Origin of the sequence: Micromonospora sp. WMMB482, assembly GCF_019038635.1 — a bacterium.
GTDB classification, from domain to species: Bacteria; Actinomycetota; Actinomycetes; order Mycobacteriales; family Micromonosporaceae; genus Micromonospora; species Micromonospora marina.
Genome location: NZ_JAHOPD010000020.1, coordinates 2,439,858 through 2,552,441, shown reverse-complemented (window position 1 = coordinate 2,552,441; position 112,584 = coordinate 2,439,858). Strand labels below are relative to the sequence as shown.

The following is a 112,584-nucleotide window of genomic DNA, read 5'->3' as shown; positions in this document are numbered from 1 at the left end:
GATCCGTTCGGCGCCCCGGCCGGTCAGCCGGACCCGTTCGGCGGCCCGGGCGGCCCCGGCGGCCAGCCGGACCCGTTCGGCGGTCCGGGTGGGCAGCAGGCACCGTTCGGCAACCCGGCCGGCCGGCCCGAGTCGTTCGGCGAGCCGGACCGGTTCGGCCCGCCCGCCGGGGGACGCGCCTCGGTCGCGGTGCCCGGCCAGGGCCCCGCGGGCGGCGCGAACGCCTTCCCGTCGCCGCCCCAGCAGGCACCGCCGGCCTGGTCGCAGGACGGTCCCGGCGCCGAGCCGGAGCAGGGCCGCTTCGACGCGTTCAAGCCGGACGCCGCCGATTCGCAGACCGAGGCGCCCCCGCCGAAGGTACGCAACGGCCGGGTGCTCGCCGCCGTGCTGATCGCGGCGGTGCTCATCCTCGCCGTTCCGCTCGGCCTGCTGACGCTGCTCGGCAAGGTCGGCGACGACGAGCCGGCCGGCTTCGACCCGGCGGTCGGCTCCTGCGTGAAGCAGTCCGGCGCGAGCGCGGTGGCCGCCGACTGCGGCGAGCCGGGCGCGTTCAGCGTGGTGTCGAAGGTGGACAACAAGGACAAGTGCGCCGACCTGACGCAGCCCTCGGTCTCGGTCGAGAGCGGCGGGACCACCCGGGTGCTCTGCCTGAAGCCCGCCGGCCAGTAACCGCACGTACGCGGAGCGCCCGTCCCTCGCGGGGTGGGCGCTCCGCGCCGTTCCGGTGTGCGTCTGTTCACCAGGGGATCGCCGGTAGCGCGCCGGACCGGTGCGGCACGATGGGGGCATGAGCGCACGCGTACGGGCACCGCAACTACGGGGCCGGGCCTGGCTGAACACCGGCGGCAAGGCCGTCACGCTGGCCGACCTGCGCGGCAAGATCGTCCTGCTCGATTTCTGGACGTTCTGCTGCATCAACTGCCTGCACGTGCTCGACGAGCTGCGCCCGCTCGAAGAAAAGTACGGTGACGTCCTGGTCGTGATCGGCGTGCACTCGCCGAAGTTCGAGCACGAGAAGGACCCGGCGGCGCTGGCCGCCGCGGTCGAGCGGTACGGCGTGCACCACCCGGTGCTCGACGACGCCGAGATGGACATGTGGCAGCAGTACGCGGCCAAGGCGTGGCCGACGCTCGCCGTGGTCGACCCCGAGGGGTACGTGGTCGCCACCATGGCCGGCGAGGGCCACGCCGAAGGGCTGTCCCGGCTGATCGACGAGCTGATCGCCACTCACGAGGCGAAGGGCACGCTGCACCGGGGCGAGGGCCCGTACGTGCCGCCGGCCGAGCCGGACACCGTCCTGCGGTTCCCCGGCAAGGCCGTCCCGCTCGACGGCGGGAACCTGCTGGTCAGCGACTCGGCCCGGCACTCCCTGGTCGAGCTGGCCGCCGACGGCGAGACGGTGGTCCGCCGCATCGGCGCCGGTTCCCGGGGCCGCACCGACGGCCCGGCCTCCGCCGCCACGTTCGCCGAGCCGCAGGGGCTCTGCCTGCTGCCGCCGCACGTGGCGGAGGTGGCCGGTTACGACGTGGTCGTCGCGGACACGGTCAACCACCTGCTGCGCGGCGTACGGCTGTCCTCCGGCGAGGTGGTCACGGTGGCCGGGACCGGGCGGCAGTGGCGCTCGACCGTCGACGACCACGCGCACGACGCCCGCGCGGTCGACCTCTCCTCCCCGTGGGACGTGGCCTGGTACGACGACCGGGTGGTCGTGGCGATGGCCGGTATCCACCAGCTCTGGTGGTTCGACCCGATCAAGCGGACCACCGGCATGTACGCCGGGACCACTGTCGAGGCGCTGCGCGACGGACCGCTGCCGGACGTGTGGATGGCCCAGCCGTCCGGGTTGTCGGTGTCGGCGGACGGCGCCCGCCTCTGGGTGGCCGACAGCGAGACCAGCGCGATCCGGTGGGTCTCCGGCGGCGAGATGCACACCGCAGTCGGTCAGGGCCTGTTCGACTTCGGGCACGTGGACGGCCCGGCCGACCAGGCGTTGCTCCAGCACCCGCTCGGTGTGTGCGCCCTGCCCGACGGCTCGGTGCTGATCGCGGACACGTACAACGGGGCGGTGCGCCGCTTCGACCCGGAGACCGGGCAGGTGGGCACCGTGGCGGACGGGCTGGCCGAGCCGAGCGACCTGGTGCTCACCGGCGAGGGAGACGTCCTCGTGGTGGAGTCGGCCGCGCACCGGCTGACCCGGCTGGCGCCGGGCGCGCTGACGTCGGCCGGGGCGAACACGGTGGACGGCCCTCGGCACCGGCTGGAACGCAAGCCGACCGATGTGGCGGCCGGGGAGCTGACGCTCGATGTGATCTTCACGCCGGCGCCGGGGCAGAAGCTCGACGAGACGTACGGGCCGTCGACCCGGCTCGTGGTCTCGGCGTCCCCGCCGGAACTGCTGGTCGAGGGCGCCGGTACGACCACCGACCTGTCCCGCAGGCTGGTGGTCAGCGGCGACGTGGCGCAGGGGGTGCTCCAGGTGACCGCCCAGGCGGCGACCTGCGACGCCGACGTGGAGCACGCGGCCTGCCACCTGACCCGGCAGGACTGGGGCGTGCCGGTCCGGGTGGTCACCGGCGGCGCGACCCGCGTACCGCTGGTCCTGCGCGGGATGGACGCCTGACCGGGGGTGTTAACAAGGGGCCCTTCCTCTATCGGAGGCGTTAAGAGGGGGCCCTTCCTTTCACGCGAACGGAGTGAGCGTGACCCCCGCGTCGAGGAGCGCGGCCCGCACCAGCTCCGCGCAGCGCACCGCGCCGGGGGTGTCGCCGTGCAGGCAGATCGACTCGACCGGGGCGGGGATGACCGTCCCGTCCACGGCGACCAGCGTCCGCTCGACGGCCATCCGTACCGCCCGGACGGCCACCTGCTCCGGGTCGGTCACCAGCGCGTCCGGCGAGCTGCGCGGCACCAGCGAGCCGTCGGGCAGGTAGTTGCGGTCGGCGAACCCCTCGGCCACCACCCGCAGGCCGGCGCCGGCCGCGAGCTGGGCCAGCACGGTGCCGGGCTGGCAGAGCACCGGCAGCTCGTGGTCGTACCCGCTGATCGCCGCCACCAGCGCGGCGGCCTGGCCCTGGTCGCGGGCCGCCGCGTGGTAGAGCGCGCCGTGCGGTTTGAGGTAGCGGACCCGGGTGCGGTACAGGCGGCAGAAGGCGTCGAGCGCCCCGAGCTGGTAGATCGTCTCGTCGCGCAGCTCGGCGAAGTCGTACGCGATGTGCCGCCGGCCGAAGCCGGCGAGGTCCCGGTAGCCGACCTGCGCGCCCACCGCGACGCCGCGTTCGGCGGCGCCGGCGCAGACCCGGTGCATGGTGGCCGCGTCGCCGGCGTGGAAGCCGCAGGCGACGTTCGCGGAACTGATCAGGTCGAGCAGTGCGTGGTCGTCGCCCAGCCGCCAGCTTCCGAATCCCTCGCCCAGGTCAGCGTTGAGGTCCATGGAACGTCACCGTAGTGCCTGGCCGGGCCTGGGCGAGCGCTGTCACGTCGTCCACCACCCCGATGACCGGGTACCCCCCGGTGGTGGGGTGGTCGGCCAGGAAGACGAGCGGCCGGCCGTCCGGCGGCACCTGCACCGAGCCGAGCACCAGGCCCTCGCTGGGCAGTTCGCCGGCGACCGCGCGGGTCAGGCCCGCGCCGGCCAGCCGCGCGCCGACCCGGTTGCTGTCCGGGCTCACCGTGTACGCGTCGCGGCACAGCAGGTCCATTGCCTCGGGGGTGAACCAGTCCTGCCGGGGGCCGGGGCGCACGGTGAGCCGCAGTTCGTCCGGGACCGCCGGGACGACGGCGAGGTCGACCGGGGCGGGTGGGCCGGCCGGGGCGCCGAGGGGCAGCCGGTCCCCGTCCCGTAGCGGCGGCGGTCCGAGGCCGGAGAGCGTGTCGGTGGCGCGGCTGCCGAGCACCGGCTCGACGGCGATTCCGCCGCTGACCGCGAGCCAGGTACGCACCCCGGCGCGGGCCGGTCCGACGCGCAGCACCGCCCCGGCGGGCAGCGCGAGTGGCCGTCCCACGTCCCCCGGGCGTCGCTGTGCGGCCCCGGTCCGCCATTCGACGGTCACGTCGGCCGGGGCGCCGGTGAGGGCCACGGCCACCGCCCGGGTGAAGCGCAGCGCGCAGCCGGTCATGGTGATCTCCAGTCCGGCGGCGCGCTCGTCGTTGCCGACGAGCCGGTTGGCCAGGCGCAGGGCGGCCGGGTCGAGGGCGCCGGAGCGGGGTACGCCGAGGTGCGCCCACCCGGGTCGGCCCTGGTCCTGGACGGTGGTGAGCGCCCCGGCGCGCAGCACCTCGATCACAGCGCGTCGACCAGCCGGACGCGGGTGCCGGGGGTGAGCCGGGCCGGCGGGTCGGCGTGCACGTCGAACAGTGGCAGGTCGGTGCGGCCGACGAGCAGCCAGCCACCGGGTGACGCGGTGGGGTAGATGCCCGCGTACGGGCCGGCGAGCGCGATCGAGCCGGCCGGCACCCGGGTACGCGGCGTGGCGAGCCGGGGCACCGCCAGCTCGGGCGGCAGCCCGGTCAGGTACGCGAAGCCGGGCGCGAACCCGCAGAACGCGACCCGGAACTCGGTGCGCCGCAGCCGGTCGACGACTGCCGGCACGTCGACGTTCCAGTGCCCGGCGACGCGCGGAAGGTCCTCGCCGTCGTACACGACGGGAACCCGGACCTCGGCGCCGGCCGTGCCGGACGCGGTGGTCCGTGGGCGCCAGCCGGCGATCCGCGCGGCGGCCGCGTGCGGGTCCGGTACGCCGTCGAGCAGCACGGTGACCGCGCCGGGGACGATCTCGGTGGCGGTCAGCTCGCCCGCCTCGCGCCGGAGCCACAGTTCGGCCCGCCACACCTGTGCCTGCTCCGGGTCGTCGCAGTCGAGCAGTAGGGCGTGTGCCCCGACCGGCCGGATCCGCATCCGGTCATCCTCCCGCCGGCTGACGTGACGGTCCACACTACTTGCAAGTAACCTACGGCGTCGTAACCTATTGAGGTGACGACCTCCGCACCGTTCCGGCTCCGGCCGGCAGACATCGGGAAGCCGCGCATGCGCGGCTGGCTGCACGCGTACGCGTTCTTCGCCGCTCTCGTCTGCGGCATCGTGCTGTGTTCGATCGCCGCCAGTCGTCCCGGCTGGGCGCCGCTGGTGAGCTGCCTGATCTACAGCTTCACCGTGTGCGGGCTGTTCGGCACCAGCGCGCTCTACCACCGGCGGGTCTGGTCCGAACGCGGCTACCAGATCATGCGCCGGATGGACCACTCGATGATCTTCGTGTTCATCGCCGGCACCTACACACCGTTCTGCGCCCTCCTGCTGGACGACCGGCAGGCCACGATCATGCTGAGCCTGGTCTGGGGCGGCGCGATCGCGGGCGTGGCGGTCAAGTTGATCTGGCCGCACGCGCCGCGCTGGGTCTCCGCCCCGCTCTACCTGGCGCTCGGCTGGGTCGCGGTGGCCATGCTGCCGCAGATCCTGCACGCCGGTGGCGTCACCGCGCTGGTGCTGCTGAGTGTGGGCGGCGCGATCTACAGCGTGGGCGCGGTGTTCTACGCGCTGCGCCGGCCGAACCCGTGGCCCACCGTCTTCGGGCACCACGAGTTCTTCCACGCCTGCACGCTCGTCGCGGCGATCTGCCACCACATCGCGATCTACTTCGCGTTGTTCGCCTGAGCCGAGCCTGAACCGCGCCGGACCCCGGACATGCGCGAGGGCCCCGCGCCGTTGCGGGGCCCTCGGGTTCTCGGGGGTCAGGCCGGGTAGCCCGAGCCCGGGCGGCGCACCTCGCGGTACTCCTCGCGCACGACGCGGTCGTCGCGCACCGGCACCACCTGCTCGGCGACCACCTGCTCGCGCACCGGGGCGGCCACGACCCGGCGACGGCTGTTCCAGAAGTAGAGCGTGGTGAGCAGGCCGGCGACGCCGGTGAGCATGAGCACCCAGCCCACCACGTTGAGGTTCAGCCATCCCAGGTTGGCGTCGACGGCGAACGCGAAGATCGCACCGAGCGCGATGAGGAAGATGCTGGCACCGATGCCCATGACGTCGCCTCCTTGGCGTTCTGCTGGCGTTTCCTGCCCGCCGCGGCCATGGATGAGGTAGCGGCACTCATCGACATACCCAGGCGCTTTGATCGTCAATCAGGCAAGCTGGGCGGTATGACGGACGGCAGGAACGGGCAGCGGACGCTGGTGCTGCTGCGGCACGCCAAGGCCGAGCAGTCCGCGGACGGCCGGGACGCGGAGCGGTCGCTCACCGCGCGGGGTCACGCCGACGCGGCGTCGGCCGGCGCCTGGCTGGCCCGGCAGGGGCTGCTTCCCGACGTGGTGCTCTGCTCGCCGGCCCGGCGCACCCGGCAGACCTGGCACGACGTGGCGATGGGCATGACCGGCTCGCCCCCGGAGGGCGGCCCGGCGGGTTCGGTCCCGGCCGTGCGCTACGAGGCGACCGCGTACGACGCACACCCGGACCAGTTGCTGGAGTTGGTGCGGACGGTCGAGCCGACCGCCGGCACTGTGCTGCTCGTGGCGCACAACCCGGGGGTCTCGCTGCTCTCGGCGCTGCTCGACCCGCAGCGGGCCGACCCGGACGGGCTGCGTACCACCGATCTCGTGGTGCACCGGCCGACGACCCGGTGGGCCGAGCTGGCCCCTGGCGGCGCGCCACTCACCGCCCGCCACACCGCCCGCGCCTGACCGGTACGACTCAGACCCGGCTGTCGTAGGCCGCCCGGTTGGCGAACACGTCGTCCATGTGCGTCTCGGCCCAGTCCTTCAGTCCCTGGATCGTCTTGAGCAGCGAGAGCCCGAGCGGGGTCAGCTCGTAGGTGACGGTCACGGGCACTGTCGGCTCGACGGTGCGGGTCACCAGACCGTCGCGTTCCAGGGCGCGCAGCGTCTGGGTGAGCATCTTCTGACTGACGCCCGCGAGCGTGCGGGACAGCTCCGAATACCGCATCGGGCGCGGGACACCTGCGCAGTCGGCACCGAACCGGTGCGAGCCGTCGCTGCGCAGCGCGGCCAGCACCAGCGTGACCCACTTGTCGGCGATCCGGTCGAGCAGTTGCCGGCTGGGGCATCGGGCCAGGAACGCGTCGTACTCGGCCTTGCTCATCTCTGCTCCTGCCGCCCTCTCCAGCCACGCCCGGTGAGCTACGCACTTTTAGGTGCCTACTTCCCAATAGAAAGCTACACCCCGATAGTGGAGGCGGCGCCGCGACCCGGCGGCGCCACGAACGCACCGAGAGGTACACGCATGGCCCCCACCACCCTTCCCGGCGGCACCTGGACGCTGGGCGACCTGACCGTCACCCGGTTCGGCTACGGCGCGATGCAACTCGCCGGCCCCCGGGTCATGGGACCGCCCGCCGACCACGACGGCGCCCTGGCGGTGCTGCGCGAGGCGGTCGCGCTCGGCATCACCCACATCGACACCAGCGCGGCGTACGGGCCGTACGCCACCAACCGGCTGATCCGGGAGGCGCTGCACCCGTACCCGGAGTCGCTGCACGTCGTCACGAAGGTCGGCGCGGACCGGGACGAGCAGGGCCGCTGGCCCACGGCCCGGGATCCGCAGAGCCTGCGCCGGCAGGTCCGGGAGAACCTGGAGACGCTCGGCGTGGACGCGCTCGGCCTGGTCAACCTGCGGCTCGGTGACGCCACGGGCCCGCGGCCCGGGTCGCTCGCCGTGGCGCTGGAAACGCTCGCCGCGCTCCAGCAGGAGGGTCTGATCCGCCACCTGGGCCTGAGCAACGTGACGCCGGAGCAGGTGGCCGAGGCGCGGGGGATCGCGCCGATCGTCTGCGTGCAGAACCAGTACAACCTGGCCCACCGCGGCGACGACGACCTGATCGACGAGCTGGCCGGGCACGGTGTCGCCTACGTGCCGTTCTTCCCGCTCGGCGGCTTCACGCCGTTGCAGTCCTCGGCGTTGTCGGCGGTGGCCGAACGCCTGGGGGCGACGCCGATGGGCGTCGCCCTGGCCTGGCTGCTGCGGCGCTCGCCGAACATCCTGCTGATCCCCGGCACCAAGTCCATCGCGCACCTGCACGAGAACGTCGCCGGTGCGGGGCTGACCCTCTCCGGCGACGACCTCGCCGAACTGGACCGGATCGGGCGCTGAGCCGCGGCGTCAGGACGGCGGAGCCGTCGGCGGTGGCGGGTCGGGCGGCGGCGGCATCATCGCGGTCGGATGCGAGAGCCGGTTCTCCTCCACGATGAGTGTGCGGGCCCGCTTGCGGCGGTCCTGCCAGAACCACAGTGTGGTCAGGAGGACACCCAGCCCGGCCAGGATGAACACCCACCCGACCGCGCGCAGGTCGATCCACCAGACGTTGGCCCGGATGGCGAAGGTCATGATCGCGCCGAGCGCGATGAGAAAGATGGCGCTACCAATGCCCATGTGCGCTGCACTCCCCCGTGCGATGGCCTTGGGCGTACTCCGGTCGTGGTCCGCGACGGTTACCCGCCACCGGGCCGCCTATCCACCCCGGGCGTACGCACGACGACGGCCGGCGGGCTGGTGCCCGCCGGCCGTCGTCATGAGGGGGAGAGTGACGTTTCAGGGGTGAAAGCCCCCGGAAGGGCTCAGAAAGCCTCCTCCGGGAGGTCCATGATCTCAAGGTCGGCACCCTCGATGATCCGCCGGTCGGCGCCGATGCGGGGCAGCACCTCGCGGGCGAAGAACCGGGCGGCGGCGACCTTGCCGGTGTAGAAGGACTTGTCGGCCGCGGAGACCTCGCCGGCCAGCGCCTTCAGCGCCACGTCCGCCTGCTTCTGCAGCAGCCAGCCGACCACCAGGTCGCCGATCGCCAGCAGGAAGCGGCGGCTGCCCAGGCCGACCTTGTAGAGCGCGCGGGTGTCGCCGCCCTGGGCCTCACCCAGCCAGCCGGTCATCACGCCGAGGATGTTCTGGATCTCGGCGAGCGCCTTGCCGAGCGCCTGACGCTCCTCCTTGAGCTGGCCGTTGCCGGCCTCCGAGGCGATGTGCTCCTGGATCTCGGCGGCGACCGCCATCAGGGCCTTGCCGTTGTCCCGGACGATCTTCCGGAAGATCAGGTCGAGGCTCTGGATCGCGGTGGTGCCCTCGTACAGGGTGTCGATCTTGGCGTCCCGGACGTACTGCTCCAGCGGGTAGTCCTGGAGGAAGCCGGAACCGCCGTAGGTCTGGAGCGACTCGTGGCCGAGCAGCTCGTACGCCCGCTCCGAACCGACGCCCTTGACCAGCGGCAGGAGCAGGTCGTTGACGCGCTTGGCCAGCTTGGTGGCCTTCTCGTCACCGGCCGCCTCGGCGACCGCGACCTTGTCCTGCCAGCTCGCGGTGTAGCAGACCAGCGCGCGCAGACCCTCGGCGTACGACTTCTGCAGCAGCAGCGAGCGGCGCACGTCCGGGTGGTGGGTGACGGTCACCCGCGGGGCGGTCTTGTCCGCCATCTGGGTCAGGTCGGCGCCCTGCACCCGGTTCTTGGCGTACTCCAGCGCGTTGAGGTAGCCGGTGGAGAGCGTGGCGATCGCCTTGGTGCCGACCATCATCCGGGCATACTCGATGATCATGAACATCTGGCGGATGCCGTCGTGCTTCTCGCCCAGCAGCCAGCCCTTGGCCGGTACGCCGTGCTCGCCGAAGGTCACCTCGCAGGTGTTCGAGACCTTCAGGCCCATCTTGTGCTCGACGTTCGTGGCGTAGACGCCGTTGCGCTCGCCCAGCTCGCCGGTCTCGGCGTCGAAGTGGTACTTCGGCACGACGAACAGCGACAGGCCCTTGGTGCCCGGGCCGCCCACGCCCTCGACGCCGACCGGGCGGGCCAGCACGTAGTGCACGATGTTGTCGCTCAGGTCGTGCTCACCGGAGGTGATGAAGCGCTTCACGCCCTCGATGTGCCACGAGCCGTCCGGCTGCTGGATCGCCCGGGTACGGCCGGCACCCACGTCGGAGCCGGCGTCCGGCTCGGTGAGGACCATGGTCGAGCCCCACTGCTTGTCGATGAACAGCCGGGCCCACTTCTTCTGCTCCTCGGTGCCCTCGACGTGCAGCACGTGCGCGAAGGACGGGCCGGAGGCGTACATCCAGACCGGGGCGTTGGCGCCGAGCACCAGCTCGGCGAGCGACCACCAGAGGGCGCGCGGGGCGTTGGTGCCGCCCAGGTCCTCCGGCAGGTCCAGGCGCCAGAACTCGGAGTCCATGAACGCGTTGTACGACTTCTTGAACGACTCCGGCAGCGGCGCGGTGTGCGTCGCCGGGTCGAAGACCGGCGGGTTGCGGTCGCTGTCCGAGTAGCTGGCAGCCAGGTCCTCGCGGGCGAGGCGGTCGACCTCGGAGAGGAAGCTGCGGGCGGTGTCGACGTCCAGGTCCGTGTACGGCGCCTGGCCGAACGTCCGGTCCGCCCCGAAGACCTCGAACAGGTTGAACTCGAGGTCCCGCACGTTGCTCTTGTAGTGGGTCATGCTCGCTGGCCCCGCTTCCCGGACAGGTGTTACCGATCAGTAACTCCAGACTGTATTACTCGCCGGTAGGCAACGACAAGCCGATCGTGGAAGTGACAGCGATTACACACTTCCCGTTCATCAGTCGGCGGCGCCGACCTCCCAGCTCGGAACCGGGGTGGCGGTGACACTGCGCGGGCCGACGTACTCCATCAGGACCAGCGCGATGTCGTCGTCGAGCCGGCCGTGCACCCATTCGACAAGGGCCGTCTCCAACGAGGCCAGCCCGTCCGCGACGGTGCCGTGGCCGAGCAGCCGCCAGGCCCGGTCCGCGGTGGGGAAGAACTCGCCGTCCCGGCGCGCCTCGCCCAGCCCGTCGGTGAACAGCAGCAGCCGGTCGCCGGGTTCCAGCCGCTCCACCCGGGGCCGGACCACGGGCATGAAGCCGAGCGGCGGCGCGGGCGCGGGCGGCTCCAGCGGGATCACCGCGCCCCGGCGCAGCAGCAACGGCGACGGGTGCCCGCAGTTGACGATGGTGAGCGTGCCGCCACGCTCCTCGACCAGCGCCGCGGTGACGAAGTCCTCGTCGCCGACGTTGCGGGCCACCGCACGGTCCAGGTCGGTCACCACCGCGCGCAGGTCCGCCCGCTCGTACGCGACGTGCCGGTAGGAGCCGAGCACGATGCTGGCCAGGCGTACCGCGTCCAGGCCCTTGCCCCGCACGTCACCGATGATCATCCGCACGCCGTACGGGGTGTCCATCACCTCGTACAGGTCGCCGCCGATCTCGGCCGTGGCGGTGGAGGAGATGTACCGCGCGGCCACCGCGAGCGTGCCGACCTGCGGGCCGAGCGGTCGCAGCACCGCCTGCTGGGCGACCGAGGCGAGCCGGGACAGCTCTGCGATCCGGTCCGCCTGACGCTGGCGTATCGCCGCCGTGGCAGCCGCGATCGCGGTCGCCGCCCCGACAGCTGTCACGTTGACCACCGTCACCAGCGGGCTGCCCCGTTCGGCGACGGCGAAGCCGATCCCGATGGCGGTGGCCAGGCCGCCGACCGCGAGCACCACCCGCCAGGACGCCAGTGCCGCCGCGAGGAACGGCGCGACCACCATCAGCGCGAGGTAGTGCGCCGGGCGGCCGTCCGCCAACTCCACCGCGACCACGATCGCGAGCAGCGCGAGGGCCGCGCCGAGACCGGCGCGGGATCCGGGACTCAGCGGGCCTCGGCCCGGCTGGAAGGGTTGCGTGCGTACATCGGACAGCATGCCTGATGGACGTGAACGGGAGAATGAACCTGGCCCGTCGGTCGTGGAAGTTCTGCCCGAGTGGCTGGTCAGCCGAGCACCTCGTACCGGACGTTCACGTGGCCGAGGCCGGTGGCGGCGATGGTCGCGAACGCGGCGCGGGACAGGTCCAGGCACCGGCCGTCGATGAACGGGCCGCGGTCGTTGATCCGCACCACCACCGACTTGCCGTTGTCCGGGTTGGTGACCCGGACCTTGGTGTTGAACGGCAGCGTCTTGTGCGCGGCGGTCAGCGCGTTCGGGTTGAACGTCTCACCGTTCGCCGTCATCTGACCCTCGGCGTAGAAGGAGGCGCCGCAGGAGCCGCTGTCCACGACCTTCGGGCTGCTCGTCTTCTTCGCCGTCGGCGACGGCGCGGCGGTCCGGGCCTTGCTCCGGGAGGCCGCCTGGGTGCGGCTCGCCTTCGGGCTCGGGGTGGCCTTCGGCGACGGGCTGAGGCTCGCGCTCGGCGAGGCCGACGCGGTCGGCGAGGGAGCGGCCGACGTGGGGGCGGGCGTGCTGGGCAGCGTCTCGACCACGGCCGGCTCGGCGGGCGGCTCGGCGGAGGTGAGCCGCACGGCGCCGACGGTGCCGCCGACCGCGAGCGCCACGCCGACCGCCGCGGTCGCGGCGATGGCGGCGGGCGAGGAGAACGTGCGGGTACGAAGGTGCCTAGCAGCCACCGGCCCGGTCCTTTCGTCAACTGAACAAACCGGCCCGGACCGTAACGAGAGAAGCACTTCCGAAGTCAACGTGATCATGGTGTTATGCCCGTATTTACCCTGGTACGTGTACCCGATCACGCCACACTCGATCGGCCGAACGGCCCACCGATCCGCCAGGATGGAAACCGTGCTGAGTCGTCGCCTGGTCGAGCTGTTCGGGTGGATCGACCCCGGCCCGGGCAGCACCCACCTGGTCAGCGACATCTCCGGCTGGTGGCGTGACCCCGAGGTGCTGGCCCAGGTCGGTCCGGCGGTGGCCGGGCTGTTCCCCGAGGATCACCCGAGCGTCGTGATCGCCCCCGAGGTGACCGGGCTGCTGCTCGGCCCGCTGGTCGCGGTCGCCGCCGGGGCCGGCTTCCTGCCCGCCTACAAGGACGGTGGCGAACGGCGCCGGGTCGGGCCGACGCGCTGGGCGCAGACACCCCCCGACCACCGGGGACGGCTGCTGCGGGTCGGCGTGGACGGCCGGCGGCTGCACCCCGGCGACCGGGTGCTGCTGGTCGACGACTGGGTCGACACCGGTGCACAGCTCGACGCGCTGTGCCGGGTCGTCCGGGACGCCGGGGCCGACCTGATCGGCGCCGCCGCGCTGGTCGCGACCTGCCCGCCCGAGGTCGCCGAGCGGCTGAGGCTGCGCGCCCTGGTCACCGGCGCCGACCTGCCGTGAGCCCGCCGGCGGTGGCGGGGCGTGCCGTAGCGTCGGCGGCATGTGGCCCCGCATCGGTGGATTGCGCGCACTCGCCCTCGGCACGCCCGGCGAGCTGCGTACCCGGCTCAACACCCTGGTCCTGTCCGGCGTGAAGACCGCCACCGCCGGGCTCGTGCAGGAGTACGACGACGAGAACGAGGAACTCGAGTACGCCGGCGAGCGACTGGTCCTGGTCGACGACCACGACGGGTTCGTCGCCGTGATCGAGGTGACAGGCGTCGAGGTCGTGCGCTTCGCCGACGTGCCGTGGGACTTCGCCCGCGCCGAGGGCGAGGGCGACCGGTCGATCGAGGAGTGGCGCGAGGGCCACGGCGCCTACTGGGCCCGGCAGGGCACACCGGTCACCGACGACACTCGGATCGTCTGCCTCCGGTTCCGGTTGGTCTCGACCGAGGGCAGCGTCGGCACCTAGCCCGCCCGGCGCAGCTCCGGCAGCAGCGCCGCCGCCTCCACCAGCACGGCCTCGTCGCCGGCGTACCAGCTGCTGGCCCGGGGCCAGTGCGTCACCACGTCGGTGAAGCCCAGCCGGGCCGCCCGGCCCACCTGCTCGGCCAGGAAGTCGGCGCTGGTCAGCGAGAACACCGGCGCCGAGTCGAGCGACAGGTAGCGGTCGAGCGTCGCCGGGTCACGGCCGGCCTGCTCCAGCGTGCGCGTCATCCGGTCCGCCAGCTCCGCCACCGTGCCCCACCACGCCTCGACGTCGTCGCCGCCGAGCCCGGTGGTGACCCAGCCCTGCCCGAACCGGGCGACCAGCCGCATCGAGCGCGGGCCGTTCGCGGCCAGCACGAACGGCACCCGGGGCTGCTGGACGCACCCCGGGTTGTTGCGCGCGTCCACGGCGGTGAACCACTCCCCGCGCCAGGTCGTGCCGTCCTCCCGCAGGATCGCGTCGAGCAGCTCGGTGAACTCGGCGAACCGGTCCACGCGCCGGCGGGGCGGCAGCGTCTCGCCGCCGAGCACCGCCGAGTCGAAGCCGATGCCGCCCGCGCCGAGGCCGAGCAGCACCCGGCCGTCCGACACGTCGTCGAGCGCGGTCACCTGCCGGGCGAACGCCGCCGGGTGCCGGAAGTTCGGCGAGGCGACGAGCGTCCCCAGCTTCACCCGGGACGTCACGCCGGCCGCCGCGGTGAGCGTCGTCCACGAGTCGAACCACGGCCCGTCGACCAGGTCACGCCAGCCCAGGTGGTCGTAGGTCCAGGCGTGGTCGAAGCCCCACTCGTCCACCTGGGCCCACCGCCGACGTGCTTCCGACCAACGCTGGTCGGGCAGGATCACGATGCCGATTCGCATGATCGCCAGGGTACGACCCGGGCCGGACATGCCGGCCCGGGTCGCGGGGATCACGCCGCCAGGTCGGCGACCACGCAGGCGATGTTGTCCGGCGCGCCGGCCGCGTACGCCAGCTCGACCAGGCGCCCCACGGCGGCCGCCGGATCGTCCGCCTCCGCCAGGGCGGCGTGCAGCGCGCCCGGCTCCACCACCGCGGAGAGACCGTCGGAGCAGAGCAGATAGCGGTCGCCGGGCAGCGCGGTCCGCAGCGCCAGGTCCGCCTCCACCTCCGCGCCCGCGCCGAGCGCCCGGGCCAGCAGCGCCCGCTGCGGATGGGCCCCCGCCTCGGCCGGCGTGAGCCGTCCCTGGTCGACGAGCGTCTGCACGTACGTGTGGTCCTGGGTGAGCCGGGACAGCTCGCCGCCGCGCAGCAGGTACGCCCGGCTGTCCCCGACGTGCACCAGGGCGAGCCGGGTGCCACGCCGCACGAGCGCGGTGAGCGTGGTGGCGGGCTGGTCGGCGTCGGTGGCGTGCGCGCGTACCGCCCGGTCGGCCCGGGTCACCGCGTCGGCCAGCGCGCCGAGCAGATCGACCTCCGGCGTGTCCGCCTGCTCCAACGGCCGCAGCGCCTCCACCGCCGCAGCGCTGGCAGTGGACCCGGCCGGACCGCGTACGCCGTCGGCCACCGCGAGCAGTGCCGCGCTCGCGTACGCGGTGTCCTCGTTGGAGTCGCGGACCGTGCCCGTCTCGCAGCGCGTCGCGTACCGGAAGGTGGTCTCGGACATGGTGGTGCCCCTCTCGCTGAGCCTGTCGACGAGGAGCGCGACGGCCCGGCCGCGCGCCGCGGTGTCCGCGCTGACCCGCCGCCACCAGGCGCCGAGCGCCTCAGCGGCGGCAGCGGGCGGCAGGCCGCAGACGGTACGGATCTCGGCCAGCGGCATCCCGGCCCGGCGCAGCCCGGCGATCAGCCGCGCCCGGTCCCGCTGCTCCGGCGCGTAGTAGCGGTAGCCCGAGTGCGGGTCCACCGCGGCCGGGGGCAGCAGCCCGCAGTCGTCGTAGATGCGCAACGCCTTGGCGCTCAGGCCGGTCGCGCGGGCGAACGCGCCGATCGTCAGCAGTCGCACCGTGTCCTCCCTCGCGCTCCTCGTGCCGGTCACCGCGACCGGCACCGATCACGCTGGGCCTTGCCGCAGGGGACGGGTCAAGGCGTCGTCGCCGCCAGCTTGGTCAGCATCCGCCCCAGATGCGGCTCGATCGTGCCGGCTGGCGCCTCGTTCACCTCGGCCGGCGTCCACCAGCGGATGCCGGCGAACTCCACCGGATCGGGCGTGAACCGCTGGTCACGGCGGGCGGACAGCACGTACCAGAGGCTGACGTCGGTGTGCCGCTGATCCGGCGGGCCGACCGTCTCGGTGACGGTGAGGAACGCCGGGCGCTCACCGGACGGTGGCGCGAAGACCGCCGCCACGCCCAGCTCCTCGCGCACCTCGCGGCGTACCGTGTCGGCCGGGTGCTCGCCCGGCTCGACGTGACCGCCGCTGGGCAGCCACATCCCGGCCAGGCGGTGGTCGACCAGCAGCACCGCGCCGTCGGCCGGGTCGCGGAGCAGGAAGTACGCGACCAGGTGCGGCGACGGCGTACGCGGCTTGGCCCGGCGGAAGATGTCCTCCGTGCCGGCCAGCCACGTCAGCGCCGCCTCCCGGTGCCGCGCCTCCTGCTCGTCCCCCGGTGTCAGTTCCTCGACCAGTGCCCGGATCTCGTCCCGCATCCCGCCGATGCTGCCAGCCGGGTACGACGGCGTCAGTCCGGCGGCAGCGGGTTGGCGTCGGCCGCCGCGCGGACGAACTCGCGTACCCGGGACGTGGTGTTCCCGGCCGGCCACACCGGACCGCGACAGATCGGCGGCGCGTCGTGGATCGGCACGTAGGCCACGTCCGGCCGGGCGTGGAACCGCCGGGTCTGCTCGCCCACCGGCAGCACCCCGCGCCCCAGCGCGACCAGTGCCAGCATCTCGGAGAAACTGCCGCCCACCGGGCCCTGCGGCACCGGTCGGCCGGACGGGGTGCGGTCCGGCGTGCGGTCCTGCTTGAACGCGGTCGAGGTCACCGCCGGGTACTGCACCACCGGATGGTCGCCGTGCACCTCCAGCGACACCGACTCCTCCGCCGCGAGCGGATGGCCCGCGGCCACCGCGAGCACCCGGCGCTCGCGCATCAGCACCGGGCCGTTCGCCATGCCGTCGAAGGGGTACGAGGCGATCAGCACGTCTATCGTGCCGTCCCGCAGGCTCGACCGGGTGCTGGCCAGAGGTGCCTCGTGCACGTGCACCTCGCAGTCCGGGTGGCGCTCGGTGAACAGAGAGACCGCCCGCAGCAGCACCGGAGCTGTCGACTCGCCGACGTACGCCACCCGCAGCTCGCCGATGAGCCCGCGCCCGGCGTCCACGGCCCGCTGGACCGCCTCCTCGATGCCGGCCACCAGCGGGCGCATCTCCTCGGCCAGGCGGGCGCCGATCGGGGTGAGCCGGACGACCCGGCTGGTGCGCTCGAACAGCGGCGCGCCGATGCGACGTTCCAGCTTGCGCACCACGTGACTGACCCGCCCGGTGCTCACCCGCAGCCGCTCGGCGGTCCGCCCGAAGTGCAGCTCCTCGGCCAGGGTCAGGAACGTCTCGATCTCGTACCGCTCCAGCACCGGGCACCTCCGTCGTTGCCTGCGGGTCAACGATCGTAGTCCGGTTCGGGCTTGGTCCGGGTGGCGCGCCGGACCAGGGTTGACGGCATGCAGAACCATCTCGTGACGGTGACCGGTTTCGACCACCTCGTGCTCTCGGTGAGCGACGTCGAACGCTCCCTCGACTTCTACTGCGCCACGCTCGGCCTGGCCCCGGTGCGGGTCGACAGGTGGCGGGCCGGCGAGGTGCCGTTCCCGTCCGTACGCGTCGACGCCGGCACCATCATCGACCTGGTGCGGGGCGAGCCGGGCGGATCCAACGTGGACCATTTCTGCCTGGTGGTGGAGCCGGTCGACTGGCAGCGGGTGGTCGGCTCCGGCGTGTTCACCGTGCTGACCGGCCCGGTTTCGCGCTTCGGCGCGCGCGGCACCGCCACCTCGATCTACGTGAGCGACCCGGACGGCAACACAATCGAACTGCGCTGCTATCCGGCCGACGCCTAACCTGTTCCGATGCCGGAGCTGGAACGACTCGCCGCCCACCACGCACCCGCCGTGCTGCGGTTCGAGCGGGAGAACCGGGCGTACTTCGCCCGGCACGTCCCCGACCGGGGCGACGACTTCTTCACCGGGTACGCCGCCCGGCACGCGGCCCTGCTGGACGAGCAGGAACGCGGCACCTGCCACTTCCACGTGCTGGTCGGCGACCACGGCGCCGTGCTCGGGCGGTTCAACCTGGTCGACGTGGCGAAGGGCAGCGCCGAGCTGGGCTACCGGGTGGCCGAACGCGCCGCCGGGCGCGGGCTCGCGAGTGAGGGCGTACGGCGCGTCTGCGAACTGGCCCGCACCGAGTACGGGCTGCACCGGCTGGTGGCCTCGGCGGCGCTGGCGAACCCGGCCTCACTGGCGGTGCTCCGGCGTACCGGTTTCGTGCCGGATCACCAGGTGGAGCTGGGCGGGGAGCCCGGCCTTCGACACACGCTCGACCTCCGCGCGCCCTACGCGGCCGCGTCCCCGTAGGCGGGCGTGCCGGCCGGCTCGTACGTCAGTTGCAGCGTGCCGTGGGCGTGGGTGACCGACTCGGTGAGCCGCAGCGCGCTCGGCATTGTGCCCTCGCCGAACAGCCGCTTGCCGGTGCCGAGCACCACCGGATACACCCACAGGTGGAGCCGGTCCACCAGGCCGAGGCGCAGCAGCGACTGCACCAGGTCCAGGCTGCCGATCACGTGGACCTCGGCGTGGCGGCCCTTCATCTCGGTGACGCGCTCGGCGAGGTCACCCTTCACCAGCGACGAGTTCTGCCAGGCGAGCGGCTCGGCGAGGGTACGGCTGGCCACGTACTTCGGCACGCCGTTCAGCAGGCCGGTGAAGGGGACGTCCGCGGGCGCCTTCGGCCAGTAACCGGCGAAGATGTCGTACGTCTTGCGGCCCAGCAGCAGCGCGTCCATGCTGCTCGCCTGCTGGAACATCACCGCGCCGGACTTGTCGTCGAGCAACGGCATCTGCCAGCCGCCGTGACTGAAGCCGCCCTCACGGTCCTCGTCCGGCTCACCGGGCGCCTGCGCCACGCCGTCGAGGGTCAGGAACTCGGTCACGATCAACTTGCCCATGGGTCCGCTCCTCCGGTCTCAGCTCCGTCGACCGGCAGACCCGGCCAGGCCCCGCAACTCATCGCCGCCACCGGTCCGGGCCCCATCCCCGCCTCCGGTAAGGTCACCGACCTCAGCTTCCACCCTCGGGGCGCGACGTGACGGATTTCGTGGAACTGGTCATCGACGGGCAGATCGACATCGATCGCGACGACCTCGAAGATGCGCTCAACGAGGCTCTCATCGGGCGCGGCGAGGTGACCGGCGCCGGAACGGGCGAGCACATCTCCCACCTCGACATCGACGTCCTTGCGGCAGCGGACGGGCGAGCCGTCCTGGACGCCGTGTTCGGGGTGCTCGCCGCCTTGGACCTGGGCGACTCCGTGCGGGTCCGGCCCGGCGACGGGCAGACCTGGATCCGCCCGAGCCAGTGGACCCGCTCTACTCGTCCCGGACGAACCTGAAGGGCATCCCCTCGATCTCCGTCACGTAACCGATCACCGGTACCGGGTTCCTCAGTTCCGCGATCTCGACCAGCAACGCGGTGGCAGTGCCGGCGTAGCGCTCGACCGGGTCGATCAGGGCGGTATCACAGACCACAGTCGGCCACCGCTCGGGCGGGCCGTCGTCGAGATGCCAGCAGAGCAGATAGTCGAGGTTCACGGTTCCCCAGACCCGGAGGTCTCCCGGCGAGGTGCCGAAGTGGTAGGGGAACTACACCTGCGCGCTCTGCCTTCTCGTGCATCACGTCGTGCCAGTTCCGCGCGTACTCAAGGAAGTCCGGTAGGTTCCGGCGGGAAGGATGAAGCACCTTCAGCCAGCCGATGGTGCCGTGCGGGAAGCGCTCGACGAAGCGTCGGTAGTCCTCGGGAAAGGGATGGCCGGCCGCCTCGGTGAGGGCCGGCCATTCGACCTGCATCCCCGCCGACCCGTCCCAGTCGAGCAGGACGGCGAGCCGGTCCATCGTCGGCGAAGCGCTCGGTTCCATTCGGCGGCCTCCTGGACGAAGCGCTGACGGGTGTGGCCACCGCGTTTCAGGGTATGACGGCCCACGAGCAGGAGGCCAACTGCGAGTGCCACTGGGCAGCGCGGAGGGACCGGCAATGCTGAAGACGCCGGACGTGCCGCTCGACGGAGACCTGCTCCGTCGTAGGTACTGGATCGCGGACTGGCACTATCCCGAGCCGTACGACCGAAGGGTCTCGCGACGGCGCGCCGGGCGCGCACGGCCTGAATGACGTCGAAGGCCCTGGTCTCTGACCAGGGCCTTCGTGCATGCCCTACCGTCTCAGCTTCGCGGCGCCGGGTGAAGGTGGCTGCGGAGGAAGGCGACTATCTCGCGGCGCGCCGGCCGGGCGGCAGGCACCAGACCAGGAGTGCTCAGGAAGGTGTGAGTGGCCCTCGGGTAGCAGGTCAGGCGAACGTCGGTGCCGTCCTCGCGAAGCCGTTCGACATAGCGGCTTCCCTGATCGGCCAGCGGATCCAGTGCGGCGGTGACGACCAGTGCCGGTGGCAGTCCGGCGAGGCTGTCGAACTTGACGGGTGACACACTGCGCGAGTCGAGGGCGGGTGGCACGGCCAACTTGCGGGTCGCGCGTAGCCGGGACACCGGCAGAGTGGGGTTGTCGGCGTTGTCCGTGATCGAGGGGTACTCGGTCATGCTCTCGGTCCAGTCCGTGCCCGGATAGATCAGAGCCTGGGCACGCAGCGGCGGGCCGTCCTTGCGGGCACGCAAGGCGATGAGTCCAGCGATCGTGCCACCGGCGCTCTCGCCCATGACTGCGACGGCTGCCGGATCGATGTTCCACTGCGCGGCGTCGTCGACGAGCCGGACGACCGTGTCGTAGCCGTCGTCGATCGGCCGGGGCAGCGGGTGCTCCGGGGCGAGGCGGTACTCCACCGAGACGACCACCGCCGGGCACCGGGCCGCGAGGTGGCTGTTGAGCCAGTCGTTCTGCGCAGCGGTACCCGCGAAGAAACCTCCGCCGTGGAACGAGACGACCAGCGGCAGCCTCCGGCCGGTGTCCTTCGGGCGGTGCACCCGCAGCGTCAGACGGCGACCTGGAAGATCGATGGAGGTTTCCTCGATGCGTGCTCGGCGGTCCGGGAAACCGGTGATGATCCGTGCGGCACGAGACGACGCAACGCGGTTGGCCTTCTCGCGCGCGGCGATCACCTGATCGTCGGTCAGAGCCTCCCAGTCCAGCGAATCCTTCAGGATCCGGGTGCCCAGTGGAGCTTTGCCTCTCATGGTGTCCTCCGGCATGCAGACGCTGTGGGCTCACTGTCACAGCCGGTGCATGCCGTTGGATTGAACGAATGTCAGGATCGGCTTCGACGGTCCGGTGTCAGGGCCGGGCGGGCCAGGCGACGTTGTCGACGGCGAGGAACGGTGCGCTTGCCACTGTCGCGGGCGTCGCTCCGGTAAAGGCCATGACGTCTCGGTGAAGGTGCGACTGGTCGGCGTAACCGCTGTCGGCCGCCGCTGCTGCGGCGCTGTGACCCGCGGCGAGGCGATGGGCCGCACGATCGAACCGGATGAGCTGGGCGGCGCGCTTGGGAGTGAGACCGATCTGGGACCGGAACCGGGCCCACAGCCGTTTGCGGCTCCATCCGACCTCGGCCGCCAACCGCTCGACCCGCACCTGTCCCCCGCCGGCCACCATCCGCGTCCAGCAGAAGGCGACCTCCGCGTCGACCGCGCGGCCCGCGTCGTGACGCCGGGCCAGCGCCACCTCGGCTATCGCAAAGCGGTCGTCCCAGGAGCGGGCGGCGCGCAGCCGCTCCTGGATTCGCGCGGCGTCCCGCCCCCAGAGGTCGTCGAGGGTTGTCACGGCTCCGCTCAGCTCCCACGTGGCGCCCAGGACCGCGTGCGCGATCACGGGCGACAGCCGCACCTGAAGGCAGGCGAAGCTTCCGGCCTGACCTCGTCCGCGCGCACCGTGGGGTGGCGCGAGGCCCGCGGTGACACAGCCTCGCTGTTGCCGTCCAGCGCCGTCGTCGACGACGAGCGGCTGATCGCCGAGGTCGAAGAGCATCATGATTGCGGGGTGCGGCACGACCTCGACCTCGACCGGGGCGTCAGCCCGATCGCTGAAACCCGCCATGGTGACTCCCGCCAGCCGCCCCGGTCGTGCGGGGACGGCGATATCCCAGGCGGGCGAACCGACACGCACCGGGTCGGTAGGTCGCACGTCACGATGGTACGCGTCACCCTCAAACGGGTCGGTCGGTCATCGTCCCGAGGCGTCCGGGGTTGGCCGCCTCGGTCGGTCACCCTCGACTCCTCGGAGGGCCGCCGGCCGCAGGGGTTGGGTCGGATGCGCGGCGGAGGCTACGTCCAGGGCGTGGACCGCATCTGGATCGGCTGGTAGGCCAAGGCTCGGTCGACCACCTCAGCAGCCGTCAACGCAGCGTCGCTCCAGTAGATCAGGTCGGAGACATAGCCGCCTGGGCAGACCAAGTCTCGCTCAAGCTGGTCCAGCCAGCAGCCCAACTCGTCGTCGTCCGCGTAGTCCATGCCCATGATCCGTTCGACTAGGCGTGTCCTGCCGATCTTGTAGTGGTTGGTCGTTGACGATGTGCCGGTGGTGCGTCGTGGTGAACTGACTGACGAGGCGTGGGCGGTGATCGCGCCGCTGCTTCCGGAGCCGGGTGGTGCGCGTGGGCGGTGGCGGGATCATCGCCAGGTCATCAACGGGATCCTGTGGAAGCTGCGTACGGGTGCGCCGTGGCGTGACCTGCCGGAACGTTTCGGGCCGTGGAAGACCTGTCACGAGCGGCTGCGCCGCTGGACTGCCGACGGGACGTGGGATCGGATCCTCGCTGCGGCGCAGGTCCATGACGACGGCACACCGGTGCAGTGGACGATCAGCATCGACTCGTCGATCGTGCGGGCACACCAGCATGCAGCTGGCGCCCGTAAAAAAGGGGCTCCCCAACAAGTCCGGCGACGCCTGGTGCGCAAGATGGCGAGGCCATCGGCCGATCCCGCGGCGGACTGAGCACGAAAATCCACCTGGCTGTCGATGGGCGTGGCCGGCCGCTGTCGATCCTGCTCACCCCGGGCCAGGCCGGCGACAACCCGCAACTCCTCGCGCTGCTGGACGCGATCCGGGTCAACGAGCCCGGACCGGGCCGGCCCCGCAAGCGGCCCGACGTGCTGATCGCTGACAAGGCCTACGCGCACGATTCCACCCGCCGAGCGCTGCGCCAACGCGGAATCCGACACGTCATCCCGGAACGCTCCGACCAGGTCGCCCGCCGCGCCGCCAGGGGCAGCGCCGGCGGGCGACCACCGGCCTTCGACAAGCAGGTCTACCGCAAGCGCAACGTCGTGGAACGCTGCTTCAACCGGCTCAAGCAGTGGCGTGACCTGGCCACCCGCTATGCGAAACGGGCATCTCTCTACCAGGCCAGCCTCGTCCTCATCGCCGCCATCATCTGGCTTCCATGATCGACAGGACAGGGCCTAGGGCGATCGCCTCGTCTCGGGTCAGCTTTGCTGCCAACTCGCTCACCTCGGAGCGGAGGCTACGGAACGTCGAAGGCCCTGGCTAGAACTTGCGTCCTGACCAGGGCCTCTCGCGTGCAGCAGTGCGGGAATCGAACCCGCACTGCAAGCTTGGGATGCGGCTGGGTCCTGCTCATCTGGGCCGGCGGGGCCGCGCTCGTCGGCTACGGCCGTGCGGCCCTCGGCCAACTGGGCTTCGAGTCCGACCGGCATTCCGAGATCGGCCACTGGCTGCCGGGCGTGGGAGCGGCTGTCGTGGTGGGCATTCTCAGCCGGTCAGGACTCGTTCGAGGCGGCTCGGCCGCACTGATCGCGCTGTTCGTCGTGGTCACCGCAGCACTGTGCGCGGTCAGCTGACTACTCGGGGTGCCTAGCTGGGTGGTCGTGTCATTCCCGCGTCCAGGGGAGCAGTCCTGCCGTCGGGTGAATCGACCACCACAGGAAGCACGCGAGCGGCCAGTAGGTCACGGCGGCGACGGCGAGGTACCAGGGACGCCATCCGTCGAGCAGGCCGTGGTAGCCGCGGGCACCGGCCCAGCCGTGCACAGCCCAGCTCCAGAGCGCAAACCCGGCGAGGAATGCGAGGGACAAGTCAACTCGTGCAGCCTTTCCGGGGCCGCGCATTCGCCATCGGTCCAGTGCGTCCCGCGCATTCCACGTCACGCGTCCATCATGACCCTGCCCTGCAGCTGTACAGCATCCGTCTTGACCACCGCCGGAAGCGAAAGGGCAAGGCCGGCATGAAGACCAAGAAGGACAGCCACCGATGACGCCAGGCGCCAGGCGACTGCCGCGGCTCCACCGGTCGGTAGCTCGTCGCTGCGTCGACCACCTCAGCTGCAGTCAGCTCCGGGCCGATCGCGAAGATCAACTCAGAGATGTCCGGGTAGCCGAGGTCACCTTCGAGCTGGTCCAGCCAGTCGTTCAGCTCGGCGTGGTCGGCGTAGTCGAGTCGCATGATTCGCTGCACGAGATGGATGGCCCCGTCGCGGGTCAATTTCGAAGGCACGGTGCCCTCCTCCGACCGGGGCCAATGGCACGCCGCGCGAGCGCCGGCCCTGCAACATCGAAGGCCCTGGCCAGGACTTGCATCCTGGCCAGGGCCTTCACGTTGGAGCGGGTGACGGGAATCGAACCCGCACTGTCAGCTTGGGAAGCTGATGTTCTGCCATTGAACTACACCCGCAGGCGGCACCACTCTACCTGAAGGTCACCACCCCCGCGCACTCAGGTGCCCGCGCGCCACCTCGGCGAGGTGGGCGGCATCGGCGGGCGGTTGACCCCGCCACCTCCCCGAACTGGAGTGGATCAAGCACCCACCGGAGCCGGCGGGCACGATGTTGCACGCCGGCAACACATGGCCATTCTCAAATATGTCGATGGGATGTAACGTCTGCCTCACGTTTCCGAACCGGCGTGACACACCCCCTGCCACGCCGTCAGAAAGAGGTGGGCCCATGGGACTCCGTCCCAACCTGCTGACCCGGCGTACCGCCGGTGTCGCGACGTCGACCCTCGCGCTGCTGCTCAGCACCGCCGCCGTCGGCGTCGTCCCCGCTGCTTCGGCCTTCTCGGCCGCCCCGGCCGGCGTCTGCGCCGAGCCGGCCGACGCCCACGCCGACGAGCACGAGCACTCGAACGCTCGCGTCGCGAAGGGCGGCAACGCCAAGCTGGACCCGAGCCACCTGACCGCCAAGCAGGTCCGTGAGCGGGAGGCCGACCTCGCCGCGGCGCAGCGCGAGCGGGCCGGCTTCCGGACCGGTGCCGTCGCCCCGCTGGCCACCGTGACGATCCCGGTCGTCGTGCACGTCATCCAGGAGAACAGCACCCGGGCCGGCGGCAACATCACCGACTCGATGATCAACCAGCAGATCACCGTGCTGAACCAGTCGTACGCGGGCTCGACCGGTGGTGCCGCCACCGCCTTCGGGTTCCAGCTCACGAAGATCAACCGGGTGACCAACCCGTCGTGGTACCCGATCGTGCAGGGCTCCTCGGCGGAGCGCTCGATGAAGACCTCGCTGCGCGTGGGCGGCAAGAACACGCTCAACATCTACCTCGGCGAGCTGAGCAACGGCCTGCTCGGCTGGGCGACGTTCCCGAAGCGCTCGCTGGACAAGATGGACGGCGTGGTGGTGCTCAACGAGTCGCTGCCTGGCGGCACGGCGACCAACTACAACCAGGGTGACACCGGCACCCACGAGGTCGGCCACTGGTTGAACCTGTACCACACCTTCCAGGGCGGCTGCTCCGGCTCGGGCGACAGCGTCTCCGACACCCCGGCCGAGGCGTCCCCGGCGTACCAGTGCCCGACCGGGCGGGACACCTGCTCGGCCGCGGGCAAGGACCCGATCACCAACTTCATGGACTACACGTACGACTCCTGCATGTACCAGTTCACCGCCGGCCAGGCGAGCCGCATGCTCACCGCGTGGAACGCCTACCGCGCAGCCTGACCGTCGTACCGCGTACCGGTGCCGGCCCTGCCTTCGGACGGGGCCGGCACCGCTCGTTTCCGGGTCGGGTCAAGCGGCCGGGCGGCGCGTGTCGAAGCCGTGCCGGCCGCGGCGGCCCTCGGCGGCGAGCGGGTCACGCCGGGCCGGCGCGCCCCCGTGCGGGTCGAGCCACACCCGCACCTGCGGCGGGGCGGCGCCGGGCTGGGCGACCGGATCGCGCCGGGTCAACATCGCCACCTCGACGGTGAACTCGAACAGCCGCCAGTCGCCCTGCGGCGACGCGCGGCCGATCCGGGCCAGCCGGGCCACCGTGGCGGGGTCGGTCACCGGACGGGCGCGGCCCGCGACGTACGCCTCGTCGTCGCTCTCCTCCGGCGGGAACGAGTGCAGGGCGTAGCGGCCGTCGCGTTCGAGGTCGCGGCGCTTCGGCGAGTCGATGACGAAGCACCAGAGGCCGTCGGCGGTGAAAACCGGGGAGACCGGGTGGACCCGGGGGCCGCCGTCGGCGCGGACCGTGGCGAGGTAGCCGAAGCCCGGCCCGTACTGCTGCATCAGGAGGCGGATCTCGTCGGCGAGGCGGGGCTCGTCGGCGGCGAATTCGGACCAGGAAGCCATGTGGACACTCTATCGAACACGTGTACGAAGATGCACTGCGACACGCTGGTCACCCGTACCGGTCGCTATGGTGTTCCGATGCTGCTCTCCGACCGCGACCTGGTCTCCGAGATCAAGGCCGGCACGCTCGCGCTGGAGCCCTTCGAGCCCACGCTGGTGCAGCCGTCGAGCATCGACGTACGCCTGGACCGGCTGTTCCGGGTCTTCAACAACCACCTCTACACGCACATCGACCCGTCGATCCAGCAGGACGACCTGACCTCGATGGTGGAGGTGCCGGAGGGGCAGCCGTTCGTGCTGCACCCGGGCGAGTTCGTGCTCGCCTCCACGCTTGAGGTGATCTCGCTGGGTGACCAGCTCGCCGGCCGGCTGGAGGGCAAGTCGAGCCTGGGGCGGCTGGGGCTGCTGACCCACTCGACCGCCGGCTTCATCGACCCGGGCTTCTCCGGTCACGTCACGCTGGAGCTGTCGAACGTGGCGAACCTGCCGATCACGCTCTGGCCGGGGATGAAGATCGGGCAGCTCTGCATCTTCCGGCTCTCCTCGCCGGCCGAGCACCCGTACGGCTCGGCCGTCTACGGCTCGCGGTACCAGGGGCAGCGCGGACCGACGCCGAGCCGGTCCTGGCAGAGCTGGCGCACCTGGCCGGCGCGCTGACGGCGCCCACAGTTGTTAATAGGGGCCCCCTCCTCTACCGGAGGCGTTAAGAGGGGGCCCTTCCTTACGATCGGCCGTAGCTGTTGATGTCGCCGTCGTCGACCCGCTTCATCGTGATGGGCTTGCCGGACTGGGAGGCGTGCACCACCCAGCCGTCGCCCACGTACATCGCCACGTGGTGCAGGTCGCCGTAGTAGAAGACGAGGTCACCGGCGCGCAATTCGGCCCGGCTGACCCGCTTCGTCACGCCGTGCTGCTGGCGCGCGCTGTGCGGCAGTGAGACGCCGCCCTTCGCCCAGGCCGCCATGGTGAGGCCCGAGCAGTCGAAGTGGTCCGGCCCGGCCGCGCCCCAGACGTAGATCTTGCCGATCTGGGCGCAAGCGAACTTGACCGCCGCCCCGGCCGGGCCGCCGGGGTAGCCGGCCGGGCACGGCGCCGGGCGCAGCGGGCCCCCGCCACCCTTGCCGTACACCTTGAGCCGTAGTTTCTCCAGCTTGGCGATCTCGGCGTCGATCTGCTTCTTCTTCGCCGCGAGCTGGGCCTCGGTACGCGCCAGACCGGCGATCATCTCGTCCAGCGGCTTCTTCTTCGCCGCCAGCTCGTCGCGCAGCGCGGCGACGGAGCGCACCTGCTCGTGCTGGCGGTGCGCGAAGCGGTCGAGCAGTTCCAGGCCGTTGACCAGGTCGCCGGGCGAGCGGCTGCCCAGCAGCGCGTTGACGGTGGAGAGGTTGTCGCCCTTGTAGGCGTCGGCGGCGAGCCCGCCGACCTGGCCGAGCGCGGCGTCCACCCGGGCCTGGAGGGGTGCGATCTGCCGGCCGAGCGCGTCGGCCTGCTTGCGCCGTGCGGCGAGCTGCCCGCGTACGGCGTTGACCTGTTCGATGACCGGTTCGAGCTTGTTCCAGTCGCGGTCGATCTGGGCCTCGATCTCGGCGACCGAGGGTTCGGCGTGTGCCGCCGTGGCGCCACCGGTCAGGACGACGGCGGTGCCGACGAGGGCGGCGAGAGCGATGGTGAAGCGGGACCAGCGGGTACGCGGCACAGCCGTGGACCGGTCGACCGACCGGCTCGACGACGGCCGCGGGGCATGGAGTGCCACCGGGCGTCCGTACTCCTTCTTCCGTACCGCCTACCGGGTTAGCTGACGGATTCGGGCGGGAAGGGAGCCGCCCTACCGCATCGCTGCGGATTCACCCCAGGTACCTGGTTCCCCGGCTCGCCCGTAGGCGACTCGGCGGTGTCGGACCGTCACCGACCGGGTTGGACGGTGAGACGTGCGGCCGACGATTCCCCAGAGTAGGGACCACCGTTATCGATCCGCAACTTCCAGCGGCGTGACACTCCGTACGCGATCCGGGGCCACACCCCCGGCAGCGGTGAAGTTTTCTTTCAAGCTTGATTATCCACTGGAAAGGTATTGACCCTCGCGGGGCTGCGGAGTGAGGGTGGAAACGCAGTGACCCCCATCCCTGTCCAGGAGGTTCGATGCACCTCTCCGCCCCGCCGTCGGGCAGACGGATACTGCTCGCCGCCGCCGTGGCGGCCGCCACCGCGCTGGCAACGACCGGACCGGTGACCGCCGCGCCGGACACGTCCGCGCCCGCGAGCGACCGGCAGCGACAGTACGCCGCCGCCGCGGCCGAGTACGGCGTGCCGCAGAACGTGCTGCTCGGCGTCTCCTATCTGGAGTCCCGCTGGGACACCCACGTCGGGCAGCCCAGCACCAGCGGCGGCTACGGCCCGATGCACCTGACCGACGCCGCGCACATCCTCGCCACGCCGGGCAGCGCCCACGTCGACGAGGACGAGGATCCGCGCGGCGACGACGCCCGCCCGCTCACGCTCGATCCCGCCACCGCCGCCGCGCCGAAGCGGGAGACCCCGCTGCCGCCCGCCTCGCTCCAGACGCTCGACGCCGCCGCCGCGCTCACCGGGCTCGACGCGCGGACGCTGCGGACCGACCCGGCCGCGAACATCCGCGGTGGCGCGGCGCTGCTGGCGTCGTACCAGAAGGCTCTGGGTGGGCCGGTCGGCGCCGGCACCGACCCGGCGGCCTGGTACGGCGCGGTGGCCCGGTACTCCGGCGCGGACACCTCCGACGCCGCGGCGGCCTTCGCCGACGAGGTCTACGACCAGCTCAGCCAGGGCGCCAGCCGGACCACCGACGACGGCCAGCGGGTCACGCTCGCCGCGACCGCCGCGAAGCCGGACCGGTCCCGGCTGGCCCGCCTGGGCCTGCGCCACGCGCAGCGGCCGGACGGGCTGGAGTGCCCGGTCCGGCTGGCCTGCGAGTGGATCCCCGCGCCCTACGAGCAGCTCAGCGACGACCCGGGCGACTACGGTAACCACGACCTGGCCGACCGGCCGAAGCAGCAGAGGATCGAGTACATCGTCATCCACGACACCGAGGGCTACTTCGGCCCGAGCGTCGACCTGGTGAAGCGGGCCGACTACCTGGGCTGGCACTACACGCTGCGCTCGGCGGACGGCTACATCGCCCAGCACGTCAAGACCAAGGACGTGGGCTGGCACGCCGGCAACTGGTACGTCAACGCGAAGTCCATCGGCCTGGAGCACGAGGGCTTCGCCGGTCAGGGCACCTGGTACACCGAGGCGATGTACCGGACCTCCGCCAAGCTGGTGCGCCACCTGGCGCTGAAGTTCGGCATCCCGATGGACCGGCACCACATCATCGGCCACGACAACGTGCCCGGCACCACCGCCGCCACGGTGCGCGGCATGCACTGGGATCCGGGCCCGTACTGGGACTGGTCGCACTACTTCGACCTGATGAAGGCGCCGTTCCGCAGCACCGGCACGCCCCGCACCGGCCTGGTCACGATCGACCCGGACTTCGCCACCAACCGGCCGGCGTTCCTCGGCTGCAACCAGCAGCCGCCGGGCGTCCCGACGCCCACCCCGCCGGCGCAGCCGTGCCCGTCGCGCGGCTCCTCGTCGGTCATCCTGCGGACCGCGCCGAGCCCGGACGCCCCGCTCGTCAACGACCTCGGGCTGCGCCCGGACGGCACGCCGGACACCATGTACGTCTCCGACCACGGCGCCCGCGCCTCCGCCGGTCAGACGTACGCGCTCGCCGGCCGGCAGGGTGACTGGACGGCGATCTGGTACCTCGGCCAGAAGGCGTGGTTCCTCAACCCGGCCTCCGCGCCGACGGCGAAGTGGGCCACCGGCTTCGTGGTGACGCCGCGGCCCGGCAGGGCCACCATCCCGGTGTACGGCCGGGCCTACCCGGAGCAGGCCGCCTACCCGGACACCATCCCGTACCAGACCATCTCGCCGCTTCAGTACACGTTGGCCGCCGGCCAGCGGTACGCGGTCGGCGGGGTGCTGCCCGGCGAGTACTACCGGGCGGTCTCGTTCGACGGTTCGGCCCCGGGTGACCGGACCGTGGTCCGCGGCAAGAACCGCTACGTGCAGGTCCAGTTCGGTCACCGGATCATGTTCGTGAACCTGGACGACGTGCTGGTCCTGCCGTCCCCGGTCGGCGCGCCGCGCTGACCCGCCACCGCACACGCCGAAGGCCCCCGGTCCGTGACGGACCGGGGGCCTTCGGCGACGGCAGCGGCTGTGTCAGCTGACCCGGACGAAGCCGGCGAGCGGCTGGGTGTTGATGCTCGACACCTGGACCGGCTTACCGGTACGTGGCGCGTGCACCATCACCCCGTCGCCGAGATAGAGCCCGACGTGATGCAGGTCGGAGCCGAAGAACACCAGGTCACCTGGGCGTGCCTCGGAGCGGGAGACCCGGCGGCCCTCGTTCCACTGGGCGCCGGTGAAGTGGGTGAGCGAGATGCCCGCCGCCTTGTACGCGTACTGGGTGAGGCCGGAGCAGTCGAACGAGTTCGGGCCGGTGGCGCCCCACACGTACGGGTCACCGACCTGGGCGCACGCCGTCTTGATGGCGGTCCGCGCGGCGCTGCTCACCACACCGTCGATCTTGGGGCAGCCCGCCGGGCGGATCGAGGTCACCGGGAGCATGGCGGTCAGCCGCTTGATCTCCGAGTCGATCTGCTTCTTCTTCGCCGCGAGATCGTTCTGCTGCTTGATCTCCAGCGCGATCAGCGCGTCGAGCTTCTCCTTCTGCCTGTTGTACTCGTCGCGCACCTTGAGCACACCGGCGATCTGGCGGCGCTGGTCGTCGGCGATCCGGTCCAGCATGACCAGCTGCTCGGCCAGCGTGCCCGGCTTGGTGTTCACCAGCAGCGCGCCCAGCTCCTGCGACGGGCCCTGGATGTAGTACCGGGCAGCGATGTCGCCGACCTTGTTCATGGCGAGCGTGGAGGCCAGCTCCAGCGGCACCATCTTGTCCTTCAGCGCCTTGGACTTCTTCTGGTTGGCGCGAAGCTGCGAGCGGACCTTGTTGAACTGCTCGATGGTGGGTTCGAGCTGCTCCCACTGCTTGTCGATCTGCGCGTCGATCTCGTCCACCGACGGCGCCGCGTGCGCCGGGGCCGTCAGCATCCCGGCGCCGACCGCGGCGGCCGCGACCAGGGTGACCAGACGGCGTACCACCCGTCGGAACCCGGCGGGCCGGCCGGGTGGAGCGCTCGGGGCGTGACGTTGAGGGGGCGTGGTTGCCACCGGCACGGACTCCTTTGCAACCGACCGCCGGGCGCCTCGCGAGAGGGAAGGTCGAGGCAGACGACCCACAGCGGTCGGTGCCTCACATTAGGGAAGGCGTCCGGTGGAATCAAGGCGACCGTTTGTTCAATCACGTATCCGCAATCGGTTGCACACCAAGGGTATTCAATTCACCTCCCGACGATGGCTGTCAATACGTCGTCGAGCGTGACCACACCCATCGGCCGGCGTCCGTCGCTGACCAGCACCATGTGGCGACGTTCGCGGCGCATCGCGAGCAGCAGATCGGCGAGCGTACGGTCCGGCGGCACCACGGCCAGCGGCCGGTAGATCCCGGCCGGCACCGGCGCCCGGCGGCTCGCCCCGGCGTACCCGAGCACGTCCTTGACGTGCACGAACCCGAGCACCCGGCGGGTGGCCCGCTGCACCACCGGGAAGCGCGACCGGCCGGTACGGGTCGCCAGCACCTCCAGCGACGCCGGTGAGACGTCCTCGGCCACTGTGGTGACAGTGGACCAGGGCTGCAGCGCGTCCGCCGCGGTACGGCTGTGCAGGGCCAGCGCGCCGGTGATCCGGGCGTGCTCCTCGGCGTCCAGCAGCCCTTCGGTACGCGCCTGGGAGACCAGCCCGGCCAGTTCCTCGGCGGTGAACACGGTCTTCACCGCGTCGGTCGCCTCCACCCGCCACCACCGCAGCACCTGCCGGGACGCCCACTTCATCGCCAGCAGCAACGGCTTGGTGGCCAGGCAGAACGCCAGCATCGCCGGGCCGAGCCAGAGCGCCGACGGCTCCGGACCGGCGAGCGTGATGTTCTTCGGCACCATCTCGCCGACCACCGTGTGCAGGAACACCACAACTGCCAGCGCGACGACGAACGACACCGGGTGCACCGCCGAGGCGGGCAGCCCCAGCGCGGCGAACGGCACCTCCAGCAGGTGAGCCAGCGCCGGTTCGGCGATCGCGCCGAGGCCGAGCGAGCAGACGGTGATGCCGAGCTGCGCCCCGGCGATCATCAGCGGGATCTGGTTCATCGCCGCGAGCGCCCAGCGGGCCCGCTTCGACGTCACCGCCAGCGGTTCGATCACCGTACGGCGGGAGGCGATGAGCGCGAACTCGCTGCCCACGAAGAACGCGTTGCCGAGCAGCAGCACCAGGGCGACGAGTAGGTCAGGCACCGTCGCCGGGCTCCTCGGGGCGTACCACCCGCACCTGCTCGATCCGGTGCCGGTCGACCTCCACCACTGTGAACTCGTACCCGGCCTCGTCGACCGTCTCGCCCGGCACCGGGATGTGGCCGAGCCGCGCCATGAGGAACCCGCCGAGCGTCTCGTACGGCCCGTCGGGCAGCCGGAACCCGGTCTGCTCGACCAGCTCGTCGGCGCGCAGCACACCGTCGGTCAGGACGGTCCGCTCGCCGCCGGGCACCGTGAGCTCCACCGGACCGAAGCCGTCCACCGCGTCCGGGTCGAACTCGTCCGCGATCTCCCCGACCAGCTCCTCGACCAGATCCTCCACGGTCACCACGCCGTCGGTGCCGCCGTACTCGTCCACCACGATCGCCAGGTCCGCCCCGGCGGCCTTGAGCGCGGCCAGCACCCCGTTGAGGTTCAGGCTCTCCGGGACGTACACCGGTTCCCGGGCCACGGCGGCGACTGTGGTGGCGGCCCGGCGGGCCAGCGGCACACCCAGCGCGTCGGGCACCCCGGCGACGCCGGTGACCAGGTCGAGCGTCTCCTCGTAGACCGGGAACCGGGTGCGGCCGGTCCGCCGGGACGTCTCCAGCAACTCGGCCACGGTCGTGGTGGCACGCAACGCGGTCACGTCCACCCGGGGCGTCATCGCCTCGGCGGCCCGCTTCTCGCCGAAGCGGATGGTGCGGCGCAGCAGCATCGCGGTGTCCGGCGGCAGCGCGCCGGCCCGGGCCGAGATGGCCGCGAGCAGCCCCAGTTCCTCCGGGGAGCGGGCACTCGCCAATTCCTCCTGCGGTTCCACGCCGAGGCGGCGCACCAGCCGGTTCGCTGACTCGTTCAGCAGCCGGATCAGCCAGCCGAAGGCGCGGGAGAAGGCCCGCATCGGCGCGGCGGTGGCGAGCGCCGCAGGCATCGGGCGGGCCAGCGCGAGGTTCTTCGGCACCAGCTCGCCGAAGAGCATCGAGATGAGCGTGGCCAGGGCCAGCGCGAGCAGGCCGGAGAAGCGTTCCGCGCCGCCGAGCGGATGCAGCAGCGGCGCGAAGATCCGAGCCAGGGCGGGCTCGGCCAGGTAGCCGGTGAGCAACGCGGTGAGCGTGATGCCGAGCTGCGCGCCGGAGAGCTGGAACGACAGTTCGCGCAGCGCGCGACGCACCGTGGCGGCCCGGCCGTCCCCGTCGTCGGCCCGCCTGCCGATCTCCGCCCGATCGACGGTGACCAGGGCGAACTCGGCCGCGACGAAGAAGGCGTTGCCGGCGGTCAGCAGCACGAAACCGACCAGGGGCAACAGCGTCAGAAGCAGAAGGCCGTCGATGCGCGTGATTGTGGCACGCGGGCGCCGACGGCGGACCCCCCGTAGCGTGGTGCGCATGGACGGTCTGTTGCTCACCGATGAACTGGTCCTGCTGGCCTACGACGACGACGGCACCGACCGGCTCGGCCGCCCGCACCTGGACTACGGCCTCGCCGGGGCGGTGCTGCTGGAACTCGCACTGGCCGGCCGGGTGGAGGTGGCGGACAAGCGGCTCGTGGTCACCGACCCCACCCCTACCGGCGTACCGCTGCTGGACGAGGCGCTGGCGACTGTGGGATCCGGCCGCCCGCGCAAGCCGAAGAACTGGATCGGCAAGCTCGCCAAGAACCTGCCGGACCGGGTGCTCGGCGGGCTCGTCGACGCCGGGGTGCTGCGCCGGGAGTCCGACCGGGTGCTGCTGGTCTTCCCGCGTACCCGCTATCCCTCACCGACCGGCGCGGAGCCGGCGGTGGAGACCGCCGCCCGGGAGCGGATGGCGGCCGCGCTCACCGGCGACGGCCCGGTCGACGCCCGGACCGCGGCGCTGCTCACGCTGACCCGCGCGGTCGGCCTGGACCGCAAGATCTTCCGCCACCTGCCCAAGGAGCGGGTCAAGGCGCGCATCGACGAGATCGCCGCCGGTGACTGGGCGTCGGCCGCCGTCAAGAAGGCGATCGAGGAGATGCAGGCCGCGCTGATGGTCGCGATGACGGCCGGGACGAGCGCCGCCGTCATGACCACCACGACCAGCTGAACGCGACGGCGGCGGCACCGCATGGGTGCCGCCGCTGTCGTGGTCCTGCTCCTTGCCGGGTGTACGCCTCAGCTCGCGGCCGGAGCGACCTCCGGCTCACCGGCCGGCGCCTCGGGCTTGACCGAGCGCAGCAGCACGCTCGCCACGTCGACCACCTCGACGTCCTCGCCCGCGCCCTTGCCGTTCACGCCGTCGTTGAGCATCGTCGAGCAGAACGGGCAGCCGACCGCGATGGTCTTCGCCCCGGTGGACATGGCCTCCTCGACCCGGTCCACGTTGATCCGCTTGCCGATCTTCTCCTCCATCCACATCCGGGCACCGCCGGCGCCGCAGCAGAAGGAGCGCTCGCTGTTACGCGGCATCTCGGTCAGCTCGCCCTGGATCGAATCGCCGAGCACCTCGCGCGGGGCCGCGAAGATCCGGTTGTGCCGGCCCAGGTAGCACGGGTCGTGGTAGGTCACGCCGCCGTCGACCGGCTGCACCGGGGTGAGCTTGCCGGCGCTGACCAGGTGGGCCAGCAACTGGGTGTGGTGCACGACCTCGAACTCGCCGCCGAGCTGGCCGTACTCGTTGCCCAGGGTGTTGAAGCAGTGCGGGCAGGTGGCGACGATCTTGCGCTTGCTCTTCTCCCGGCCCTCGAACGCCTCGTTGAGCGTCTCGACGTTCTGCTGGGCCAGCATCTGGAAGACGAACTCGTTGCCGATCCGGCGCGCCGGGTCGCCGGAGCAGGTCTCGCCCTCACCGAGGATGGCGAACTTGACGCCCGCCTCGTTGAGCAGCGTGGCGACCGCCCGGGTGGTCTTCTTGGCCCGGTCCTCGAACGCGCCGGCGCAGCCGACCCAGAACAGGTACTCGAAGTCCTCGACCTCGCCGACGCGCGGCACCTCGAACCCGAGGCCCTTGGTCCAGTCCTCGCGGGTGTTCTGCGGGGCGCCCCACGGGTTGCCCTTGTTCTCCAGGTTGCGGAGCATGACGCCGGCCTCGGACGGGAAGCTCGACTCGATCAGCACCTGGTAGCGGCGCATGTCGACGATGTGGTCCACGTGCTCGATGTCGACCGGGCACTGCTCGACGCAGGCGCCGCAGGTGGTGCAGGACCAGAGCACGTCCGGGTCGATGACGCCGCCCTCCTCGGCGGTGCCGATCAGCGGCCGGTCCGCCTCGGCCAGGGCCAGCACGTCCATGTGGGCGAGCTGCGCCTCGGTGGCCTTCTCCTCGCCGGTCAGGTCCTTGCCGCCACCGGCCAGCAGGTACGGCGCCTTGGCGTACGCGTGGTCGCGCAGGCTCAGCACCAGCAGCTTCGGCGACAGCGGCTTGCCGGTGTTCCAGGCCGGGCACTGCGACTGGCAGCGACCGCACTCGGTGCAGGTGCTGAAGTCGAGCAGGCCCTTCCAGCTGAACTGCTCGACCTGGGCGACGCCGAACTGGTCCTTCTCCGGGTCGGCCTCCTCGAAGTCCAGCGGCTTGCCCTCGCTGGTCATCGGGCGCAGCGGGCCCATGCCGGAGCCGGCCGGCTTCTGCGGGTCGCGCTTGAAGAAGATGTTCGGGAAGGCCAGGAAGCGGTGCCAGGCCACACCCATGGTGACGTTCAGCGAGATCACGATGAGCCAGGTCATCGAGATGGCGATCTTGATGAGCGCGGCGACGCTGACGCCCGCCTCCCAGCTCGGGAGGACCGAGCCGACCGCGTGGCTGAGCGGGGCGGCCCAGACCGGGTACTCGAAGTGGTCGGTGGCGACCTTGAAGCCGCGGATCACGAACCCGAAGATCAGGACCAGAAGGACGACCCACTCGACGAAGTAGCCCTGCCACATGGTCGAGCCGGTGAACCGGGAGCGGTTCTCCGCGCGGCCGGGCCGGTTGCGCAGGCGGATCGCCATCAGAACCAGGATGCCGACCAGGCCGAGGATGCCGATCCACTCGGTGACCAGACCGAAGATCGTCCAGTGCCCGATGATCGGCAGCCCGCCGCCGGTCGAGACCACCTCGAAGTAAGCCTCCAGCACCAGCAGCGACAGCACGACGAAGCCGACCATCACGAACCAGTGGGCGGCGCCGACCACGCTCCACTTCAACATGCGGGTGTGACCGGCGGTCTCCACCAGCATCGTCTTCGTACGCGCGCCCTTGTCGCCGAAGCGCTCCGGCGCGGGCTGGCCGAGCCGGATGACGGCTGTCATCTTCATGACCGCGCGCACCGCAAGCCACACCGCCACGGCGGTGATGGCGGCCGCGAGGATCGTGGTGACGATCTGGACGCTGCCCATCGAGTTGGCCTCCCGGTCTGCTGCTTGTCCGTGCAGCCTACGCGCAAGGTTACCCAGCAGTAACGTGAGTCTTCTCGCACCAGGCCACGCCGCCCTGCGCACACCTTAGGTGCAGCGGCGTCGAAGCGCCGGGCAGGGGCGGCGTGGCGTGACCTACGCCGGGGCGGGGCAGCGCCGGATCAGCGCCAGCGGGAGAGCAGGATCAGCGACGAGACCATCGCGCCGAAGCCCACGGCGAGGTTCCAGTAACCCCAGCTGGCGACCGGGTACGCCTGCTCGGACAGGTAGTAGAGCACCAGCCAGCCGATGCCCACCACGATCAGCGTGACCGCGGTGACGGGCAGCCAGATCGGGCTAGGCTTGCGCGTCGACGCCGTCGCCGTCGGACGCACGTCCGTCGGCGGGGTGTACACCTTCTTCTTGCGGACCTGAGACTTGGGCACGACGCTCTCCAGAGGGGGGTACGACCTCGTCCGGCCTGACAACCGGGCGCGAGGGCGACGGTCCATGGCCAATAATGTTCGACAGCTAGCGTAGTCCCGACGGACCGTCCAGGCCATGAATGGGGCCAGGCCGGTGCACTCAGTAACCGGAAAGAGCGGACTTTCCGGGTCGAGCAGGTCGGATCGCACCGGCGCGGGCCGGAACGAGACGACGGGAAAGGGAACGCCCGGTGGAGTACACGTCCGGCGCCGCCTCCTGGCAGAAGGCCCTCCGCCGCGCGGCAGCCGCCCTGCTGCCCCGGCGCGCCCGCCAGCGCCGCCCCGGCTGGTCCGTCGGCGTACCTCTGATCGCCGCTGCGGCCGGCCTGCTGTTCACCACCACCGCCACCACCGCGGGCGGCACCTCCCTGCGCGAGGACCGGCGACCCCAGCTCACCCAGCTGATCGAGGACCGCCGCGAGGAGGTCGCCGCCAGCGAGGCGAAGGCCGCCCGGCTCCGCGCCGAGGTGGAGGAGCAGACCGAAGCGCTCGCCGGCGCCGACGGGCCGATCAAGACCCAGCGGGACCGGGCCGCCGCCAGCCGGCAGGGCGCCGGGTTCACCGCGCTCACCGGCAGCGGCGTGACGGTCGAGCTGAACGACGCCGACCGCCGGCCCGACCAGCCGCTGCCGAAGGGCGCCAGCAACGACGACCTGGTGGTGCACCAGGGCGACGTCCAGGCGGTCGTCAACGCGCTCTGGGCCGGCGGCGCGGAGGCCATGTCAATCATGAACGTCCGCGTGCTGAGCACCAGCGCGGTACGCTGCGTCGGTAACACCCTGCTGCTGCACGGCCGGGTGTACTCCCCTCCTTTCAAGATCGTGGCAATCGGCGATCCCGCGGAGCTCCAGCGGGCGCTCGCCGCCTCTGAGGGAGTGCGGGTGTTCAAGGAAGTGGCCGACCACTACCAACTCGGATACGTCGAGCGCGTCTCCACAGTCACCGTGCCGGCGTTCGAGGACTCCACCGCGTTGCAGTCGGCGACGGTGCCCAGGTGACCGGCGGCGACCCCCGGGAACGCACCGGCCACGACCGCCGGGAAGAGCCGACAGCGTTCCTCCCCCGGGTCGAGCGTCCGGCCCCGGCGTCGCCACCCCCGCTCGACCTGCCGTGGCCCGACGCCGGTCCGGCCCACACCTCCCCGGCCCGACGCGGCCCGGACAACGGGCCGCCCGTCCCGCCGCCTTCCGCCCCGCCACGGACCGCCCAGCCACGGACCGCCCAGCCGCCCGTCGCTCCGCCGCCGGCGTGGCCGGGCAGTCAGGCGCACCAGCCGACCGGCACCTCCCGCGCCGAGGCCGGCCCCCGGTTCCGCCCGCCGGCGAGCGAGCTTCCCCCCAGGGGTACGCCCCACCCGGCCGGCCCGGCGCACCACGGCCCCGCACACCACGGCCCGGCGGACCACGGCCCCGCGCACCACGGACCGGCGCACCGGGGTGGTTCCGCCCCCGGGATGCGCCCCGCCGCGCCCGGCGACGTCCCACCCCCGCCGGGTGAGCGTCCCCCGCGACCGGGACCGTACGGGCCGGCGGCGCAGCAGAACCCCGTCCGCCATTCCACCGGAGGGGCGATCCCGCCCGAGCGTGGAGGCCGCGGCGGACAGCCACCGCAGACCGGCGCCCGCCCGTGGGAGACCGGCGGACGCCCGCCGGAGGACGGTCGCCGCCCAGCGGGGGGTGAGGGACGGCCGCCCGGCGTACCCTCTCGCGGCGGGCCGACCGGCGCGGACCGGACGCCTCCGGTCGACCCGGGAGCGACAGCGGTGCTGCCCCCCGTGAACCGTCCACCCGCGGACCCCCGGATGGACGCCACCGGGCTGATGGGCGCGGTCCCCCCGGCGCCGGACACCGGCGACGGCGGCGCGGAGCCGCCCGCCGAGCCGCCTCGTCCCCGGCGCGGCGAGCGGGTGGTGCAGTTGCGGCCCGAGCAGACCGGCGAGGGATACCGCAGCGTCTACTCCGAGCTGACCCGTCCGACCGCCGGCTCCCGGCTGCGCACCGTCGTGCGAGGCACCGGCGAACTGCTGATCACCTTCGGGCTGGTGGTGCTCCTCTTCGCCGGGTACGAGATCTGGGGCAAGGCGGTCATCGTCGAGGCCCACCAGGACGACCTGAACAGCCAGCTCGCCCAGGAGTGGAGCGCGGCCGCGGACCCGACCGTCGGCCCGACCACCGCTCCCACGGTGAAGCCGAAGCCACCGGCCGAGGGGAGGCCGGTCGCCGGCCTCTACATCCCCAAGTTCGACAAGCACTGGGTCGTGGTCGAGGGGGTCAGCCCGGAGGACATCCGGTACGCCCCGGGCCGCTATCCGGACAGCGCCATGCCCGGCGAGGTGGGCAACTTCTCCGTCGCCGGCCACCGGATCCGCTCCACGTTCTGGCGGCTGGACGAGATGAAGTCCGGCGACGCCATCGTGGTCGAGACCAGGACCGAGTGGCTCGTCTACCGGGTCTACCAGCAGCGGATCGTCAAGCCGTCCCAGGTCGAGGTGGTCGCGCCGGTGCCGGGCAAGCCGGGCCGGAAACCCACCGAGAAGCTGCTCACGCTCACCACCTGCAACCCGAAGTTCGACAACTACGAGCGGCTGATCATCCATGCCCGGCTGGACAACGTCCAGGCCAAGTCGGCGGGCCGCCCGGCCGAACTGGAGACGTGAACCGTGTACTCGTGGATCTGGCGGAAACTGCCGTTCGGGCTGCCCGGCAAGCTGATCGGCTCGCTGATGCTGGCCACCGCCACCGTCGCGCTGCTCTGGTTCGTGGTCTTCCCGTGGGCCGAACCGCTGCTGCCCTTCGACGACGTGCAGGTCACCCAGCCCTCCGGCGTACCGGGTGACGGTGGGATCAACGAACCGACCGGGCTGCCCGGCGAGGAGGAACTGCCGTACAGCACCGAGACGAACAACGCCCCACCCTCCACCCCGAACAGGTGACACCGATGCGCGTACTGGTGATCGACAACTACGACTCGTTCGTCTTCAACCTCGTGCAGTACCTGGGCCAGCTCGGCGCCGACTGCGAGGTGCGGCGCAACGACGAGATCGACGTCGCCGAGGTGGGCCGCGCCGGCGCCGCCGGTGTCCTGCTGTCGCCCGGTCCCGGCAGCCCGGACCGGGCCGGCATCTGCCTGGACGTGATCCGCGAGTACGCCGGCAAGCTCCCGATCTTCGGCGTCTGCCTCGGTCACCAGGCGATCGGCGAGGCGTTCGGCGCGACTGTGGCCCGCGCGCCGGAACTGCTGCACGGCAAGACCTCGGAGGTACGCCACGACGGCGTGGGTGTGCTCGCCGGGCTGCCCGACCCGTTCACCGCCACCCGCTACCACTCGCTCGCCGTACTGCCCGAGACGCTTCCGGACGAGCTGGAGGTCACCGGCCGGACCGCCTCCGGCGTGGTGATGGCGATGCGGCACCGCACGCTGCCGATCGAGGGCGTGCAGTTCCACCCCGAGTCGGTGCTGACCGAGGGTGGTCACCTGATGCTGGCGAACTGGCTGGCCGCATGCGGCTTCCCGGCGGCGCTGGAGCGCGCCCCGGAACTGGCCGCCGAGGTCGACGCCCGCCGCCAGGCTGCCTTCTCCCCAGCCTGACCCCCGCTTCCCGCCCCACCCCCGCGCGGTCCCGCCCGCCCCTTCTCCGTCGATCATGAAGTTGGCGGGGACAAATCGGGCGCCCGGTGCCGCCAACTTCATGGTCAACGGGAGAAGCGGGGGCGGAGATGCGGGCGCGGCGGCGGCCCCGGGGTCGGGGACGCCGCCGCGTCGTGCGTCAGGTGGTGGTCAGCGGTCGGTACGGGTCGGCGCGATGGTCGGGAACGGGAAGCCGCTGCCGCCACCGTTGCCGCCGCCACCGTTGCCCGGTGTGCTCGGGGACGTGCTGGGGGTGGCGCTCGGTGTCGGGCTGGTCGGCTCCTCCTCCTCACGCGGCACGTCGACCCGGATGGTCACCCGCTCGCCCTTGGCCAGACTGGTCCCGGCGGACGGCGACTGGCTGCTCACCTTGCCCGCCTCGGCCGGGTCGACCTCGTCGCCCTCCTGGACCCGGACCACGTAGCCGGCCTCCTTGAGCCGCTGCGTCGCCTGGTCCTCGGTGTAGCCGCGGACGTTCGGCACCTCGCTGACGTTGCCCTTGGAGACCTTGAGCGTCACCTTGCTGCCCTCGGCGACCGGGCTGCCTTCCTTCGGCGAGACGTCGACGACCTGGTCCTTCGGCGCGCTGTCGTTCACTTCCTCCACCACGGGAACGAGATTCTGCTCGCGCAGGCGCGTCTGCGCGGCACTCACGGTGCTGCCCTTCAGGCCGGTGGGGATGTTCACCTGACCCGGGCCGGTGCAGACGTTGACGGTGACCTCGGTGTTCTTCTCCACCCGCTGGCCGAAGGACGGGCTCTGGTCGACCACCGAGCCCTTCTGGCACGTGGTGTTCTGCACCGGGTCGCCGGAGGTGAACCGCAGCCCGGCCTGGGTGAGTGCCGCCTGCGCCTCGGCCTGCGTACGGCCCACCAACTGCGGCACCGACACCTTCTCGTTGCCGGCCTGGTTGAGCCAGAGCGCGGTGCCGAGCGCGATCACCGCGAGCACGCCGAGCGTGGCGAACGCGGCGATGACAAATGACGAGCTCTTGCGCTTGCCCGCATCACCGACCCGCGCCACCGGCTGCTGGCGGGTCTGCGGGCCCATCATCTGGGTCTGCTGCGCCTGGTGGTAGCCGCCCGCGGCGGCGCCCATCGGCATGGTCTCCTCAGCCGGCATCACCGGGGTGGCGAGCACCGGCCGCCCGGCGGCGGCGCGGAGCAGGTCCGCCCGCATCTCACCGGCGCTCTGGTAGCGGTTGAGCGGGTTCTTCGACAGCGCCTTGAGCACGATGGCGTCGACAGCCGGGTTGACGTCCGGGTTGATCGTGCTCGGCGTCGGCGGCTGCTCCCGGACGTGCTGGTACGCGACGCTGACCGGGCTGTCCCCGACGAACGGCGGGTGGCCGCAGAGCAGCTCGAACAGCACGCAGCCGGCCGCGTAGACGTCGGAGCGGGCGTCGACCGCCTCGCCGCGCGCCTGCTCGGGAGAGAGGTATTGTGCGGTGCCGATGACCGCGCTGGTCTGCGTCATCGTGGTGGCGCCGCTGGCCAGCGCCCGAGCGATGCCGAAGTCCATCACCTTGACCTGGCCGGTCTGGGTGAGCATCACGTTTCCGGGCTTGATGTCCCGGTGGATGATCCCGTGCCGGTGACTGAACTCCAGCGCCGCGCACATGTCGGCGCAGATCTCCAGCGCCCGCCGCGGCTGGAGCCGCCCCTCGACGCCGAGGACCTCCTTGAGGGTCCGGCCGTTGACGAACTCCATGACGATGAACGGCAGGGTCTCGCCCGTGGGGCCGGTCTCCTCACCGGTGTCGTAGACGGCGACGATGGCCGGGTGGTTGAGGGAGGCGGCGTTCTGCGCCTCACGGCGGAACCGCATCTGGAAGGTGGCATCCCGGGCCAGATCGGCACGGAGCATCTTGATCGCGACATCCCGCCCGAGCCGGAGGTCACGGCCGCGGTGCACCTCGGCCATGCCGCCGTAGCCCAGCAGCTCGCCGACCTGATACCTGCCACCGAGCAGGCGGGCCTGCGCTGTCATCGCGTCTCTCGTCCTTCGCTCGTCGTCGTACCGCCGCCGGCCGGCAGGAGGCGTACCTCACGACGGTACGACGTGCGGACCGGATAGTCGCCTCCGTACGCCCGCACCGCGCCGGAGGTCACGCTCACACTCGCCGGAGCGGCTGCGGTATCACCGTATTTCCGGTACAGGAACGAAATCACGCCCGAGCAGAGGATGACCAGTACGGCCACCACGATCGCCGTCGTCCACAGCCCGGACCGGGAGCGCCGGGGCGGAGCGGCGGCGGGCGGTCGCGCGTACCCCAGGGGGTTGTGCTGGGGCACGGGGCGTGGCTGCGGGACGGGGGCCGCGCCGCGCGGCGCCACCGGTGGGCGGGGCTGCGGGGCGGGGTGCGCGATCACGGCCGGGCGCGGTGCGGCGACCGGCGGGCGGGCCGGCGACACGGGCGGCCGGGGCTGCGGACGCGGAGCGGCGGCCGGTGACTGCGGACGCGGAGCGGCGGTCGGCACCTGCGCCCGCGCGACGGGCGCGGCCGGCGAGGCGGGTACGCCGGAGATCGGGCGCCCGGAGCGGGCCGCCTGGGAGAGCGCGAGCTTGGCCTGCCGGGCGATGCTCGCCAGCGCGGCGGCGCTCGGCCAGCGGGCGGCCGGATCCTTCGCCATGGCCCGATCGACGATCGCCCGGACCTGCGGCGGGATGTCGGCCGGAAGCGGCCGGGGGGTGTCCCGTACGTGCTTCATGGCGATTTCAAGGGGGTTGTCCCCTTCGAACGGACGGCGGCCGGCCAGGCACTGGTACGCGACCACGCCCAGCGCGTAGACGTCCGAGGCGGGGGTGGCGACAGCGCCGGTGGCCTGCTCCGGCGAGATGTACGAGGCGGTACCGAGCACCGAGCCGGCGGCGGTGAGCTGGCCGACCAGGTCCGAGCGGGCGATGCCGAAGTCGGTGAGCACGAGCGTGCCGTTCGGCCGGACCAGCAGGTTGCCGGGCTTCACGTCGCGGTGCACGATGCCCTTCTCGTGCGCCGCGTGCAACGCGTCGGCGGCCTGCGCCAGCAGCGCCATCGTGCGCGCCGGGGTCAGCCGGCCGACGCGGCTGAGCGTGGCGGAGAGCGCGTCGCCCTCGACGTACTCCATCACCAGGAACGCGATGTGCTGGTCGCTGCCGAAGTCGTAGACGTCGACCACGCCAGGGTGGTTGATGGTGGCCATCGTCCGGGCCTCGCCGCGGAACCGCTCGGCGAAGCCCGGTTCGTCCAGCAGCGCCGGGAGCAGGCTCTTGACCGCGACGGTACGGCCCAGCACCTGGTCGGTGCCGCGCCACACGTCGCCCATGCCACCGCTGGCGATCCGCTCGTCGAGGCGGTAGCGGTTGCCGAGCTTGACTCCCGGACCGAGCACGTCAGCGCCTCCCGGAGTCGGCGATCGCCGCCGCCATGATCCGGCCGGCGATGCGGGCCGCCTCGGCGCTGCCGCCGCTGCCCGCCTGCTCCAGCTCGACGCAGACCGCGGAGAGCGGCGTGCCGTCCTTGTCCAGGGCGAAACCGATGAACCAGCCGTGGTCCGGGGTGTTCGGGCCGGACTGGGCGGTGCCGGTCTTGCCGCCGACCACGAAGCCGTCGACGGCGGCCCGGCGGCCGGTGCCCTCCTTGACCACGTTCTGCATCATGTCGCGCAGGTCGGCGGCGACCTGGCCGCTGATCGGGCGGCGCAGCTCGCGCGGCTGGGCGGCGTCGTAGACGGTGGTGCGGTCCGGCCCGAGCAGCTGCTTGACGAGGTAGGGACGCATCTGCTTGCCGTCCTTGTTGGCCACAGCGGCGGCGATCATCGCGCCCTGCAACGGGGTCATCCGCACGTTGTTCTGGCCGATCGACGACTGCGCCAGCGCGGCCTGGTCGGTGCTGCCGTCCGGGTTCTGCATGTCGCCGGTGCGGCTGGCCGCCACCGGCAGGCCGCCCTCGCCGAGCTGGCCGACGGTGAGGTCCTCCTGCTCGAAGCCGAACTGCTTCGCCTTCTCCTTGACCTTGTCGGAGCCGAGGCGTACGCCGAGCTGAGCGAAGCCGGTGTTGCAGGACTCGGTCACCGCCTCGCGCAGCGTCACCTGCGACTCGGGGCAGATCGACGGCGCGGCGTTGCGGATCGGCTGACCGGCGCCGGGCGCGGTGTAGCTGGAACCGGCCGGGATGCGGGTCTGCTGCCCGACGCCGTTCTCCAGCGCCGCCGCGGCCATGATGATCTTGAAGGTGGAGCCCGGCGGCAGCGTCTCGGACAGTGCCCGGTTCGCCAGCGGCCGGTCCTTGTCCTTCTCCAGCGCGTTGTACGCCCGGTCCGCCTCGGTGCTGTCGTGACTCGCCAGCGGGTTCGGGTCGAAGCTCGGCATGGAGACCAGCGCCTGCACCGCGCCGGTACGCGGGTCGATCGCGATGGCCGCGCCCTTGGTCGCGCCGACCTGGTTGTCGTTGAGCTGCTTGTACGCCGTCTGCTGGGCACCCTTGGACAGCGTCAGCAGCACGTTGCCGCCGCCGGTCTCGTCACCGGTGAACATGTCCTTGATCCGGCTGGCGATGAGCGCGTCGCTGGTGCCGGCCAGGAAGTCGTTCTCCACCCGCTCGATGCCGCTCGCGCTGCCGTTGACCGGCTTCCAGCCGAGCACGTGCGCGTACATCGCCCCACCCGGGTAGGTGCGCTGGTACTTCAGCTCACCGCCGGTCTCCTTGCTGAGCGCGTACGCGGTGCCGCCGACCTCGATGTTGCCGCGCTTGCGGTCGTACTCGGCGACCTGGACGCGGCCGTTGTAGTCGCTGTTGCGGTACTCGTCGGCCTTGTAGGCCTGGATCCAGTTCAGGTTCGCGAACAGGAGACCGAACAGGACGATCACGACCACGCCGACGCGGCGCAGGGGGGCGTTCACGGTCGGATCACCTCCGTCGGGGCGCCGTGCAACTGCTCGGGCGGGCCGCCGGCGGGCCGGGCCGCCGGGCCACCACCGCCGGTCACCGGACGGCGGGCGCCGTCGGAGACCCGCAGCAGCACCGCGATCAGCAGCCAGTTCGCCATCAGCGAGGAGCCACCGGCGGACAGGAACGGGGTGGTCTGACCGGTCAGCGGGATGAGCTTGCTGATGCCGCCGACGATGACGAAGACCTGGAGGCCCAGCGTGAACGCCAGACCGCCGGCGAGCAGCTTGCCGAACGAGTCCCGCACCGCCAGCGCGGCGCGCAGGCCCCGCTCCACGATCAGCAGGTAGATCACCAGCAGCGCGGAGAGACCGAACAGTCCGATCTCCTCACCGATGCCGGCGAAGATGAAGTCGGTCTGCACCTCGGGCAGCAGCGTCGGCTGACCGCCGCCCGGCCCGGCCCCGAACAGGCCGCCGGTGCCGAGCGTGAGCAGGCCCTGCACCAGCTGGTAGCCCCTGTCGTACGGCTCGGCGAACGGGTCCAGCCAGATCTGCGCCCGGTCGTAGAAGTTGGCGAACGGGCCACCCACGGTGCTGCCCAGAACGTAGGCCAGGTAGGCACCGCCGAAGAACAGGATCAAGCCGATCAGCAGCCAGCTGACCCGTTCGGTGGCGATGTAGAGCGTCACCACGAACATGCCGAAGTACAGCAGCGAGGTGCCCAGATCCTTCTCGAAGATCAGGACCAGGAGGCTGACGATCCACACCACGAGCACCGGGCCGAGGTCGCGCCCGCGCGGGAAGTCGATGCCGAGCACCCGCCGGCTGGCGAGCGACAGCACCTCGCGCTTGCGCACCAGGTAGTAGGCGAAGAACGTGAGCAGTGCCAGCTTCGCGAACTCACCCGGCTGGATCTGCCCCAGCCCGGGCACGATGATCCAGAGCTTGGCGCCGTTGATCTCGGAGAACCGCGACGGCAGCATCGCCGGGATCATCACCAGAACGATGCCGGCCAGGCCCAGGGTGTACGCGTACCGGGACAGCGAACGGTGGTCTCGCATGACCGCCAGCAGCCCGGCGGCGAGCACCACGGCGGCCAGCGTCCAGGCGAGTTGCCGTCCGCCGGTACCGGCGAAGATGGCCAGGTCCTCCCGTTCGGCGGGCGTGGCCTTGGCCAGGTCGTACCGCCGCAGGAAGCCGACGCCGATGCCGTTGAGCAGCGCCACCGCCGGCAGCAGCGCCGGATCGGCGTACGGCGCCAGCCAGCGGATCACCAGGTGCAGGCCGAGGAAGACCAGCCCCAGCGCGGCGGCCGGGATCCAGAAGTCGGGCGTGATCGTGTCCAGCGCCTTCGCCTCGACCATCGCCGCGTACGCCGCCACGAGCACCATGGCGAGCAGGAGCAGGGACAGCTCGGCGTTGCGCCGGGACCGGGCCAGGCGTACGCCGGACTGCTCGCCCGTCGAAGCGGGCGAGGCGGCCGGTACGGCGGCTGCGGTCACGGATACGTCCTCGGGATCGAGCCGGCACTCACTCCGGCGACCGGCAACCCGCCGGGTCGGCCGGCGGAACGGTGTCGGAGGGTACGGCGTCGGGCGTGATGGTCGACGTCGGCGACGGCGCGCCGGGGGTCGGTGAGCCGGCGGGCGGCGTGGACGGTACCGGGCTGCCGCTGATTTGCGGGTTCAGCGCGCCCGTCGTCGCCACCGGGGTCGGGCTGGTCACACCGGGCGACGGGTCGGGCGGGCAGAGCGGCTTGAGGTTCGGGTTCGCCGGATCCTCGCTGGTCAGCTCCGCCAGCCGGCGCTCCGCGTCCGGCTCGTTGCGGGCCTGGATGCCCTGCTTCACCCGCTCCTGGGCGGCGAGGGTGAGGTCGTCGAGCCGGGCGTCGCTGCGCGCGTGCACGTTCGACAGGTCCAGCCCGGCGACCTGGCCGGGCACCCCGCGGAAGACCGCGAGCTGGCCGTCGTCGGTGGCGCCGACGTAGTACTGCCGCTGGGTGTACGTCCAGCCGCCGAACACGCCACCGCCGACGATCACCGCGAGCGCCAGCACCATCGCGACGGTACGCAGCGGCCGGCGGCGACGCCGCTCGGGCTCGTCGTCGCGGGTGTCCACCGGCTCCTCCGGCGCGGGTGGCCGGGGGGCGGACAGCGCCGAGGCGCGGGCCGCCGGGGTGGAGTCGTCGGCCGAGGTCGCCATGCCCCGGTCGCGGGCGGCCGCGCCGCCGACGATCGGGGACGCCTCGACGATGTCCTGGTCGGTGGCGTCCGCGATGATCACGGTGATGTTGTCCGGGCCGCCGCCGCGCAGCGCGAGCTGCACCAGGCGTTCCACGCACCGCTGCGGGTCGGGGTACTCCCGCAGGGTGTCCGCGATCGTCTCCGCGCTGACCACGCCGGAGAGCCCGTCGGAACAGATCAGGTAGCGGTCGCCGGGCAGCACCTGGCGGACGCTGTACTCCGGGTCGATGTCGCGGCCGTCGAGTGCCCGGGTGAGCAGCGAGCGCTGGGGGTGGCTGCTCGCCTCCTCCGCGCTGATCCGGCCCTCGTCGACGAGCATCTGGACGTACGTGTCGTCCTTGGTGATCTGCGCGAACTCGCCGTTGCGCAGGAGATAGGCCCGGGAGTCACCGATGTGGACCATGCCGAGCTTGCTGCCGGAGAAGAGGGTCGCGGTGAGCGTCGTGCCCATCCCCTCCAGCTGCGGGTTGGCGTCCACGGTGTCGCGGAGCTGCTGGTTGGCGGTGCCCACGGCGGAGCGGAGCGCGTCGACCAGGGCGTCACCGGGGACGTCCTCGTCGAGGGGCGCCATGGCACCGATGACGATGTTGCTGGCGACGTCACCGGCGGCCATGCCGCCCATGCCGTCGGCCACGGCGAGCAGCCGCGGTCCGGCGTAGACGGAATCCTGGTTGCCGTCTCGGATCAGACCGCGGTCGCTGTGGGCCGCGTAGCGCAGGGTCAGAGTCATGGCCGTAATTCGAGGGAAGTGCGGCCGATCCGGATCGGCACGCCGAGGGGGACGGGGGTTGGTCCGGTGACCTTAGCGCGATCGAGATAGGTGCCGTTAGTCGATCCGAGGTCCTCGACGTACCACTGCCCTTCACGGGGCACCAGCCGGGCGTGTCGCGCCGACGCGTAGTCGTCGGTGATCACCAGGGTCGAGTCCTCCGCCCGGCCGATGGTGATCTGGGCCTCTCCGAGCGTGATCCGGGTGCCGGCGAGCTGACCGGCGGTGACCACCAGCTGGTGGGCGGCCCGGCCGCGCTTGGCCTTCGCCGGCTTCCCCGGCTGCCCGGTCGACGCGCCGATCCCCCGCGGCGCGGCCACGAGCCGGCCCGACCGGGCGCCGGCGAAGAGGTCCCGGCGGATCACGCCGACCACCGTGAACACGAAGATCCACAGCAGGATCAGGAACCCGAACCGGGCGACGGTGATGACGAGTTCCGGCAACGCGGATCAGCCGTCCACGCGGAAGGTCAGCGTCGTGGTGCCGAGCTGGATCATGTCGCCGGGGTTGAGGGCGACCGCCGAGACACGCTGGCCGTTGACCATCGTGCCGTTGGTGGAGCCCAGGTCGGTCAGCACCACCTGGCCGCCGTCGAAGTCCAGCCGGGCGTGGCGCCGGGAGATGCCGACGTCGGGCAGGCGCAGGTTGGCCTGGTCGCCGCGGCCGATCACGGTCGAGCCCATCTGGAGCGGGTAGGTGCGGCCGTCGCCGGAGACCAGGCGGACGTTGCGGCCGCCGCCGTGTCCGGGCGGGGGGCCGTAGCCGCCACCCTGGTCGTACGCCGGGTACGCCGGGCCGGCGTCGTAACCGCCGGGCGCGGAGACCGGGGCGACGTCCCCGCCGGTGTAGACCTCGGCGGTGACCCGGAACATGCCGGTGTCCAGGCCCTCACCGCGTTCGACCTCGACGATCACGTCGCCGTAGACCGTCCACGCCTGCTCGCCGATGAACTCCGCCTGCGACTGGGCCAGCTCCTGGGCCAGCGCGGCGGCGTACGGCGCCAGCCGACTGTGGTCGTAGGGCGAGAGATCGATCACGTAGCGGTTGGGCACCAGGGTGCGCCCACCGGCCAGGATCGCCTTGTGCGCCTCGGCCTCCCGCTGCATGGCGTTGAGGATCTCCACGGGGTGGACCACCCCTTTGAAGACCTTGGCGAAGGCCCCCTCGACCAGGCCTTCCAGACGCTTCTCGAAGCGTTGCAGCACGCTCACCGGCTCCTCCTCGGGTCCCGAGGCAATGATGGTATCCGGACACCGCCTCCGCAGCTCACACGCCGCTCGGCCGGCTGCCGTCGGCCCGTTCGTGACCAGGCCCGCGGACGTGCTAAAGTTTCGCCCGCCACGAACGGTGATCGTTCGTGGCGTGACCAGTGGACAGCGTAATATGTCCCGGCACCCGCCGCAGATGGCGGGCGCGGGATGCGATATGGTGTTCCGGGTCGTGCCACGGGGATGTGGCGGAATGGCAGACGCGCACGGTTCAGGTCCGTGTGTCCGAAAGGACGTGGGGGTTCAACTCCCCCCATCCCCACCAGGACGAGGGCTCCGCACACAGCGGGGCCCTTGCTTCGTATCGGGGCGTTCCGGACGTCACGCTATGCTCCGATGGTTTCCCTGCCTCCCACGGACCAGGAGTGGCGTGTGACTGTCGCGTTGGTGACCGGTTCCGGCGGTCTGATCGGCTCCGAGGCGGCCCGGCACTTCGCCGGACTCGGTCTCGACGTGGTCGGCATCGACAACGACATGCGGCGGTACTTCTTCGGCGAGGACGGCTCCACCGCCTGGAGCCTGGACCGGCTCGCCGCCGACCTCGGCTCCGCGTACACCCACCACGCCGTCGACATCCGCGACCGCGACGGGCTGGAGCAGGTCTTCAAGCGGTACGGCAAGGACATCGCCGTGGTGATCCACAGCGCCGCCCAGCCGAGCCACGACTGGGCCGCCAAGGAGCCGTTCACCGACTTCGACGTGAACGCCGGCGGCACGCTCAACGTGCTCGAGAACACCCGGCGGCACGCGATCGACGCGCCGTTCATCCACTGTTCCACGAACAAGGTGTACGGCGACCGGCCGAACTCGCTCCCGCTGATCGAGCTGGAGACCCGGTACGAGCTGCCCGAGGACCACCGCTGGTACGACGGCATCACCGAGGACATGTCGATCGACGAGTCGTTGCACTCGATCTTCGGCGCCTCGAAGGTCGCCTCCGACGTGATGGTCCAGGAGTACGGCCGCTACTTCGACATGCGGACCGCCTGCTTCCGGGGTGGCACGCTGACCGGCCCGGCGCACTCCGCCGCCGAGCTGCACGGCTTCCTGGCGTACCTGATGCGCTGCGTGATGGAGGGCCGGACGTACAACCTCTTCGGCTACAAGGGGAAGATGGTCCGGGACGCGATCCACTCGCACGACGTGCTGACCGCGTTCGAGGCGTTCTTCCGCGAGCCGCGCTCGGCGCAGGTCTACAACCTCGGCGGCGGCCGGCACTCCAACACCTCGCACATCGAGGCGTTCCGGATCGCCCAGGAGATCACCGGCCGGGAGGCCCGGATCAACTACGTCGAGCAGGCCCGCACCGGCGACCACCAGTGGTACGTCAGCAGCATGGCCCGGTTCGAGGAGCACTACCCGTCCTGGAAGATCACGTACGACGTGCCGATGATCCTCCGCGAGATCTACGAGGCCAACGTCGACAAGTGGGTGCCGAAGGCATGACCACCGGGACCAAGCGCAACGTGCTCGGCGTCGGCGTCGACGCCACCGACTACGCACGGGCCACCGAGGCCGTGGTGGCGGCCGCGCACGAGCGCCGCCCGCTGGCGCTCACCGCGCTCGCCGTGCACGGCGTCATGACCGGCGTGCTCGACCCGGCGCACAACGCCCGGCTCAACTCGTTCGACGTGGTCACCCCCGACGGGCAGCCGGTGCGCTGGGCGCTCAACCTGCTGCACGGCGCCGGGCTCACCGACCGTGTCTACGGGCCGGAGCTGACCCTGCGCGTGCTCGCCCGGTTCGCCGAGGAAGGGCTGCCGGTCTACCTGTACGGCTCCACCGAGGAGACGCTGTCCCGGCTGGTCCCGGCGCTGGAGCGCAAGTTCCCCGCGCTGAAGATCGCCGGCGTCGAGCCGTCCAAGTTCCGCGCCGTCGCGCCGGGCGAGGACGCCGAGATCGCCGACCGGATCCGGACCAGCGGCGCCCGCCTCGTCCTGGTCGGGCTGGGCTGCCCGCGCCAGGAGGTCTTCGCGTACGCGATGCGCCCGCTGCTGGACATGCCGCTGATGGCTGTCGGCGCGGCCTTCGACTACCACGCCGGCCTGCTGCGCAACCCGCCACCGTGGATGCAGCGCGCCGGACTGGAGTGGTTCTGGCGGCTCGGCCTGGAGCCCAAGCGCCTGTGGCGCCGGTACGTCATCCTCAACCCGGCCTACCTGGCCCGGCTCGCGGCCCAGAAGACCGGCCTGTGGAAGGCCACCCCGCCGGCGGCGGCCACCGGGCGTCCCGCCACGTTCGACGTCTGAGCAGCACCCACCCCTACGGGCACGGGTACGGGACGAACCGGGGTGCCGTCCCGGATTCGGCGGACGTCGAAACGGGCAAGGCTAGGGGCCATGGATGACCGTCTCGCCCTGCTGCTTCCCGTCGCCGCCGTCTGGCTCGCCGCCGGAATGGTCGCCGAGAGCCTGCCCGGGCTGGACCGCGCCCGGGCGCTGCGCCGGCGTACCGGATGGTTGTCCGTCCTGGTGCTGACCGGCCTCGCGCTCACCGCGGCGGTCCTCGCCGCGGGCCTGCAGAGCGCCGGGGACACCACTGTGGACCGGGCCGCCGCCGCGCTCGGCCTCGCCGCGGTGCCGGCGGCCGTCGTGGCGGCCTGCACGGTACGGCGGGTCCGGCGGCTCCGGTCCGGCGCGGGCGCGTTCGCGGCGGCGCCGGGCACGCCCGCCCCGCACGGACTGCGCGCGGCGGCGGCGCACCCGCTGATCGCGCTGCCGCTCCAGGCGACGGCGATCGCGGTGCTGGTGGCGGTGCTGCCGGCGGTCGGCGTCGACCTGTTCGCCGCGCCGGGTGTCGCCGGCCCGGTGATCACCGTCGGGGTGCTCGGCGTTTGCGCGATCGGAGTACGCCACGCGCTGCGGCACAACCGGCTCGCCGAGCGGGCGATGCCGGCCGCCGAGGCGGTGTCAGCGCGACCGGCTCGCGCCCTGCACGTATAGCAGCTCCAGGATCGCGCGGGTCGCCTCGAACCAGCGGTCCAGCCAGCCGGGCGGGGGCACGCTGCCCTTCGGGGGCAGCTCCATCAGCAGGCCGCGCAGCAGCGGATGGTCCACCAGGGACTCCTGCTGCTCGACCGGCCAGCCGCTCGGCGGGAAGGACGGTTCGGTCAGCGGGTTGGGGTCCAGCGACGGCAGGGACAGCGGCGCCGCGGCCTGCTCGGGAACGCCACCCTCGCGGGCGTCCTCGCCGTCACCGGAGACCACCTCGGTGAGGACGGTGTCCCGGCGGGCACCCCGGTACTTGCCACCGAACCGCTCGGGCTTGCCCGGGCCGCTGGTGAGGTTCTCTGAACCGATCGTCGTCATCCGTCTCGCCTGCCTTGTTCGGTTGCCGATCCGTGCGGTTCAACGAGGCGGACCGGAACTGGCGACGGGTGCACGCCGCGGCGCGGGCACGCGGACGCGAATGGTCCCGCCCGGCGGCGCTGCCGGGCGGGACCACATCTCGGTGCCGGTCAGCTCCGGCCGAACACGCCGTTCCGGGCGCGGGCGACGAAGGCGTGCCAGTCGCCCGGAGCGAAGACCAGAGCGGGGCCGGTCTTGTCCTTCGAGTCCCGCACTCCGACCGCCCCGGTCACGTACGCGACCTCGACGCAGTTGTCGCAGTTCGGCCCGCTCTTCGAGCTCTTGAACCACGTCGCCTGCGTCAGGTCCACGGGGAACTCCTTGGTCGCCATTTCCACAGTGGCTCCTCTGCCAGTTTCGCGATGTGTGCGATGGACTCCTCCGGACGCATGGCCGCTGCTCGAATGTGATCGAAGATGAAGCTGTACTTCTGCAGTTCGTCACTCTTCTCCAGGAAGAGCCCACCCGTGGCGTTCTCCGCGTACACGACATCGGGATCACTCGGCTCGGGGAAGCTGAGGATCGTGAAGGTCCCGTCCATGCCGGCGTGCGCTCCCACCTCGAAGGGCAGGACCTGCACTGTCACGTTCGGCAGTTCGGCCACCTCCACCAACCGCTTGAGCTGGCCACGCATCACCACGTCGCCGCCAACCGGCCGGCTCAGCACCGCCTCATCGAGCACCACCCACAGATCGACCGGATCGTCCTGCGTCAACAACGACTGACGGCCCAGACGGACACGCACCCGTGTGTCGACCTGTTCGTCGGTGAAGTCCGGCCGGGCCGCCCGGATCATCGCGCCGGCGTACTCCTCGGTCTCCAGCAGGCCCGGCACCACCTGCTGCTCGTACGCGCGGATGGAACTGGCCGCCGCCTCCAGGCCGACGTACGCGCCGACGAGCACCGTGCTGTACGGATGCCACCAGCCCTTCTGCCGGGCCTCCCGGGCGATCTGCACCAGCTCGTCGCTCTCCGCGCCGACCACCCCGTAGATGCGGAGCATGTCGCGTACGTCGCGCGGGGTCGCTGTGGTGTGGCCGGTCTCGATCCGGGAGATCTTGGACGCCGAGCACTCCAGCTGCTCGGCGACGACTTCGATGGTGATGCCCGCCGCCTCCCGCTGCCGGCGGAGTTCCGCCCCCAGCCGGCGCCGCCGGATGGTGGGGCTGCGCCGTTCGCTCACGGAGTCTCCTCAGTTCGCGACTGCGGGGCTCGCAGGACCGGCTCACTCCTCGCGCTCACGGGCGTCCCCTCGGTTCGCGACTGCGGGGCTCGCAGGACCGGCTCACTCCTCGCGCTCACGGTGCCACCCGTCGGCTTGCGGGACCACGCTTCACAGTCACCCGGCTACCTCCGGTCGGTCGCGCCCCGGGTCCGCTCCCACCGCGGGCGCGACCGGCGTGCGGCGGGTGTTCGTTCGCGGCAGGGGGTGGTGCCGGTCGTCGACCGGCCGCGACGGGCGAAACCGGCGTCCAGTGTGCCGCTCCGATCCCTGACGCTTCAAGTTTCGGTGTTTGCGTGTCCGACTCACCTATCAGCAAAACTCGACGTGCAACTTGCATGTCGCACGTCCCTGATGCAGTCTGTCCGTATGGCACGGGTTACTCACCGTCTTCGCTTGATCTCCGGGCGTGGTGACACCACGGTTCGTGGGACGGCCGGAGGGGAGCCGTCCCGCGCCCTGCGACCTGCCCCGGAATGAAGACCCCGTCGCTGCATGCCGGCTCGGCTGCGGCGGCGGGAGCGGTAACCGGGAGCAGCCGGGTGATGGTCGGGTGGCGGTCCGCCACCGCGGGTACGGCCCGACCAGCACCGACCCACCGACCACCGGTCCACGAGGCAGACCCCCCGTCACCGGACCGCACCCGACCCCCGTTCAGCCTCGCCGGTCCCGCCGGCCGACCTTCCCAGGAGCCCATGTGCTTCCCCGCTCCGGTGACGTACTGCACGTGACACGCGCGGCGAGTGTCCAGTTCCTCCGACCGATCATGTTCCGGGTGATCCGGGTGCTCGACTGGCCGACCTACGACGGTTGGCTCTGGCTCGACGGCTACGAGTTGAACGCGGCGGGGGACGCGGTCAACCGACGGTCGATCTTCGTACTCCAGGAGGGGTTGCGGCAGCTCCAGGCCGCACCGGCTCCGCGTCAGCACACCGTGCGGACGGCCCGCCGCCCGGTGGTCCGGACCCCGGTCCGGGTCGGCTGACCTCACGATTCCCGGTCGGGAGGGCGTGCCGTCGCCATAGAATCGGTACGCCCACCCCGGCACGTTCCACCCCGCGCGCCATGGACCCCGAACCTGGGATGGTCATGGTCAACTTGCCCGCCGCGCGGCGGCACCACCGGTCCCGTATCGGCTATGCCCTCGGGCTGTTCCTCTTCCTCGTCACCGCGACCGCGCTCGCGCTCGCGGTACGTCATCCCGCCTTCTCCGCCACCCAGCAGCTCGCCGAACCGGTACCGGCCCCGGAGATCACCGTGGCCGGCGAGGACGGCCGGACGGAGTCCGACGTCGCCGGGTCCGACACGGCCGACTCCGACTTCTCCGACTCCGACTCCGCCGACTCCGCCGACTTCGACGGGTCGGACGACGAGGACGGCTGGGCCGCCACCGGCCCGGCGGAGGACGAGGACGACGCGGCCGCGGGCACCGGGGGCGGCGAGGGCGTGCTCGCCGAACGGCCGGCCGGCACGACCGACGACCTCAGCCGGTCGCTGTTCTACTCCGGGCTGCTCGGGCTCGCCATCTCGCTGGCCGGGCTGGGCCTGGTCGGCACCCGCAGACGCCAGTGGTGAGTCCAGGGCATCGTAGGGATCGTCAGGGCGTGGTGGTCGTCGCCGGGGCGGATCCGGGGGTGGTCGGGCCGCTCGTCGGCGGCGCGGGTACGGCCACCACGATCGTGACCCGGTCGTCCTCGCCCACCGGGTAACCGGCCTCGGGATCGGTGGAGATCACCGTGCCGGCCGGGCGGTCCGACGCCCGCCGCTGCACCCGGTAGTTCAGGTCCAGCCGGTCGAGCGCCGCCCGGGCTGCCGCCTCCGGCAACCCCACCAGCGGCGGCATCGGCACCTCGACCGGCGCGGTCGTGGCCGGCGGCGTACTCGGCGGTGAACTACTCGGCGCGGCACTGGTCGGTGCGGCGGTCGTCGGGGCGGCGCTCGTCTGCGCCGAGATGCTCGGCACCGGTGGGCCCGGATCGGAGTTCCGGTCGGCGGCACGCAGTGCCAGCCACACCCCTACCCCGATCAACCCGAGCAGGAGCAGCGCCAGGATGCCGAGCAGGATCGGCATCCACCAGCGTCGCCCGGCCTGCTCGTCGCCGTACCACTCGCTGCCGGGCTCGGGATAGCCCGCCGGCCGTGGTGGCGGCACCCCGGCCCGGCCGGACCAGGCACCCACCGGTTCCTGTGGGGCGGTCGCGTCGAGCGGACGACGCGGCCCGCCCTGCCCGCTTTGCCCGCCCTGTCCCGGTGGTCCGCCGGGCAATGGGCGGGTGGCGTCGCCCGCGTTCCGTGGCATGGCGCGGGTCGCCTCCACGTCTTCCTCGCCTGCGTCCCGCGGCATCGCACGGGTGGCGTCCGCGTCCTCCCCGGCGGCGTCCCGCGGCATCGCACGGGTGGCGTCCGCGTCCGGGGGCAGCGCCCGGGTGTCGTCCGCGTCACCGGCGGGTGGTTCCTGACGGTCGTCGCTCATGGCACGTCCTTTCCCCACCGGGACGGGGCGCACGGCCCTCGATCGTCTACCGTAGCGGTCCCCGGCGACACCGGCTGGGATCAGCGCGCCGCGCTCGTCACACACCTTTCACCAGGTGCCACAACTCCAAGAGCGAGGGGCCTCTCGCAAGACCGCGCGGCCCGGTTGATGCTCCAGCGCTTCGGCCCAGCCCCGCCTGGGTCCGACCGGCCCGCCTAGACCCCGAAACCCCCGTCGATCATGAACTTGGCGGCGAGTGATTTCCGTTTTGTCGCCGCCAAGTTCATGATCGACGCCTTGGTGGGGCCTGAGAGTTTGTGTCCTCGGTGGCGCCGACAACCGCATCCGTTGCTGCGGAACGGTCACGGCCCGTCGTCACGACTCGCCGCGCCGACCACGGGACGTTACGCTCCCCGGCATGGTCAGACGAGGCTGGGGAGGATCGACAGCCGCCGCGCTCGGCGTCGCCGCCGGCGCGGGCGCCGCGCAGCTCGGTTTCGGGTACGGGCTGGGCATCATCAACTGGGCGCCGGCCGGCGCGGTACGGGCCGAGGCGGCCTGGGTGGCGAGCCTCGCCTGGGCGACCTGGATCGCGGCGACATCGGTCATCGTCGGTGCGGTCTGCGCCCAGCGCCTGCGTGGTGGCGACGACGAGCCGCGGGGCGCGCTGCCCCGCCTGGGCCTGGCGCTCGCCGCGGGTGTCGGCGCGATCGTCACCGTCCTGCTGGTGGCGGTTCCGGCGCGGGCGGCCCGGGTGCCGGACGTCTCCGCGCCGCAGGCCGTCGCCGCCGCGTACGCGGGCGCGGGGCTGCTGCTCGGCGTGCTGCTCGCCGTGTGGGCGCTGCACACCCGAGCCGCCGCCACCAACCTGATCGCCACCACCGGCTGGCTCTGGCTGCTCGCCGTGGTCTCGGTGGTCGACGGGGTGGTCGCCGGCCGCGGCCTGACCACCGCCCAGCTCGGCATCTGGCAGATCAGCGCGGACCGTGGCGCGTTCTGGATCCGCGACTACTTCTACTGGCCCGGCGCGCTGCTGTCGGTGCTCTCCGCTCTGGTGATCGGACTGGTTGCGGCCCGGCGAGCCGCACGCGCGCCGGAGATCCGGGTGGGCGCGGCGGCCTCCGGGGCGGCCGGACCGCTGCTCGTCGCACTGGCGTACCTGCTGGCCGTGCCGCGCCTCGCCGGGATCGCCGCGGAGCAGTTGTCGGCCCATTTGATCGCCCCGTACGCGGTGATCGCCGGCGTCAGCGGCTCGATGGTGATGGCCGCGCTGGCCCAGCGCGCCGAGCGCCGCAGCGCCGAACGGGCGACTGTGCCCCGCCAGCGCACCGGCGAGCCGGACGCGATCAGCGGGGAGCCCAAACCTACCCCCGCTGAGCCGGGCGGACCGTCGCCGTCTGACCCCTCGACGTCAGACACGTCACTGTCGGGCGCGGCAGCGTCGCGCCGGTCGGACTCGCTGCCGCCGGCCGCCTCGGGCGCGCCGGCGTCGGGCCCGGTTGGCGCGTCGGCATCGGGCCGGTCGGCATCGGCTCTCTCGGACACGTCGACCGGGACGGCGCCGGAATCGTCGGCACGGTCGTCCCGGGATGCGGCAGCGGAGGACGGATCGGGCGCGGCATCCGGCCGGACGGATTCGGGCCGGGGACGTGCCACCCGGTCCGCCGGCGGCCGCCGCGGCCAAGCCGTGCCACCCCAGCGGCAGCCCGAGGCATCCGCGCAGGCCGTACCGGCTGGCCCGCGGGACAGGGGGTCGAACACCGACGAGCCGGATCCACAGGGAGCGGTGGCAGAACCTCAGGGCTCCCCGGCCACGCCGCCCCCGGGCGGGGCGTCAGGCCGGACCGACCCGCCGGCCAACGAGAGCACCCGCCGTGGAGGCCGCTGAGCCACACCCCGAGCCATCTGCGCGATCTTGGAGTTGTGGCGCCTCGCAAAGCTCCCATTCGGAAGATTCGAGGCGCCACAACTCCAAGAGAGGAAGGGGCCGGAAGCAGGGTCAGTCGACGGGCCAGGTGTGGACCGGCTCGTTGCCGCGCTGCAGCTCGGCGTACCGCTGGACCATGTGGTGCAGCGCGGTCTCCCGGTCCAGGCCCCGGTTCCGCTCGGCCGTCCACACCGTCTCGGTCTGCCAGACCGCACCGTTGCGGCCGGTACGGCAGCGGCCCTCGATCACGCCGAGCAGGCGGTCCCGCTCGGCCGGAGTGACACCGAACCGGTCCAGCCCGTGCGCGGCCACCGGAAGCAGCGTGTCGAGCACGAGCGTGGTCACCGGGACGTCCCCGAGCCGGGGCCAGTGCAGGACCGCCTCGATGCCGCGCCGGGCGGCGGCGTGGAAGTTCTCCTCCGCCGAGCTGAACGTCAACTGGCTCCAGATCGGACGGTCCGACTCGGCGAGGCCGCGGGCCAGCCCGAAGTAGAACGCGGCGTTGGCGAGCATGTCCACCACTGTCGGGCCGGCGGGCAGCACCCGGTTCTCCACCCGCAGGTGCGGGCGGTCGTTCATGATGTCGTAGACCGGCCGGTTCCAGCGGTAGACGGTGCCGTTGTGCAGCCGCAGCTCACCGAGTTGGGGCACGCCTCCGGCGTGCAGCACCTCGACCGGGTCTTCCTCCTCGCAGATGGGCAGCAGCGGCGGGAAGTAGCGCACGTTCTCCTCGAACAGGTCGAAGATCGAGGTGATCCAGCGTTCACCGAACCACACCCGGGGGCGTACGCCCTGGGCCTTCAGCTCGTCCGGGCGGGTGTCGGTGGCCTGCTGGAACAGCGCGATCCGGGTCTCCGCCCAGAGCTGCCGGCCGTAGAGGAACGGCGAGTTGGCGCCGACGGCGACCTGCACGCCGGCGATCGCCTGGGACGCGTTCCAGTAGTCGGCGAAGCTGTCCGGCGCGACCTGGAGGTGGAACTGGAGGCTGGTGCAGGCGGCCTCCGGCGCGATCGAGTCGGTGTGCGTCCGCAGCCGTTCGACACCGTTGATGTCCAGTTCGATGTCCTCGCCGCGGGCGCCGACGATCTGGTCGTTGAGGACGCGGTACCGCTCGTTCGTGGAGAGGTTGTCGGCGACCAGGTGGCGTTCGGTGAGCGTGGGCAGGATGCCGACCATCATGATCGTCGCGTCGGACTTGGCGGCCCGCTCGTCGGCGCGACTGAGGCTGCTGCGCAGGTCCTGCTCGTAGTCGGCGAAGCCGCTGCCCTCGATCAGCCGGGGTGAGGCGTTCAGTTCGAGGTTGAACTGCCCCAGTTCGGTCTGGAACAGCGGGTCGGCGATGTCGGCCAGGATCTGGTCGTTGCGCATGGCCGGTTCGGCGGCGGCGTCGATCAGGTTCAGCTCGATCTCCAGCCCGGTCATCGGGCGGTCGGCGTCGAAGCCGAAGTCGTCGAGCATCAGCGCGAAGACGTCCAGACACCGCCGGACCTTCTGCCGGTAGCGGACCCGATCCTCGCGGGAGAAGGCGCCCTGCTCGACGTCTCTGCCCATGTGTCCTCCCGGCGCTGGTGCGACGGAACCGTACCGTTCCGCAACGCATTGTGAACCATTCAGGTGGTGGGCGTAAGTGCGCCCGCCCCGCCACCCCGGCTGGACGGGCGACAGGTCTGCACCTGTACCCCGTCACCGCCGTCACCAGCGCGTCCGGGCCGAGAACTTCGCGTGACGATTCGCACCGCCGGGGCGTACGCGAGAAGAGCCCGCACCGTCGGTGAGACGGTGCGGGCCCCGCGGCCGGTGCCGGGCTCAGCCCTGGCGGACGGCCTCACCCTCGATCTCGATCTTGACCTTGCGGCCGACCAGGACGCCACCGGTCTCCAGCGCGACGTTCCAGGTCAGACCGAAGTCCTCCCGGTCGATCTCGGTGGAGGCGGAGAAGCCGAAGATGTCCTGCCCGAACGGGCTGCGGCCGACGCCCTCGAACTCCACCTCGAGCTCGACCTGACGGGTCACACCCTTGATGGTCAGCTCGCCGACGAGCACGAACTCGTTGCCCTCGCGGGACTTCACAGCGGTGCTGCGGAACTCCAGCGTCGGGTACTGCTCCGCGTCGAGGAACTCCGGGCTGCGCAGGTGCGCGTCGCGGTCGGCCTGGGCGGTGTTGATGCTGGCCGCCTGGATGCTGGCGGTGACCGAGGACTGCATCGGGTCGTCGGTGACGGTGATGGTCGCGGTGGCGTCCGCGAACTCACCGCGTACCTTGCTGACCATCATGTGCCGCGCGACGAAGCCGACACGCTTGTGCGCGGCGTCCAGCACGTAGGTGCCGGGGGTGGGGATGGTGAGACCCTCCCAGTCGCGGGTAGTCGCCTCGGTGCTGCTGGTCATGATGCTCTCCTCCGGAGAAGAATGTTTAGGAGCCCAACGACTGACTGAGCAACTATAGTTGAGGCAATATTCCCCGTGTCAAGTGTTGCTAGGATGGTGGAGTGGACCAGAACGTGTTCGACGACCCCCGGATCACTGCCGTCGGCCTGCTCGTCGAGGCGCACGCCGGGCTCGCCGCCCGGTTCGCCGCCCAGTTCGAGGAGCACGGCCTCTCCCCGGTCGAGTTCGAGGTGCTGACCCGGCTCGCCCGCTCCCCCAACAACCAGCTGCGGATGACCGACCTGGCCGCGCAGACCTCGCTCTCCACCAGCGGCGTGACCCGCGTGGTGGACCGGATGGAGCGGGACGGGCTGATCTGCCGGCGCGCCTGCCCGTCCGACCGGCGCAGTTCCTTCGCGGTGGTCACCACCGCCGGGCTCAGCCGGCTGGACGACGTCCTTCCCGGTCACCTGCGGATCATCGAGCAGTGGTTCACCAGCCAGCTCGACCCGGCACAGCTCGACGGGCTGCTGGACGGGCTGCGCCGGGTACGCGACGCGGTCCATCCGGGCGCCACGGCCGGCAGCACCGAGCCGGCCGAGGATGCCGCCTGACGGTCCGCGCCCTGTCCGGCACTACCGGCCGGTCACCGGCAGAACGACCGGCAGAATCGCCCAGACGTCCGGACAAAGTGGTCCACATCCTCCCGAATCGGTCGTCTGACCTCGGTAGTCTTCCGGCAGCGGGGGGCACCGGGGGGTGCTGGCGCGAGCGTGGAGCGAGGGGCAGCACCAGGGGGCTACTTCGCTCGCGCCACCCCCGCGCCCTCCGCCTCCCCGCGCCCGGCCACCGCGCCCGTGGCCACCGCGACCCGCCGGCTACGGGCGCTCATCGCCCGCGTCGCGCCGACAGGGAGAACAGCAACTCCTCCTCCTGCGGCAGCAGGCTGACGCCGGTGACCTGTCGCGCCGCGTCCAGCCGGTCCAGCAGTGCCGGATCAGCGGTGCTGACCGCCAGCCCCACCAGCGCCTCGACCAGATCCCGCCGGTCGGCGACACCCTCGGCCGCGTCGGCAGCCGCGGCGAACCACTCCGCCGCCAGCTCCCGGTCTCCCCGGTGCAGCGCCACGTGCCCCTCGATCAACCCACGCAGCGCGTCCTCGGTCCGGGCGTTCCCACCCGGGCCGGGCGGGTCGAGCATCTCCACGGCCGGTGGCCGGCGCCGGCCCGGCACCACGTCCGACGGCCACAGCTCGGCGACCGTGGCCAGCGCCTCGTCGGAGCGCCCGGCGTGGGCGAGCGCCAACCCGACCGCGCCGACCGTCCGGCGTCGACGCCCGGGATCACCCAGCTCCGCGAGCGCGGCCGCCACCCGGCGTCCCTGCTCGACCGCCTCGGCGTACCGGCCCTCCAGGCGGGTCAGCTCGGCCTGATCGGCCCGCGCCAGCACACGCAGGCGCTGGTCACCGCACTGTGCCGCCAGGCGGTCGACGGTGGCAAGCCGCCGCCGGGCGCCGGCCAGCCGCCCTTCGCGTACGTCGTGCCAGGTCAGGTGCGCCTGGGCGACGGCCATTTCGCGTACCCGGTGGTGCCGGGTGGCCGAGGCCAGCGCGGCCTCGGCCTGCTCGCGGGCCTCGTCGTGCGCGCCGATCCCGGGCAGCAGCGCGCAGAGCACGGACCGGGCGGACAGTTCGCCGGTCACGTCGCCCGCCTCGGCGAAGACGGCCAGGGCGGCCCGGACCGCCGGCAGTTCCTCCGCGCCCGCGCCGTGCTCGGCGGCCAGCCGGGCCGCGCCCAGCATGGCCCAGGCCCGCAGCGTGGGCGGGGCACCCGCGGTACGCGGATCGGCGAGCAGCCGCCGCAGCCGGCGCCGGCCGGACACGTCCCGCCCGCGCAGCCGCCACCATCGGGGCAGCGAGGCGGCGAGCAGCAGCGCGGTCTCCGGCGCGTGCTCGGCGGCGTACGCCAGCGCAGCGGTGATGTCGCTCGTCGCCTCGTCGAGCACGTGCACCGCGCCGGACATCTGTGCGCCCACGAGCCCCGGCGCGGTGCGACGGACCAGACCGGCGATCACCGTGGCGTGCCGCATCCGGATCCGGTCGGCCTCGCCGTCGGCGTCGGCCTGCTCCGCGGCGAAGTCACGGACCGCGTCCAGCAGACGGAACCGGAACGGGCCGGTGCCCCGGACGCTGAGCAGGCCCAGTTCGCGCAGCCGGTCCAGCATCGGCGCGGCGTCCCACCGCCGGCCGCCGTCGGCGAGCAGTTCCTCGGCCAGCTCGACCGACCAGCGGTTACGGAACGCGGACAGCCGCCGCAGCGCCGCCCGGTCGGCGGTGGCGAGCAGGTGATAGCTGGTCGCCACCGCGTCGCGCAGCGTCACCGTTCCGGTGGACGGGTCGGCGGGCTCCCAGCCGGGGCGTACGCCGGTCAGGTCCAGGACGCGGTCGCCGTAGCGGTCGAGCAGCTCGGTGACGTCGAGGATGCGTCCCCGTGCGGCCATCAGCTCGATGGCGAGCGGCAGTCCGCCGAGCCGGCGCACGAGCGCGGCCAGCGCCGGCAGCTCGGCCGGGGCCGGTGGTTCCCGGCGGGCCTGGGCGAACCGGGCGGCGAACAGCGCCGCTGCCGGCCAGCGGTCCAGGTCGGCCCGGTCGGCGGGCTCGGCGCCCGCAGGCGGTACGTCCAGCGGTGCGACCGGCCGGACCATCTCGCCGGGCAGGCCGACCGGGCGGCGGCCGGTCACCAGCACCCGCAGGGTCGGCGCGGCGGCGGTCAGGACGCGGAGCGCCCCGGCCACCGCGTCCGGCGCCCGGTCGACGGCGTCGACGAGCAGCAGCGCCCGCCGGTCGCCGATCCGGCAGGACAGGTCGGCCAGCCGGTTCACGCCGAACATCGACGCCGACGCCGCCAGCACGTCGGCCGAGTCCGAGCCCTCACCCACGAGCACCCCCGCGACGCCCGCCGGGTGGCGGGCCGCCACCGCGTGCGCGACGGTCACGGCCAGCGCCGTCTTGCCCACCCCGGCGAGCCCCACCAGGCTCACCACCGGGTACGCGTCGAGCAGGCCGGACACCTCCGCCACGTCCCGTTCGCGGCCGAGCAGCGGTACGGGCTGGGGCAGCGCCACGGGCGGATCGGCACCGGCACCGGCGGCGGGAAGGCGGGATGCCGCGGGCCGGGCGGTGTCGACGAACTCCCGCCGCTCGTCACCGCTCAGCCCGAGCGCGTCGGCCAGCAGGTCGACTGTGGTGCGTTGGGGCCGGGTGGCCCGCCCCCGTTCCAGATCGCGGACCGTCCGTACGCCCACGCCGGCCCGGCCCGCCAGCTCGGCCTGGGTCAGGCCGACGGCGAGCCGGTGCCCGCGCAGCAGGTCGGACAGACCGGTACGACCGCTCGGGCCCCGCGCACGGTCATGATCCGGAGTCATGGGCACGAAGATTACGGATGGACTCCGACGCTCCACAGCCCATCGTCAACCACCCGACCGTCCACCGCCGATATCCGACAGGGCGCGGTTTCGGGCGTCCTCACATGCCGAGGTCGCGCGCGATGATCATGCGCTGCACCTCGCTGGTGCCCTCGCCGATCTCCAGGATCTTCGAGTCCCGCCAGAAGCGGGCCACCGGGTACTCGTTCATGAAGCCGTACCCGCCGTGGATCTGCGTCGCCTCGCGGGCGTTGTCCACGGCGACGGTGGAGGCGTGCAGCTTGGCGATGGCCGCCTGGCGCTTGAACGGCTCACCGGCGAGCATCCGGGCGGCCGCGTCGTAGTAGGCCAGCCGGGCCGTGTGCGCCTTCATCTCCATGTCCGCGATCTTGAACTGGATGGCCTGGTAGTTGCCGATCGGCTGACCGAACGCCTGGCGCTCCTTCGCGTACTTGATCGACTCGTCCACGCAGCCCTGGGCCAGGCCGACGGCGAGCGCCGCGATGGCGATCCGGCCCTCGTCCAGGATGCGCAGGAACTGGGCGAAGCCCCGGCCGCGCTCGCCGAGCAGGTTGGCCGCCGGCACCCGGCAGTCGTCGAACGTCAGCTCGTGCGTGTCCGACGCGGTCCAGCCGACCTTCGAGTAGCCGGGCGCGACCGTGAAGCCGGGCGTGCCCGACGGCACGATGATCGTGGACAGCTCCTTGCCGCCGTCCGGCCGCGTGCCGGTGACGGCGGTGACGGTGACCAGAGTGGTGATGTCGGTGCCGGAGTTGGTGATGAACGCCTTCGAGCCGTTGATCACCCACTCGTCGCCGTCCAGGACGGCCCGCGTCCGGGTGCCGCCGGCGTCCGACCCGGTGCCCGGCTCGGTGAGCCCGAAAGCGGCCAGCGCCTCACCGCTGAGGAGCTTCGGCAGCCACTGCGCCTTCTGCTCCTCGGTGCCGAAGCGGTAGATCGGCATCGCGCCGAGCGACACCGCCGCCTCCAGCGTGATCGCCACGCTGGAGTCGACCCGGGCCAGCTCCTCCAATGCCAGGCAGAGCGCGAAGTAGTCGCCGCCCATGCCGCCGTGCTCCTCCGCGAAGGGCAGCCCGAACAGGCCCATCTTGCCCATCTGGCGGACCATCTCGTACGGGAAGGTGTGCTGCTCGTAGTGCTCGGCGATGGTGGGCGCGACCACCTCGCGGGCGAATTCCCGCACGCTCTCCCGCAGCGCCTGCTGCTCCTCGTCGAGCCGGAAGTCCATGTCGATCCTCCTGGAAGGGCGGGCCGCCGGGCGCTCGTGACGCCGGGAGCGGCTGAAGCGTTAGGAGGGGCCCCTTTACATGCACCAGGCGTTAAGAGGGGGCCCTTCCTTACAGGTCAGACGGGGGTGACGCCGTGTCGGCGGTGGGAGAAGTCGCGGTTCTTGGTGCGCGCGGCGGCGAACCGGCGTACCAGCTCGGCCCGCAGTTCCTGCGGCTCGATGATCGCGTCCACCACCAGCTCGCTGGCGAGGCGGACCACGTCGATGTCGCGCTCGTACTCCTCGCGCTTCGCGGCCACGAACGCGGCCCGCTCGGCCTCGTCGGAGATGGCGGCGATCTTGTTGGCGTAGACCGCGTTCACGGCGGCCTCCGCGCCCATCACCGCGATCTTCGCGGTGGGCAGCGCGATCGTGGCGTCCGGTTCGAAACCGGGACCGGCCATCGCGTACAGACCCGCGCCGTACGCCTTGCGGACCACCACACAGATCTTGGGTACGGTCGCCTCGGAGATCGCCGTGATCATTTTCGCGCCGTGCCTGATGATGCCCTGCTTCTCCACCGCGCTGCCGACCATGAACCCGGGCACGTCGCTGAGGAACAGCAGCGGCACGTTGAACGCGTCGCAGAGCTGCACGAACCGGGTCGCCTTGTCGGCCGAGTCGACGAAGAGCACGCCGCCCTTGAACATCGAGTTGTTGCCGACCACGCCGACGACCTCGCCGTTCAGCCGGCCGAACCCGATGGTCAGCTCCTTCGCCCACAGCGCCTGGATCTCGAAGAAGCTGCCCTCGTCGAGCAGACCCTTGACGTACCGGCGCATGTCGAACGCCTGCCGCTCGCTGGCCGGCACCAGCGCGGCCAGGTCGGCCTTCGCCGGCGCGGCCACCGCCTCGGCGGCCGGCGGATCCTGCTTCCAGTTCGACGGCAGGTAGGACAGGTACGTCCGCACCACGTCGAGCGCGTCGTTCTCGGTCTTGCAGAGGAAGTGCCCCACACCCGACTCGGCGCAGTGCACCTTCGCGCCGCCCATCGCCTCCAGCGTGGTCTTCTCGCCGGTGACCATCTCGACCATCCGGTCGGAGCCGAGGTACATGCTGGCGTTGCCGTCCACCATGGCGACCACGTCGCAGAACGCCGGGATGTACGCCCCGCCCGCCGCGCTCGGCCCGAACAGCGCGCAGACCTGCGGGATCGAGCCGGAGGCGCGGACCTGGTTCCAGAAGATCTTGCCGGCACCGCGGCGGCCCGGGAACAGGTCGACCTGGTCGGTGATCCGGGCACCGGCCGAGTCGACCAGGTAGACCATCGGCACGCCGGTCGCGTACGCCCGCTCGATGATCCGGATGATCTTCTCGACGGTACGCGCGCCCCAGCTGCCGGCCTTGACCGTGGAGTCGTTCGCCATCAGGCAGACCTGGCGGCCGTCGATCGTCGCGGTGCCGGTGACCACGCCGTCGGCGGGCAGCCCGTCGGCCATGGCGTTGGCGTAGAGCCCGTCCTCGACGAAGGAGCCCTCGTCGACCAGGTACGCCACGCGCTCGCGGGCGAACAGCTTCCCCTTCGCGGCGTTCGCCGCGTGGTACTTGTCCGCTCCGCCGGCGCGGGCGCGCTTGCGTAGCTGCTCCAGAGCCTCACCGTCGAGCGTCACGCCGACTCCCTTGCACCCCACCGACCTGAACGATCGTTAGGCTACCCCACCCGCACCATCTCCGGCACCCCACCACGCCCCCGCACCCTGTCCACCCCCGTGATCAAGGAGTTCGTGTCCTGATCCGGGCCTCCGGGGGACACAAACTCCTTGATCAACGGGGCGAGAGACGGGAACAGTGCGGGGGTCAGGAGGGGAGAGGGGTCAGGCGGGTCCGGGGGCCGGCCCGGAGGACTCCGGACGGGAGTCGCTTGCCCACCAGGGACTCGGCCAGTTCGGCGGCCTCGATCAGGGCGTCCAGGTCGATGCCGGTGTCGATGCCCATGTCGTGCAGCATGTGCACCGCCTCCTCGGTGGCCAGGTTGCCGCTGGCACCCGGGGCGTACGGGCAGCCGCCGAGGCCACCCACGCTGGCGTCGAACTCGGTGACGCCCAGTTCCATCGCGGTGAGCATGTTCGCCAGCGCGGTGCCCCTGGTGTTGTGGAAGTGCAGCAGCACCGGCAGGTGGGCGTTACGGTCCCGGACCGCCGTGACCAGCTCGCGGACGCGCCGGGGCGTACCCATGCCGGTGGTGTCGCCGAAGGCGACGCGGTCCGCCCCGTCGCGGGCGACGCGGTCGACGATCGCGGCGACCCGGCCGGGGTCCACGTCGCCCTCGTAGGGGCAGCCGAAGCTGGTCGCCACGATCACCTCGGCGGTGGCACCCGCGCCGTGCAGCAGGTCGATCAGCTCGGCGATGTCGTCGAGCGACTCGTCGGTGGACCGGTTGACGTTGCGGCGGTTGTGCGTGTCGCTGGCCGAGACCACCACCTCGATCTCGGTGAAGCCGGCCGCCAGCGCCCGCTGCGCGCCCCGGGTGTTCGGCACCAGGGCGGAGTAGCGCACGCCATCGGCCTTCTCCGCCCGCTGCCACACCTCGTCGGCGTCGGCCATCTGCGGGATCGCCTTCGGATGGACGAAGGAGACGGCCTCGATGCGCCGCACCCCGGTGCGGGACAGCGCGTCGAGCAGCCGCACCTTGGCGTCGGTGGGGATGGGCTCCTCGTTCTGGAGGCCGTCGCGGGGACCGACCTCACGGATGCTCACGGAGTCTGGGAGTTCCGCCATCAGATTCACCTCACTGGGTCGAAGGTCAGCGCATCCGGGAGACGATGCCGGTGTCGTAGTCGCCGGAGAGGAACTCCTGGTTCTCCAGCAGCTCGGCGAAGAACGGCAGGTTGCACCTCGGGCCGGCGATCTCGAACTGGGCGACCGCCGCCCGCGCCCGCTGGACCGCCTCCTCGCGGGTGTCCCCGGTGAGGATCAGCTTGGCCATCAGGCTGTCGTAGAACGGTGTGACAGTGTTGCCGGCGACATAGCCGGAGTCGACGCGGACGCCGGTGCCGGACGGCTCGTTCCAGGTGGTGATCGCCCCTGGACCGGGCAGGAAGCGCTTCGGATCCTCGGCGTTGATCCGCAGCTCGATGGCGTGCCCGCGCGGGGTGAGCGCGTCCGGGTCGAACGTCGGCGCCAGACCGGCCGCCACCCGCAACTGCTCCTCGACCAGGTCGACGCCGTAGACGTACTCGGTGACCGGGTGCTCGACCTGGAGCCGCGTGTTCATCTCCAGGAAGAAAAATTCCTGCGTCCCCGGATCGAGCAGGCACTCCACAGTGCCCGCATTGCGGTAATTGACCGCCTCGCCGGCCCGCACCGCGGCGGCCAGGAAGCGCTCGCGCAGCTCGGGCGAGACCGCCGGGGACGGCGACTCCTCGACCAGCTTCTGGTTGCGCCGCTGCACCGAGCACTCCCGCTCGCCGAGCGCCACCACCCGGCCGTCGGCCAGGCCGAGGATCTGCACCTCGACGTGGCGCACCCGGGGGAAGTACCGCTCGATCAGCACCGAGCCGTCGCCGAACATCCGCTCGGCGAACGCGCGGACCTTGTCGTACTCGGCGCGCAGCGCCGCCTCGTCCGCGGCCACGCCCATGCCCATGCCGCCGCCGCCGGCGGCGGCCTTGACCATCACCGGGTAGCCGATCTCCGCGGCGGCCGCGACCGCCGCGTCCAGGTCACTCGCCGGTTCGGTGGTGCCGGGCGCGACCGGCACGCCGGCCGCCGCCATCAGATTCCGGGCGTTGATCTTGTCGCCCATCGCGGTGATCGCGTCGGCGCCGGGCCCGACCCAGATCAGGCCGGCCCCTTCGACGGTACGGGCGAAGTCCGCGTTCTCGGACAGGAAGCCGTAGCCGGGGTGGATCGCCCGCGCGCCGGTGCTACGGGCGGCGTCGAGGATCGCTTCGGCGTTCCGGTAGCTCTGCGCCGGGTTCGCCGGGCCGACGCAGATCGCCTCGTCGGCCTCGGTCACGAACGGCAGCGCGCCGTCGGCCTCCGAGTGCACCGCGATCGTCCGGATCCCGAGCCGTCTACCGGTACGGATGATCCGCCGCGCGATCTCCCCCCGATTCGCGACCAACAACGATTCGATCATCTTCTGCACGGACGTGACCCCTTCTCGACGCAAAGCCGGGGTCTCTTCTTAACACGCGTTAAGGTGCGCGCGGCGTGTCAGGTCGGGTCGGTGGGCGCGAGCAGGGCCGCGAGGGTCGCGCCGCGCAGCAGTTCGGCCCGGCGCCGGCGGTCCACCTCGCCGCCGAGGAACGGGGTCGAGTTCATCAGGCCGAACGCCGCGTGGGCGAGCACCCGGGCCGCGCCGTCGGGCAGGCCGGGGTGCAGCGCGGTCAGCACGGTCACCCACTCCTCGACGTACATCCGCTGGAGCCGGCGGATCCGGCGGCGCGGCTCGTCCGGGAGGCGGTCCAGCTCGTGCAGGTGCAACGCGATCACCGCCGGATTCGCCAGCGCGAAGTCGACGTGGAAGTCGATCAGCGACTCCAGCGCCCCACGCGGATCGCCCGGGTGACCCGCGGCCCGTTCCCGGCCGCCCGCGAGCAGCCCCTCACTCACCGGGATCAGGGCGGCGACGAGCATCGCCTCCTTGCCGGCGAAGTGGTGGTAGAGCGCCGGACCGGTGACACCGGCCGCCGCGCCGATGTCGTCCATCGACACACCGTGGTAGCCGCGCGCCGCGAAGAGGCCGACCGCGATCTCCAGGATCTCGTCCCGCCGGGACCGGCGCCGGGCCGTACCCGCCGCCCCCCGTGCCTGCTGTTCCACCGCCACCGGACCAGCCTAGACCTCGTGTTCGAGCTGGGGCAGCCGCGGTTACCCAACGGTTGCCCCAGCCCGTCGTGTCAGTTCTCCTCGATGCCGTGGTCGGCGCGGACCTTCGCCGCCTCGGCGTCCCGGCCCTGCTCGTCGAGCGCGCGGGCCAGCAGCCAGGCGGCCTGGGTGGCCGAGCGGGAACCGGAGGGCAGCCCGCCGAGGACCGGCCGCAGCAGCCCTTCGGCCTGCTCCGGCCGCCCGTCGCGCAGCAGCAGCTCGCCGGTCAGCACCTCGACCTGCGCCGCCTCGCCGAACGCCTCGATCGACCGCAGGCGCTCCGGCACGCCGCCCACCCGGTCCAGCGCGGCGGTCAGGCGGTCCTCCCCGATCAGCACCCGGGCCACCGCGTCGGCGGCCATCGCCCGCTCGTACGTCACCACCGGCGGCTCGTCGGCCTCGGCCGGGAGCGCGGCCGCCGCCTCGTCCACCCGCTCGATCGCGGCGACCGCGGCCGGCAGGTCACCGGACCAGTGCAGGGCGAGCAGTTCCCGCCGCCGGGCCCGCAGCTCGTCCACCTGGTAGCCGGCCAGCCGCCAGGCGGTCGCCGCCGCCGCGAACCGCTGCGCGGCCAGGGCGTCCCGGTCGGCGTCGTAGAGCAGGCCACCGGACTCCTCCAGCACCTGCGCCCGGTGGGGGAGATTGTCCGGCCCGTCCAGGTTGTCGGCCAACGTGTCGAGCACCGTCAACGCCAGATCCGTCTCGCCGAGACCCGCGTAGATGCCGGACAGCATGTGGCGGCACCGGTCCGCCTCGGCCTGCGCGCCCGCCCGGTCGAGCCCGAGCACCGCCTCCTCGGCCACCTCGGCGGCCTCGGCCAGCCGCCCGGCCGCCCGGTACGCCTCGGCCAGCTCCCAGCGCAGCAGCGCGTCGCCGTCGAGCCCCTGCTCCACGCAGAGGGTGACCGCCTCGGCCAGATCCTCCACCGCCTCGCCGGACCGGTCGGCGGCCATCAGCGCCCGGCCGCGGGTCACCCGCAGCGGCAGGTGCGCACCGGCCGGAGCGACCGACAGCGCCTCCTCGCACGCGGCCACCGCGTCGGCCGGATCGTCGGTGGCGCGGGCGTACGCGAGGCAGGCGCCGGTGAGCATCTCGGCGTCGCCCAGCTCGCCCGCCAGCCGACGGGACCGCGCCGCCGCGTCCCGGAACTCCTCGGCCCGCTCCAACTGCTCCAGCACGTGCGTGCGGTGCAGCGCGACCCGGCCCGCCAGCCACGGGTCGGCGTCCGCCTCCGCCTCGGCGCGGTCGAGCGCGTCGAGCGCCTCCGCCCACTGCTCGCGGTGCACGTGGGCCAGGGCGAGCCGGTCCCAGCCGGCGGCCCGGTCACGCGGCCCGCCGTGCTCGGTCAGGTAGCCGGCCGACTCCCGGGCCAGGGCCAGCCCCTCGTCCGCGCTCTCCTCGACCATGCTGAGCAGCACACCGAGCCGCCCGGCCACCACCTGGGCGCGCAGCGGGTCCGGCACCTCCCGCCACGCGGCCAGCGCCTCCCGGTTGACAGCGATCGCCACCGGCACGCCGTCGTCGTCCTGGGACAGTTCACCGGCCCGCAGCTCCAGCCGCCAGGCGCGGGTGGTCGCGGGCACGTCGGCGTCGCCGAACCGCTCGTCGTACGCGCGCAACGCGGCGAGCAGGCCGTCCCGGCGGTTGGTGCGCCAGCACTCCTCGGCCAGTGCGAGCAGCTCGTCGGCACCGGCGTCGGCCGGCACGGTGACCGGCTGCGCGGAAGCCGCCGTCGCATCCGGGCCGGTACGCGGCGCGGGCACCGCCGGGCGGCGCAGGCTCGCCGACAGCGGCAGGTGCTCGCCGACCGGCCCGGCCGCCAGCTTGCGGGCGATCAACCCGGACTGGTGCGTGGTGCCGTTGCGCGCGTCGAAGCGCTCGGCCAGCGCGGTCGCCGTACCGGCCAGCTCGTCGGCGAGCCCACCGGCCGGCACGTCGGCCGCCGGCCGCTCGCCGGAGGCGCGGCGGTGCACCGTCAGCTCGGCCGGCACCTGGCGCAGCGCAGCCGAGGCGGCGGCCGCGAAGTGCATCCCGGCGGCCGGGGTGGGCGCGCGGTCCAGCCAGTCCAGGTGCCGCTCGACCAGCTCCAGCGCGCGGGCCTCGTTGCCGGTCACGGTGCAGAACTCGATGTGCTCGCCGATGTCCCCGAGGTCGGCGAGGTTCCCGCGCACCCGCCGGTACGCCTCCCGGTGCGCGTCCCGCGCCGCGTCGGTGCGGCCGGTCTCGCGGTAGGGCGTGAGCAGCGCGGTGAGGATTCCCTGCGGCTGCTCGCTACAGGTCAGCCGGCCGGCGAGCACCGGCTCGGCCAGCGCCACCGCCTCCTCGTGCCGGCCGTGCCGCACCAGGTGCGCGACCTGGGTGGTCGGGTCGCAGCCGGCGCAGTCGGACAGCGCGTCGCGGGGTGTGGTCATCCACTTGCGGTACCACTGCTCCGCCGCCTCCTCGTCGCCCAGGTGCGCGGCCACCAGGTAGCGGTGCTTGTGGACGGCCTGGAGCGAGTGCCCGGAGTCCCGGTAGCGCCGTTCCATGTCGTCGAGCACCGCGTACGTCCGGTCCAGCGGCAGCTCCGGGAACTTCACCATGGCGTTGACCATGTACTTGAAGAACCAGAGCAGCTGGTGCGTGTAGCGCTGGTGGTAGGGCTGCGGATCCTTGTCGTACTCGGCCAGGCACCAGGAGAACGTGACGAACGACTTCGCCGGTTCGCCGCCGTAGACGTACGCGGTGGTGCCGGTGACCCGGGCGGCGAAGGCGAGGTGCCGGTCGTCGCCCGCGTCGGCGCGGCGCAGCAGCTGTTCCAGCGCGGCGATCTGCCCCGGGCCGTACGGCATGGATTCGATCTCGTGGTGCATCCGCCAGAGGTCGTCGTCAGTCACGGGTCTCTCCCGGTACGGCCCGGCCGAGCAGGCCGAGGAAGGAACTGTTCAGCAGTGCGGCGTCGGCCGCCCGGATCGGGTGGTGCCCGAGCAACAGGGCCTGCCCGTAGAGCGCCTCGACGGCCAGCCCGACCAGCTCCGGGTCGGCGAGCGTGGTGACCCGGCGGACCAGCGGGTTGCGATGGTTGAGCACGAGTTGCGGGCGGTCCGGCGGGGCGGAGGCGGCGAGCGCGTCGAGCACGCCGCCCCACAGCTCGTCGGCCTTGTCCCGGCTGGCGGCGAGCTGGTCGTGGAACGCGGCCGAGCGGGACACCAGGTAGAGCGCCGGCAGCGAGACCGGGTCGTACGCCCGGATCACGACCTCGCACCCGAGCCGTTCCAGGGCCCGCTGCGCGGCGGTGCGGAACGGCCGCAGGGCCAGCTCGGTCGCCGGGTCGAGGATCTCGAACCGGGTGGTGAGGTCGCTCGGCTCCAGCCGCTCGATCAGCACCGACCGGTCCACCGCGGGCAGCCGCTCGATCAGCTCGGTGTCGTACGTGTAGCCGCCGTTCACCACTGCCAGATCCTGCGCGGCGGCCACGGCGGCGAGCTGGCGGAACTCGTCCAGGCTGGCGGCGTACCGGAGCACGCCGTGCCGCTGCCGGAACTCGGCGAGCGTGAGCGTGCCGACGTTGGTGTCCATCGGCCACCACTGGTCGACCAGCCGCAGCATCTCGTCGTCGTGCATGGCGAGCGCCTTGACCCCGAGGTGGTGCACCTGGAGGAACTCGCCGAGCCGGCGCGGATCGTGCTTGGCGAGCCGGACCAGCCAGCCGCGGATCTGGTCGCCGAGCACCTCCCGGACGGAGGTGAGCAGCGCGTCCTCGTAGAGCGCCTCCCGGCTGGCGGTGGGGCGCAGCTCGCTCGCGTCGACCACGCAGTGGGCGAAGAAGGCCCACTCGGGCAGCAGCCCGTCGGCGTGCTCGCTGAGCAGCATCCGCTTGAGGTAGACGCGGTGCCCGGACCGGGCGGCCGGGTTCACCGCGGCGGGCAGGATGAAGGCCACGCCGGTCAGGCCGGCCTCGGGCACCGACAGCGGCACCACGTCGAACGGGACGAACCCGAGCAGTTCCTGGGCGTACCGCTGGAGGGCGGCCCGGTCCACGGGCGCACCGGGCGTGGTCGGCCACGGCGGCGGGCCGGAGGTGGTCGGCGTGTCACCGACCCGGACGTCGACCGGCAGCAGGCCGCCGTAGAGGCGGGCCAGCTCGGTGACAGTGGGCACGCCGAGCCACTGGTCGGCGTCGCGCCGGGGCACCAGCGTGACAGTGGTGCCGGGCTCGTCGCGGGCCTGTTCCGGCTCGGCGAGCCGCACCGCGTACCGCCCGTCGGACCAGCCCGTCCAGAGCACTGTGGGCTCGTCGGCGTGCCGGGTGACCACCCGGATCTCGTCCGCGACCAGGAAGCAGGAGAGCAGGCCGATGCCGAACTGCCCGAGGAACTCGTGCCGGGAGAAGCCCAGCTCGTCGCGCTTGGAGCTGCGGCCGATGGTGGCGAGCAGCTCGTGCACCTGCGCCTCGGTCAGGCCGATGCCGGTGTCGTGCACGCGCAGCGTCCCGTCGCCGGTAAGCTCCGGCGGCTCGATGCGGACCCGCGCCGGGGCTTCCGGCTCGGCGGACCGCCGTGCGGTGATCGCGTCGACGGCGTTCTGGAGCAGCTCGCGCACGTAGACCCGCGGACTGCCGTAGAGGTGATGACTGAGCAGGTCGACCACGCCACGGAGGTCTACCTGGAAGGTGCGGTCCAATCGCGCTCCCGGTTCGGATTTCGGCGCTCACCGTACCGGGCAGCGCCGACAGTGTCCGTCCCGTTCCCGCCGGCGGCTTGACCCTCGACCGGGTGCAGGGCACACCGTCTCCCGGCATGACGACCACCGCCGTCCCCGGCCGCGACTACCGGTTGCTCTGGTCCGCCGCCGTCTGCTCAAAGGTGGGGGACTCCCTGCGTACGCCGGCTCTGGCCCTGCTGGCCGCCACGCTCACCCGCGACCCTCGCGCGGTCGCCGCGGTGACGGTGGCCGGGCTCCTTCCGCCACTGCTGTTCGGCCTGCTCGGTGGCGTGTACGCGGACCGGTGGGAACGGCGGCGGACGATGGCGGTGGTGGACGGGGGCGCGGGCCGTGGTGGTGGCGGCACTGGCCTGGTTCACGGCGACCGGGCACGCCGGGATCGCCACGCTGATCGTGGCCGCGTCACTGCTCGCGCTGCTGGGCACGCTCTTCGACGCGTCCGCGTACGCGCTGCTGCCCACTGTGGTGCCACCCGAGGGGCTGGCCCGCGCCAACGCCCGCCTCCAGGCCGGAACAGCGGTGGCCGGCGGATTCGTCGGCGCCCCCCCCTGGCCGGCGTCCTCTTCGCCGTCTCCCCCGCACTGCCGTTCACCGCCGACGCCCTGACCTTCGGCCTCGCCGCCCTCCTCATCCTCGCCCTCAGTTCCCGCCGATCTTGCACTTCCCGCCCGGGCAAGGCCGTACGAACAGGACAGCCAGGGGGCCACAACCGCAAGATCGGCGAGGGCCGGGGCGGGGTTGGGGAAGGGGTTCGGTTTCTTCGCAGGGATCGGGTTCTGTGGGCACTCACCGTGGGGACCGCCGGGTCGAATGGCCATCGGCGGGCTGGCCTCGGTGCTCGCGCTCTACGCGCTGGCCGTGCTGCGGGTGCCCGAGGCGGCGTACGGGCTGTTCGCGGCCGGCGCGATCGCGGGCGGGCTCGGCGGCGCGCTGTTCGCCGGACGGCTGGCCGCCCGCTTCGGCACGCTGCCCACGCTGCGAGTCGTGCTGCTCGGGCAGACGCTGGCGCTGGCCGGGTTCGCGCTGGCCCGGCACCCGCTGACCGGCGGTCTCGCGCTGGCCGGGTTCACCGCCGGCTCCACTATCTGGAACAGCCTGCGGGCGGCGTACGGGCAGCGGCACGTACCCCCGGATCTGCTCGGCCGGGTGGGCGCGGCGCAGCGGATGGCCGGGCTGGCCGCCGCACCGGTCGGCGCGGCGCTGGCCGGTGCGGCCGCCCAGGCGTTCGGCCTGGCACCTGTGCCCTGGGCCGCCGCCGCGGTCTTCGCGCTGGTCACGGCCGCCGCCTGGGTGACCTTCGGTACGCGCACCGGCCCGCCCACCGCACCATCGCACTGATCACCCGCCCGGCCGAGCGGATCGGCTGCCCGGGTCAGCGGGCCGGACCGGGCAGGTCAGCCGCCGGACCGGGCAGGCTCGAAGCCGGCCAGGCGGACGGCGATACGGGCACGGGCCGGCGGGAGCGCGGAGACCGCCCGGAGCAGCAGGTCGCGCAGCGGGCGCACGACAGGCGGTGCGGCGGCGAGCCGGGTCAGCCCGGCCGCGAAACCGAGCACCTCCTCGGCGCGTGGGCGGCGGTCGGCGGCGTACCCGTCGAGGGCCTGCGGACCGGCAGCGAGTGCGTCGCCGAGCGCGACCGCGTCGCGTAGGCCGAGGTTCATCCCCTGCCCGCCGGCCGGGCTGTGCACGTGCGCGGCGTCCCCGGCGAGCAGTACCGGCCCGGAGCGGTAGGTGCTCGCGATCCGGTGGTGGATCCGGAACCGGGACGACCACGCCATGCCGGTGACCCGGTCCGGCCGGCGCGCCGGGCCGCGCTCGTCGAGCAGCGCCTGGAAGTGGCGCGCCTGCGGGTCGCGCGGCGCGTCGGCCACTGTGGCGACCAGCCGGACCGTGCCGTCGGGCAGCGGTGCCCAGACCAGTGGGCCCCGGCGGGACAGGAAGAGGCTCACCTGGTCGCGCGGGAGCGCGCTGTCCACGTGGACGTCGGCGAGCAGGAACGACTCCCCGGGGTCGGCCGGGCCGCCGAAGCCGATGCCGGCGAGTTCGCGGACCCGGCTGTGCATCCCGTCCGCGCCGACGACCCAGCGCGCCCGGACCGTGCGGCCGCCGTCGAAGCGCGCGACGGCGCCGTCGCCGTCGAGGTCCAGCCCGGTCATCTCGTACGGCCGCAACACGTGCTCGCCGAGCGCGGTGAGCCGGTCGCTGAGCACCGCTTCGGTCTCGGCCTGCGAGATCAGCAGCGCGTACGGGTAGCGCGACGGCAACCGGTCGAAGGGGACGGTGAGCAGCACCCGGTCCCGGTCGCGGACACTGAACCGGGCCGACCGCAGCCCTCGGGCGGCCAGCGGCGCGGCGACGCCGATCCGGTCCAGCACTTCGAGGGTGCCCGCGTGCACGACCGCGGCGCGTGAGGTGACCGGCGGTTCGGCGAGCCGGTCGACGACCGTCGCGGTCATGCCGTGCCCGGCCAGCGTCACCGCCACGGCCAGGCCGGTAGGCCCGGCTCCCACCACGAGGACGTCAGTGCGTTCGGGCAGCATCGTTCCACCTCCGGGTTCGGGTCAACACCTGTTTGCCAACGCTTGTTGACTTCACTGTAGAACCGATGTCAACAGGTGTTGGCCTACAGTCGTGGACGTGACCGAACCCGCCACCCGCACCCGCCGCTCGGACGCCACCCGGGCCGCCATCCTGCGCGCCGCCCGGGAACGCTTCGCCACCGACGGCTACGACCGGGCCACCATCCGGGCCATCGCCGCCGACGCCCGCATCGACCCGTCGATGGTGATGCGCTACTACGGCAGCAAGGAGGGGCTGTTCGCCGCGGCGGCCGAGTTCGACCTGCGCCTGCCCGACCTGGCCGAGGTGCCGCCGGACCGGCTCGGCGAGACACTGACCCGGCACTTCGTGCGCCGCTGGGAGGCGGACGGGACACTCGTCGCCCTGCTCCGGGCGGCCGCCACCAACCCCGGCGCGGCCGAACGGATGCGCGGCATCTTCGCCGACCAGCTCGCCACCGCGGTGGCCCGATCCGGTGCCGACCCGGCGACCGCCGCCCGCCGGGCCGGCCTGGTGGCCAGCCAGATCCTCGGTCTCGCGTTCACCCGGTACATCGTCCGGCTGCCACCCGTGGTCGACCTCGACCCGGAGGAACTGGCCGACTGGGTCGGCCCGACGATTCAGCGCTACCTGACCCAACCTTTGCCCCCGTCCCGCGCGTCTGGCGGGTGACGGAGGGAGGAGCCGGATGGGGCGGAACGCGGACGACGGGCGGGCGGACTACCTCGCCTTCGTCGAGGCGCACCAGCACCGGCTGCTGCGCGCCGCGTACCTGATCTGCGGCAACCGCCACCAGGCCGAGGATCTGCTCCAGGACGCGCTGCTCAAGCTGGCGCTGCGCTGGTCGTCGGTGCGCGACGGCGACCCGGCCGCGTACGTGCGCGCCATCCTCTACCGCGACGCCGTCTCCTGGTGGCGGCGCCGGCGGCGGGAGTGGCTCAGCGCGTACCCGCCGGACCGGCCGGGCGCCGACGCCGCGCTGCGGCTCACCGTGCGCGCGGCGCTGGACCGGCTGCCGCCACGCCAGCGGGCCGTCGTGGTGCTGCGCTACTTCGAGGACCTGACCGAGGTCGCCACCGCCGAGGCGCTCGGCGTCACAGTCGGCACTGTCAAGAATCGTTAGAAGCTAGGGTCGATGTTGCCGACACGGACGTCGATCTAGGGGGACGGTTCTGATGGTACGGCGGAAGACCCGGTCCGGAAATCGGGGCCGGTTCGAGAGCAAGGACGCGCTGCTGGCCGGTGGCGTAGAGGTGCGGGCGTTGCGGTATCAGCGCGCGAGTCAGGACAAGAAGGAGCAGGGCAAGAGCGTCCACGACCAGGGCGTGCTCAACCTGGCGGAGATCACGAAGCGGTCCTGGACGGACGCGGGGTCGTTCACCGACAACCACCGCTCGGCCAGCCGGCGTGCGACGAAGGAGCGAGAGCAGTTCGAGTTGCTGATCGAGCAGATCCGCGCGGGCAAAGGTGACGTGCTCGTGGTTTGGGAGATCTCCCGCAAGGAACGCGACCTCGCGGTCTTCGTGAAGATCCGCGACATGTGCCACGAGGTCGGTTTCAACTTCTGGCTCGTCGGCGGTGTGCTGTACGACCTGCGGGACAAGAACGACCGGATGATGCTCGGCTTCCAGGCCGTGCAGGCCGAGTGGATGGCCGACTCGATCCGCGACAACGTGCTGCGCGGCATCGTCGGCGCCGCCGAAGCCGGCCGCCCGCACGGGAAGGTCACCTACGGGTACCGGCGAATCTACGACCAGCGCACCCGTGCCCTGCTACGTCAGGAGCCGGACACCGAAATCCGCACGGCCGTGGCGGCCGACGGGACGGTGACGCAGTACTCGCGGGCACAGGTGGTGCGGGACAACTTCCGCAAGATCTCCGAGGGCACGCCGCTGACCGCGATCGAGGCCGAACTCAACCGGCTCGGCATCCCCGCCTCCGAGGGCGGACTCTGGCGGCGCGGCATCCTGCGCAAGCAGGTGATGAACCCGGCCTACATCGGCAAGCGGGTACTCCGAGGCGAGATCGTCGGCGACGGCATCTGGCCCGCCCTGGTGGAGGAGGAGACGTACTGGTCGGTGGTGCGGATGCTGGGCGACCCGTCGCGCACCACGACCCGGCCCGCTCGCGCGGTGCATCTGCTGTCGTACCTGGTGCGCTGCGGCGTGTGTGACGGGCCGCTGTCGTCGCAGAAGGTGAACCGGCACGGCTGGACCGGGCAGGTGTACTCGTGTCTGCACAAGCGGTGCGCCGCGGTGAAGGCCGAGTACTTGGACGAGTACGTGCAGCGCACGGTGGTGGCGTGGCTGTCCCGCCCGGATGTGTACGACATCCTCACCGCCGCCAGCGCCACCGACGAGGACGTCGCGCACGCCCGTGCCGAAGCGCAACGGCTGCGCGGGGAGTTGGAGGACTGGCGCAAGCTCGGGGAGGAGGGCGAGGTCACCGCGATCGCCTACGCCCGAGCCGAGAAGGGCCTCCTCGCCCAGATCGCCGAGCACGAGCAACGGGCCGCCGACGCCGGGATCCCGGCCGTGCTGCGCGGGCGCATCGGCGACGAGGCGGTGCAGGCGTGGCAGGAACTCGGCGACGACATTCCGGTCAAGCGGGAGATCATCCGCCTCGTCGCCGACATCAAACTCCTGCGCGCCGGGTTCAAAGGCGAACGCCGCACCTTCGGCCGCCACCGCCTCGACTGGCGGTGGAAGTTCGGCCCGCAAGACCAGCGCGCGGCCTGAGCCGCGGCGGTCGACAGATGCGACGGGTCGGCGGACGACTTGACCTTCCGCCCGGCGTGAGCGTCGATCGTGTCCACGCCCGGCCTCGAACCTGCGAGGGCCGGGCGGTGTGACCCATCGAAGGAAGGTGGACTGCCGTGATCCGCGAGCGACTCAGCGCCTTGGCCGTAGTGCCGGACGACGTGACCGACCCACTGCTGTGGCGGCTCGCTCTCGACGTCGCCGCCGCACACCAACCCAACGAGCACGGCGACTGCCGCAACCTGCAGTGCGCCGGCCAACGTGGCATGTGCGCCGCAGCGCGTCACGCCCGCCGCGCGATGACCTTAGCGCGTCGGCCTCGCCTGGTCGTCGCCCCGCCGAGGCCGACGCGGGACAACCATCGCGTTGTGCGTGAGATCGACTCGCCCACATTGTTTGGCGGTTGGTTCGCTTCGGCCAACTCCCCGGCCCCAACCGGTGGTGGAGCGCAGATGGCGCGCGCCTTCGCCGCTTGAGGCGTTGGGAGATCGCGGGCTGCGCAGCGAAGTCGTGCGCTCGCCCGGGGCGGCACGCCTGCAGTAACAAAAGCGCAGGAGTCAGCGGCTGGCGGGCCTGGGGACCGGGGGTGGGTACCAGGTGGGGCAAACAAACGGCGAGGGTGAGGCGCTGGGGCTGCCCGACACCTTGACCTCGACGTCGCGGGTCACGGTGAAGTTGGCCGGACGACTCGGCCCGGTGCATGCCTGCCGCTCCGCAGCGGCCGTCCCGGAGTGATGCCACCACAGCCAGCCCACACCGGCAGCGCCGAGGACGAGTCCCACTGCCAGGCCGGCGAGGACGTTCTTCGCCACCGGCAACCACTCGTCGCTAAACGAGCGGCGCGCATCCGAGGGCGCCGTGCCGATGGTGGAAGCTGGTGCGAAGGCGCGGGGTGTGGCGGGCTCGGGCATGTTGTAGACGACGCTCTCCAGCCGGGTGGCGAGCTGCTCGAGTTCTCGCAGGTTGAGCCGGTCGGGTAGCTGCTCGACGGTCTCGGCGAAGCGTCTCAGGTCATGGCTGTGCTCGGTGAAGACGGTGAGCTGAGCCGCGGACCGGTCCAGCCAGGGAATCGTGTCGGCGAAGTGCGCCAGGTGCAACGCTGACTCATCGAGCGCAGGTATGGTCTCCGCGAAGCGGGTCAGGAGTAGCGCGGACTCGTACAGGCTTGAGTCGACGTCCGGTAGGTGGGCAACCGACTCGCGGATCAGTTCGGCGGCCCCGTGCGCAATCTGTCCCGCCTCCTCCAACCGCGTGACAGTGGCCTTCAGCTCGACCGTCGTCTCCTTGAGCCATTTTCATCCTGCGTAGCGGTTCGCTTCGACGTGGTGCAGGGCGAGGATGGCCTGGACGATCGCGGTGGCTCGGCGTGGGCAGCAGCGCAGCTTGACCAGAATTTTCCAGGTCTTGAGCGTGGCGATCGCTCGTTCTCCGCGGGCGCGGATCTTGGCGTTGGCCCGGTTCACGGCCTTTTGCCGGCGTGACAGCTTCGGGCGGAAGCGGCGTCGCTTGAACGGGGTGCGCACGCTGCCACGGGCGCCCTGGTAGCCCTTATCGGCGAAGGTCATCACATCCGCGCGGGTCAGAGCATCGATGATGCCGTGATGGCGGGCGGCGGTCAGGTCGTGTACCGACCCGGGCAGTGCCGGTGATGCCCACACGAGCCGGCCGGCGGCGTCCGCGATGACCTGCACGTTCACGCCGTGGCGTTTGTGCTTGCCGCTGTAGTAGAGCCTCTGATCGGCGACTCGGTCGATCGGGATGAGCGTGCCGTCCAGGATCGCGTACGCCAGCAGCCGGATGCGTCGCATCGCGGTGTCCAGGTCATCGGCTGCCGAGCTGAGCAGGGCGATCGCTTCCTGGACGTAGCGCCAAGCAGTGGCGACGCCGATCTCGAATCCGGCCGCGAGTCGGGTGTAGGTGTCGCCGTTGCGCAGATGGGCGAGAGCGAGCAGCGCCTGCCGGCCGGGTTCGAGACGCCGCCACCGGGATCGGCGCTGCTTACGGTGGCCGCGGATGCGTTCGGCGAGGTGGTTCAGGGTGCGGCTGGACAACGGAATCGTGGCGGGGTAGGACAGCATGGCGAGGCTCCCGGTCGGGGCTTCGAGTCTTGGTCGACAGCTGTCCTACCTGGAGCCTCGCACCCATCGATCACCGGGCCTACCGCAACCGCCCTGAGCTGCAAGATCAGCTTGGAAAAGGCTCCTTGTAAGAGCGGACGATCAACGCCGGCAACTCGTCCTTGATGGCGCCTAATCTGTTCAGCTCGGCGAGCGTCTGCTCGTCGAACTCCCGCTCACGGTCGCGTTTCCACTGCCGCAAGGTCTGCGGCGGGTAGCGTTCCCTCGTGTGCCGGTTGTCCACGATCTTGTGGTGCCGACCGCACAGCACCAGGAGGTTCGAGAACGCCTCGGTGTCGGAGGACTGGCTACTGCCGCGTGGCCCGCCAACCGACGCGGCGACGATGTGCGCGATGTCGCCCACAAACACGACCTCATCGCCGTCGACCACCAAGACAGGCTCATCGCACTGCGGCGCGTAGCAGCGGCCCCGGCTGAGCACGAACAACGCGCGACGTATCCGCTCAGGAACACTTCCTCGCCCTTGACCCACCGCCGCACCGTAACGGCCAGGTACGACAAGCATCGATGAATGGGGCCCTGGCCGCCGTCCACGAACTGCTTGCCTGCAGCCGCCTCATCCTGTCGGCGAGCCTGAGGGAGCCGAGGGTCCAGCGCCGCCGTGATCTTGGCAGAGGACCCGAGCTGCGGCACCGTGGAACGGGAGGAGACGGTGCGGCTAAGTCACCAATTCCGACGGCCGCCAGTCAGGGCTTCGCCGTCCTCCCCGGCCAGAGCTGTGAGCCCACCTCGGCACGAATTTCGGCTGGCCGATGTGTAAGTAGGCGACCTGACCATAAAGGGTGACATCGATGCATGGTAGAGTGCGTTACGGACCGATAGTGCATAACGGAAGAGCTTAGCGGGCTATGACTGCGAAGATTGGCCGGCGCACCACCATCATCGGAGCGGTGATCGCGGCGCCGTTCGCGCTCTTGGCTACTGGCGCGACGTTTAGCGTGCTGAATCCGGGCGCGGTGAACCCTACTCCTTCGCCCGGACCGGAGCGAAGTGGCGTCCGAGTGGGGGCGACGAGTGCGGTTCCGATGGCTGCACCGCGACTGTCCCCGGATCAGTCCCGGGCTTGCCTGGCGTTTATCTCCCAGTTACCCGCGCAGTTGCGGGACCTCCCGGCTCGACGGGTGAGCGACGGTCCCGAGCAGAACGCGGCGTTCGGAGATCCTCCACTGACGATCCAGTGCGGCGCCAAGGATGCTCAACCGGAGCCGACCGCCAAGATCTGGATTATCTCTGGCGTGTGCTGGTATGCGCAGACGCGTGAGACGGCGACGGTGTGGGAGACGCTGGACCGTAAGGTTGCAGTTGCCGTCACCATCCCCCCTGCCTATGCGCCGGCGGGCGAGGCCTCGGGTCAGTGGGTGGCCGCCCTGTCCGCTCCCCTGGTCAGTGCGATGCCGTCGAAGAAGACCCGCTACGACTGTGGGCCAGAATAGGCTTCCTGCCGGACCGACCCTCGGGTCGACCCGGCAGGAAGTGTGCTCGTCGGTCGAACTTCCGGGCTAGAAGTTCTTGTTGCCGCCCGCCGGGCCGGCGCAGATCGACGTGCCGGAGTAGCAGACCTGGATGCTTGCGTTCTTGTCCCCGTCGGGGTCGGTGAAGGTGAAGGACGTCCCCGTGGAGTTGCACGACGTTGCCATCGTGATGCCCTGCAGCTTCGCCACGACGCAGTAGCCGTCGCTGGTGGCGATGTCGTCGTAGACCTTGGCGCGGTAGACGTTGTCGCCGTCGCAGGTGCCCGACACGGCTCTGATGGAGCCGATGGGCTGCGGGCTGGTGATGCCCATGCTCAAGACGCATCCGTTGGAGGTGTAGTTGACGTAGGCGTACGCCGGCGCCGCTCCGATGAACAGTCCGAGGACCGCCACCACGGCCAGCACCGCGCCACGCTTCAATGCGATCACTAGCACTTCCTTCCCGTGGACGAAATGCGAAACCCCGAGGCCCTTCTCACCCTGCCCACGCCAGGAATCGATGTCAATAACTTGCGGTCGGCAATGTGCAATAAAGGCATGCATGGCGATAATTCTGCACGCGGGAATCGCCTGACCGGAATTCCCATTCTGAAGACTTAGTGGCGCGCTATACCTTCCGACGGTCAATTCCCATAACTGCGCCATCGAGGACGGATAGAACTTCCAGGTTGTGTCGGTGTGTGCGACGCGCCGGAACATGTCGGTTACACGCCCGCTCAAGCGCCGGTGGTGCAAGTTGCAGAATCTGCTTCTATTTCTTCTTGCTGTCGATCTCCGCCAATGAGTACGGTGCGGTTTCTGTTTGTGACCGAGGAGCCTTAGGGGAGGTCTCATGAGGATCACCAGAGCACTACTCGCCACCGGGCTGGCCGTCGTGTCGATCGCGGCGGCCCTGCCCGGAGCGGCGTCTGCGGCGCCGTCGTGGCGGGGCTTGGCCGGCCCGGCTGGGGCGGGATTGCGGGCGTGCGTGGCGCAGGCCCAGGAGCAGCGTCCGGCAGTGTGGACGTGCATGGGTGGCGCGCTGACCACCACCGGCGAGGGTGGCACGCCGACCACGACGATCGTGGCCGATGACTTCCAGGACACCACCGTCGCGCCCGGAACGGCGACTGTGCTGGCGGATGACTACGACAGCTGGTGCGAGTCGGGATCGGTGTGCGGACGCAAGATCAGTGACTACGTCGCCGAGGTCAAGGGCAACGCCGCGTACGGCAACTCGGCTGGGGTGATCGGCGCGTTCGACTTCATCGTCCGTCAGGCGTTCAACGGACAGTACGCCCGTTGGCGCAACACCCTGATCTGGGACTACGGGCCGCAGATCGAACCGCAGGAGTTCACCAACAACTGCCGGACGAACGTCACCGGTCCGGACGGCTACTGCGGGCAGAACCCGTTCTACTTCGGCAACGTCAACTCCGCGAGCTGGCGCAGCGACAGGCCCAGCACCACCGGCTACTACCAGAACTCGCAGCGCACCTCCGGCAGTGGTCGCTACCACGACGACAACTACGGATCTTTCTTCGCCTACGGCTACTCGCCGCTGTTCTACGCCCCGACCATCCACACGGGTCGCTGGGACCGCTGCAACGCCAGCCCCTATTGCCGCTACTACCAGGTGCCCTGGGCCTGACCTCCGATCGGGCGCAGGCACGACGCGGTGGCCGTCCGGCACGGACGGCCACCGCCGTGCGCGCCGCATCCTCAGGCGGTCAGCTCTCGGAGCCTGTCGGCAGTGAAACGCACGTACTGCGGGCTGCACGCGCCGTCTATGCCGGCGGCATCCGCGCGCCGACCGAGGTCGGCGAGGAACTCGTTGACGGTGGCGAATCCGGGTGGCGGCTTGAGCAGCCACAGGCGCCACCGCGGTCGGCCGGTGACACCCGCCTCGGCGAGCAGAGCGTCGTTGTCGTTCTCCACCTCGTCGCGGGACTCCCAGCTAGACCGCACCGTCTGCTCCCGCAGCACGACGTTGGTCCTCGGATCCTGCTCGTACCACGTCTCGTAGCGGGAAGCCCGGTCCGGCACCCAGGTGCGCAACGCGCGGGGCCACACCGCCGGCAGGAAGACCAGCATGGGCGCGTCCGGGGCCAACTCCCAGCCCTGCGCGGTCAACTCGCGCACCTCAGGCAGCTGCTCGGGCTCCAACCCGTCGGCGTCCTCGTTCATCGTCCTGGCTGCTGCCGGGTCCGCCGGCTGGTTGAGGCCCCAGTCGTAGGCGACGTCCATGTTCGCAGCCTACGACCTGCCAGCGTCGGACGGAGCGTCATGAGCGCGCAGAAGCGACCTCGCCCGACAGTCGAAGCGCCATGACCGCCCCGCCCGCATCCAGTTGATGGGACCAGCGTTTCAAAATATGAGCAGGGTCGAAGATTTTTCCTGATCCGATCCTTGGACTTAGCCGGACTGGAGGAGAATAGAGCAGAACGTATAGCACTGCGCCGGACAGCTGGCAAGACTTGGTGGCCGATCCGTTGTAAATCGGGGGTTGACTCCATCAGGTTTCCGGGGCGTAATGGAGACACGTTCCCGCAGCGCCGACCGGCGCGGTCGGCCACACATGCAGCGGGCAGGCACCCCCACACCTGGGGTGCCTGCCGTTGTTCGTGCCGACCCTGCGAAGGGACGTGCAGAGATGGGAGGCCCCCGCATGAAGGACCGTTCGTCGGCGAGTTGAGCCGCCGCACCACCTGAGCGCGCTGCTGCGGCGCTTTCGGTGGTGAGTCTTGATCCTTTGTGGCTCGGCTAGGCCGTCTGCCCTTATGTCCGTGCGTATTGACCACAGCCTGCTGTGCGGGTTGTGGCGACGCCTGCTGCCCTGCTGCCCTGCCCCTGCGTGGGGTCTGGCGTGTTCGTTGACTCGACCATAGTGACGTTTGTCGTCCCCAGCGCGCGAGGGGTCCGCCCAGCCGGGCGTCACCCGGCAGGGTCGCGGCTGCCCGGACACCGGACCGGAGCCGGGCAGGCGTGGTCGGGGAGGACCCGAACCACCTGAAGTCGAACCCCTTCAATCACTCCTTAGGAGCAGAACGTGACCTCAACCAACGACCACACGGAGGCGGCTGCCATCGCGGCCCGCCTCCACACCACAACGCCGAACGCGGCCGTGCACACGCCGCCTACATGCAGGTGGCGGGCTGTTGGCTACACCTGACCGACGACGGCCCGGCTCGGCTGCCCGCCCGCGCCCGGGGCGGCAGCGGTGGGAGGACCGCGCCCAGGTGGCGATCATGCTATTAGTCGGCGGGGCGGCCGGCGCTGCTTCGTTCACGCACGTGCACGACGTCGCCGCGGGACACGGGCAGCCGGGCTGGCTGGCCTGGGCCGACGCCATCGTCCTGGAGCTGATGTCGATCGCTGCCGGCCTGGAGCTGCGACGCAAGCGGCGCCTGGGCACGAGCGTCGTCTTCCCCGCCGCGGTGCTCGTGGTAGCGGTGTCGCTGTCACTGGCGGCGCAGGTGGTGGAGGCGGAGGCATCTGTGATCGGCTGGACCGCCGCCGCCCTCCCGGCCCTCGGCTTCCTGGCGATGGTGAAGATCGCCCTCGGCCGCGCCGACCCCACCCTAACCCGCACGACCAGCCAACCAGCGCGCACCGAGGACGGACGGCCGCGGATCGTTCACGCGTCGGTCCCGGGCACCAGCCTGCCGGTGCCCGTCACGGCCACCGCGGTCCGGGACTCTGCGACGGCGGTCCCCGCCATCGCGGACCAACCACCGGCGGTCCCGGACCGCCCGGACCGCGAGGAGTCGACCGGCGGGGGCGGTCCGGAGGTCGCCGCGTTGGTCCCGGCCGCCCGGACCGCCGTCCGCACCCTCGTCGCCGAAGGGACACCGCTGTCCCGCAAGGCCCTCGCCCGGCAGCTGCGCGCAGATGGGCACCAGTTGTCCAACGCCACCGCCTCCGCGCTCGTGCGCGTCCTGCGCGCCGAGACCACCCCGCCCGAACCAGACCTGTCACTGAAGGAGGCCACGTGACAAAGCTCCGACCTCCGGCTCCTGTCAGACCGAACCGACGCTGTCAGACCAGCGTGAGCGCCTGTCAGCAGGCTCACGAGCTGACAGACCCTGACCGGACCTGTCCCATCGCTCCCGCCGCCGCGGCGGCGGGAGCACCCCCTCACACCCCACTCGCACCCGCGACCTTGGAGCACCGACGATGATCACCCCGCATCGCGAACCCCGCCAGAGGCCACGGCCCGACTCACCTCCACTCTCATGGCACCGTCACGCCGAACCCGGTGTGCCCGACCGGGTAGGAGTCAGCGCAGATCTCCGTTCTACCGTCCGCCTTGATGCTGACCCCCAACCTGACCCCTCACGGCCGCTAACAGCCCAGGTCAGACCCGCTGTCAGGAGTCTGGGACCGCTCCAGACAGACCCTCCAGTCTTGGGTCTCCCCCCAAGGGGGTGTGCCCATGGGTAAACACCTACCGGCAGCGGATCCGCTGCTGCGACTGCAGGCCAGCATCACCGCCCGCGACGACAGGCTCCTCGGTTGGCTCTACGACCACGGCGTGCTGACCACCGACCAGATCGCCGCCGCCCTGTTCCCCTCCCTGGACTTCACCCAACGCCGGCTACGCCGCCTCACCGCCCTGCGCGCGGTCGACCGGTTCCGACCCAACAAGGCCGACGGCGGCTCGCACCCCTACCACTACGTCCTGGACCAGCTCGGCTACGACCACGTCCACGCCCAACGCGGACTCGGCCGAGGCCGCCGGGACCAGGCCCGCCGCCGAAAACACTCCCTCACCCGCCGCCCGGACCTGCCACACCTGCTCGGCGGCAATCAGGTCTTCATCGACCTCGCCGCCCACGCCCGCATCCACCCCGACACCGAGCTGGTCCGCTGGCAGCCCGCGTCGGCCTACCACGAACCCGGCAGCCTCTACCGCGCAGGCAGCGACCCACAGATCATCATCGCCGGGGCTACCGGCTTCCCCCGCCCTGACGGCGCCGGGGTGTGGACCGAGCGCGGACGGTCCGTGCCGTTCTTCCTCGAGTACGACACCAGCGGTGAAAGCCTGCAGGTCCTCATCGACAAGGTCATCAAGTACGAGCGGCTGTACATGATGAGCACCTGGGCGTGGCCGGTGCTGTTTCATCTCCCCTCGGCCCGTCGTGAGGCGAACCTGCACCACCGCCTCGCTGCCGTCCCCGACCCGACAACGGTCATCGCGACCACCAGCGCTGAGCTACGCACCGCCCTCGCCGCCAGCCCCGCTCACCAGATCTGGCAGCTACCCGGCCGCGCGGGCCGGCACCGTCTCATCGACCTGCCCTACACCGACACCCGCCACGACGAGGAGTTCCCCACCCGCGACCCGAACGAGCAGGCCGCCCGATGAGGCCAGGCGGGACATACGGCGCGTGCGGACCAGGCGCGTCGGCCCGCAACTGTCAGGTCTGTCAGCAGCGCAGTACGGCGACAGACCCGCGCCCGTCCGAGTACTCACACCCGACGGCACGCCGCTGTGAGTCGCTGTGAGTGGCGAACCCCTTCACTTCCGCGGCCACCGGAGGTACCGTCCGCGGCCCACCGCCGCGCTGCTCGCCGCAGCCGACGTCACCGGACCGGCAATCACGCCGATCCGCCGCCCGACTCCGACGACCGATTCTCAGACTGCCAGCCCACCGAGAGAGGAGAAGCCATGGCCCCACACCTCACCCCCACGCCACGAGCCGTCCTGGGAGGGACATGGCCACACGCCGTGAGCAGCAATCACGTGCGAACACACCACACCCGTCGCCGCCGACCGCGCCCACGCGGACAACCGGCGGCGAGGCCCCGACCGCACACCCCGACACCGAGTGCTCCGCCCTGCCGGGGACGCTGTCGATGGCCCGCTACCTGACCGACCCCGCCACCGAGACCGAGATCCAAGCCCTGGCCGCCGAAGCCGGCCTCCCGACCGTCGACCAAGCCGCCACCCTCGCCCGTCTACTCCGCCTGCACCAACCCGCACCGCCACGCGCCGCGTAACCGCGCCTGCCCCTGCACGGGGCGGGCGCGGCCCGCTTCCGCGATCTCCTACGTCTGCCGAGTACATGCACGGGCTCGGCGCCTGGGCGGGCCCGTCGCTAGCCGCTGATCTGGCGCTCGTACACGGCGCGGTGCTTTCCCGGCCCCTTGTAGTCGTGAATCACTGCCACACCAGCCTCGGTGGAATCGCCGGCAACGTTGCTGAAGCCCAGAGCGAGCCACGTCCTGTGGGCGGCGTAGTTGTCGGGTTCGGAGGTGAGGAAGAGGCGGCGGCATCCCCAGACAGAGCCTTGCCGGTGGATTTCGTCTACGAGCGCCCGAGTGATCCCCTCACGGCGGTGGCCGGGGTGCGTCATCACGTCTTGCAGGTAGATCTCAGTGGGGTCGATTTGGCTTCGGAAGGCGATCACGCTGCCGGCGACCTGGCCGTCGATGATGGCGAGTGGGCAGGTGTCGGCGAACAGCGTGGCGTACAGCCAGTAGTCCGATGAGCCCCGCAGCCTGATGTACGGCTCTCCCAACGCCAGGAGCTTCTCGAGGTCGGGGATGCGGTCGACCGTGAGCGGGGTGATGATCACTGGTGGTGTCCTTCGGTGAGTTCGATCGATGCGGCGAGGTCCCGCGCGGCGACGGCGGGATCCAGGGAGTCGGTGACTCCGCGACCGACGACGAGGATGTCCCAGGAGCGTCGTCGGCTGGCTTCGACGTCGGTGGGTTCGAAGCCGCCGGAGACCGCGACCGGCAGCTTCGTCCACGACCTGATGAGCTGCGCCTGGTCTAGAGGGTGAAAGCCGGCCACGCCCAGGTCGATGTTCGTGGTGATGGCGAAGCCGTCGACTCCCGCGCGTTCCATGTCCTGGACCCAGCCCTGGACCAGTCGGCCCTCGGGCACGTCGATCATGATGGGGATGCCCAAGCGCCTGCTCGCTTCGGCCGCCGCGGACACGCTGGCGATGCTGGCGGGTCCGATGAGCAGCACGACGTCGGCTCCGGCCTCGGCCGCGAGGACCACCTGGTCGCGTCCCCAGTCGGCGGACATCATCTCGGCGACGATCCATGCACCGGGAGTTCGCTGCTTGACCGCGCTGATGGCGTGGACGCCGACGCTCTTGATGAGCGGGTCGCCGATCTCGATGAATTGCACACCCGCGCTGGCTGCGGCTTGGGCGACGGTGATTGCGTGGTTGACGTCGCGGACGTCGAGTGCGACCTGGAGTGTCCGTCTGTCTCGGAGGCGCCGGAAGGCTTCCTTGCCGATGCCTGCGGCGGCGGTCGTGGCTGTGCCCTGGTGCTCAAGCAGGTTGGCTTCGGCGCGTACGAGCCAGTCGGCCGAGGCGATGCCCTGGCGGGTGAGGGTCGACTGAACGTTCGTGGGGAGCCGCAGAGCACCAGTACGGATCTCTCGGAGCAGGCCGAACAGGGCATTGCGGGAGGAGTCCTCGTCCTGCAGGGGTTTTCTTCCGCACTTCAGTAGGAGTCGCTGGGCGGCGACTCGCACGTTTCGAGGGCCGTTGCGCCATGCGTCCTGGGCCCGGATGACAAGGTCGGCGGCCGAGTCTTCGTCCCCAACTCTGAGGGACAATCCTCGGAGGAGACGTTCGCGGACATGCCAGTTGCGGTCGTCGAGGAGCGCGGCCAGTAGGTGTTCCAGACCGGGTGCGGTCGACTGGCCGGCAGTTTCGGCGGCGGCGGCGCGGACTTTGTAGTCGCGGTCCGCGGTCAACGCCCCCATGATCGAGACCACCGTCTGCTGGGGTATCGCGTGGCCCGCGCGGATCCCCTCGGCGAGGGCGGCGCGGGCTCGCCAGTCGGGATGGGCCAGGAGAGTCTTCAGCTCCTGGGAAGTGCCGTCGTCGGCGGTGAGGAAGACGTAGAAGTGTCGGGCGAGGAACACCGCGTCCTCTACAGTGTCGAGCTGCGCGAGGCGGACGAAGTTGTGGACGGCCGCGAGGGGCAGCCGCGTCTCGACGCACGCCACGATGTCAGACCAGACTGCCGGACCGAAGCGGCGCAGCACCCGCAGCATCCATCGCGCGTACTCCGCGCCCAGTGCCGTCGCGGCTGCGTTGGTGTGCAGGAGGGCTCTGGCCAGCGGTAGGCCGTTGTCGTGCAGGCACCGGGAGGCGCACACGCGCAGCACCTCGGCGGTGGTGAACGCCGGGCTCTCACCGGCGAGTTCGAGCATCAGGGGCAGCGTCTCGGTGATGCTGATCGACGGTGACTGGGCGACGGCGGCCAGCAGCTCCGGCGACGTCGCGTCCAAGCCCTGCAACAGGAATTCCAGGACGCCCCGCAGGTCGCCTGAGGCGCTCGTGCGGGCGGCCAAGTCGTTGAGCAACTCGATGGTGACGGTCGAGCGTCCGTGTGCCTCGATGACCTGGGCGAGCCACCGGGCGAAGAGAAACTCACGGATGACGTCGTGATGGAAGGTCAAACCGCCGGACCGGCCGGACCGCACGAGTCTCGCGATCGGAGACGCGGTGAGTTCACCGACATCGCCTGGTGGTTTCGCTTCGATCGCAGGAAGTAGCGGGTGCGGCCACGCCGCAGCGAGCTGGGTGCGGGCGAGTGCTGTCAGGTCCGCCGTCGCGCGGTCGACGTCCAGGCTCGCCGCCTTCAAGATCGAGGCGACGCAGAATTCCACGAGCCGGTAGGCGTTGGGCTGCCCGAGCGGCTCGGTCGACTTGGCGGCCCGGATGAGGCTCATGTACAGCGGCAGGCGGACCAGGTTGCGAATCTTCGAAGGCAGGGCGTCGAACGGCGGTTCATCGACATGCCGCTGCGCGTTCCACACCTCCCGGGCGGTGAGGACGTCCCAGCGGTCCAGCCGCATTGACGGCTCGGCACTCCGCGCCTGGCCCTGACCGGGCATGACCGCTGCCGACAGGACGGGGTAGGGCGCCAGCTCGATCTCCGGCGGTGTGCGCAGTACGAGCAGAAACCTCAGGTTGCCCGAGAGCACCTGCCGCAGCGTGGCGTCGAGCTGGCGGCAGACCTTGTCCACCACGGCGTGCGACTGGGGGCTGTCGATGACGACGAGCAGCGGCCGGGACAGGTCCCGGCTCTCCACTTCCAGAGTCAGCAGGGAATCCTCGCCGGCCGGTTGGGATCCGTAGCGGAGGATCTCGCGCGCCAGGTCGGTGTCCTCGGTCCACGAGTCCGCGGTCAGCAACTGAACATCCACACCGGGCGCCCGCGACCCCAGGTGGTGGGTGAAGCTGGTCTTGCCGCAGCCCGGGGGCCCGATGATCAGATAGACGCGCGCGGTCGAGGCGAGGAAATCCGCCACCAGGCGCTGGATGTCGGCCGGGGGCGTGTACGCGAGATCATCGGGTTGTAGGGCACCGAGCGCGGCGAGGACGGCGGCCGTCCGTTCTTGGGACCGGGTGCCGAGATCCTGCCTGATGGGCCGGCTGCCGCCGGCAAGCACGGTTGAGGCGTTCGGCTCCGCGGTCGCCGACGCCTTGAGGGTCTGGGCGAACCGCTGCCTGACCTCGGTTGGTGACCGTGCCAGATCGACATCAAGCATCTGTTGGGTCTCGTAGCGCATCCGGGTGGCGGCACCGCGCTTCTCCCAGTTGGAGATGGCCGCCGGATTGACCCCAAGGTGCTCGGCGAAGCCGCGCACGCTCATGCGTAGCGCCAGGCGTAATGCTTTCGCCTCGCGGCCGGTCCACCGTCGTACCGTCTCCACGGGCTATCCCCCAGGCCGTGCACTCAGCGTCATCGTCGCAGTCGGGAGCGTAGTAGACGACGGCGGGCGTAGACGAGCTGAAACTAGGACAACACTAGAACGTCCACGCGTCGCCACGCAGCAGGCCGGACCCGCAGGCTGGTCGCACAGACAACCACGGCGATGGATCGGGTGATCGGAAGTTTCGCCAGGTCTCTACCGCCGTGGACAGCCCTCGCGTTTTGCGAGCAGTGGTGTTGGCGGAGGTGCCCCGTGGCCATTGACGTACGAAGCGGCATGGTGCACAACCCTGTTGGCCGTGCCGCATCCAACCCTAGCGGTGCACGGCCGGCGCAGCCGGAACCGCCTGTCTCGAAGGTCTTCACCCTTGAAGGGCTGCTGCTGTGCCGCGGTTGCGGCACGTCGCTGCAGCCCGTGCGGATGCTCGGTCAGCGCGCCTACCGAGGGCCATGCGGCTGTCGGCTGACCGCCGTGGATGCCGAGGCCATCGAACAGATCGTCCTGGAGGTGGTGGCGGCACCAGCGCCGGCGTTGGTGGCGGACGCGGCACCCGAGGAACTTGGCGGGATTTTCCGCCGCTTGTTCGTCGCCGTGCGGGTCGGTGGCTGCGCCCAGGACTTGTCCATCGTCTGGCGCCTTTAGTAGCCGACCCAGCAGTTCCTGGCTGTGCGTCTGCCGGCTGAGCGGGTCACGTCGCTCGGCCAGCTCCATCACGGCCGAGAGGGTGTCGACATCGATGACCATCAGGGAGGATAGACATGTACACGAGGCAGACAGTGCCGGCGCCGGAAATCGGCGTGGCGCAGGTGTCGCCGGAATCGTCACGGTTCGGGTACCGACCGGAGCTGCGCCGCTCACTCGGCTTCGCCGACCTGCTCTTCTACGGGCTGGTGTACATGGTGCCGATCGCGCCGATGGGCATCTTCGGATCCGTCTACGCGGGTGCCGGCGGGATGGTCGCGCTGGCCTACATCGTCGGCATGGTGGCGCTGGCGTTCACCGCCGCCTCGTACGCCCAAATGGTCAAGGCGTTCCCGCTGGCAGGCAGCGTGTACAACTACGCGGGCCGGGGGATCGGCGCACCGGTCGGCTTCCTCGCGGGCTGGGCCATCCTGCTGGACTACGTGCTGGTGCCGAGCCTGCTGTACCTGATCGCGGCGGTGGCGATGCACTCCACCGTACCGGTGGTCCCGGTCTGGGCTTGGCTGGTCGGCTTCGTGCTGCTCAACACGCTGGTCAACTACCGGGGAATCCGAATGACCGCCCTGATCACCCGCGTGCTGCTCATCGGCGAGGTCGTCGTGCTGGTGATCTTCCTTGCCGCAGCCGGTCGTGCTCTCGCGCAGGGCAAGGGACAGGGCTTCTCGTGGACGCCGCTCTACAACCCTGACACGTTCACCTGGGCGCTGGTGTTCGGCGCGGTGTCGATCGCCGTGCTCAGCTTCCTCGGCTTCGACGGCATCTCGATGCTCGCGGAGGAGAACAAGGGCGGCGCGGGGCAGATCGGCCGGGCGATGGCCGCCGCGCTGGGCGTGGCCGGACTGCTGTTCATCACCCAGACCTGGATGGCTGCATTGCTGGTCCCCGACCCGGGCGGCCTCCTGGCCAACGGGGACCCGGACGGGACGGCGTTCTACGACGCCGCGCGGCTCGCCGGTGGACCCTGGCTCGCCACCCTGTGCGCGGTCGCCACCGCCGTCGCCTGGGGCGTGGCGAACTCTCTCGTCGCACAGGTCGCCACCTCGCGGCTGCTGTACGCCATGGCCCGCGACCGGCAACTGCCGAAGTTCCTGGCCACGGTCTCGGTGCGGCACAGCGTGCCCACCCACGCCATCACCCTCACCGCGCTGGTGTCGCTGGCGATCGGCCTCTACATGAACTGGCGCATCGACGGCATCGCCCTGCTGTCCAGCCTGATCAACTTCGGCGCGCTGACCGCGTTCCTCGTCCTGCACCTCGCCGTCGTCTGGCACTACCTGGTCCGCCGCCGCAGCCGCAACTACGTCGCGCACCTGATCCTTCCGGGAATTGGGTTCACGATCCTCGCCTACGTCGTGGTCAACGCCAACGTGGCCGCGCAACGCCTCGGCTTCGTCTGGCTCACCCTCGGCCTGCTGACCCTGCTTGGTCTGTACGCCGCCGGCCGCCGTCCCCAGCTCTCCGGCCTCGCCGGCGGACGGGAGTCGGCATGACCAGCACAGTCACCTACCAGCCGGGCGAGAACGAGCTGCGCCACACCTTCGGCGCCCACCCGGCGGTCGCCGAGATCACGCCCGGCAGCCTGCTCGTCACCAGCGCCGAGGACTGCTTCGGCGGCGCCGTCCGCACCGTCGACGACCTGCCCTCGCAGGTGTGCCAGGCGTTCAACCCCGTCACCGGCCCCTTCCACGTGGCCGGCGCTGAACCCGGCGACACCCTCGCGCTGCACTTCGCGGCTATTACCCCCGCCCGCGACTGGGGCATGTCCGCCACCTTCCCGCACTTCGGCGCGCTGACCGGCACCCACACCACAGCGATGCTGCACCCGCCGATCGAGGAACGCGTGTGGCGTTACACCATCGACGCCGCCGCCGACACCGTCACCTTCCACGCCCGCCGCTCCGACCACGCGATCGTCATGCCCCTGGAGCCGATGCTCGGCACCGTGGGAGTCGCCCCAGGCGGCGGGGAGGCACGCTCCACGATCGTGCCCGACGCGCACGGCGGCAACCTGGACACCCCGGAGATTCGCCCGGGAGTCACCGTCTACCTCGGCGTCAACGTCCCTGGTGCGCTGTTCGCTATCGGCGACGGCCACGCCCGCCAAGGCCAGGGCGAGGCGTGCGGCGTCGCGGTGGAGACCGCCATGAACGTCACCATCGCCGTCGACCTGATCAAAGGCGTGGCGACACCATGGCCGCGCATCGAGAGCGACCACCGGATCATCTCGATCGGTGCCGCCCGTCCCCTGGAGGACGCGTACCGGATCAGCCAGCACGACCTGGTCACCTGGACGGCACAGCTGACCGGGCTGGAGCTGCTTGACGCCTACCAGCTCGTCTCCCAGGCCGGCCGCGCCGCACCCGGCAACGTCTGCGATCCGCTCTACACCATGCACGCGGCCCTCACCAAAGCTGTCCTGGCGGGCGCGAGTCCCTACGGCGGGTTGCATCACCGGCTGCGCCACCTCGCTGAGTCGGCCAGGTGAGCCACCATGAGCCACGCCGCATTCGACACTTCGCCGGTCCGCCTCCCGCTACGCGTCGAGCTGTTCGTGCTGACCCACAACGACAGCGGCGCTCCGCTGGCTCACCTGCCATCCCTGTCGCTCGCGCTGGCCGGAGCCATCCTCACCAACCTGGTAGCGCCGATCGAACGGGTCCGCGTCGTCGGCGACGCCGCCATCGCCGTGCACCGGCAACCCACCGGCGACCCGGTCGCCGACTGGGCACTGACGTTCCTGGCCCGCCACCACCGTGCGCTGTCGGTCCGTGAGGCCGTGCGGCTGCTCGGCGAGCACGCCTACGACAAGGTCACCGCCGGGCTCATCGCCGGCGGCCTGGTCGAGCAGGTCACCAGACGCCGCATGCTCGGCCGGGTCACCGCGTACCCGCCGACAGACCCCGCGGTCATCCACCGCGTCCGCGGGCGCCTGCGCTACGGCGTCCTCGGCTACGACGACCCCGACCCGCAGACCGACGCCCTCGCCGGTCTCCTACGGGCCCTACGGCTCGAATCCGAGCTGTACCTCGACGGCTTCGACACCGACCTGCGCGAGCGGCTCCGTCAGATGCTCGCCCGCGCCGGACATCACACACCCGCCACCGAAAAGATCATCTGCGCCGTCGAAGACCTCATCGGCGAGACCGCCGTGTCGGTGTACCGATGAGCACCCAGGACACCGCCACAAGCATCGCGCAGCGACCACCACCGAGGGCGACCACGAGCGCCCGAACCGGCACCAGGGGAACGACCATGGGAACTGAGGCGATGAGCTGGGCGCCCGCCGAGCTTGATCTGAGCCGCCCGAACGCCGCGCGTATGTACGACTACTTCCTCGGCGGCAGCCACAACTTCGCCGCCGACCGTCAAGCAGCCGACGCCGTCCTCGCCATCGCACCCCACGTGGCGGACGCTGCCCGGGCCAACCGAGCGTTTCTGCGCCGTTCCGTCCGATACGCGCTGCAGCAGGGCATACGGCAGTTCATCGATCTCGGCTCGGGCATACCGACCGTCGGCAACGTCCACGACATCGCTCACTCGGTCAACGCCGACGCGCGGGTGCTCTACGTCGATGTCGAGCCGGTAGCCGTGGCGCACGCCAGAGCGCTGCTCGGAGTCGATCCGCGAGTGGACGTCATACAGGCCGACATCTGCTTCCCGGACTTCATTTTCAACAACCCCGCCACCCAGCGGCTGATCGACCTCGCCCGCCCGGTGGCCATCCTGTTCGTCTCCGTCCTGCACTTCATCCCCGGCGATGTCAACGCCATCGTGGAACCCTTTCGCGCCGCCGCGAGTCCCGGCAGCGCCCTCGTCATCTCCCACGCGACCTCCGGCGCAGCGACCAACCAGACTGAGGAGGTGCAGCGGCTCTACCAGCGCACCCCCACCCCACTGCAACTCCGCCACCTCGCCGATGTCCAAGCGCTGTTCGGTGACTTCGCCATGGTCGCGCCCCAACCCGGCGCAGCATCGCGCCCAGGCGGCGCCGCGCTTGTCCCGGTGTCTCACTGGCGCCCCGACCCCGAGGACCACCTCCCGGCGGAAGGGTCGTCGGCGAGCCCTTTCCTCGCCAGCTTCCTCGCCGGAGTTGGCATGAAAGGACACGCCGTCATGACGGAACAGCCAAGGCCAGAACCGACCGGACAAAGGGCGCTCCGGCCAACGGGCAGGCGCTGATGTTCATCGGACTCGCCGGGCCGACAGGCGCCGGCAAGACGACCCTCGCACACCGAATCGCCGAGCGCCTCGGAGCGCATCTGATGCGCGACCCGTTCGCCGACAACCCCTATCTCCCGAAGCTGTACGCCTCGGGAAAGACCCGCCCCGTGGCCCTGACTCTCCAGGTGGAGTTGACCTTCCTGGCGCTCCGCGTCGCGCAGCTTCGCGAGATCCGCGACCTGCTCATCCAGGGCACATCCGTCGTGGCGGACTGGTCCATGGCGCAGCAGGTCGTTTTCGCCCACACCACTCTGCCGCCCGAAGACGCCAGTCGAGTAAGGAAAACCTGCGCGACCTGGAGCGACGCCGCCGCACGACCCGACCTTCTCATCGCCCTGACCGCGCCAGCGCCGGTCCTGGCCCGCCGGATCGCGCAACGCGGCAGACCCATGGAAGCCGCGCTGTCCACCGCCTACCTCGAACACCTCGCCCGAGCCTTCGACACACCGCTTCATGACTACGCCAGCCGAATCATCCGGCTCGACACCAATGCATTCGACGCCTTCAACGACGAAGACGTCGACGCGCTCCTCGCCCGCCTACCAGCCCTGGAGAGGTCATGACCGAGACCGACGTCGCTCAGCCACGCACTGCCCACGCGCCTCCTTGCAGCAGAGTCATGATCACTGGACCGGGTCAGGTCGAGATCGTCCGCGAGCATCTGCCCACACTCGGCCCCGACGACGTCTACGCCGAATCGGTCGTCTCCGGCATCAGCCACGGCACCGAGATGGCTTGGGTAGCCGGAGACGCCGCCGCGCTGCACCGTTCGTGGGACCCACAGCGACGCATCTTCCTCGACGGTGCCGGCAGGGATTTTCCGGTAGCGCCCGGCTACGAGACCATCGCGCGGGTCACCGCCATCGGCGAGGCCGCTGTCGGCAAAGTCAACATCGGCGATCATGTCACCCTCGACCGACCGCACGGCACCGCGCACATCGTTCCCGCAGACGCTGCCGTCGCCAGCCGTTTGCCGGCCGGTGTCGACCCCGAACGCGCCGTCTTCTTCATCCTGGCGCGCGTCGCCCTCGGCGGCGTCCACGACGCCGAGGTGCGCCTCGGCGACACCGTCGTCGTGGTCGGGCTCGGCACCGTCGGCCTCCTCGCCGGCCAACTCGCACGGCTCGCCGGAGCCGCCAAGGTCATCGGGGTGGACCGCTACCCGCTGCGCCTGGCCGCCGCCCACTCCCTCGGCATCACACCCGTGCACGCCTTCACGGAAGACGACATCGCGGTACAGGTCCGCAAGCTCTGCGGCCCGCAGGGCGCCGACGTCGCCATCGAAGCCTCCGGCTCCTACCGCGGCCTGCACGAGGCGATCCGCTGCGTCCGGGTCGGCGGCCGGGTCGCGACCGTCGCCTCCTACCACGGCGACCAGAACGGCCTACGGCTCGGCGAGGAGTACCACCGCAACCGCATCACCCTGGTCTCCTCCATGACCGTCAACGGCTGCCCACAACGCACCCACCCCGCCTGGGACCTGCCCCGACTCAGCGCCACCGCCCGAGAGTTGGTCATCACCGGGCGGGTGCACGTCGACAGCCTGGTAACCCACCGCTTCCCCTTCAGCGAGGCGGCCACGGCGTACCACCTGATCGCCCAGCGCCCCGAGGAGACCATCAAGGTGGTGCTGACCTATGACGAGTAGCAGCCACGACGTCCTCAACCCCGTCGACGACCGGTACACCCCAGCACCCTGCGGCGAACTCGACGAAATCCGCGCCACCCTCGACGACGGCCGCCTCTCCGGCGGCGCCCCCGTCCTCGCCATCTACGAACAGGCGCTCGCCAAGCGCTTCGGTGCCCGCCGCGCCATCGCCGTCAACTCGGGAACCTCCGCGCTGCACGCCGCGCTCATCGCCCTTGGCGTCCGGCCCGGCACGGAGGTCCTGGTTCCGGCCACCGCGCCCCTGCCGACGGCCATGCCGGTGCTCACCTGCGGAGCCACGCCCGTCCCCGTCGACACCCTGCCTGAATCCCTCGCCCTCGAACCCGCCGATATCCAGCGCAAGCTCACCGGACGCACCCGCGCCGCCATCACGCTGCCGCTCTGGGGCTACCCCAACGACGAGCGAGCCAGCGCAGACCTTCTCGCCCAGGCGGGAGTGCCGGTCATCGAGGACGCATGCCAAGCCCACGGCACCCGAGTCGGCAACCAGTTCGCCGGCACCCACGGCGCAGTCGGCTGCTTCTCCACCCATGACCGCAAGCTCCTATCCACCGGTGAGGGCGGCTTCGTCTTGACCGACGACGAGGAGCTCGGTGAGCGCATCGACTGGTACACCCACCTCGGCCACCTGCGCGGCACCACCCACGGCGTCAACTACAAGCTCGCCGGCCCTCTGGCCGCCATCGGCCTGCGCCGGCTCAAGCTGCTCGACGGCCAGCTCGACCGACGTCGTCGCAACGCCCAACGCATCCTCGCCGCGCTACCGCCGGGCGGTCTGCTGCGGGAACTGCCGTACGGCGTCCAGGACAAGCCGAACTACTACAACCTCGTCCTCACCATCAAAGACCGCATCCCGCAGGTCGCCGCCGCGTTCGAGGCCGCCGGACTACCATCCGACTCGATCAGGTGGCGCTACCGGCCGCTGTACCACCAGCCCATCTTCCAGCCCTACGCCAACCAGTGCCCCAACGCCGAACACCTCGCCACGGCCACCGTGCAGTTGCCGGTTCACCCCGGAATGACCGACGCGACCGTAGCGTGGATAGCCGACCGCGTAGCCCAGATCGCCCAGGGAGAGACCCGAGCATGATCCGTCATTTCACCAGCTCAGCCATCGTCTTCAACGACGAGGGCCACGTCCTGCTCGTGCACCACAACAAGATCGACCTGTGGCTGTACCCCGGCGGACATGTCGATCCCAACGAGGACCCCGCCGAAGCGGCACTGCGCGAGGTGCACGAGGAGACCGGGATCGTCGCCGACATCCTTGGCCCACAGCCGTTCCGGCACCCCGCCGTACGAAGCATCCCGAGCCCGTTCGCCATCATCGAGATGGACATCGAAGACCGTAAGGTCGGACCCCACCGACATATCGACTTCGTCTACGTCTGCCAGGCAACCGGTGGCGACCTGACGGCCCAAGCCGAAGAGGTTGGCGGCGCACGGTGGGTACCGGTAGAGGGCATAGCGGCCCTGCGCACACCCGCCGAGCTTCCCGACCTCATCACCGAAGCCGCCCGGCTGATTCCCCAGCCGGCCTGAGTGCTCCGGAAGGAGGCGGAGGAGCCCGGGATACCGGGCTCCTCCGCCTCGCTCGCCAGCGACCAGGAAGGCTTCCCTCAACCACTCTCGGACTGCCAGGGATCTGCCCTCGTCAGCTGAACTCCGATAGCAACGCCTCAGTGTTCGCGAGGATGAAATCCTTCAAGGCCTCAGGCTTCAGATCCACCTCAGGAAGGCGGTCGACCCCCACCCGGTCCATGGCATAGCCACCGCGGCTCGGGTCGGTGAACTCCGGACCTGTGCGGGCGCTCTCTTCAACCCGCGTAAGCCGGCAGGAGATGAAGTGCTGTACGGACACCCCATCGGCCGACGGCGAGCTGAACAAGAACACCTGACTACGCTGCTCTACCTCCGCGCCCAACTCCTCCCGCAGCTCCCGGCGTAGAGCCGCAGCGAGGGAAGCATCAGTAGGTTCAAGGCCACCACCGGGCGCAGTCCAGTAAGGGTTCTGGCCGGGCCTCGTTCTCTTGATCAATACAAGCCGGTCAAGGTCGTCCCACAGGATCGCCCGTACCGAGCGGCGCAGAACCTCCCGCATGTTGGCTCCGATCAAGAGTTGCCATGGCGCAGGCGAGTCAAAGTTACGCCACCACCGAGCCGGCATGCGCGGGACGGCCCGCACCGCGCAGGGCTTGCTGCATCTGGCTTTTTCCGACACTTGACTACCGTCAAGAGCCAGACCTTCAAGGCGCTGGCGAAGCTGCGCAGCGTGGCCCCGGAGCTCGCCGAGCTGTACGTCACGGAAGGAACCGCCCGATGAACCAGGACCGACTGCGTTTCGACCTGGCCGACCTGGCCGAGGAGGTCACCCCGGTCGACCTGCGGGACCGCGCGCTGCGTACCTCGCGACGGCTCGGCATCCAGCGGGCCGTCGCCACCTCCGCCGCCGCGCTCGTGGTGCTGGCCGCCGCGACCGGGACGGCACTGGCGATCCGGCCGAACAGCCAGGCGCCCGCCCCGGCCGGGCCGTCGGTGACAGTCACCGCCCCGCCGGTCGAGCCGTCCCGTACGCCGTCCGCCGAGCCGTCCCGCACGCCGTCGACCCCGCCCGGCGGCACGGATGGCGGGTCCAGCGCCGCCGCGACCTTCGGGCGGCTCGTCTACGGCCCGTCGCTGCTGCCAAACGGCGCGTCCTCGACGAGCACGGTCCGTCTCCAGTCGTGGCGCCCGGGCGACGACCCGGTCCGCCTGCTCAGCGTCCCGTATGAGGCGGCGGTGCTCAACGTCGCCGTGTCGCCAGACGGTAAGCGTGCGTCGTGGGTCGACGGAGCCGGCGCGGTCTGGGTGTCCGACCTCGACGGCTCGGAGCGGCGTAAGCTCAGGGACGGCGTCGACAACATGTGCTGGTCACCCGTCTGGCAGCCGAACTCGCAACAGCTCGTCGTGCGGCTGGCCGCCGATGGCGACACCGGTGTGCTGGACGCCTCCTCCGGCAAGTTCACGAAGGTGACCGGCTTCGACGGCTGCCACGCCGTGTTCGCGGCGGACGGGACACTGGCGTTCGCCGACGGCTCCGACGGCACGATCGTTCTCACCGACCGGAACGGCAAGACGCGACGGACGGTGCCGGACCTGGGCGCGAAGGGCAGCCGGTACGTCTCCTTCGACCTGTCCAGCCTCTCCCCGGACGGCGGACGGATCGCGCTCTTCCGGATCGACCGGAACGGCACGTACGGAGACGCCGCGCGGGATCTTCTGGTCAACGCCGTGCTCGACACCCGCACCGGGAAGGAGGTGGCGCTGCCGCTGGAGGGACGTCAACTGCGGCAGGTCTTCTTCCAGCCGGACGGGTCGATGGTGGTCCGGGTCCGTAGCGGCGGCGGCTACGCGGTGATCCTGGTGGACGCGTCCGGCCAGAAGATCACGGAGCGGGCGGAGCCCTCGGCCCTGCGGAACATGCAGATCGTCAGCGCGCTCGGCTAAGACGGTTCGTCGGGGCGGGTCATCGGCGGGTGGCCCGCCCCGCGTCGTTTCAGCGCAGGACGGTGATCGCCGCGTCCGCGGTGACGTGCTTCCACGGCACGAGCACCACAGTGCCGTCGCGCTCCAGCACCTTCGCGTCGCTGCCCTCGGTGCCAGCCGACAGCGGCGCCTCGGCCAGCACGCTCACCGTGCCGGTGGCCGGGTCGATCCGGACCAGCCGGGGGGCGAGATCCCGCCGGTCGCCCACCTCCCACGCCAGCACGCCCTGTTCGTCGAGGCGGACGAGTTCCACCTCGCTGTCGGTGTGCCCGGCCGACACCCAGCGCCGCTTCCCGGTGGCCAGGTCGATCGCCACCACCTGGTTGGCCTGGCGCATCTTGCCGCCGACGTTCGTCGCCTCGGTGGGAAGGTAGAGCGTGTCCGCGTCGGCCAGGTACGGCCGTATCTCCGCCCCGGTCACCGTGTTGGAGCGGTTGACCGGCAGGTCGCTGAACCGCGTACCGTCGACGGGGTTGCCGAACGTGGCCCGCGCCTTGCCGGCGGCGTCGCGCGCGACGAACGTCTCGCCGACCAGGCCGGGCAGGCTGACCAGCGGGTCGACGGTCAGCACCCCGCCGCTCTGCTGCGCGGCCGGCAGTTGCTGCTGCCAGCGCGGCTTGCCGGTGGCCGGGTCCAGGCCGAGCAGCGCGCCCCGGTCGCCGTCGCAGAGCGTGGTGACCACGGCCTGGTCCCCGGCGGCCTGCGCGTCGGCCAGGCGGCAGTCGCGGCCGGGCAGCAGCCGGTCCGCGTCGGTCCGCCACAGCCGCCTGCCGTCGGTCAGCGAGTAGCCGAGGACGCTTCCGCCGCTGCGGACGACCACATGGCCGGCGGCCACCGACAGGTCCGGGGCGACGATCTCGGACCGGCCCGTCCGGCGTTCGACGGGGAACGTCACCCGCCACGTCTGCGTGCCACCGGCCGCGTCGAAACCGACGAGCGTGTCGCAGGAGTCGGCCGAACCGAGCGCCACCACACCGCGCCCCTCGGCCAGCGTCTGCGCGGCCGCGCACAGCGAGGTCGCCTGCGGTGCAGGCACACCCCACGCCTGGGCGCCGTCGTCGAGCCGGTAGGCGATGACGCCGTCCGGCTGGGCCCGGACCACCGCGTCGCCGACCAGCCAGGCGCCGAACATGTCCTGCCCGTCGTACGTCTTCAGCCCGTTGCGCTGCTGTTCCGGGAAGTCGAGCACCCACGCGGTACGCAGCTTCCTCCCGTCGTCGTCACCACCGCCGACCAGCCGGGACACGCCGTAGGCGGTGCCGCCCGCGACGGCGAGCACGGCCGCCAGGCCACCGGCGACGAGCAAGGCCACGCGTCCGCGCCGCTTCGGTGCCACCGGCGGCGGTGCCACCGGCGGCGGCCAGCCCGCCGGGGGGTACGCGGGCGGCTGCTGCTGGTACGTCATCGGTCGTCTCCGTTCCGGTCAACGCGCCTGCGCGCGGACGTAGGCGGCCCAGCCGGCCTCGAACTCGTCGAGCGACACGCCCAGCACGTCCCGGGCGGCCCGGTCGGCCGGTGCGCCGCCGTAGACCGCCTCGACGAAGCGGAACAGCTTCGCCTCGCCGTGCTTCTCGGCCAGGTGGTTCATCGCGGCGTGCCCGAGCCAGTAGTGGAAGCCCAACCGGTCGGGGTTGTCCCACTCGCCGTTGCCGGGCAGCCTGCCGTTCCACCCGTCGCGCACCAGCCGCTTGGCGGGCGCGGTGCGGTCGCTGGCGCTCAGCGGGCGGCCGTGGAACGCGACGTACTCGGCGAAGCCCTCGACCACCCACTCGTCGAGCTTGCTGAACGCGTCCGACGCGGCCAGGTCGGTACGGGGTGTCATCAGCGAGTGCGCCACCTCGTGCCGGAACACCATGCCGGCGTCGTTGGCGCCGCCGGTACGGGTGAAGTACGGCTCCTCGGTGTCCACCACGATCCGGGTGCCGCCGATCGTGTCCTTTCCGTCCTTGCGCTCGGCCGCGACCAGGCCCAGCGAGAAGCCCGCCTCGGTGGCCTTCTCGGTGCCGATCCGGTAGAGGGTGGTCAGCTCGTCCTTCCCCTTGGCCAGGGCGAAGACGAAGCCGTTCGGCACCGGGCCGGGCAGCCCACCGGCCCGCCACACGGCCAGATCGTGCACGACTGCGGCCTCGGCGGCCGGGGCGTACCGCTTCGCCACCCCGGCCCGGGCGGCGTCGGCGATGACCAGGGCGTGCGGGGTCCGCTCGACATGGATCTCCCGCCACTTGTCCCACGGGCCGGGGTAGTAGACGGTCTTCGAGCCGCCGTTCCCGGCCGCCGGGGCGCCGGTGACAGCGGTGACCCGGATCGGCGCGTCCCTGCCGGCGCGGACGATCGTCCAGCGGTACCACTCGGTGACCGGGGCCAGGTCGAAGCCGTCGAACCGGTGCACGAAGGAGACGTCGAGCTGGAACGTGACGCCCTGCCCGAAGGCGTCACTGGCACGGCCCTGCTTCTCGATCGTCTCGTAGCGGGCCACCGACAGCGGCAGCTTCGCCAGGTTGCGGAACAACTGGGTCTGTCCGGAGATCAGCTCCTTGCGGGCCGGGTCGAACGCGGCCAGGTAGCCGTTGAGGTCCTTCGCCGCCAGCGCCTTACTGTGCCGGTCGAGCAGGGCGGTCAGCTCGGCGTCCGTGACGGTGACGCCGTTCGCGCCGGCTGCCGCCTTCGGTGCCGGGCCGTCCTCGTCGTCGCCGCGCAGGCCCAGCCCGACTCCGACCGCCGTGCCGGCGCAGACCGCCAGCGCGAGCGCGCCCGCCGCGAGACCGATCCACAGCCCCCGGCGGGACTTCGGCTGCGGCGGCGGTCCCGGGGGTACGCCGGCCACGCTCCCGGCTGCCCGGGCGTGAGCGGCGGCCCGGCGGGGCCTGCGGCCGGAGCCGGTCCGTTGCCGGGCGGTGGCCAGCCCGCCGCCGGTGGGTGCCCCTGCGTCATGTGGTTCCTCGCTCGTGCCGTCCGCGGGACCGGCCGGACGGTTTCGCCCGGCCGGATGACGGCAGACATCATCCCCGGTCCGGACGACGGATTCTGCCCCGCCGGACGTGTCGGACGGATTTGTCCCCTCGGGTGGCTGTCGTGAACAGGACGTCGAGACATCCGCCACGTCCGGCGTCCAGGGCCAGCGGGACCGGTCCGCGCGGTGACAGACTGTGCGACGCACTTCTGCCGGGACGTCTGAGGGGGGCGCCGTGCGCTGGCGCAGCTACGTGGCGGTGGGCGACAGCTTCACCGAGGGCATGGACGACGCATATCCGGACGGCAGCTACCGGGGCTGGGCCGATCTGGTCGCCACCCGCCTCGCCGCCGAGGCCGGGCCCGACTTCGGGTACGCCAACCTGGCCATCCGGGGCCGGCTGTTCCCGAACGTGGTGGCCGAGCAGGTGCCCGCCGCGCTGGCCATGAAGCCCGACCTGATCAGCTTCGCGGCCGGTGGCAACGACGTGTTGCGCCGCAGCTTCGACCCGGACTCGTTCGTCCCCCGCTTCGACTCGGTCGTGCAGCGGCTGCGGTCCGGCGGCAGCGACGTGGTGCTGTTCCGGTTCGCCGACGTGATGGCCCGGCTGCCCGGCCAGCGGCTCGTGGCCCCCCGCGTCGGGCTGCTCAACCGGGCGGTCGGCGAGGTGGCCGAGCGGCACGGGGCGATCCTGGTCGACCTGTACGCCGACGACACCTACCTCAACCCGCTGCTCTGGAGCACCGACCGGCTGCACCTGTCGGCCGCCGGGCACCGCCGGGTCGCCGCCCAGGTGCTCACCGCGCTCGGCGTCGGCTGCGACGAGGAGTGGCTGATGGTGCCGGCGCACCCGGCGCCCAGCCCGTGGCTCGCCGCGCGCGCCGCCGACCTGCGCTGGGCCGGCCGGCACCTGGCACCGTGGATCAAGCGCCGGCTGACCGGGCGCTCCTCCGGCGACTTCGTCACCGCCAAGCGGCCGGTGCTCGGGCCGGTCGAACGCCACTGAGCGTGCGTACCGTCCACGCCGCCGACCTGCTGCGGCTCACACTCGACGACCCACCCCGCGCCGGGCTCGCCGTCGTGGTCGCCGGCGACCGGGTCGAGGCGGTCGTGCCGACGGCCGAGCTGCCCGGCGCGTACCCCGGGGTGCGGGTACGGCGGTGGGCCGGCACGCTCGGGCCGGCGCTCGTGCACGACGGCCCGCTGCCCCCGGCGCCCACGCCCCGCGAGCGGGTGCACGCGCTGTTCCGGCTCGGCGTCGCCGCAGTGCTCGACGAGCACGTCACCGATCCCGCGTTGCGGTCCGCCGCGAACCGCAACGAGGTGGCGGTGCTGCCCGCCGCCCGGCCGCCCGCGCTGGTGACCGGCGGGCGCGCCGACCTCGCCGTGTTCGATCCGGACGGCTCGTGCCGGGCCACGGTGGTCGCCGGCCGCCTGGTGCACCGCCGCGCGTGACCGGCACCGCGCCCCGCTGATCCGGCGTACCTTGGGGATCATGCCTGTGCCGAGCGATCCGCATCCCCACCTCCAGTCGTACGCCGACCCGCAGCGCCTGGTCACCACCGAGTGGCTGGCCGAGCACCTGGGCGACGAAGGGCTCGTGGTGGTCGAGTCCGACGAGGACGTGCTCCTCTACGACACTGGCCACATCCCCGGCGCCGTCAAGGTCGACTGGCACACCGAACTCAACGACCAGATCACCCGCGACTACCTGGACGCCGCGAGCTTCGCCGAGCTGTGCGCGGCCAAGGGCATCGGGCGGGACGACACTGTCGTCTTCTACGGCGACAACTTCAACTGGTGGGCCGCGTACGCCCTCTGGGTCTTCTCCCTCTTCGGTCACGCCGACGTGCGGCTGCTCGACGGCGGCCGGCAGAAGTGGGTCGCCGAGGGGCGGGAGCTGACCCGGGACAAGGTGAGCCGGCCCCGCGCCTCGTACCCGGTGCCGGAGCGCAACGACGCGCCGATCCGCGCCTACCGGGAGCAGGTCATGGCGCACGTGGCGGCCGGGCGGCCGCTGGTGGACGTGCGGTCGCCCGGCGAGTACACCGGCGAGATGCTGCACATGCCGGACTACCCGCAGGAGGGCGCGCTGCGTGGCGGGCACATCCCGGGCGCGGTGAGCAAGCCGTGGAAGTCCGCCGCGAACGACGACGGCACGTTCAAGTCCGCCGACGAGCTGCGCGCCATCTACGCCGACCAGCTCGGGCTGAGCCCGTCCGACGACGTGGTCGCGTACTGCCGGATCGGCGAGCGGTCCAGCCACACCTGGTTCGTACTGCACCACCTGCTCGGGTACCCGCAGGTGCGCAACTACGACGGCTCGTGGACCGAGTGGGGCAACCTGGTCCGGGCCCCCGTCGTGAAGGGCGACCAGCCAGGCGGCCTGACCCGCTGAGCGTCCCGGCCGGTCCCGCCGTCACCGAGGCGGGACCGGCCGCGTTCCGGGCCGGTCAGCGGGCGGCTGTCGACAGCCGGCCGGGGACGTTGCTCGCCACCCAGTCGACAGCGCCGGTCTCCGGTCGCCACCGGGCCAGCCCGGCGTCGTAGCGGAACAGCAGGTCGCCGTCGGCAGTCCAGCCGTACACCTCGCAGCACCCCTTCGAACGGCCCTCACGGCCCAGGTCGAGCAGGCGGGTCACCGCCCCGGTACGGGCGTCCAGCACCGCCACGCCCTCGGCGCCGCTCATCGTGCCGGCGGCGCCCGCGGTGGTGGTCCACCCCGCCTGGCCGATCCGGTCGCCGCGCTGCCAGCCCCGCCCGTAGACCTCGTTCACCTGGTGACCGGGGGGAAGCTCCCCGGTGGTCACCGGCCGCCGCTCCGGCGCGCCACCGGAGGCGGGGAACCGGCGTACGGCCAGGCCGCCGTCCCCGGACCAGCCGCCGACCGTGAACAGGTCGCCGGAGCGGGCCGGCTCGGGCACGACGAGCGTCCACGGGTCGACCGGGAGCTTCCGCGCCGCCCCGGTGCGCCGGTCCAGCTCGTACGCGGTGTCGTTGTCCCCGACCAGCAGCCGGTCCCCGGCCCAGACCACGTGTTCCAGGTAACCGGCGAGCGGATAGCGGCGGACCCCGCCGTCGGTCAGGCCGACCACGACCACCTCACCGGTCTGGGCGAACGCGGCCGTACGGCCGTCCGGGGACAGGCTGCCCGGCTTGAGCGGGGCCGCCTCGTTGCCCCCGGCGTCGCGGGTGGGCGCGAGCGTCACCACGTCGAGTTCCCGGACCATGCCGTCGTCACCCAGCACCCGGACCGGGCCGGCGCCGCCGGTCTCGGGGTCGACCGGCTGGTACAGCGCCAGGGCTCGGCGCACCGGGCGGTCGGAGAGGCGGTAGGCGACCCGGTCGCCGAGCCGGCCCAGCGGGTCGCCCGCCTGACCGAGCCGGTCCGGGGGCCGCTGCACCACGGGCGCGCTCGGTGCCGACGTCACAGTCGGGCGGGGTGCGGCCGGGGGCGGGCCGGAGCGGTGCAGCAGTGCAGTCGTACCGCCGCCGAGCAGGACCACTGCGACGGCGGCGGCACCGGCGGCCCGGCGGGCGCGGCGGACCCGCCCGGCCCGCTCCCATCCCGTCTCGGCCGGCCGGGTCGGCCGGATCTCCTCGGCGGCCCGGGTCAGCAGCCGGGTCAGCTCGGGTTCGCTCACGGGTTCGCCTCCATCCCGGTCACCAGCCCGTCGCCGGCCGTGCCGGGGGCGGGTACGACGTCGCGCAGCCGGCGCAGCGCGTCGTGGCACTGGCTCTTGACGGTAGTCAAGCGTTAGTAGAAGCCAGTGTGATCGGGCGCTGAAATCCGACACTCGGCGGCCTTCCTGTCAGAGTGACAATAAGGCTATGGTCGATTCATGTCTGACGATCGTTGGGTTCCGCCGACCGTTCTTCTTGCGGTTGACCTCGTCATCCTCACTTTGCGGGAGTCCTGTCTTCATGTGCTGTTGATCGAGCGCGGGGTTGAGCCCTATCAGGGCGCGTTGGCCCTGCCTGGTGGTTTCCTCGGCCACGAGAAGGAAGACCTCGTGGCGGCTGCCCATCGAGAGCTCGCCGAGGAGGCGGGCTTGGGGCCGGATCAGTTGCACCTCGAACAACTTGGTGTCTACGGTGCGCCGGATCGTGACCCCCGAGGGCGGGTGGTCTCCGCGGCTTACCTGGCCATCGCCCCTCGGCTACCCGAGCCGGTCGCCGGTACCGACGCATCCCGGGCGTGTTGGACGTCGGTGGAGCAGGCGTTGTCTGGTGACGCGCAGCTCGCCTTCGATCATGAGCAGATCCTGACCGATGGGGTCGACCGTGCGCGGGAGAAGTTGGAGCGCTCGGCGCTTGCCACCGCCTTTTGTGGTCCGACCTTCACGATCTCGGAGCTTCAGGACGTCTACGAGGCGGTGTGGGGCGTGCCGCTCGATGCGCGGAACTTCTACCGGAAGGTGCAGAGCGCGGACGGCTTCATCGTCCCCGCCGGGCCGAGTCGCAAGACCGATGGTGGGCGTCCCGCTCGACTATTCCGTCCCGGGCCTCGCACGACTCTTCACCCTCCGATGATCCGACCTCTCAGCCAGGCAGACAGGGAGACAGCGTGAGCACGAACAGCGGTTTCGTCGTGATCCTCACGGCGCTGGACCTCGAATACGCAGCGGTCCGCGACCAACTGACTGACCTACGTGTACGGCGGCACCCCGCCGGCACCCGCTTCGAGGTCGGCCGGATCAGCCAAAGCGACTGCCGGGTCGCCTTGGGGCTGGTCGGTAAGGGCAATCATCCGGCTGCGGTACTCGCCGAGCGGGCGATGGCCGAGTTCTCCCCGGCCGCTGTGCTGTTCGTGGGAGTCGCCGGTGGCCTTTGGCCCAACATCCGACTCGGTGACGTCGTCGTCGCCAGCAAAATCTACGCCTACCACGGCGGCACCAGCGAAGACGACGGCTTGAAGGCCCGACCGAAGGCGTGGGAGATCCCCCACGAGGCCGACCAGATCGCCCACCACGTCGACAGGTCCGCCGCGTGGCGCCGTTGTCTTCCCGTAGGCGCAGCACCCAAAGTCCACTTCGGGCCAATCGCCGCAGGGGAAGTGGTGCAGGACTCGGGAATCTCCGAACAGGCCCGCTGGATCCGCCAGCA

General features: G+C 71.6%; 110 protein-coding genes, 3 tRNA genes, 3 pseudogenes and 1 riboswitch (2 of these 117 running past the window's edge). Of the genes and pseudogenes, 54 read left to right on the top strand and 62 right to left on the bottom strand.

Annotation, left to right across the window (positions count from 1 at the left end; genetic code table 11):
- Positions 1–669: the end of a hypothetical protein gene (locus KSK32_RS12980; RefSeq protein WP_216931463.1), read on the top strand. It extends 2,124 nt beyond the left edge of the window; the window shows 669 of its 2,793 coding nt (coding positions 2,125–2,793); its start codon lies beyond the left edge, outside the window; its stop codon occupies positions 667–669.
- A gap of 118 nt (positions 670–787) precedes the next feature.
- Positions 788–2,620 (top strand): NHL domain-containing thioredoxin family protein, encoded by a 1,833-nt coding sequence (locus KSK32_RS12975; protein WP_216931462.1) that lies wholly within the window; start codon positions 788–790, stop codon positions 2,618–2,620.
- Between the two features lie 60 nt (positions 2,621–2,680).
- On the opposite strand, the gene KSK32_RS12970 is transcribed toward KSK32_RS12975, so the two are convergent.
- From KSK32_RS12970 to KSK32_RS12960, 3 genes are read right to left on the bottom strand one after another with little or no spacing between them, the layout of a single operon-like run.
- Positions 2,681–3,430, bottom strand: coding sequence for a LamB/YcsF family protein (locus tag KSK32_RS12970; RefSeq protein ID WP_216931461.1), 750 nt, complete (start codon positions 3,428–3,430; stop codon positions 2,681–2,683).
- Positions 3,414–4,283, bottom strand: coding sequence for a biotin-dependent carboxyltransferase family protein (locus KSK32_RS12965; protein ID WP_216931460.1), 870 nt, complete (start codon positions 4,281–4,283; stop codon positions 3,414–3,416). Before KSK32_RS12965 ends, KSK32_RS12970 begins: the two co-directional genes overlap by 17 nt.
- Positions 4,280–4,894, bottom strand: coding sequence for an allophanate hydrolase subunit 1 (locus KSK32_RS12960; RefSeq protein ID WP_216931459.1), 615 nt, complete (start codon positions 4,892–4,894; stop codon positions 4,280–4,282). The genes KSK32_RS12965 and KSK32_RS12960 overlap by 4 nt, the downstream gene beginning before the upstream one ends.
- Before the next feature lie 75 nt (positions 4,895–4,969).
- On the opposite strand from KSK32_RS12960, the gene KSK32_RS12955 reads away from it, so the two are divergent.
- A complete protein-coding gene (locus tag KSK32_RS12955; RefSeq protein WP_018785539.1) occupies positions 4,970–5,647 on the top strand; it encodes a hemolysin III family protein in 678 nt (225 codons plus the stop codon).
- Between the two features lie 77 nt (positions 5,648–5,724).
- On the opposite strand, the gene KSK32_RS12950 is transcribed toward KSK32_RS12955, so the two are convergent.
- On the bottom strand, positions 5,725–6,015 hold the full coding sequence (locus KSK32_RS12950) for a DUF6458 family protein (protein ID WP_216931458.1): 291 nt from the start codon (positions 6,013–6,015) through the stop codon (positions 5,725–5,727).
- A 117-nt stretch (positions 6,016–6,132) separates the two neighbouring features.
- Here KSK32_RS12950 and KSK32_RS12945 point away from each other — a divergent pair, with 117 nt between their 5' ends.
- Positions 6,133–6,669 (top strand): histidine phosphatase family protein, encoded by a 537-nt coding sequence (locus KSK32_RS12945; protein WP_216931457.1) that lies wholly within the window; start codon positions 6,133–6,135, stop codon positions 6,667–6,669.
- A gap of 10 nt (positions 6,670–6,679) precedes the next feature.
- Here the strand turns inward: KSK32_RS12945 and KSK32_RS12940 are convergent, their stop codons facing one another.
- Complete coding sequence (locus tag KSK32_RS12940) at positions 6,680–7,087, bottom strand: helix-turn-helix domain-containing protein (protein ID WP_216931456.1); 408 nt, start codon at positions 7,085–7,087, stop codon at positions 6,680–6,682.
- 141 nt (positions 7,088–7,228) lie between these two features.
- Between KSK32_RS12940 and KSK32_RS12935 the strand changes: the two genes are divergently transcribed.
- Complete coding sequence (locus KSK32_RS12935; protein ID WP_216931455.1) at positions 7,229–8,095, top strand: aldo/keto reductase family oxidoreductase; 867 nt, start codon at positions 7,229–7,231, stop codon at positions 8,093–8,095.
- A 9-nt stretch (positions 8,096–8,104) separates the two neighbouring features.
- Here KSK32_RS12935 and KSK32_RS12930 read toward each other — a convergent pair whose 3' ends face one another.
- The 4 genes from KSK32_RS12930 to KSK32_RS12915 form a co-directional block, all read right to left on the bottom strand.
- Positions 8,105–8,374, bottom strand: coding sequence for a DUF6458 family protein (locus tag KSK32_RS12930; protein WP_013283345.1), 270 nt, complete (start codon positions 8,372–8,374; stop codon positions 8,105–8,107).
- 185 nt (positions 8,375–8,559) lie between these two features.
- Positions 8,560–10,416, bottom strand: coding sequence for an acyl-CoA dehydrogenase (locus KSK32_RS12925; RefSeq protein ID WP_216931454.1), 1,857 nt, complete (start codon positions 10,414–10,416; stop codon positions 8,560–8,562).
- Positions 10,417–10,536: 120 nt separating this feature from the next.
- On the bottom strand, positions 10,537–11,661 hold the full coding sequence (locus KSK32_RS12920) for a PP2C family protein-serine/threonine phosphatase (RefSeq protein ID WP_216931453.1): 1,125 nt from the start codon (positions 11,659–11,661) through the stop codon (positions 10,537–10,539).
- A 68-nt stretch (positions 11,662–11,729) separates the two neighbouring features.
- Positions 11,730–12,362 (bottom strand): septal ring lytic transglycosylase RlpA family protein, encoded by a 633-nt coding sequence (locus KSK32_RS12915; RefSeq protein WP_216931452.1) that lies wholly within the window; start codon positions 12,360–12,362, stop codon positions 11,730–11,732.
- Positions 12,363–12,522: 160 nt separating this feature from the next.
- Here KSK32_RS12915 and KSK32_RS12910 point away from each other — a divergent pair, with 160 nt between their 5' ends.
- On the top strand, positions 12,523–13,071 hold the full coding sequence (locus KSK32_RS12910) for a phosphoribosyltransferase family protein (RefSeq protein WP_216931451.1): 549 nt from the start codon (positions 12,523–12,525) through the stop codon (positions 13,069–13,071).
- A 40-nt stretch (positions 13,072–13,111) separates the two neighbouring features.
- Positions 13,112–13,525, top strand: a complete 414-nt coding sequence (locus KSK32_RS12905) for an ASCH domain-containing protein (protein ID WP_216931450.1) — start codon at positions 13,112–13,114, stop codon at positions 13,523–13,525.
- Here the strand turns inward: KSK32_RS12905 and KSK32_RS12900 are convergent.
- The 4 genes from KSK32_RS12900 to KSK32_RS12885 all read right to left on the bottom strand — a co-directional run bounded on the left by KSK32_RS12900 (position 13,522) and on the right by KSK32_RS12885 (position 17,076).
- A complete protein-coding gene (locus KSK32_RS12900; protein ID WP_216936046.1) occupies positions 13,522–14,433 on the bottom strand; it encodes an LLM class flavin-dependent oxidoreductase in 912 nt (303 codons plus the stop codon). The two genes, KSK32_RS12905 and KSK32_RS12900, sit on opposite strands and share 4 nt — an antisense overlap.
- A 20-nt stretch (positions 14,434–14,453) precedes the next feature.
- Positions 14,454–15,506 carry a MerR family transcriptional regulator gene (locus KSK32_RS12895; protein WP_216931449.1) on the bottom strand — a complete coding sequence of 351 codons (1,053 nt, stop codon included), beginning with the start codon at positions 15,504–15,506 and terminating at the stop codon, positions 14,454–14,456.
- 77 nt (positions 15,507–15,583) lie between these two features.
- Positions 15,584–16,150, bottom strand: a complete 567-nt coding sequence (locus KSK32_RS12890; RefSeq protein WP_216931448.1) for an NUDIX hydrolase — start codon at positions 16,148–16,150, stop codon at positions 15,584–15,586.
- Positions 16,151–16,182: 32 nt separating this feature from the next.
- Positions 16,183–17,076, bottom strand: a complete 894-nt coding sequence (locus KSK32_RS12885) for a LysR family transcriptional regulator (RefSeq protein WP_216931447.1) — start codon at positions 17,074–17,076, stop codon at positions 16,183–16,185.
- An 87-nt stretch (positions 17,077–17,163) separates the two neighbouring features.
- On the opposite strand from KSK32_RS12885, the gene KSK32_RS12880 reads away from it, so the two are divergent.
- Both KSK32_RS12880 and KSK32_RS12875 read left to right on the top strand, forming a co-directional pair.
- Positions 17,164–17,559, top strand: a complete 396-nt coding sequence (locus tag KSK32_RS12880; protein WP_216931446.1) for a VOC family protein — start codon at positions 17,164–17,166, stop codon at positions 17,557–17,559.
- A 9-nt stretch (positions 17,560–17,568) separates the two neighbouring features.
- Entirely contained in the window at positions 17,569–18,075 is a 507-nt protein-coding gene (locus KSK32_RS12875) for a GNAT family N-acetyltransferase (protein ID WP_216931445.1), read from the top strand.
- Here KSK32_RS12875 and KSK32_RS12870 read toward each other — a convergent pair.
- Entirely contained in the window at positions 18,054–18,665 is a 612-nt protein-coding gene (locus tag KSK32_RS12870) for a dihydrofolate reductase family protein (RefSeq protein WP_216931444.1), read from the bottom strand. The two genes, KSK32_RS12875 and KSK32_RS12870, sit on opposite strands and share 22 nt — an antisense overlap.
- A gap of 137 nt (positions 18,666–18,802) precedes the next feature.
- Here KSK32_RS12870 and KSK32_RS12865 point away from each other — a divergent pair, with 137 nt between their 5' ends.
- Complete coding sequence (locus KSK32_RS12865; RefSeq protein WP_216931443.1) at positions 18,803–19,108, top strand: hypothetical protein; 306 nt, start codon at positions 18,803–18,805, stop codon at positions 19,106–19,108.
- On the opposite strand, the gene KSK32_RS33390 is transcribed toward KSK32_RS12865, so the two are convergent.
- From KSK32_RS33390 to KSK32_RS12845, 4 genes are all read right to left on the bottom strand, one after another.
- Positions 19,086–19,307 carry a hypothetical protein gene (locus KSK32_RS33390; protein ID WP_254187040.1) on the bottom strand — a complete coding sequence of 74 codons (222 nt, stop codon included), beginning with the start codon at positions 19,305–19,307 and terminating at the stop codon, positions 19,086–19,088. The two genes, KSK32_RS12865 and KSK32_RS33390, sit on opposite strands and share 23 nt — an antisense overlap.
- A 625-nt stretch (positions 19,308–19,932) precedes the next feature.
- Positions 19,933–20,835, bottom strand: coding sequence for an alpha/beta hydrolase (locus KSK32_RS12855; RefSeq protein WP_216936044.1), 903 nt, complete (start codon positions 20,833–20,835; stop codon positions 19,933–19,935).
- A 157-nt stretch (positions 20,836–20,992) separates the two neighbouring features.
- On the bottom strand, positions 20,993–21,838 hold the full coding sequence (locus tag KSK32_RS12850) for a helix-turn-helix domain-containing protein (protein ID WP_216931442.1): 846 nt from the start codon (positions 21,836–21,838) through the stop codon (positions 20,993–20,995).
- 140 nt (positions 21,839–21,978) lie between these two features.
- Positions 21,979–22,164: an e9imm peptide gene (locus tag KSK32_RS12845; protein WP_254187038.1), complete on the bottom strand. Its 186-nt coding sequence runs from the start codon at positions 22,162–22,164 to the stop codon at positions 21,979–21,981.
- Positions 22,165–22,234: 70 nt separating this feature from the next.
- Between KSK32_RS12845 and KSK32_RS12840 the strand changes: the two genes are divergently transcribed.
- Positions 22,235–23,100, top strand: a protein-coding gene (locus KSK32_RS12840; RefSeq protein WP_216935760.1) for an IS5 family transposase whose coding sequence is annotated in 2 segments (ribosomal slippage) — positions 22,235–22,574 and positions 22,574–23,100 — 867 coding nt in all. Because the reading frame shifts where the segments join, the coding sequence is not laid out codon by codon here.
- A gap of 136 nt (positions 23,101–23,236) precedes the next feature.
- On the opposite strand, the gene KSK32_RS12835 is transcribed toward KSK32_RS12840, so the two are convergent.
- The 4 genes from KSK32_RS12835 to KSK32_RS12820 form a co-directional block, all read right to left on the bottom strand.
- Positions 23,237–23,353: transfer RNA gene (locus KSK32_RS12835), tRNA-OTHER, on the bottom strand.
- A gap of 191 nt (positions 23,354–23,544) precedes the next feature.
- On the bottom strand, positions 23,545–23,748 hold the full coding sequence (locus KSK32_RS12830) for a hypothetical protein (RefSeq protein ID WP_216931440.1): 204 nt from the start codon (positions 23,746–23,748) through the stop codon (positions 23,545–23,547).
- A 79-nt stretch (positions 23,749–23,827) separates the two neighbouring features.
- A complete protein-coding gene (locus tag KSK32_RS12825; protein WP_216931439.1) occupies positions 23,828–24,166 on the bottom strand; it encodes a hypothetical protein in 339 nt (112 codons plus the stop codon).
- A 103-nt stretch (positions 24,167–24,269) separates the two neighbouring features.
- A tRNA-Gly gene (locus KSK32_RS12820) sits at positions 24,270–24,343 on the bottom strand.
- 271 nt (positions 24,344–24,614) lie between these two features.
- Between KSK32_RS12820 and KSK32_RS12815 the strand changes: the two genes are divergently transcribed.
- A complete protein-coding gene (locus tag KSK32_RS12815; RefSeq protein WP_216931438.1) occupies positions 24,615–25,613 on the top strand; it encodes a zinc metalloprotease in 999 nt (332 codons plus the stop codon).
- A 69-nt stretch (positions 25,614–25,682) separates the two neighbouring features.
- Here the strand turns inward: KSK32_RS12815 and KSK32_RS12810 are convergent, their stop codons facing one another.
- Entirely contained in the window at positions 25,683–26,228 is a 546-nt protein-coding gene (locus tag KSK32_RS12810; RefSeq protein ID WP_216931437.1) for a pyridoxamine 5'-phosphate oxidase family protein, read from the bottom strand.
- 78 nt (positions 26,229–26,306) lie between these two features.
- On the opposite strand from KSK32_RS12810, the gene dcd reads away from it, so the two are divergent.
- Positions 26,307–26,885, top strand: coding sequence for a dCTP deaminase (dcd, locus tag KSK32_RS12805; RefSeq protein ID WP_216931436.1), 579 nt, complete (start codon positions 26,307–26,309; stop codon positions 26,883–26,885).
- Positions 26,886–26,949: 64 nt separating this feature from the next.
- Here dcd and KSK32_RS34545 read toward each other — a convergent pair whose 3' ends face one another.
- Complete coding sequence (locus KSK32_RS34545) at positions 26,950–27,981, bottom strand: NlpC/P60 family protein (RefSeq protein WP_216931435.1); 1,032 nt, start codon at positions 27,979–27,981, stop codon at positions 26,950–26,952.
- Between the two features lie 13 nt (positions 27,982–27,994).
- A riboswitch (cyclic di-AMP (ydaO/yuaA leader) is annotated at positions 27,995–28,129 on the bottom strand.
- 238 nt (positions 28,130–28,367) lie between these two features.
- Between KSK32_RS34545 and KSK32_RS12795 the strand changes: the two genes are divergently transcribed.
- Complete coding sequence (locus KSK32_RS12795; RefSeq protein WP_216931434.1) at positions 28,368–30,401, top strand: N-acetylmuramoyl-L-alanine amidase; 2,034 nt, start codon at positions 28,368–28,370, stop codon at positions 30,399–30,401.
- Between the two features lie 72 nt (positions 30,402–30,473).
- Here KSK32_RS12795 and KSK32_RS12790 read toward each other — a convergent pair whose 3' ends face one another.
- From KSK32_RS12790 to KSK32_RS12780, 3 genes are all read right to left on the bottom strand, one after another.
- Positions 30,474–31,484 carry a C40 family peptidase gene (locus tag KSK32_RS12790; RefSeq protein WP_289256560.1) on the bottom strand — a complete coding sequence of 337 codons (1,011 nt, stop codon included), beginning with the start codon at positions 31,482–31,484 and terminating at the stop codon, positions 30,474–30,476.
- A 170-nt stretch (positions 31,485–31,654) separates the two neighbouring features.
- On the bottom strand, positions 31,655–32,659 hold the full coding sequence (locus KSK32_RS12785; protein ID WP_216931432.1) for a hemolysin family protein: 1,005 nt from the start codon (positions 32,657–32,659) through the stop codon (positions 31,655–31,657).
- Positions 32,652–33,959, bottom strand: coding sequence for a hemolysin family protein (locus KSK32_RS12780; protein WP_254187036.1), 1,308 nt, complete (start codon positions 33,957–33,959; stop codon positions 32,652–32,654). Before KSK32_RS12780 ends, KSK32_RS12785 begins: the two co-directional genes overlap by 8 nt.
- Before the next feature lie 82 nt (positions 33,960–34,041).
- Here KSK32_RS12780 and KSK32_RS12775 point away from each other — a divergent pair, with 82 nt between their 5' ends.
- Positions 34,042–34,719, top strand: a complete 678-nt coding sequence (locus tag KSK32_RS12775; RefSeq protein WP_254187035.1) for a GPP34 family phosphoprotein — start codon at positions 34,042–34,044, stop codon at positions 34,717–34,719.
- Positions 34,720–34,787: 68 nt separating this feature from the next.
- Here the strand turns inward: KSK32_RS12775 and KSK32_RS12770 are convergent, their stop codons facing one another.
- Positions 34,788–36,986, bottom strand: coding sequence for a (Fe-S)-binding protein (locus KSK32_RS12770; RefSeq protein WP_216931430.1), 2,199 nt, complete (start codon positions 36,984–36,986; stop codon positions 34,788–34,790).
- Between the two features lie 179 nt (positions 36,987–37,165).
- Entirely contained in the window at positions 37,166–37,429 is a 264-nt protein-coding gene (locus KSK32_RS12765; protein WP_018785565.1) for a cell division protein CrgA, read from the bottom strand.
- Between the two features lie 230 nt (positions 37,430–37,659).
- Between KSK32_RS12765 and KSK32_RS12760 the strand changes: the two genes are divergently transcribed.
- The 4 genes from KSK32_RS12760 to KSK32_RS12745 all read left to right on the top strand — a co-directional run bounded on the left by KSK32_RS12760 (position 37,660) and on the right by KSK32_RS12745 (position 41,056).
- Complete coding sequence (locus KSK32_RS12760; protein WP_216931429.1) at positions 37,660–38,466, top strand: DUF881 domain-containing protein; 807 nt, start codon at positions 37,660–37,662, stop codon at positions 38,464–38,466.
- 776 nt (positions 38,467–39,242) lie between these two features.
- On the top strand, positions 39,243–40,124 hold the full coding sequence (locus KSK32_RS34955) for a class E sortase (protein ID WP_374226709.1): 882 nt from the start codon (positions 39,243–39,245) through the stop codon (positions 40,122–40,124).
- Between the two features lie 3 nt (positions 40,125–40,127).
- Positions 40,128–40,400: a hypothetical protein gene (locus KSK32_RS12750; RefSeq protein WP_216931427.1), complete on the top strand. Its 273-nt coding sequence runs from the start codon at positions 40,128–40,130 to the stop codon at positions 40,398–40,400.
- Between the two features lie 5 nt (positions 40,401–40,405).
- Positions 40,406–41,056, top strand: a complete 651-nt coding sequence (locus KSK32_RS12745; protein ID WP_013473363.1) for an aminodeoxychorismate/anthranilate synthase component II — start codon at positions 40,406–40,408, stop codon at positions 41,054–41,056.
- 189 nt (positions 41,057–41,245) lie between these two features.
- Here KSK32_RS12745 and pknB read toward each other — a convergent pair whose 3' ends face one another.
- From pknB to KSK32_RS12710, 7 genes are read right to left on the bottom strand one after another with little or no spacing between them, the layout of a single operon-like run.
- Positions 41,246–43,084 (bottom strand): Stk1 family PASTA domain-containing Ser/Thr kinase, encoded by a 1,839-nt coding sequence (gene pknB, locus KSK32_RS12740; protein WP_216931426.1) that lies wholly within the window; start codon positions 43,082–43,084, stop codon positions 41,246–41,248.
- Positions 43,081–44,466 carry a serine/threonine-protein kinase gene (locus KSK32_RS12735; RefSeq protein WP_216931425.1) on the bottom strand — a complete coding sequence of 462 codons (1,386 nt, stop codon included), beginning with the start codon at positions 44,464–44,466 and terminating at the stop codon, positions 43,081–43,083. The genes pknB and KSK32_RS12735 overlap by 4 nt, the downstream gene beginning before the upstream one ends.
- A gap of 1 nt (position 44,467) precedes the next feature.
- Entirely contained in the window at positions 44,468–45,976 is a 1,509-nt protein-coding gene (locus tag KSK32_RS12730; protein WP_216931424.1) for a penicillin-binding protein 2, read from the bottom strand.
- On the bottom strand, positions 45,973–47,466 hold the full coding sequence (locus KSK32_RS12725) for an FtsW/RodA/SpoVE family cell cycle protein (protein ID WP_216931423.1): 1,494 nt from the start codon (positions 47,464–47,466) through the stop codon (positions 45,973–45,975). The genes KSK32_RS12730 and KSK32_RS12725 overlap by 4 nt, the downstream gene beginning before the upstream one ends.
- A gap of 28 nt (positions 47,467–47,494) precedes the next feature.
- Positions 47,495–48,937 carry a PP2C family serine/threonine-protein phosphatase gene (locus KSK32_RS12720; protein WP_216931422.1) on the bottom strand — a complete coding sequence of 481 codons (1,443 nt, stop codon included), beginning with the start codon at positions 48,935–48,937 and terminating at the stop codon, positions 47,495–47,497.
- Entirely contained in the window at positions 48,934–49,419 is a 486-nt protein-coding gene (locus KSK32_RS12715; protein WP_120572429.1) for an FHA domain-containing protein, read from the bottom strand. Before KSK32_RS12715 ends, KSK32_RS12720 begins: the two co-directional genes overlap by 4 nt.
- A 6-nt stretch (positions 49,420–49,425) precedes the next feature.
- A complete protein-coding gene (locus KSK32_RS12710) occupies positions 49,426–50,214 on the bottom strand; it encodes a DUF3662 and FHA domain-containing protein (protein WP_026267912.1) in 789 nt (262 codons plus the stop codon).
- Positions 50,215–50,423: 209 nt separating this feature from the next.
- Between KSK32_RS12710 and KSK32_RS12705 the strand changes: the two genes are divergently transcribed.
- The 4 genes from KSK32_RS12705 to KSK32_RS12690 all read left to right on the top strand — a co-directional run bounded on the left by KSK32_RS12705 (position 50,424) and on the right by KSK32_RS12690 (position 53,186).
- Positions 50,424–50,509, top strand: a tRNA-Leu gene (locus tag KSK32_RS12705).
- Between the two features lie 71 nt (positions 50,510–50,580).
- Positions 50,581–51,690: an NAD-dependent epimerase/dehydratase family protein gene (locus KSK32_RS12700; RefSeq protein WP_175438584.1), complete on the top strand. Its 1,110-nt coding sequence runs from the start codon at positions 50,581–50,583 to the stop codon at positions 51,688–51,690.
- A complete protein-coding gene (locus tag KSK32_RS12695; protein ID WP_216931421.1) occupies positions 51,687–52,493 on the top strand; it encodes a WecB/TagA/CpsF family glycosyltransferase in 807 nt (268 codons plus the stop codon). The genes KSK32_RS12700 and KSK32_RS12695 overlap by 4 nt, the downstream gene beginning before the upstream one ends.
- Before the next feature lie 90 nt (positions 52,494–52,583).
- Complete coding sequence (locus KSK32_RS12690) at positions 52,584–53,186, top strand: hypothetical protein (protein ID WP_216931420.1); 603 nt, start codon at positions 52,584–52,586, stop codon at positions 53,184–53,186.
- Here the strand turns inward: KSK32_RS12690 and KSK32_RS12685 are convergent.
- From KSK32_RS12685 to KSK32_RS12675, 3 genes are all read right to left on the bottom strand, one after another.
- Positions 53,154–53,552, bottom strand: a complete 399-nt coding sequence (locus KSK32_RS12685) for a hypothetical protein (RefSeq protein ID WP_018785579.1) — start codon at positions 53,550–53,552, stop codon at positions 53,154–53,156. The two genes, KSK32_RS12690 and KSK32_RS12685, sit on opposite strands and share 33 nt — an antisense overlap.
- Before the next feature lie 149 nt (positions 53,553–53,701).
- Complete coding sequence (locus KSK32_RS12680; RefSeq protein ID WP_013283299.1) at positions 53,702–53,923, bottom strand: DUF397 domain-containing protein; 222 nt, start codon at positions 53,921–53,923, stop codon at positions 53,702–53,704.
- Positions 53,893–54,774 carry a helix-turn-helix transcriptional regulator gene (locus tag KSK32_RS12675; protein ID WP_091415989.1) on the bottom strand — a complete coding sequence of 294 codons (882 nt, stop codon included), beginning with the start codon at positions 54,772–54,774 and terminating at the stop codon, positions 53,893–53,895. The genes KSK32_RS12680 and KSK32_RS12675 overlap by 31 nt, the downstream gene beginning before the upstream one ends.
- A gap of 736 nt (positions 54,775–55,510) precedes the next feature.
- On the opposite strand from KSK32_RS12675, the gene KSK32_RS12670 reads away from it, so the two are divergent.
- Both KSK32_RS12670 and KSK32_RS12665 read left to right on the top strand, forming a co-directional pair.
- Positions 55,511–55,798, top strand: coding sequence for a hypothetical protein (locus tag KSK32_RS12670; RefSeq protein WP_018785581.1), 288 nt, complete (start codon positions 55,511–55,513; stop codon positions 55,796–55,798).
- Positions 55,799–55,896: 98 nt separating this feature from the next.
- On the top strand, positions 55,897–56,388 hold the full coding sequence (locus KSK32_RS12665) for a hypothetical protein (RefSeq protein WP_216936040.1): 492 nt from the start codon (positions 55,897–55,899) through the stop codon (positions 56,386–56,388).
- Between the two features lie 22 nt (positions 56,389–56,410).
- Here the strand turns inward: KSK32_RS12665 and KSK32_RS12660 are convergent, their stop codons facing one another.
- On the bottom strand, positions 56,411–57,286 hold the full coding sequence (locus KSK32_RS12660; protein ID WP_216931419.1) for a PASTA domain-containing protein: 876 nt from the start codon (positions 57,284–57,286) through the stop codon (positions 56,411–56,413).
- A gap of 418 nt (positions 57,287–57,704) precedes the next feature.
- On the opposite strand from KSK32_RS12660, the pseudogene KSK32_RS34950 reads away from it, so the two are divergent.
- A pseudogene (locus KSK32_RS34950) lies at positions 57,705–58,646 on the top strand (hypothetical protein); the annotation flags it as partial.
- Positions 58,647–59,285: 639 nt separating this feature from the next.
- Here the strand turns inward: KSK32_RS34950 and KSK32_RS12650 are convergent.
- Both KSK32_RS12650 and KSK32_RS12645 read right to left on the bottom strand, forming a co-directional pair.
- The gene (locus KSK32_RS12650) at positions 59,286–60,764 is read right to left on the bottom strand and encodes a glutamate--cysteine ligase (protein ID WP_216931417.1); all 1,479 of its coding nucleotides are present in this window, start codon (positions 60,762–60,764) and stop codon (positions 59,286–59,288) included.
- Positions 60,765–61,019: 255 nt separating this feature from the next.
- Positions 61,020–61,601, bottom strand: a complete 582-nt coding sequence (locus KSK32_RS12645) for a YceI family protein (protein ID WP_216931416.1) — start codon at positions 61,599–61,601, stop codon at positions 61,020–61,022.
- Between the two features lie 101 nt (positions 61,602–61,702).
- Here KSK32_RS12645 and KSK32_RS12640 point away from each other — a divergent pair, with 101 nt between their 5' ends.
- Positions 61,703–62,194 carry a MarR family winged helix-turn-helix transcriptional regulator gene (locus KSK32_RS12640; RefSeq protein ID WP_120572439.1) on the top strand — a complete coding sequence of 164 codons (492 nt, stop codon included), beginning with the start codon at positions 61,703–61,705 and terminating at the stop codon, positions 62,192–62,194.
- 274 nt (positions 62,195–62,468) lie between these two features.
- Here KSK32_RS12640 and KSK32_RS12635 read toward each other — a convergent pair whose 3' ends face one another.
- The 8 genes from KSK32_RS12635 to KSK32_RS12600 all read right to left on the bottom strand — a co-directional run bounded on the left by KSK32_RS12635 (position 62,469) and on the right by KSK32_RS12600 (position 75,765).
- On the bottom strand, positions 62,469–65,003 hold the full coding sequence (locus KSK32_RS12635; RefSeq protein ID WP_216931415.1) for a helix-turn-helix domain-containing protein: 2,535 nt from the start codon (positions 65,001–65,003) through the stop codon (positions 62,469–62,471).
- A 100-nt stretch (positions 65,004–65,103) separates the two neighbouring features.
- Positions 65,104–66,252, bottom strand: a complete 1,149-nt coding sequence (locus KSK32_RS12630) for an acyl-CoA dehydrogenase family protein (protein ID WP_216931414.1) — start codon at positions 66,250–66,252, stop codon at positions 65,104–65,106.
- A 116-nt stretch (positions 66,253–66,368) separates the two neighbouring features.
- On the bottom strand, positions 66,369–67,901 hold the full coding sequence (locus KSK32_RS12625) for an acyl-CoA carboxylase subunit beta (protein WP_216931413.1): 1,533 nt from the start codon (positions 67,899–67,901) through the stop codon (positions 66,369–66,371).
- A 187-nt stretch (positions 67,902–68,088) separates the two neighbouring features.
- Positions 68,089–69,009 (bottom strand): hydroxymethylglutaryl-CoA lyase, encoded by a 921-nt coding sequence (locus KSK32_RS12620; protein ID WP_216931412.1) that lies wholly within the window; start codon positions 69,007–69,009, stop codon positions 68,089–68,091.
- A 25-nt stretch (positions 69,010–69,034) separates the two neighbouring features.
- The gene (locus KSK32_RS12615) at positions 69,035–70,372 is read right to left on the bottom strand and encodes an acetyl/propionyl/methylcrotonyl-CoA carboxylase subunit alpha (protein WP_216936038.1); all 1,338 of its coding nucleotides are present in this window, start codon (positions 70,370–70,372) and stop codon (positions 69,035–69,037) included.
- A gap of 77 nt (positions 70,373–70,449) precedes the next feature.
- Complete coding sequence (locus KSK32_RS12610) at positions 70,450–71,064, bottom strand: TetR/AcrR family transcriptional regulator (protein ID WP_216931411.1); 615 nt, start codon at positions 71,062–71,064, stop codon at positions 70,450–70,452.
- 71 nt (positions 71,065–71,135) lie between these two features.
- Positions 71,136–73,979, bottom strand: coding sequence for a hypothetical protein (locus tag KSK32_RS12605; protein WP_216931410.1), 2,844 nt, complete (start codon positions 73,977–73,979; stop codon positions 71,136–71,138).
- Entirely contained in the window at positions 73,972–75,765 is a 1,794-nt protein-coding gene (locus tag KSK32_RS12600) for an HSP90 family protein (protein WP_216931409.1), read from the bottom strand. The genes KSK32_RS12605 and KSK32_RS12600 overlap by 8 nt, the downstream gene beginning before the upstream one ends.
- A gap of 116 nt (positions 75,766–75,881) precedes the next feature.
- Between KSK32_RS12600 and KSK32_RS33375 the strand changes: the two are divergent.
- The 3 genes and pseudogenes from KSK32_RS33375 to KSK32_RS33365 form a co-directional block, all read left to right on the top strand.
- Positions 75,882–76,061 (top strand): annotated as a pseudogene (locus tag KSK32_RS33375) (MFS transporter); the annotation flags it as partial.
- 76 nt (positions 76,062–76,137) lie between these two features.
- On the top strand, positions 76,138–76,413 hold the full coding sequence (locus KSK32_RS33370; protein ID WP_254187034.1) for a hypothetical protein: 276 nt from the start codon (positions 76,138–76,140) through the stop codon (positions 76,411–76,413).
- 204 nt (positions 76,414–76,617) lie between these two features.
- Positions 76,618–77,145 carry a hypothetical protein gene (locus KSK32_RS33365; RefSeq protein WP_254187033.1) on the top strand — a complete coding sequence of 176 codons (528 nt, stop codon included), beginning with the start codon at positions 76,618–76,620 and terminating at the stop codon, positions 77,143–77,145.
- A gap of 56 nt (positions 77,146–77,201) precedes the next feature.
- On the opposite strand, the gene KSK32_RS12590 is transcribed toward KSK32_RS33365, so the two are convergent.
- A complete protein-coding gene (locus KSK32_RS12590; RefSeq protein ID WP_216931408.1) occupies positions 77,202–78,347 on the bottom strand; it encodes an NAD(P)/FAD-dependent oxidoreductase in 1,146 nt (381 codons plus the stop codon).
- Positions 78,348–78,438: 91 nt separating this feature from the next.
- Here KSK32_RS12590 and KSK32_RS12585 point away from each other — a divergent pair, with 91 nt between their 5' ends.
- The 4 genes from KSK32_RS12585 (at position 78,439) to KSK32_RS33360 (ending at position 81,601) form a co-directional block, all read left to right on the top strand.
- Positions 78,439–79,038 (top strand): TetR family transcriptional regulator, encoded by a 600-nt coding sequence (locus KSK32_RS12585; protein ID WP_216931407.1) that lies wholly within the window; start codon positions 78,439–78,441, stop codon positions 79,036–79,038.
- 16 nt (positions 79,039–79,054) lie between these two features.
- Positions 79,055–79,489, top strand: a complete 435-nt coding sequence (locus KSK32_RS12580; RefSeq protein ID WP_254187032.1) for a SigE family RNA polymerase sigma factor — start codon at positions 79,055–79,057, stop codon at positions 79,487–79,489.
- 52 nt (positions 79,490–79,541) lie between these two features.
- Complete coding sequence (locus KSK32_RS12575) at positions 79,542–81,104, top strand: recombinase family protein (protein ID WP_216931406.1); 1,563 nt, start codon at positions 79,542–79,544, stop codon at positions 81,102–81,104.
- Positions 81,105–81,241: 137 nt separating this feature from the next.
- Positions 81,242–81,601 carry a hypothetical protein gene (locus KSK32_RS33360; RefSeq protein ID WP_289256554.1) on the top strand — a complete coding sequence of 120 codons (360 nt, stop codon included), beginning with the start codon at positions 81,242–81,244 and terminating at the stop codon, positions 81,599–81,601.
- An 81-nt stretch (positions 81,602–81,682) separates the two neighbouring features.
- Here the strand turns inward: KSK32_RS33360 and KSK32_RS12565 are convergent, their stop codons facing one another.
- From KSK32_RS12565 to KSK32_RS12555, 3 genes are all read right to left on the bottom strand, one after another.
- Positions 81,683–82,372: a hypothetical protein gene (locus KSK32_RS12565; protein ID WP_216931405.1), complete on the bottom strand. Its 690-nt coding sequence runs from the start codon at positions 82,370–82,372 to the stop codon at positions 81,683–81,685.
- A gap of 48 nt (positions 82,373–82,420) precedes the next feature.
- Positions 82,421–83,203: a transposase family protein gene (locus KSK32_RS12560; protein WP_216930649.1), complete on the bottom strand. Its 783-nt coding sequence runs from the start codon at positions 83,201–83,203 to the stop codon at positions 82,421–82,423.
- A gap of 106 nt (positions 83,204–83,309) precedes the next feature.
- Positions 83,310–83,633: a DUF4085 domain-containing protein gene (locus KSK32_RS12555; RefSeq protein WP_216931404.1), complete on the bottom strand. Its 324-nt coding sequence runs from the start codon at positions 83,631–83,633 to the stop codon at positions 83,310–83,312.
- A 478-nt stretch (positions 83,634–84,111) separates the two neighbouring features.
- Between KSK32_RS12555 and KSK32_RS12550 the strand changes: the two genes are divergently transcribed.
- Positions 84,112–84,696, top strand: coding sequence for a DUF3515 family protein (locus tag KSK32_RS12550; RefSeq protein ID WP_216931403.1), 585 nt, complete (start codon positions 84,112–84,114; stop codon positions 84,694–84,696).
- Positions 84,697–84,762: 66 nt separating this feature from the next.
- Here the strand turns inward: KSK32_RS12550 and KSK32_RS12545 are convergent, their stop codons facing one another.
- Positions 84,763–85,164: a hypothetical protein gene (locus KSK32_RS12545; RefSeq protein ID WP_216931402.1), complete on the bottom strand. Its 402-nt coding sequence runs from the start codon at positions 85,162–85,164 to the stop codon at positions 84,763–84,765.
- 403 nt (positions 85,165–85,567) lie between these two features.
- Here KSK32_RS12545 and KSK32_RS12540 point away from each other — a divergent pair, with 403 nt between their 5' ends.
- A complete protein-coding gene (locus KSK32_RS12540) occupies positions 85,568–86,365 on the top strand; it encodes a hypothetical protein (protein WP_216931401.1) in 798 nt (265 codons plus the stop codon).
- Between the two features lie 71 nt (positions 86,366–86,436).
- Here KSK32_RS12540 and KSK32_RS12535 read toward each other — a convergent pair whose 3' ends face one another.
- Positions 86,437–86,961, bottom strand: coding sequence for a DUF5956 family protein (locus KSK32_RS12535; protein ID WP_216931400.1), 525 nt, complete (start codon positions 86,959–86,961; stop codon positions 86,437–86,439).
- Between the two features lie 911 nt (positions 86,962–87,872).
- On the opposite strand from KSK32_RS12535, the gene KSK32_RS12530 reads away from it, so the two are divergent.
- Positions 87,873–88,709 carry a DUF2637 domain-containing protein gene (locus tag KSK32_RS12530; RefSeq protein ID WP_216931399.1) on the top strand — a complete coding sequence of 279 codons (837 nt, stop codon included), beginning with the start codon at positions 87,873–87,875 and terminating at the stop codon, positions 88,707–88,709.
- Between the two features lie 440 nt (positions 88,710–89,149).
- Positions 89,150–90,082: a replication-relaxation family protein gene (locus tag KSK32_RS12525; protein WP_216931398.1), complete on the top strand. Its 933-nt coding sequence runs from the start codon at positions 89,150–89,152 to the stop codon at positions 90,080–90,082.
- 733 nt (positions 90,083–90,815) lie between these two features.
- On the opposite strand, the gene KSK32_RS12520 is transcribed toward KSK32_RS12525, so the two are convergent.
- Together KSK32_RS12520 and KSK32_RS12515 are read right to left on the bottom strand one after the other, a co-directional pair.
- Positions 90,816–91,295: a GNAT family N-acetyltransferase gene (locus KSK32_RS12520; RefSeq protein WP_216931397.1), complete on the bottom strand. Its 480-nt coding sequence runs from the start codon at positions 91,293–91,295 to the stop codon at positions 90,816–90,818.
- Positions 91,292–94,411, bottom strand: a complete 3,120-nt coding sequence (locus KSK32_RS12515) for an orotidine 5'-phosphate decarboxylase / HUMPS family protein (protein WP_289256552.1) — start codon at positions 94,409–94,411, stop codon at positions 91,292–91,294. Before KSK32_RS12515 ends, KSK32_RS12520 begins: the two co-directional genes overlap by 4 nt.
- A 252-nt stretch (positions 94,412–94,663) precedes the next feature.
- Between KSK32_RS12515 and KSK32_RS12510 the strand changes: the two genes are divergently transcribed.
- From KSK32_RS12510 to KSK32_RS12470, 9 genes are all read left to right on the top strand, one after another.
- Entirely contained in the window at positions 94,664–95,053 is a 390-nt protein-coding gene (locus tag KSK32_RS12510; protein WP_216931396.1) for a zinc ribbon domain-containing protein, read from the top strand.
- A 116-nt stretch (positions 95,054–95,169) separates the two neighbouring features.
- The gene (locus KSK32_RS12505; protein WP_216931395.1) at positions 95,170–96,603 is read left to right on the top strand and encodes an APC family permease; all 1,434 of its coding nucleotides are present in this window, start codon (positions 95,170–95,172) and stop codon (positions 96,601–96,603) included.
- Positions 96,600–97,598: an acetamidase/formamidase family protein gene (locus tag KSK32_RS12500; protein WP_216931394.1), complete on the top strand. Its 999-nt coding sequence runs from the start codon at positions 96,600–96,602 to the stop codon at positions 97,596–97,598. The genes KSK32_RS12505 and KSK32_RS12500 overlap by 4 nt, the downstream gene beginning before the upstream one ends.
- Positions 97,599–97,604: 6 nt before the next feature.
- Complete coding sequence (locus KSK32_RS12495; protein WP_216931393.1) at positions 97,605–98,279, top strand: GPP34 family phosphoprotein; 675 nt, start codon at positions 97,605–97,607, stop codon at positions 98,277–98,279.
- A 101-nt stretch (positions 98,280–98,380) separates the two neighbouring features.
- The gene (locus KSK32_RS12490; RefSeq protein WP_216936034.1) at positions 98,381–99,292 is read left to right on the top strand and encodes an SAM-dependent methyltransferase; all 912 of its coding nucleotides are present in this window, start codon (positions 98,381–98,383) and stop codon (positions 99,290–99,292) included.
- Positions 99,292–99,897, top strand: a complete 606-nt coding sequence (locus tag KSK32_RS12485) for a deoxynucleoside kinase (RefSeq protein WP_216931392.1) — start codon at positions 99,292–99,294, stop codon at positions 99,895–99,897. The genes KSK32_RS12490 and KSK32_RS12485 overlap by 1 nt, the downstream gene beginning before the upstream one ends.
- A gap of 56 nt (positions 99,898–99,953) precedes the next feature.
- A complete protein-coding gene (locus tag KSK32_RS12480) occupies positions 99,954–100,982 on the top strand; it encodes a zinc-binding alcohol dehydrogenase (protein WP_216931391.1) in 1,029 nt (342 codons plus the stop codon).
- On the top strand, positions 100,972–102,093 hold the full coding sequence (locus KSK32_RS12475; protein ID WP_216931390.1) for a DegT/DnrJ/EryC1/StrS aminotransferase family protein: 1,122 nt from the start codon (positions 100,972–100,974) through the stop codon (positions 102,091–102,093). Before KSK32_RS12480 ends, KSK32_RS12475 begins: the two co-directional genes overlap by 11 nt.
- Positions 102,090–102,545, top strand: coding sequence for an NUDIX hydrolase (locus KSK32_RS12470; RefSeq protein WP_216931389.1), 456 nt, complete (start codon positions 102,090–102,092; stop codon positions 102,543–102,545). Before KSK32_RS12475 ends, KSK32_RS12470 begins: the two co-directional genes overlap by 4 nt.
- Positions 102,546–102,657: 112 nt before the next feature.
- Here KSK32_RS12470 and KSK32_RS12465 read toward each other — a convergent pair whose 3' ends face one another.
- Positions 102,658–103,104 (bottom strand): NUDIX domain-containing protein, encoded by a 447-nt coding sequence (locus KSK32_RS12465; protein ID WP_216931388.1) that lies wholly within the window; start codon positions 103,102–103,104, stop codon positions 102,658–102,660.
- Between the two features lie 126 nt (positions 103,105–103,230).
- On the opposite strand from KSK32_RS12465, the pseudogene KSK32_RS34540 reads away from it, so the two are divergent.
- Together KSK32_RS34540 and KSK32_RS12455 are read left to right on the top strand one after the other, a co-directional pair.
- A pseudogene (locus KSK32_RS34540) lies at positions 103,231–103,326 on the top strand (SigE family RNA polymerase sigma factor); the annotation flags it as partial.
- Complete coding sequence (locus tag KSK32_RS12455) at positions 103,323–104,489, top strand: WD40 repeat domain-containing protein (protein WP_216931387.1); 1,167 nt, start codon at positions 103,323–103,325, stop codon at positions 104,487–104,489. The pseudogene KSK32_RS34540 and the gene KSK32_RS12455, both read left to right, overlap by 4 nt.
- Positions 104,490–104,538: 49 nt before the next feature.
- Here KSK32_RS12455 and KSK32_RS12450 read toward each other — a convergent pair whose 3' ends face one another.
- Complete coding sequence (locus KSK32_RS12450; RefSeq protein ID WP_216931386.1) at positions 104,539–105,933, bottom strand: PQQ-like beta-propeller repeat protein; 1,395 nt, start codon at positions 105,931–105,933, stop codon at positions 104,539–104,541.
- Positions 105,934–105,951: 18 nt separating this feature from the next.
- Positions 105,952–107,352, bottom strand: a complete 1,401-nt coding sequence (locus KSK32_RS12445; protein ID WP_254187030.1) for a hypothetical protein — start codon at positions 107,350–107,352, stop codon at positions 105,952–105,954.
- 361 nt (positions 107,353–107,713) lie between these two features.
- On the opposite strand from KSK32_RS12445, the gene KSK32_RS12440 reads away from it, so the two are divergent.
- From KSK32_RS12440 to KSK32_RS12430, 3 genes are read left to right on the top strand one after another with little or no spacing between them, the layout of a single operon-like run.
- The gene (locus KSK32_RS12440) at positions 107,714–108,484 is read left to right on the top strand and encodes an SGNH/GDSL hydrolase family protein (RefSeq protein ID WP_216931385.1); all 771 of its coding nucleotides are present in this window, start codon (positions 107,714–107,716) and stop codon (positions 108,482–108,484) included.
- 2 nt (positions 108,485–108,486) lie between these two features.
- On the top strand, positions 108,487–108,933 hold the full coding sequence (locus KSK32_RS12435) for a hypothetical protein (protein WP_216931384.1): 447 nt from the start codon (positions 108,487–108,489) through the stop codon (positions 108,931–108,933).
- Between the two features lie 40 nt (positions 108,934–108,973).
- On the top strand, positions 108,974–109,876 hold the full coding sequence (locus KSK32_RS12430) for a sulfurtransferase (protein WP_216931383.1): 903 nt from the start codon (positions 108,974–108,976) through the stop codon (positions 109,874–109,876).
- 55 nt (positions 109,877–109,931) lie between these two features.
- Here the strand turns inward: KSK32_RS12430 and KSK32_RS12425 are convergent, their stop codons facing one another.
- Positions 109,932–111,122, bottom strand: a complete 1,191-nt coding sequence (locus KSK32_RS12425) for a hypothetical protein (protein WP_216931382.1) — start codon at positions 111,120–111,122, stop codon at positions 109,932–109,934.
- A gap of 198 nt (positions 111,123–111,320) precedes the next feature.
- On the opposite strand from KSK32_RS12425, the gene KSK32_RS12415 reads away from it, so the two are divergent.
- Together KSK32_RS12415 and KSK32_RS12410 are read left to right on the top strand one after the other, a co-directional pair.
- Entirely contained in the window at positions 111,321–112,049 is a 729-nt protein-coding gene (locus KSK32_RS12415) for an NUDIX domain-containing protein (protein ID WP_216931381.1), read from the top strand.
- Positions 112,046–112,584, top strand: partial view of a 5'-methylthioadenosine/S-adenosylhomocysteine nucleosidase gene (locus KSK32_RS12410; protein ID WP_216931380.1) — the 5' portion only. Its footprint extends 616 nt past the window's final position; 539 of the gene's 1,155 nt are visible here — the first part of the coding sequence; its start codon is at positions 112,046–112,048; its stop codon lies beyond the right edge, outside the window. The genes KSK32_RS12415 and KSK32_RS12410 overlap by 4 nt, the downstream gene beginning before the upstream one ends.

Bases quoted from the DNA above. Each gene is read 5' to 3' on its own strand.
- KSK32_RS12975 (WP_216931462.1), top strand. From the start codon at position 788: ATGAGCGCACGCGTACGGGCACCGCAACTACGGGGCCGGGCCTGGCTG.
- KSK32_RS12970 (WP_216931461.1), bottom strand. From the start codon at position 3,430: ATGGACCTCAACGCTGACCTGGGCGAGGGATTCGGAAGCTGGCGGCTG.
- KSK32_RS12960 (WP_216931459.1), bottom strand. From the start codon at position 4,894: ATGCGGATCCGGCCGGTCGGGGCACACGCCCTACTGCTCGACTGCGAC.
- KSK32_RS12950 (WP_216931458.1), bottom strand. From the start codon at position 6,015: ATGGGCATCGGTGCCAGCATCTTCCTCATCGCGCTCGGTGCGATCTTC.
- KSK32_RS12945 (WP_216931457.1), top strand. From the start codon at position 6,133: ATGACGGACGGCAGGAACGGGCAGCGGACGCTGGTGCTGCTGCGGCAC.
- KSK32_RS12940 (WP_216931456.1), bottom strand. From the start codon at position 7,087: ATGAGCAAGGCCGAGTACGACGCGTTCCTGGCCCGATGCCCCAGCCGG.
- KSK32_RS12935 (WP_216931455.1), top strand. From the start codon at position 7,229: ATGGCCCCCACCACCCTTCCCGGCGGCACCTGGACGCTGGGCGACCTG.
- KSK32_RS12930 (WP_013283345.1), bottom strand. From the start codon at position 8,374: ATGGGCATTGGTAGCGCCATCTTTCTCATCGCGCTCGGCGCGATCATG.
- KSK32_RS12925 (WP_216931454.1), bottom strand. From the start codon at position 10,416: ATGACCCACTACAAGAGCAACGTGCGGGACCTCGAGTTCAACCTGTTC.
- KSK32_RS12920 (WP_216931453.1), bottom strand. From the start codon at position 11,661: ATGCTGTCCGATGTACGCACGCAACCCTTCCAGCCGGGCCGAGGCCCG.
- KSK32_RS12910 (WP_216931451.1), top strand. From the start codon at position 12,523: ATGGAAACCGTGCTGAGTCGTCGCCTGGTCGAGCTGTTCGGGTGGATC.
- KSK32_RS12905 (WP_216931450.1), top strand. From the start codon at position 13,112: ATGTGGCCCCGCATCGGTGGATTGCGCGCACTCGCCCTCGGCACGCCC.
- KSK32_RS12900 (WP_216936046.1), bottom strand. From the start codon at position 14,433: ATGTCCGGCCCGGGTCGTACCCTGGCGATCATGCGAATCGGCATCGTG.
- KSK32_RS12890 (WP_216931448.1), bottom strand. From the start codon at position 16,150: ATGCGGGACGAGATCCGGGCACTGGTCGAGGAACTGACACCGGGGGAC.
- KSK32_RS12880 (WP_216931446.1), top strand. From the start codon at position 17,164: ATGCAGAACCATCTCGTGACGGTGACCGGTTTCGACCACCTCGTGCTC.
- KSK32_RS12875 (WP_216931445.1), top strand. From the start codon at position 17,569: ATGCCGGAGCTGGAACGACTCGCCGCCCACCACGCACCCGCCGTGCTG.
- KSK32_RS12870 (WP_216931444.1), bottom strand. From the start codon at position 18,665: ATGGGCAAGTTGATCGTGACCGAGTTCCTGACCCTCGACGGCGTGGCG.
- KSK32_RS12845 (WP_254187038.1), bottom strand. From the start codon at position 22,164: ATGGACTACGCGGACGACGACGAGTTGGGCTGCTGGCTGGACCAGCTT.
- KSK32_RS12815 (WP_216931438.1), top strand. From the start codon at position 24,615: ATGGGACTCCGTCCCAACCTGCTGACCCGGCGTACCGCCGGTGTCGCG.
- KSK32_RS12810 (WP_216931437.1), bottom strand. From the start codon at position 26,228: ATGGCTTCCTGGTCCGAATTCGCCGCCGACGAGCCCCGCCTCGCCGAC.
- dcd (WP_216931436.1), top strand. From the start codon at position 26,307: ATGCTGCTCTCCGACCGCGACCTGGTCTCCGAGATCAAGGCCGGCACG.
- KSK32_RS12795 (WP_216931434.1), top strand. From the start codon at position 28,368: ATGCACCTCTCCGCCCCGCCGTCGGGCAGACGGATACTGCTCGCCGCC.
- KSK32_RS12775 (WP_254187035.1), top strand. From the start codon at position 34,042: ATGGACGGTCTGTTGCTCACCGATGAACTGGTCCTGCTGGCCTACGAC.
- KSK32_RS12770 (WP_216931430.1), bottom strand. From the start codon at position 36,986: ATGGGCAGCGTCCAGATCGTCACCACGATCCTCGCGGCCGCCATCACC.
- KSK32_RS12745 (WP_013473363.1), top strand. From the start codon at position 40,406: ATGCGCGTACTGGTGATCGACAACTACGACTCGTTCGTCTTCAACCTC.
- pknB (WP_216931426.1), bottom strand. From the start codon at position 43,084: ATGACAGCGCAGGCCCGCCTGCTCGGTGGCAGGTATCAGGTCGGCGAG.
- KSK32_RS12720 (WP_216931422.1), bottom strand. From the start codon at position 48,937: ATGACTCTGACCCTGCGCTACGCGGCCCACAGCGACCGCGGTCTGATC.
- KSK32_RS12700 (WP_175438584.1), top strand. From the start codon at position 50,581: ATGGTTTCCCTGCCTCCCACGGACCAGGAGTGGCGTGTGACTGTCGCG.
- KSK32_RS12695 (WP_216931421.1), top strand. From the start codon at position 51,687: ATGACCACCGGGACCAAGCGCAACGTGCTCGGCGTCGGCGTCGACGCC.
- KSK32_RS12690 (WP_216931420.1), top strand. From the start codon at position 52,584: ATGGATGACCGTCTCGCCCTGCTGCTTCCCGTCGCCGCCGTCTGGCTC.
- KSK32_RS12685 (WP_018785579.1), bottom strand. From the start codon at position 53,552: ATGACGACGATCGGTTCAGAGAACCTCACCAGCGGCCCGGGCAAGCCC.
- KSK32_RS12680 (WP_013283299.1), bottom strand. From the start codon at position 53,923: ATGGCGACCAAGGAGTTCCCCGTGGACCTGACGCAGGCGACGTGGTTC.
- KSK32_RS12665 (WP_216936040.1), top strand. From the start codon at position 55,897: ATGGTCATGGTCAACTTGCCCGCCGCGCGGCGGCACCACCGGTCCCGT.
- KSK32_RS12660 (WP_216931419.1), bottom strand. From the start codon at position 57,286: ATGAGCGACGACCGTCAGGAACCACCCGCCGGTGACGCGGACGACACC.
- KSK32_RS12650 (WP_216931417.1), bottom strand. From the start codon at position 60,764: ATGGGCAGAGACGTCGAGCAGGGCGCCTTCTCCCGCGAGGATCGGGTC.
- KSK32_RS12645 (WP_216931416.1), bottom strand. From the start codon at position 61,601: ATGACCAGCAGCACCGAGGCGACTACCCGCGACTGGGAGGGTCTCACC.
- KSK32_RS12635 (WP_216931415.1), bottom strand. From the start codon at position 65,003: ATGACTCCGGATCATGACCGTGCGCGGGGCCCGAGCGGTCGTACCGGT.
- KSK32_RS12630 (WP_216931414.1), bottom strand. From the start codon at position 66,252: ATGGACTTCCGGCTCGACGAGGAGCAGCAGGCGCTGCGGGAGAGCGTG.
- KSK32_RS12620 (WP_216931412.1), bottom strand. From the start codon at position 69,009: ATGGCGGAACTCCCAGACTCCGTGAGCATCCGTGAGGTCGGTCCCCGC.
- KSK32_RS12615 (WP_216936038.1), bottom strand. From the start codon at position 70,372: ATGATCGAATCGTTGTTGGTCGCGAATCGGGGGGAGATCGCGCGGCGG.
- KSK32_RS33365 (WP_254187033.1), top strand. From the start codon at position 76,618: ATGGCCATCGGCGGGCTGGCCTCGGTGCTCGCGCTCTACGCGCTGGCC.
- KSK32_RS12590 (WP_216931408.1), bottom strand. From the start codon at position 78,347: ATGCTGCCCGAACGCACTGACGTCCTCGTGGTGGGAGCCGGGCCTACC.
- KSK32_RS12580 (WP_254187032.1), top strand. From the start codon at position 79,055: ATGGGGCGGAACGCGGACGACGGGCGGGCGGACTACCTCGCCTTCGTC.
- KSK32_RS12575 (WP_216931406.1), top strand. From the start codon at position 79,542: ATGGTACGGCGGAAGACCCGGTCCGGAAATCGGGGCCGGTTCGAGAGC.
- KSK32_RS12560 (WP_216930649.1), bottom strand. From the start codon at position 83,203: ATGCTGTCCTACCCCGCCACGATTCCGTTGTCCAGCCGCACCCTGAAC.
- KSK32_RS12550 (WP_216931403.1), top strand. From the start codon at position 84,112: ATGACTGCGAAGATTGGCCGGCGCACCACCATCATCGGAGCGGTGATC.
- KSK32_RS12540 (WP_216931401.1), top strand. From the start codon at position 85,568: ATGAGGATCACCAGAGCACTACTCGCCACCGGGCTGGCCGTCGTGTCG.
- KSK32_RS12535 (WP_216931400.1), bottom strand. From the start codon at position 86,961: ATGGACGTCGCCTACGACTGGGGCCTCAACCAGCCGGCGGACCCGGCA.
- KSK32_RS12525 (WP_216931398.1), top strand. From the start codon at position 89,150: ATGGGTAAACACCTACCGGCAGCGGATCCGCTGCTGCGACTGCAGGCC.
- KSK32_RS12505 (WP_216931395.1), top strand. From the start codon at position 95,170: ATGTACACGAGGCAGACAGTGCCGGCGCCGGAAATCGGCGTGGCGCAG.
- KSK32_RS12500 (WP_216931394.1), top strand. From the start codon at position 96,600: ATGACCAGCACAGTCACCTACCAGCCGGGCGAGAACGAGCTGCGCCAC.
- KSK32_RS12495 (WP_216931393.1), top strand. From the start codon at position 97,605: ATGAGCCACGCCGCATTCGACACTTCGCCGGTCCGCCTCCCGCTACGC.
- KSK32_RS12490 (WP_216936034.1), top strand. From the start codon at position 98,381: ATGAGCTGGGCGCCCGCCGAGCTTGATCTGAGCCGCCCGAACGCCGCG.
- KSK32_RS12485 (WP_216931392.1), top strand. From the start codon at position 99,292: ATGTTCATCGGACTCGCCGGGCCGACAGGCGCCGGCAAGACGACCCTC.
- KSK32_RS12480 (WP_216931391.1), top strand. From the start codon at position 99,954: ATGATCACTGGACCGGGTCAGGTCGAGATCGTCCGCGAGCATCTGCCC.
- KSK32_RS12475 (WP_216931390.1), top strand. From the start codon at position 100,972: ATGACGAGTAGCAGCCACGACGTCCTCAACCCCGTCGACGACCGGTAC.
- KSK32_RS12470 (WP_216931389.1), top strand. From the start codon at position 102,090: ATGATCCGTCATTTCACCAGCTCAGCCATCGTCTTCAACGACGAGGGC.
- KSK32_RS12465 (WP_216931388.1), bottom strand. From the start codon at position 103,104: ATGCGGGAGGTTCTGCGCCGCTCGGTACGGGCGATCCTGTGGGACGAC.
- KSK32_RS12455 (WP_216931387.1), top strand. From the start codon at position 103,323: ATGAACCAGGACCGACTGCGTTTCGACCTGGCCGACCTGGCCGAGGAG.
- KSK32_RS12450 (WP_216931386.1), bottom strand. From the start codon at position 105,933: ATGACGTACCAGCAGCAGCCGCCCGCGTACCCCCCGGCGGGCTGGCCG.
- KSK32_RS12430 (WP_216931383.1), top strand. From the start codon at position 108,974: ATGCCTGTGCCGAGCGATCCGCATCCCCACCTCCAGTCGTACGCCGAC.
- KSK32_RS12415 (WP_216931381.1), top strand. From the start codon at position 111,321: ATGTCTGACGATCGTTGGGTTCCGCCGACCGTTCTTCTTGCGGTTGAC.